Raw genomic sequence first — 115,343 nt, forward strand, 5'->3', positions numbered from 1 at the left:
AGCGCCTGGACTAACCTGGCAGTGGTTAGTTGACGAGGAAGAGGTTTATCGAACTTTCGGCGGATGCCTCTCGGTTGGTTCGCACAGCCGAAATTTCTTCTTTAAAACAGGGGGGCAACCCTTTGGACAAAGAGAAGGATTTGCGAAAAATTACTGGGGCAGAAAAGCCCTTAAAAGCATTTCTGCTCCTTCAATGGAGGATACTGACATGTGCGGAATCGTAGGATATATCGGAAATAAAGATACGAAGGAAATTTTATTGAAGGGCCTTGAAAAGCTTGAATATCGTGGATATGACTCTGCGGGCATAGCTGTCATGAATGACGAGGGTGTTCATGTTTTTAAGGAAAAGGGCCGGATCGCTGATTTAAGAGCGATAGTAGATGTGGATATTGCCGCTTCCATGGGGATTGGGCATACACGCTGGGCGACACATGGTGTGCCGAGTAAAGTGAATTCACATCCTCATCAAAGCGCTGAAGGCCGTTTTACACTCGTTCATAATGGGGTTATTGAGAATTACGATTTGTTGAAGCGTGAGTATTTGAGTGATGTCCCTTTTGCCAGTGAAACGGATACCGAAGTGATTGTGCAGTTGATGGAACGTTTTGTTTCGGAAGGACAGGAGGTTTTAACAGCCTTCCAGAAAACGCTTGATCTGCTGAAAGGCTCCTATGCGCTTGCATTGATCGATAACGAGAATAATGAAACAATCTATGTCGCAAAGAATAAAAGCCCATTGCTTATAGGGTTAGGTGAAGGCTTCAATGTTGTAGCCAGCGATGCGATGGCGATGATCCAAGTCACGAACAGATATGTGGAGATCATGGATAAAGAAGTGGTCATCGTAAAAGCTGATCAAGTGCTGATCCAGGACCGGAATGGAGAAAGCATTGAACGTGAACCTTATCTTGCGGAAATCGATGCGACGGATATCGAAAAAGGTACCTATCCGCATTACATGTTAAAGGAAATTGATGAACAGCCTCTCGTGATGAGGAAGATTATCCAGACCTATCAAAATGAAGAGGGCCGATTGACGATTGAACCGAACATTGTAAATGCAGTGAACGATTCGGATCGTATATATATTATTGCTGCGGGGACATCGTATCATGCCGGATTGGTAGGAAAGCAATTCATTGAGACGATTGCAAAAAAGCCGGTTGAAGTCCATATTGCCAGCGAATTTGTCTATAATATGCCTTTGCTGTCTGCGAAGCCGTTGTTCATCTTTATTTCTCAAAGCGGGGAAACCGCAGACAGTCGTGCTGTCCTTGTAAAAGTGAAAGAATTGGGTTATCCTGCTTTGACGATAACCAATGTTGCTGGATCTACACTATCACGCGAAGCGGATTTTACCTTGCTCTTGCATGCAGGACCTGAAATCGCGGTAGCTTCTTCAAAAGCTTATACAGCACAGCTTGCTGTATTGGCCATATTAGCCGAAGTGTCCGCTCAAAGCCGTAATATTCCTGTCGAGTTTGAGCTATTAAGAGAGTTTGGGATCATCGCCAATGCTATGGAAGTCCTTTGTGATTCCAAGGAAATTTTTGAACAAATCGCCAGGGAGTTCTTGTCTGTGACGCCTAATTGCTTCTTCATTGGCCGAGGTGTTGATTATTTTGTCGGAATGGAAGGGGCCCTGAAGCTAAAGGAAATTTCTTATATCCAGGCTGAAGGCTTTGCCGGTGGCGAATTAAAACACGGAACCATTGCCTTGATTGAAGAGGGCACTCCGATCATCGCCCTGGCAACACAGGAGAGTGTGAATTTAAGCATCCGCGGGAATGTCAAAGAAGTGGCAGCGCGAGGAGCAAACCCTTGCATCATTTCCATGAAGGGGTTAAATATGGATGAAGACAGCTTTGTCATTCCAAAAGTACATGAGGTGCTGACTCCGCTTATTTCAGTGATTCCATTGCAATTGATTGCTTACTACGCAGCGCTTCACAGAGGATGCGATGTTGACAAACCGCGCAATCTTGCCAAATCGGTGACAGTTGAATAATGATTATAAAGGACCAAAAAACCAACTCTCAGGATTGGGCTTTTTGGTCCCTTTTTAATTTTGTCAACATTCCTTTTGCCAAAATGCAGTTTTCATTAAATTGAAACAGCTTTGTAAACGCTTTAATATGAAACTAGAAAGTTAATTCTTCTAATTGGAGGGGAAACCTAGATGAACGAATCTGTTAACAATAAACAAGATGTAAAAGTAAGGATACAAAAATTCGGAAGTTATTTAAGCGGTATGGTTATGCCAAATATCGGCGCCTTTATTGCGTGGGGGTTGATTACGGCATTATTCATCCCAACTGGATGGCTTCCGAATGAGGACCTGGCAAAGCTGGTTGGCCCAATGATCACATTCTTGCTGCCACTATTGATTGGTTTTACTGGCGGTAAGATGATTTACGATGTCCGAGGTGGGGTAGTCGGTGCGACTGCAACAATGGGTGTCATCGTAGGTACTGATATTCCAATGTTCCTTGGCGCAATGATCATGGGACCTATTGGCGGATGGGTAATCAAGAAGTTTGACCAGGCCATCCATGGAAAAGTAAAATCTGGTTTTGAAATGCTCGTCAATAACTTCTCAGCTGGTATTATTGGCGGTCTCTTGACTTTAATAGCATATAAGGGAATCGGTCCTGTTGTAGTAGCAATAAGCAATGTGCTTGCAAGTGGCGTTGAAGCCATTATCAATGCAAAAATGCTGCCATTGGCTAACATCTTTATCGAACCGGCAAAAGTATTATTCCTGAACAACGCAATCAATCACGGTATTTTAAGTCCATTGGCAATCGATCAAGCATCAGACGCTGGAAAATCAATTCTTTTCTTGCTTGAAACAAACCCAGGTCCTGGTTTGGGTATCCTGCTTGCTTTCTGGTTATTTGGAAAGGGAACAGCAAAGCAAACGGCACCTGGTGCGGTAATCATCCACTTCCTTGGCGGTATCCATGAAATTTACTTCCCGTACATCCTGATGAAGCCTATGCTGATCCTTGCAGCAATCGCAGGCGGCGTGAGCGGAGTGTTCACATTCAACCTGCTTGATGCCGGTCTTGTAGCAGCTCCATCACCAGGAAGTATCTTCGCGCTACTTGCGATGACACCAAAAGGCGGTTATTTCGCAACTCTTGCTGGTGTAATTGTAGCAGCAGCCGTTTCATTCGCGGTTGCATCACTGATCTTGAAAACAAGCAAGGCGACAGATGAAGATTTGACTACAGCTGCAGCTAAAATGGAAGAAATGAAAGGCAAGAAGAGCTCTGTTTCTTCTGCATTAACTAGTCAGCCTGCTGAAGTGAAAGCTGTTGATGTCAACAAGATCGTGTTTGCTTGTGATGCAGGGATGGGTTCAAGTGCGATGGGTGCTGGTATCCTAAGAAATAAAGTCCAAAAAGCAGGACTGGACCAAACAGTCATCAATACTGCGATCAATAATCTTCCAGAGGACGCAGACGTTGTTATTACACATAAAGATTTAACAGATCGTGCGAAAGCAAAGCTTCCAAATGCTACTCACATCTCGGTCGACAACTTCTTGAACAGTCCTAAGTATGATGAATTAATCAACTCACTGAAGAAGTAAGTTAAGAGCCCAGCCAGTTTTGGCTGGGCTTTACTTATTAAATCTTGGCAACAACTTAATTGACTAATTCTCATTTATCATTTGTTGTATAAGGGTATTTATCATTTTAAAATAGAATTGTCAGTATGAAATATCAATTTTGTCAACAACCTAAGAGAAGTTGGATTTCATCAGACGGGGGGTGACCTTTATGTATATTTCAGCGAGAGAAAGGCAGCTTTTAGAAATCTTGCTGACTGAAAAAGAAGAAATGACAGTGAAAGATCTCGCAGACAAGATTGGTGTAAGTGGAAGAACCGTTCATCGGGATTTGAAGAATATTGAAGATATCCTGATGGAATATGAGCTTACCCTGCTGAAAAAATCAGGGGTCGGCGTCCAAATCTCTGGTAGTCCGGAGAAAATACGTCAATTGGAGCTTTTCCTGTTTAATCTTTTTCACACAGAATACACTCCTGACGAACGACAGACGATCATCCTGTGTGAATTGCTGGAAACAAAAGGCCCAGTAAAGCTGCTCGGACTGGCAAATGATTTAAATGTCACGATTGCCACTGTCAGTGCAGATTTATCAAAATTAGAAGACAAGCTGGAATCCTTTGGTTTAAGCCTGATCAGAAAAAGAGGGTATGGAGTCGAGCTTGAGGGGGATGAAGCTGCCAAAAGGCGGGCTATGAGAAATCTGATTTCGGCCTATCTGGATGAATCCGAAATCCTTTCCCTTGCAAGAGAGAATATCCAAAAGCGGTCAACCCAGCAAACCAATACCATCTCAGAAAGGCTCTTGGGACTGGTAGAGAGGCAGAAGCTGCTGATTGTTGAAAAAGTAGTAGATTCCATCATACAGGAGCTGCCTTTTGCAATGGCCGACAGCGCTTATATCGGATTGGTTGTCCATCTTGCCCTCGCAATCGAAAGAATCCAAAAAGGCGAAGGAATTGCGATTAATAAAGCCTATATGGAGGATCAACAATCTTCGAAAGAATATAAATTCGCTGAAAAGATCGTTGCTCAATTGGAGCAGGTTTTTCAGATCGAAATTCCTGAGGCTGAGGTGGCATATATCACCATGCACCTGAAGGGCGCGAAACTGAGGCATGACAATGAGTATTTAATGGAAGAATCAAGTCTGCAGGTTGCGTTAAAAGCAAAGCATCTGATAGATCAAGTTGAAAAAGTGGTTGGCACAGACCTGTCGGCGAATCGCTCATTATTTGAAGGACTGGTCATGCATTTGAAGCCAGCGATGTATCGGGTCAAGCAGGGAATGGGAATCAGCAACCCTTTAACGGGTAAGGTTAAAAAAGATTACCCTGAACTGTTCTCAATTGTTAAACAGGCAGCGGAACAGGTATTCCCTGAATATCATGTACCAGATGAGGAGGTTGGCTATCTTGTCATGCATTTCGGCTCAGCAGTCCTGGGGCGAAGAGAGCTGGCGGACTTTAAAACACTGGTCATCTGTTCGAGCGGGATCGGTACTTCCAAAATGCTTGTCACCAGATTGCAAAAAGAGTTTCCGGAGCTGAAGAATGTCCAGAATGTCTCTGTCATGGAATTCAAAAAGTTGAAGGAATCTGATTACCAGCTTGTCATTTCAACGATTCCAATCCCTGATTACAAGGACTACATCATAGTCAGTCCAATGCTGAACAAAGATGAAATTGAAAAGATCCGTTCATTTATCAATAAATATAAAATCATAAACAGTTCCGATCGCAGTCTTCCTTTTTCGAGCCAAGAATCATTGAGGACGAAAAATGCGAAAAATTTCATAGAGGAAATGCAAACTGTTCAAAAATATAGTGAAACGATAGCTAAGCTTCTTATGGGTTTTGAACTGGTTAAAATAAGGGAACGGAAAACTACCGATGAAATCTTATATCAGGCTGTACAAGAGCTATCTCGAAAACAGACAGTAGAGAATATCGATCTTGTGGCAGATGCGTTAAAAAGAAGGGAACAATTAGGGGGCTTGGGTGTTCCAGGTACGGCCATGGCACTTTTCCATGCCCGTTCCCCGGGCGTCATTCAGTCGAGCTTCACCATTTATTCTCTGGAAAACCCCATCATCACTGCAGGAATGGATGGTTCCCCAATGGAAGTCAAGTTCCTGCTCTTGATGCTTTCTCCTGAGGAGCCTGATGAAAAAACGCTTGAGGTACTGAGCCATTTAAGTTCATTGCTGATTGAAAGTGAAGAAAGTACGGCTATTTTCGAATCAAATGATGAAAATCAAATTGCATCCTATCTATCAACCAGATTCGAGCAATTTTTTACCGAAAAAATAGAACATCTAAGGAGTGTATGAATATGTCATCAATCTTAACGAAAGAAAACATCTTATTAAATAAGTCGTTAAACACAAAAGAAGAAGCAATCAAGCTGACTGGCAGTGTCCTGGTTGATAGAGGGTATGTTGAACCTAACTATATTGAAAAAATGATGGAAAGAGAAGAACTTACCTCAACTTATATGGGGAATTTCGTAGCGATTCCGCATGGCACGGAGGATTCAAAGCAATTTGTAAAAGAATCCGGCATTTCATTTATACAGGTGCCTGAAGGGGTCGATTTTGGAGGAGGAAATATTGTTAAGCTTCTAATTGGCATTGCCGGCAAAAACGATGAGCACCTAAGCATCTTATCCAATATTGCGATCGTTTGCTCTGAAGAAGAAAATATCGAAAAGCTTATTTCGGCAAAATCACCTGAAGAAATTATAGAGATTTTTGAAGGAGTAAACTAATATGCTGGCAGTACACTTTGGAGCTGGGAATATCGGGCGCGGTTTTATTGGGAATTTATTATATCACTCAGGCTATGAAACGGTTTTTGTAGACGTTAATGCTGAAATCGTTAATTTGCTTAATGAAAAGAATGAATATAAAGTGGTTCTCGCAGAGCCTGGCCAGCAAGAAGATGTCATTAAGAATGTCAGAGCCATAAACAGCGCGGAGAATCCGGAGAAAGTAGTCCAGGCAATTGCAGAAGCCGATCTTGTGACTACTGCAATCGGGCCGAATATTATTCCTTTTATCGCGGGATTGGTGGCAGAAGGCCTGCGCAAAAGAGCTGCACAGTCTGACAAGCCGCTGAACATCATCGCATGTGAGAATATGATTGGCGGAAGCTCCCTTTTAAAAGAGAAGGTTTATGAAAAGTTAACAGAAGCAGAAATTGCTCAGTTTGAAGGCCAGTTTGGATTCCCGGATTCAGCTGTAGACCGGATTGTACCGAACCAGACGAATGAAGATAAATTGATGGTGAAGGTAGAACCATTTTATGAATGGGTAGTAGAAGAAACAAAGATTGTTGGCGAAAAGCCGGAGATTCAGGGAATCACCTATGTTAAGGATTTGGTCCCTTATATTGAACGTAAATTGTTCACAGTTAATACGGGTCACGCACTGGCAGCCTATTTTGGTTACTATTACGGAGAAGAATTCATCAACAAGGCAATGGAAAATCCCCAAATTCGTGAGCTAGTTGAAGGTGCATTGAACGAAAGCGGCGAGTTTCTAGTTAAGAAGTACGGGTTCAATGCTGGAGATCATGCTAAATATATTCAAAAGATTCTTCAGCGCTTCTCTAATTCGCATATCGTCGATGAAGTGACACGGGTCGGCCGTTCCCCAATCAGGAAGCTCGGTCCAAATGACCGCCTTGTAAGCCCAGCAAGACAGTATTCCGAAGTAGTAGGAAAAGAACCTGTCAACCTCCTGAAAGGTGTTGCTGCAGCACTGCTATACGACTTCCAGGGTGATGAGGAAGCCATTAAGGTCCAGACAACAATCGAGGAAAATGGTGTAGAAAAAGCAATCGAAACATTCACAGGAATTACTGCAGAATCACCACTTTTCAACACGATTATCGAACAGTATAAACAATTGAAGTAAACACATGGAAGCATGGGGACGTACCCTATGCTTCTTTTTAATTTATACGAATAGGCAAGGGACGGTATTGCCCTTTTGGTGACTTGATTAGTGAAACTGGCGATACTGAGTATAAGTTCGCATGTCATGAATGATACTTACACTCGATCCTTTTGTATTTAACAGTACTCCATCTCATAAAGCTCCTCAAAATAACGTTCTTGAAACTTCCTATTCAAAATCCCGGTATAATAGGCAAACAGATTCTTTACATTGATCTTTGATTTCATCTTACGAACAAGCTGTTTGAAGGAGTCAAGAGACACAGATAACAGCAGTTCTGCTTCTTGTTCATAATTGTTGCGGTAGGCGGTGATCCGGCTCATCCGCCAGAACTCTTCAATCGCATTCGCGGCTGGGAAGAAGTGTTTTACCAGATTGACGAAAACAACTGGAATTCGGTCGCTTACGAAAAGATGGTCTTCTGGTGCATTTTCGGCAGCAGGATTTTCCGCCTGGTTTTCTGACCTTTTTTCATAAGCAGCCTTATCTTCACGTTTATTATTCTTTTTTATGTTAGTTTCAGAAAGAATGATAGTTTTATTTTGGTGGCTCAATTGACCGCCATCTGGTAGTCCGTTCATCGGGAAACGATTGAATACATATAGATTGCTAGACTGAGAGCCGTTTTTGCGCGCTGTTTCGTAGACGGTGAAAATGCCGATCTTGCTCGCCTTCAGGATCATCCTTTTAAAAGTGGAACGGGAAATCCCCATCTCCCCATACTCCTCATAAATAGCCTTCAGCACTGTGCCGATCTTGGCATTGGCCACCCCAGGCACCTTTGCAGCAAAACGAGCCATCCTCTTCAGACCGATCAGCTCACCCTTGCTGAAAAAACGCTTCTTATCCGCCATCCACATTTCAAAATGATTGTTAAACTCCTTCAGTGAACCAAACTGTGAATACCCCGAAAAATTCTCAATAGCCGCCGATTTAATTGACATGCTAATGCACCACCCTTTCACAGTCTATATATGGATGAAAGGGTGAAAAGGACAGGGTGGGGAGGGGGAAATTGTGGCGGATTTGTGAAAAGTGGGAGGGGGGCATTAGGACTTGATTCTTTAATGGTGCGAGCCAAAGAAGACAGTTCAGAAGATGAGTAGACTCAGGTTTGGAATAAAAAGCCCCCGTTCCGTAGACTATATCTTTTTTGTCTACCGCACGGGGTACAGTTTATTTTTACATAATAGTTGTTAAGTTTCGTTGAGTAATTAAGTTACCCAGAATAAAAAGTTGCTATACCTAGAGCGATTAGTGCAAATAGAACCCCTATAGACGTATAAAGTGCTATTTTTAAATTTTTATTCATTAGTATTCCCGTCTTTCTGTTAGTTATTTAACATTCTTTTTTTAGCCACCGCTTTTACTGTTGGATGACCCAAAATTACCATTCTTCTCAAAAGTTATAAGTATATCCTTACATAGCCAATTCCTAAATCCTTTACCGCTTATGCCTCACCATTTTTTATTCTATTCTTTGATAGACTCTCTCTCTATATTACTATAATATGGAAATTGAGAAAATAAAAAAATAAAGGTGAAGCAAAATGAAAAAAATAAACCCGGTCATTTTACTTGTGGTGATTGTCTTGGGAGTTTATGTCGGTTTAAAGATAAACAATGATCCAACATTAAATACAACAAAAGAAAAAACCAATACTCAACTAAATACTGCTGTAGAAACTACTGTTGATACAAAAGTTTCTGCTGAGAATAAGGTTGAAGAGGCTTCTAACAATCGAACCTTAGAGCCAAATTATCAAATTATCCATTCTATTGACAAAAGGTATGATGGTGGAACATCTTATTATGTCTTAATTGATCCAGTAAAATTAAATAATACAGGTTTTATGGATGATGTGAAAAACATAATAAATAAATTTGTTAAGGATTATGGAAGAAAAATCTCTATTGAAATTTTTGATGATAGGGAAGTACTAGAATTAGAGTATAAACTATTCGGTGACCTTTCGTTAGATAGACCCTTAACCGAAAACGAATATCAGCAGAAAGCTATTCATTATATTGCTGGTTTTTCTGGTGAACTTGAGACTGGCCTTTATTTGAATTCGTTATACTTTTTTCCTTCAGCGGATTCTGGTACTCCGGAGGTTGGGAACTATGTTAAGACAATGGAATTTAATCCAAAGTAATTACGTGTGTAATTGGAGAAGCCTAGGGACATACCCTTTGATTCTATTTTTATCAATAAATTTGCTGAATATTGTTTGGTTTAATACAAAAAGGAGAGTACACGATGGACTCTCCTTTTTGAGTGTATATTAAAGGCCTGCGGTGTTTGGTTAAAGAAAGATTAATATAAATATACTACCCTGGATTAATGAAGGTTCCATTCATTAAATGCATACTTTATTTTCTTATTCTCTTGCAATATGACAAAGGAACATTCCGTGCTTTTCAGGTTATATGGCTTCTAAACCCGCTCAATCTTCACCGCACATGCCTTAAACTCAGCGGTCCCAGCAAGGGGGTCAGTGGCTGAATTCGTTAACACATTCGTACTTGCCTGGTCGGGGAAGTGAAAGGACATGAAGACTAAGCCCTTTGGCTGTTTTTTACTGATGTTGACTTTGGTAACGAGACTTCCTCTTCTTGAGCTTACTTTTACTTGATCCCCGTCTTGCAATCCATATTTCGCTGCATCCTCGGCGTGAATCTCCAATGCTTCTTCGGCGTTTTTTACTTTTTTATAATCTCTTGTTTGCACACCTGTATTATAAAATTGCAGTCTGCGCCCGGTCGTCAGCATCAAAGGAAACTCTTCATCCGGCTCCTCGGCAGGAGGCTGGTAGTGGGTTGGCATGAATGTTGCCTTCATTCCTATATCTTCTGACCAGAGACGGCTGTGGAGAAAGGTGGTCCCGGGATGACTCTCATCAGGACAAGGCCATTGAAGGCCGCCTTCTTTCTCAATCCGTTCATATGTTACACCGGCAAAATTAGGAGCAAGCTTGCGGATTTCCTCCCAAATTTCTTCCGCTGATTGATAATCCCATTCTGCTCCCATTTTGTTGGCGATATCCTGGATAATGTCTTGATCATGTCGGGATACACCAGGTCCTTTTAGAGCCGGCCGAACGCGTTGAATCCGGCGTTCAGAGTTTACCAGTGTCCCGTCATTTTCAGCCCAGCCTGTTGCTGGGAGGACCACATCCGCAAGCATCGCCGTTTTTGTCATTAAAATGTCTTGGACAACGAGGAAATCAAGGTCTTTAAAAATCTTTTCAACCTGATTTCCATTGGCATCTGATTGAACCGGATTTTCGCCAATTACATAGACTGCCTTTATTTCTTGTTTCTCCATTGCCTCGAGCATTAAAGTTTGATGCTTTCCCATCTTTTCAGGAACTGGAGTTCCCCATACTTGTTCATGCAGTTTTCTCCCTTTGGGGTCGTCGTAATTCCAGCCGCCGACAAGTCTGTTCGGCAGGGCACCCATATCTCCGCCGCCCTGGACATTATTTTGTCCCCGCAACGGATTTAGTCCAGACCCATACTTCCCAATATGACCGGTTAGTAGTGCTAAATTGATTAAAGCAAAGACATTTTCGGTTCCGTTATGATGTTCTGTAATCCCTAATGTCCAGCAGATCGTTGCTTTATCGGCACTTGCATAAAGCCTGGCGATTTCCCGGATATCGTTCGCCGGAATGCCGGTGACTTGCTCCGCAAATTCCGGGGTGTATTTCTTGACTTCTTCCTTATACTTCTCAAACTGTTCTGTTGCTTTTTGAATAAACTCTTTATGAACCAAGTCCTCTTCGATGATGACATGCCCCATCGCATTCGCCAAAACAATATCGGTTCCGACCCGAACCGGCAGCCACTTGTAGGCCAGTTTCGTCTGGTCAATTTGACGGGGGTCAATGACGACCATTTTTGTCCCATTTTTTATCCCCCGACGCATATGGTTAAAAATAATTGGGTGGCATTCCTGGGTATTGCTTCCCCATACAAGAATCACGTCGGTATCCTCAAGTTCATCATAAGACCCCGTGGCAGCGCCCGTACCAAATACAGTCACCAGACCGGTGACACTTGGAGCGTGTCAGGTTCGGTTGCAGCTGTCGATATTATTGGTGCCGATGACCGTCCTCATAAATTTGCCAACGAGATAATTTAACTCATTCGTTGATCTGGAAGAGCTAAAACAGCCAAAGGCATCTGGACCATGTTTTTCTTTAATATCCGAAAATTTATCCGCAATCACGGTCAATGCTTCTTCCCAGCTGGCTGGTGTCAACTCTCCATTTTTTCTGATGAGCGGCTGTGTTAACCGCCGGTCGCTATGGATATATCCCCATCCCAGAGCGCCTTTCACACAGGTTTCCCCATGGCTCGATGGGTTTTCCTTGTAACCTTTTACTTTACTAATCTTGTCATCTTCTACTTCGACGACAAGACCGCATCCTGTACCGCAAAAACCGCATATCGTTTCTACTTGATTTGGTTGAGCTTGCATGCCGATTTCATACCTCCTTAAATTTCTATTTCTTCGACGATTCGATCTGGCCTTGTATAAACATTCAATGCATTATTGCGGATAAAGCCAACCGCAGTCATTCCCAGTTCTTCTGCAAGTTCAAGTGCCAGTTCTGTCGGTGCTGATTTCGACAAGACCACCTCACAGCCGATTTTTGCGACCTTAGTGATGATTTCAGAAGATATCCGGCCGCTAAACACGATGACTTTATCTTTTAATGAAATTTGATGACGCAGACAGTAGCCGTATATTTTGTCCAGGGCGTTATGGCGTCCTATATCGAGACGGGACAGCAATACACCGTCTTTCGTACACAGTGCCGCATTGTGGACCCCGCCTGTTTGTTTAAAAACAGCGGAACTTTTTTGCATCTCTTCCATTAATATAAAACAATCTTTGTAGGTTAATAGGACATTCACCTGTTTGAAATGGTGGGACAATCTCGCATCATTAAAGAAGACAAATCCCTGTCTGCTTTTTCCGCAGCAAGAGGTGATATACCGTTTCGAGTGAAACTTTTCAAAAAAAGGATTGGTATAGTTTGTTTTTACATGGATAAAACCTTCTTTTTCCTGTATCCATAAATCCTCAATGTCGGCAAATTTTCTGATGACGCCTTCTGAAGCCAAAAATCCGATGACCATATCCTCAATGTATTCCGGTGTACAGACTAAAGTAGCAAACTCTTTTTCATTCAACTTAATTGTAAACGGCTCTTCGGTCGCAATATCGTCCTCTGCTTTTTCAATGTTTCCATTCTCATAACGGGTAATGGTTCGTTTCGTTCTCGTCTTCTTCACGATATTTTGTTCCTCCAGTCCGCAAACAAAATATCTAGGCTGTTATTTCCGATTCACTTTGTTTTCGAAGCTTAGCCATGTCCACCCGGATTAACAGGGAAATAATGAAGGCGACGACAAATAATCCGCCAAACACCGATAAACTGCCTGCATACGATCCGGTTGTATCTTTTATATAGGCTGCAAACATTGGTCCCACCAGACCTGCTGCTGCCCATGCCGTCAGGATGTAACCATGGATGGCACCGAGCTGTTTTGTGCCAAATAAATCGCCAATATAGGCAGGAATAGAGGCAAACCCTCCACCGTAGCATGTATAAATGATGGCAAGCATCACCTGGAAAAGAAGGGCATTGGAAGTTTGCGGAAGCATGAAAAACAATCCGATTTGCAGGATGAAGAAAGTCGTATACGTATTCGGACGGCCAATATAATCGGAAACTGATGCCCAGCCAATCCGGCCAAAACCATTAAAGAGTCCGATTGCCCCAACAAGTGCTGCAGCGGCCGCTGTCCCAATTCCAATCGACTCCATCGCGAGTGGTTTGGCCACCGCCAAAATCGCAATTCCGCATGTGACATTGATGAACAGCATCAGCCATAAATACCAGAAACGGGTTGTTTTTACGGCTTCGTTCGCTGTCAGCTGTGAAAGGTCCATTCTCGGCTTCGCAGCACCCGACTCTACTTTTTGCTTAAAGCCCTCCGGCATCCATCCTTCGGGCGGCTTTTCCAAATATAAAGAAGATGCCGCCATTAAAACAAAGTAAGCGCTTCCAAGAATGAAAAACGTGTTTGCGACTCCTACACTTTCAATCAAACTGTTCATGATTGGGCTGGAAACAGCTGCAGCAAAGCCAAATCCCATAATCGCAAGACCTGTGGCCAGCCCACGTCGGTCAGGGAACCATTTTACGAGCGTAGAGACCGGTGCAATATAACCAACACCAAGACCAATCCCTCCTAAAACCCCGTAAAATAGATAAAGGAGAATTTTAGAACCTAACAAGACGGCAAGACCAGAACCGGCAATTCCAATACCAAAAAAGGTCGCCGCAAGCAATCCAGCCTTTCTGGGGCCGTGCTTTTCCACAAAATGACCTAAAAACGCAGCAGAAAGACCCAAAAACAAAATCGCGATACTAAAGGTAAGAGCCACTTCAGAATCGGACCAGCCAAACAAATTTTTTAACGGGTTCGTAAAGTTACTCCAAGCATAAACAGAACCAATAGAAATATGAATTCCAACAGCGGCAGCAGCAATCAACCAACGATTCTTCTTCGTTTCAGCCATTAAGACTATTTCCTCCTTGTTAAACGTTTTTACAAGCATTGCTATAATGTATGATAACAAATGTTTTAAAATTCTGACAATAAAAAATTTAGGACAGGGAGGGAAGCAGAAGGAAGCATGGGGACGTACCCCATGCTTCTGTTGTATGTACCATCCTCTATCTATCAGTATTTCAGGGGAATAATAACATCAGAAAGACGAGAAGGACTTCATGAAAAAAGCACACGTTGCTGGAAATGAACTGGGGTATTGGACTATTTTTTAAAAGGAAGGGAAGGAGATTTTCTATTCCTACCATAATTATATCTATAGACATACTGTATTCCAGAAACTAGTCAGGCATCACGATTATTCCAACAGAAGCTATTTATTTTAGGGGGAGGTATTATGGAAAAAAACAAGCAGGTTTTCATACGGCCGTTAAATGAGCAGGATATTGAAGCAAGCCTTGATATGCAGCGTAGGAACAGAGAGTTTTTCGAAAAATATAGCATGACGCGAAGTGACGACTTTTACACTAAGCAAGCTCAGGCTAAACGGATCAGGCAGCAGAAAGAAGACCGGAGCAACGATGCGGGTTACAGCTTCGGCATATTTAAGAAAAAAGGAGATGAATTAATTGGTGCGATCAGTCTTTTCCAAATCTTAAGGGATGACCTTCAAAGTGCGTTTATCGGGTATTTTCTAGATAAAGATCATAATGGCAAAGGCTATGCGACTGAAGCAGTTGAGCTGATCGTAGACTTTGCTTTCTGTGAACTGAAGCTCCACCGAATCGAAGCAGGTGTCATGCCCCATAATCTTGCCTCAATTCGGGTATTAGAGAAGGCAGGATTCCATAAAGAAGGAATCGCCAGAAAGAACGTAAAAATCAATGGAAAATGGGAGGACCACCAGGTATTGGCGATTATTAATTCAGGTGATTTGGACTAGTTTCACAGAAGCAAGGGCAGAAGCATGGGGACGTACCCTTTGCTTCTTTTTGTTTGTTCGTTACAAAGACTCTGACACAACTACCTGAAAATTTTTAACTCGTTAAAAATAACTAAGTTATTTCCGAATAATTCCAAACATTTAAGGTTGCTAATCTACCATCCACAAAGTATTATCATCATAATACTACTAACATTTTTAAATAGGACGGGTGCGAATTTGATCAATTATTTGGTGCTGTTTCTGTTTTATTATCCACTTGTCATGGGGATTGTTTGGATTACGGGAAGTTTAATTTATTATGTAAAAAAAGAGAAGCAGAATCGCTTCTTTGAACACAGTACGGAGGATTTACCTTTTGTTTCCTTGCTGATTCCGGCATACAATGAGGAACAGACAATTGAGGAAACGGTTAAGTATGCATCAAGCCTCAACTATCCCAACTATGAAGTGATCGTCATTAATGATGGCAGCAAGGACCAGACACTTACAATACTAAAATCTTTGCTTGACCAGTACCCGAATTTGCGGCTCGTCAATGTCGTGAACAATAAGGGCAAGGCGAATGCGCTGAAACAGGGAGTGCTGGCCTCGAAAGGTGAACTTATCGCGACGATCGACAGTGATGCGATTCTGGATAAGGACGCGCTCAACCATATCGTCCCGCACTTCATCACTCCGAATAATGGAGAGAGAGTTGGCGCGGTTACCGGCAACCCGAGGATCCGCAATCGGACAAGCCTGCTCGCGAGAATCCAACTGGTTGAATACGCAAGTATTATTGGTTTAATAAAAAGGACGCAAAGAGTGCTCGGCAAAGTCATGACGGTTTCTGGTGTGTTTGTTGTTTTTCGGAAAAAGGCCCTTCTGGACGCGGGCATGTGGGATACCGACCTGATTACGGACGATATCGGGATTACCTGGAAGCTGCAAAGACGATTCTGGGACGTTCGGTACGAACCTAAGGCGCTTTGCTGGATGCTTGTCCCGGAAACGTTGAAGGGAATCTGGAAGCAGCGCCTGAGATGGACCCAGGGTGGAATTGAAGTCATCCTGCGCCACATGGATATTTTTATGGATTGGCGCCAGCGGAGATTGTACCCGGTCTATATCGAACAGGTACTGAGCGTCCTTTGGTCGATCACCTGGTTTGTGTCGCTGCTCATTATGCTGTACAAATATATTTTCGATCAGGAATTCATCATGCCAACATTATGGATCGGCAACTATCTATCGATTATATGTCTGCTGCAATTCCTGGTTGCGCTCTACATTGAAAGGAAGTATGAAAAAGGAATCCTTAAATACATGCTATGGGGAATCTGGTATCCCATCCTTTACTGGCATATCAACGCCCTGCTCGTCATAAGGGCAGTGCCGAGAGGGTTAAAAATACTCAGGAAAAATAAAGACCAATTTGCCACATGGGAGAGTCCGGACCGCGGACTACATATATAAGGGAGAAAATATGATTATTAACAGTAAGCAGTCAAAACCGCGAAAAATCATAGACATCCTGCTGACCTTTTTCGGATGGTTGTTTCTCGCGCTATTCCTATATAATCTCATCACTTATTTCGAAGGGGACCTGGACTTCACATTCATTGAACTGAATTTAGCCAACGCGAATTCAATCCTGCTCATCACCGTTCTTGTGGTAATCGTAAGCGCCGCCTTCCTTAGCTGGTGGAGTTCATACAACAAGCGCAAATACGGACCGCTCAAAAGAAGAACCTTCCCGCCACAGACAAGCCAAAAAGAACTCGCCGAGTACTTCGAACTAACAGAAGAAGAAATAAGACAGATACAAAGCAATCAATATATTGAGAGAAACTGAGAAGCATGGGGACGTACTCTTTGCTTCTTTTTTGTGTTTGAAGCTGCTGTTATGGCAGTTAGGATCAAAATTTTTAAAAAACTAAGGCTTAACAATGACTGATTTTTCTGAGTGGTATATGATGTAAAGTAACCACATTTTAATCTCCTTCCTTCCTCTCTGAATCAACTCTTTTATTGAATTTCCAAAACAAAAATTTTATAAGTGGTGATCAATATGGCTCGTAAAGCTAGGGTGAAAAGCACTAGTGGTATTTATCATGTCATGTTTCGCGGGGTGAATCGGCAGGATATTTTTCATGATGATGAAGATAGGATGAAGTTTCTTGAGATTCTGAAGAAATATAAGGAGTATGCTGGGCTTGTAGTGTATGCCTGGTGTTTAATGAGTAACCATATCCATCTGCTTTTAAAAGAGGGGGAGGAGGGAATTGGGGCGACGATGAAGCGAGTTGGTGTGAGTTATGCGTTATTTTTTAATTGGAAATACCAGACTTCGGGCCATCTGTTTCAGAATCGGTTTAACAGCGAAAGTGTAGAACAGGATGATTATTTCCTCACGGTGGTCCGGTACATCCATCAAAATCCGGTGAAGGCAGGAATGGTAGGGAGGGTGGAAGATTGGCGGTGGAGCAGTTGTTCCGGGTATTATGATCAACCATGTTTCCCGGAAGGTTTGCTTGAAAGAAGCAGGGTTTTGCAGATGTTTTCGCCTGATGCTTCCATCGCTAAGGAGAAATTCAGGGAATATAATGAACAAACTAATCAAGATGAGTGCCTCGAGGATTATCCGTTTAAGCGCCGGAGATTGACCGATGAAGAGGCAGGGCATGAAATCAAGGAAATCCTCGGTACCCGGGAAATCGCTCAGGTGAAGAGCCTGCCTAAAGATGAAAGGGACATTGTGTTAAGGAAAATCAAAAGTATTGATGGTTTATCTCAGCGTCAGGCAGCCAGGATCCTCGGTATCCCGCCTAGTCTGGTTTTTAAGGTATAAACAACTTTAGTAAGAATCCTCATTGAAAATCCACAATAGCAATCCTACCATATGAATGATCCTGTAAATGGTCCAAAAGGAAATTGAACTTTTATATCTGCACAAGTGTTATGCGTATTGCTATAGGGACTGGAAAATCAGTGCATCGTGATAGTTGCGACGATTACTAATGGCAGAAAAATGAAGAGAAGCAAAGGGTACGTCCCCATGCTTCCTTCTTTTAGTTTGGAGATGAAACAGGGGAACTGTCACCTAAATGCATTTGTAGTTCATTTTGGACTTTTTGTTTTTCTTCTTCTGGGATGATTTGATAATAGATTTTATCGATGATTGTTCCTGTTCCTGTTAGCTGTAATTGTTGAATGTCTTTGCTGGCATTTTTATAGTGTTTTTGGATGTCTGCCATTTCTCTCAGGGTCAGGTTGGTTTTTACGTTTTTGCTTAGGGCTTCTAGTATTTCGTCTAACTTAGTGATGGAGCTGAAGCTTCTCCCTTTGTTTATTACACCCTGTATGACTTGCCGCTGTCTTTGCTGCCTTCCAAAGTCCCCGTTTGGATCTTCTTTTCTCATCCTTACATACGCTAAAGCTTTATTTCCGTTTAGATCGATTTCACCTTCTTGGAAGTCATAACCGCCTTGGGAAAAAGTTAATGTATTGTCAACCGTAACTCCGCCTACAGCGTTTACGATATCTTCAAAGCCTTCCATATTTACTTGAACAAAATAGTCGATCGGGATGTTCAGGAATTCCTCGACTGTATCTATGGACATCTGTGCACCGCCAAATGCGTAGGCATGATTAATCTTGTCGTCAAATCCTTTTCCCACAATTCGAGTTCTTGTATCACGGGGAATGCTTACCATTTTAGTAGAGTTTAGTTCAGGATTCACCGTCATGACAATCATTGTATCCGATCGCCCTTTGTCACCAGGTCGGGCGTCCACACCCAGCAACAATACGGAAAAGGGCTTCCTGTTTTCATCGCTTACTTCATCGCTTTCTGCATGGGCGATGTTCTTACGCTGATCAGTCGTCTTGCGATCAATCGGCTGATGCATCGTTTCTACCGCTTTTGAGACAGATGAATAAATAGTGTATAAATAAACGCCGGCTCCTATCATGATCAATAATCCTATGATTCCCATAATTTGAAGCCTGGTCATCTTCTTATTTCTTCGTTTATTAAACCTCACATAACAACCCTCCAAATAAAATTTGATATTAAAAGTTCCTTGACCCTCCGCAAAGGAGTATCTTTAACGGAAGTATCTCTGGTCGTTTTTGCTAAAATCCTTTTTATATAATTCTTCAGAATGAATTTTTTTAGAAGTAACGATATAGAAGGGAATTGGATTTATAGCAGTTACCATTGATTTGCTGACTAGCTTCTCTTGATTAATAATTTGACGTACACCTTCTCAAAATTGTTACGATGAGCGGAGAAAAAAGTAATCCAACAAAAATCCTTTATTGGCTTTGCTGTTGAGATGAGCCTAAAAGGTTTAGGGCATGTTTGTTCTCTAATGATCTTCAGGTCCTTTTTCATGTCTTTTGAAAGAAGGCCTAATAGTTTATTATAGTAGTCCATTTTTTCTTAGGTTGTTCATTGGAAGGGAAACGGATTGAAATCATATAGATTGCTAGATTTTGAGCTATTTTGCCGTTCGGTACATAAGTGTTAAAATGCCTAACTTAATTGCATTTTGAAGAGTAGACGATAGATTCCATCTTTATAATATTCCTCGTGGATCGCTTTCAGAACCGCTCATTGCTGCAAAACGGGCAAGTCTTTTTAATCCTGCTAAATTCTCCCTTTGAGAAATTATGCCTATACTCCACCAGCCGCTTCTCCAAATAATCAAACTGTATATACTTATTTAATTCCTCAAAGACACCAAGTTTAATCATCATTAGAAACAGTTCTTGTGCTACGATTCACTGGTAGCCAACCAAGACCTCTATTGATTTGGACCGAGGGAATTTTTCCTACAGTAGTGTTCCGGTGTTTAGGACTTTTATATGACAGAAGAAAATTAGACTGTATTCAACATAAAATGACAAATAATTACAAAGGTGGTCAAATTAGTTTAAAAACGATATACTAGTTTCCATAGAAGACAACTTATGATGATCGGGAGAGAAGCGAAATTGAAACAAGGAAAGTGGTCTATTCTTTTATTGTTCATATTGGCAGCTATTACTCTGGCTGGTTGTGGCAAAGATGCAGTCAATGAGAATGTGTTAGCGAGCGAGGCAGCGGCAAAAAAGAAAGAGAAAAAACAATCAGTTTTAGCTGATAAGCCTGTGGTTCTTCATGGACTTGGATTTATTGAGGGACATATGGTTACAAACTCTATCGAGGCTTTTACAGCGAACTATGACCGGGGTTTCAGAGTGTTTGAGGTTGATTTGCAAATGACTTCCGATAATCGTTTAATTGCCCGGCATGACTGGGAATTGGTCCATTATGAATGGTTAGGGCAGGAGGTTCCTGAAGTAGGAGGGCCAAAGCCGTTTGATGAAATAATGCCTATGAAGATCCATGGTAAGTATACTGCACCATCATGGGAGCAAATCCTGGAGCTGATGCAGAAGTATCCGGATGCTTACTTTGTGACTGACACGAAAGATAAAGAGGAAGAAATAGTTCGTCAATCCTTCTCATATTTGGTAGAGGCGACAAAAAAGGTTGATCCGGAACTGCTGGACCGTGTCATTCCTCAAATTTATGATAAGCCTATGCTTGGTTATATAAAGGATTATCATGACTTTAACGAAGTAATCTATACGTTGTACAAACACACAAATGAAGACATCCCGACTCCGAAAGATTTGGCAGAATGGTCCGCCGCCAACAACGTAACGGCGATAACAGCCTTGCCATTCCGATTAACAGAAGAAATGCAAGCCGCACTAAATGAGAAAAATATCACCATTTACACACATACCATCAACAAACCGGAACACGCAGAAGCATACAGGTCCAGGGGATGGGGCATCTACACAGACTACCTCCTATACGACGGGGAGAATTATATTGCACCTTAAGAAGCACGAGAAAAGAAGCATGGGGACGTTCCCTTTGCTTCTTTTTTTATTGTTCTCGTCGACAAAAAATGACAAATTTAATTGGTTGAATATAGTAGAATTATAATGTGATAAAAGTCCTATTCAAATAATGATAAAGGCAAACTTATCGAAAGGTAAGGACGCAAAGCTGCGAGTCTAAAATCCTAAATGGATTATGATAGTCGGGTTGCCAAAGAAAGTCTCTATATTTACTTGGCTATCCTTTTACTAATAGGGATAGCTTTTATTTTACATATTCCCCTGAAAGTGGAGTGAAAACATATGAGTTTTATTCGGACTATTGGCAAGGGTGCCGGAACTGTCGGTGGTGGTTTGATCGGCGGAACCGTCAAGGTGGCTGGAAAAGCTGTGGGCAGCAAGTGGAAGGACACTGGGGAATGGATTGAAGAGGTTGGAAATGGTATTCAAGCAGCATCCGAGGTTGCATTTGAGAACGCCGGGCAGTTTCTGGATGGCGCTGTTCATGGAGCGTATGGTGCGATAAAACAAGATGAATATCATAAGCAAAAGGGCTTGATGGATTTAAAGGATTCTACCTTTAAGACAATAAAAGGGATAGGCTCTACCGTAAAATACACAGCGCAGAATGTTGGCACTGTATACAAGGGATACTCAAGCGGAGATAAAGACCAAGCCATCAAAGGGATGAAAAATCTCGGGAAAGTTGTAGCCGTATCAGGACTGGCAATCGGTATATTGGACTTCGCAGATGGAGCAGACGTTGCCGAAGCAGAGGAGCTTGTAACCAGGAATGACCACTTGAATGGATATGAACATCCTGAGACTGGTGTTCTTTTTGTGGAAAAGACAGTGGATCTGCCAAATGGCCAGGTGATCGAAGGGACTTTTCCAGTATTTGATGATTCCTTCAATGTCATCATAGCTGAAGAAATATATTCTGAAAGTGATAATGTTCATTTTAGAATAGCGAATGCAACATTGTACCAGGCAATCGTTGAAAACCCGCAGCTTGCCTATGAAATGAATCTGTCTCAATCTGATATCCAAAGCCTTGCAAGCGGGCAAACTCCTGAGGGATACACATGGCACCATAATGAAGAACCAGGACTATTGCAGCTGGTGGATGAAGAGACCCATGCTCAAACAGCCCATACAGGCGGCCGGTCCATTTGGGGCGGAGGCAGTGAAAATCGTTAAGCACAGTGGGAAGCTTATTGTGTTTTAGTAAAGCAGCCGAATGTCCATATTTCAAAAGATTTTAAAAGGGGAAATCAACTATGTTAAATAGCTCATTAAAAAAAGAAGCGATTGAAAAATTAAAGACTGCACTCAACAAATATGAAAGTTCTTCTAAAGCTTTACAGAATAATGCTATTAAACTTCATAATACGCGTAATTACGGAGTAGATGTTATTGCTAAAGTTGAGGCTTACATTAACACGTTAGCTAATACTCCAAAAGAGTTCGAAAAGAGTTTTGATAAAGTTCACGTTAACCTCGCCAGTTTCAAGACGCTTTCTGAAATTTCTTATGATGAAAAAGAAATGATTAAGCTAGCGGGTGGTGGTTCGGCAGCTGGTGTAGCGGCTGGTGTTGCCACAGCTGCTTTTGCACCAACAGCGGCAATGGCGATTGCTACTACATTTGGAACAGCCTCAACAGGTGCCGCGATTTCTGGTTTGTCGGGTGCTGCGGCTACCAATGCGGCTTTAGCATGGTTAGGTGGAGGTGCTCTAGCAGCTGGCGGTGGCGGTATGGCTGGAGGAAGTGCACTGCTGGCGTTGGCTGGTCCTATTGGATGGGGGATTGGAGCAGCCAGTTTAGCAGCAGGCGGTTTTTTTGCAAGCAAAAAAAATAAGGAGGCAGCGATGAAAGCAGATAGGGAGAGGGTTGAAATCGTAAAGGCAACAAAAGTTCTTGATGCTACCTCCGAAGAGATCATGAACTTGAGACATTCAACTCAAACCTTAGCTACAAAGTTGGAGCAAAGTTTAATTTCATTTAATAGTCTTTCAAAAAGTGTAAAATCTTTTACTGATTTTTCACAAGATCAGCGTGATTACTTAAGGGCGATTATTAACAACACTGAGAGCTTGTCAGCATTATTCATGAAGGAAGTTGGAAAGTAATGTCGACAAGTGTGTGGAAGGATCAGGTTACTGCAGCCGGGGTAGAAGGTTTTAATCATTGGAAAACCCAGTCCATTGCTAAGCAGTTAGACCAAATTGTTAAAGATGCACTGCAAGGTCAGCAACAGCAAAATGTTAATTTTGAAAATGCCTTGAAACATATGATGAAAATGCGTCAGTTTCTATCTGAGCCTAAGAATATTTTAGGTTCAGAGCAAACGAAGCATGGAGAAGTGGCAGAACATCTGGAAGTTAATATTCGTAATGCTTGGGCAGCTTTAAAGGGCCAAGGTGATGTTGCCACATTTGATGGAGTGGGCAGAACAGCACCGGAAGACTTCATTTTAGATGGCATTAAGTATCAATCTAAATTTATCAATGGTACTAATAATACACTTAAGCATGTGCTTGAACATTTCGAGAAATATCAAGACCGTTCGATGAACTACTCTATACCAAAGGATCAATATAAGATTATTGAAGCCATTAAATCCGGACAGACTCCTGAAGGTTTGAATGACAAATCGATTCGGGCAATCCTGAAAAAAATTGAGGAAATAGAACGGCAAACAGGCAGGAGTTTCCACGATTTGGTAAAACCTTCTGTCGCAGATTACAGCGAGGCCCAATTAGGTAAAGCAGGAGAAACGGTTTCCAAGCACCAGGACCATATAATAGATGAGAATCAAAAGGTCCAGGATAAAATAAAACAGGATGCAAAAGAACAATCCAAGGCGGTAGAAGCGAAAAAAGGACCTTCAGTTGGCGAAGGAGTTAAAGTTGCTGGGGTAGCAGCCGCGATCGCAGCTTCATTAAATACAATTACGGTCATCTACAGTAAAGTAAAGTCCGGAAAAAAGATTCAGGATTTTAATAAAGATGACTGGTCAGAAATAGGGTTAAGCTCTGCCAAGGCAGGTGCAAAAGGTGGAGTCACAGCCGGAAGTATATATGCCCTGACTAACTTAACTTCACTTTCGACTCCTTTTGCCGGCGCTGTAACCAGTGCGGCCATGGGGATGTCTTCCTTACTAACCGACTTGAATAAAGACAACATCTCCATGGATGAGTTTGTGACCCAGGGACAAATACTTTGTCTCGAAGCGGGTATTGCTGCCACAGGTGGAGCAATAGGACAAATGCTCATTCCGATACCTGTATTGGGGTCCATTATTGGCACAGTTACTGCTAATTTCATCTGGGGTTTTGCCAAAGATAAATTAGGTGCGAGGGAAGAAGAGTTAAAGAAAAAGTTAAATGCATATACTGACTCTCTATTACAAAAAATTGATAAAGCTTACCAAGAAATCATCGCTAAAATTAACCAAAAGTATGCACGATTCAATTCACTGATCGAAGCAGCCTTCGATGTCGAAGCAAATTCAGCGGTTTTAGCCGCAGCATCGGTTGATTTAGCCCGCGAAATTGGTGTAGCGGATACCAAGATTTTAAAGAATGATGAGGACTTAGATGCCTTTTTTCTTGGGTAAGCAGGTTGATTAGATATCACTTATTGTAGACGTTTTCGGTACTCGGATTAAGCATGGTACTTTTGGTATATTGATAATGGATTAAAATTTAATTCAAGGCTCGAAAACAATTTCATAACAGTTAAAAGAAGCAGGGATTCTTGCTTCTTTTTTTTAGATTCTAAATGCATTGGATATGTTCATTTTAGAAGAAAAAAAGGACACAAAGCTATGAGGCTAACAACGGGGTTGAAATTAATGCTAAATGGGACCGCGTTACACCCCTCATGATTATCCCCGACGCAGTATGGCTAGGCTGATGCCTAAGAGGGTGATGAGATTGGTGTTCAATTATCAATTGATGTTTGGGACGGACAAATTGATGCATTTCGCAGGGTTTGCTGTTTTCGCAGCGTTCTTTGGCTTGATGATTATACTTGTATCGGAATACCAGGAGGTGAAGCAACGGATTTCCGTTGTGTGGATCACCCTGGTGACGATTGGGATTATTGAAGAATACCGTCAATACTGGCTCCCGAATAGAAGCACGGAATTTCTCGATGCCATTGCCAATATAGCTGGCGTGACAATAGGACTGGCGCTGCCTTTGCTGTTTGTATTTTTAGTTAGGCATCGAAGGCAATTTTTTTCAAAAGCGCTGGGCTTATATACATTTGTTCTGATTCCGCTCCTGATTGGCTTGCTCTATTTAAACGAGCGCCCGTTTTTTACTTATGAAGAGCGTATTCAGGAAAGAATCAGGAGCCTGGCTGCATTGGTAGGCTGGTAAATGGCCTGGTTTGTGACGGAATTGTAACAAATAGGAGGGAGATAGAAAAAGAAATGATGGCAATGGTTATAGAAAAAAGATGACTGCATGATTGCAGTCATCCATAAATAGAAAATAATCATTAAATTCCTGGTCTGTATGCTGTCTTCGGAATTTCATCATAATCCTCAGCATTTAGATCTTCAACCGAACCATCCACTACACCATTGATGATTCCATACAATCCGGTTTCTACCGCTTTGACAAGCTGGCCTTTCTTCTTTTGGCCTAATGAATGGGATTGACCGCGAACCTCGAACAGGACGGTTCCGCTGCCATTCAATGCGAAGCTGCCAAGGGCTGTTCCTGGAAGATCAAGATTCTGGCTGTAAAGGGTGATGTTGTTGAAAGGTGAGTTTTCACCAAGTGATTGCAGTGCGTTATATGCAGCGAGATTCAATTGCTTCGAGAAATCAAAATTGTAGTTGTCCGCATATTGGGCGTATTTTGCTCCGGCCGGAGTGTTTGGATCTGGAACGAAGTCGGCTGAAAGCGACATCGTGACAAGGTCATCTGTTCCTTCGACATAGTATTGTCCCTGGTGGTGAAGGTCGATGAATACATCTACCTTTCCGAACTCTGTTTGGAGAGATTTATAGACATCGCGTACTGTTTGTGATTCAGGTGTGATATACCAGCCAGCCTTGCTCGATGTTCCTGGGAAGTCTTCGGCCTTAGGGACATAATTCAAATCAGGATTGAAGTCGCGGTTCACATCGAAACCAGGACGGCCATTGTAATCTCTGTCTTGAATGATTCGGTTGTTATAGTAATTCCAGGCAGGGCCTGCAGCATCGGCCAGCTGCGGGAAGTCTTCGACAACTTCTTCCCAGGACATATCATTGCCGCGACGATCCAGTTCAGACGCATCCGGGTTCATTTTTGGAAGAGTCACAAGGGTGATTTCCTCACGGATTTTTTGCGCCTCAGGTGAATTGCTGGATCCCAAATATTGAAGGATGCTTAATAGAGCTTCCGTTCCAGTGCTTTCATTTCCGTGGATTTCACTCTCAATCAAGACGACTTTATCCCCGGTCCCGACTCTTGCCTGGTAAATGTCTCTTCCCTGGTTTGACTGGCCAACCACCTCCAAAGCAACTCTTCCCTGGCTGTTTGCCTCAATTTGCTGAAGGCGCTTCACCATCTCAGCGTAGTTGGTAAAACCTTTTACAGAGTACACCTGATTCTCATTGTATAGATTCCCATTCGGTGAATTGGTCGCGAACGTCGGAGTTGTAAGGGACGCACACAAAGCCAGTACACTTAATCCAGCCAAAACCTTTTTGCTTTTTTTCATAGAATCAATCACTCCTAAACTAGTAAATTAATTTCATGGTTATCATAATCAGTTTAATAGAGAAAAGGTGCTGTAATTTGTCGAATATTTCGTGTCCCTAAATAAATGAGAAAAAGGCACTAGATTCAATTTGCCCTATTAGTAGTTTAGTTCCAGAACAGGAAGAGACTGAGGGGGAGAAAAGCAGGAGCATGGGGACGTACCCTTTGCTTCTTTTCTTTTAATAGGTGCCTGCACCACCCAAAATTGTTGAATGGTGAAGTTTTGTGAGGAGGGATCATGTGACGAAATAAAAAAGGGAGCAATAATCTTTAAGAGATGATTGCTCCGGCTTAAAATTTTCGATTTTATAGGGTTAACTTTTTACTCCTGTGTCCCGTAGCTGATCAAGTTAGTGAATATCCTGTATCCGCCTGGCACCTGTCCCTGGATCTGACGGTAGAATACCAGGTTGGTGTAGAGGTAAGTTCCTTTGCCATAGTTGGCCATAAGGATGCCGCCATCAAACGCGTCTTCTCCTGGGTCAGCCATGCTGACGAATGTCTGGTATTCTGGTCCCCAGGCCATTGGGTAATAGAGTCCTCTTTCCTGGATCCAATTATCCCAGTCGCTGTCTGTGATTTTGTTTGGATAGTTGAAAAGAGGCGAATCTGGCTGCAGAACGTTTACTTTTGCGTTTTCATCGGTTACGCGCCACTTGATGGATGGAGTACCGATTTTCAGCATGTATGGCGCTGTGAAATTGGTATCCCAGTTGTCTCCTGGCTTGTGGTATTGGACGACTAAATGCCCGCCGTCTTCTACGTATTTAAGCAGTCGGGCGTTATTGGCAATAAGGTCTGCTCTTGATAGGTAAGCGCGAATTCCGACTACAATCGTGTCATACTGGCTTAAATCTGTTGTTGCCAGATCAGATTCAGTCAGTTTTGTGATATTCAAGCCGGCATTGGATAGATAATCCGCAACCAGGTCAAAGCCGCTGTCGATATATCCAACTTTTAAGTCGTCATTTTTCAGCAATTCGAACGCTACGCCGTTAACTTGTGCAGGGTATTGGTAGTAGAACGTTCCAATATGGTCATAGCTGATTTCCTGGACTGTTGAATTGAATGTTTCACCATTCACGGCAACTTCAGCATCAATTTTAAAATCGCCAGATTCAATGCCTTGTGGTGGTGAAAGGGTGAACGCTACTTCTTTTTCCTCGAATTGTGCGCTGAAATCAACTGTTGCTGATTTCGGTTCTACGACCCATCCTGCAGGTGCTTTCAGAGACACAGATGCTTGTGCTGCACCGTTAAAATAGTTCTTAATCTTTGCTGTTACCGGGATTACATCCTGGACATTGGCTGTGTTGACAATGATATCCTCTGGATTTAAGGTGACTGCAGCGTCTGGCAGGACTGCGATGGTTCCTTCCAGCTGTTCAATCTGTTCGACTGTAGCTCCATCACTCTTGTAAGATACTTTTGCCTGTAAAACTGGCTCTTTATATGCGTGATAGAATTCGGCATCTTCAGGGACAGATACATCAAAGGTAATGGATGCCGATTTGCCTGGAGCTAATGCAGCTTCATCGGCCTTCGATGTAACGGCCCAGCCTTCAGGAGCCAATAATTCAACGTTAATATGCTCCAATTCCTGTGAGCCATTATTCTCTATTGTTACGGTAACCGTTGTTTCCTGGCCCTTTGTCAGGACTGTCGATTCTGCTTCAGCCTTGACATCCAGGCTGGATGCAACGAAGCTTGCTGTTTGCAGCTGTTCCTCTTTCAGGCTTAGCTTGTGAAGTAAATCAGATTTCAGTTCATCATCAAGCTTGGCTTTTTCAGTCTTGTTTTGCAGGCGGAGGACATCTTTTAAAGCTTTCTTTGATTGTGTGAATACTGCATCTCTGTCAGGGTAGGAAGCAATGATGGATTCAAGCTGGTCTTGGAGTTTTGTGAACTGGACTGACAGGGAATTCTCATTCTTTGGAAGCGTTTTTGCCCATTCTGCCAAATCATATGGAATTCCTGCAAAAAGTTCATCGCTGCCATTTGTGTCAACAGCGCTGTAAAGCAATTCGAGATGAGTCTCGCGTGGTGCAACAGGGATGTCATTGCCCATTCCCTGGCTTTTGTGCATATAGCGGGATGCTTCTCCCAGCTGTGGATAGGACATTTGGTAAGTCGGATCATACATGCCGATCTCAATAGAAGCTGTGGCAGTATCTTTTGATTCAGCAGGGAGGAAAAGCTTTTTGATTTGCCATACTGACAATCCTTCTTTTAACTGCTCAGGGTAGACTGTTGGATTTGCAGCATCTTCAAAAGCTTTCTCGCTCAGGATTTCCATCGCGCGGTGGTGGCCGTGCTGTGTAGGAGTGTTCCTGAATGAAGGCATGACAATATCAGGCTGGTACGTACGGATAAAACGGATTAAGCGCTCATACGCAACATCCTCATCCCATTTTTCCAGCGTTTCATCAGGGCTTTTGGAAAAACCGAAGTCATAGATTGCATCGTTAGTTGTTTCGCTTAAATGATAAGCTGTAACACCAGTGATTTTAGCGGCTTCGATCATTTCGCGGGAACGGATGATCCCAAGGGCATTTCCAAGCTCATTGCCGATTTCATTTTGGCCGCCTTCACCGCGGTTCGCAATCATGCTGGCTGTTTTAACACCCAATCCCCGAGAAAGGTACGCTAAAAAGTCGCTTCGCTCATCATCGGGGTGAGCACCGGTATTCAAGAAGGTCACCGTAGTGTCGAGGGGCTTCACTGCATTCCAGAGGTCAACATCGGGCTCCTGGGTCTCCACAGCGGAACCGCTGATTGGCAGCATCGAAAAGACAAGCAATAAAGAGAGCAAACCAATAAAGGACTTTCTCATTTTTGTAACCCCTTTCATTTTTTTGTTTTGGTAAGAAATTTTGAACACTCCTTCCTCAATATGTAATCATAGGTTAGTTAATCTGCCTAACTAACAACAGATATAACACCTAGTTAAAGATAATCATAGTTAGATAATATTGTAAATTGTTTAATTATCAGAATATTAAAAATGGTAAAATATGTTCATAAGACAAATAGTCAGATGGAACTAAATGTATTTTTTATTTTAAAAGGTAGCTTAAGATCAAGAATATCTGGCAGCATAGAAAAATATATCTAGTAAAAATATGATTTTAAATTTTCTGAACATAACGGTTGTAAACGGTTTCAAAATATTGTATATTTTTAGTTAATTAGTAAATCTTACTAACCAAAAAGAATTAAGGCCGTGATGTTATGAATCTAAGTGGAACACCGATGCAGCTGAAATCACTTAACAAGAAAAGAGTGCTTCAGTGCATTCAAGAAAATTCACCGATCTCAAGGGCTGAAATTGCAGCAAAAATCAATGTCAGCAAGCCAACGGTATCTTTATTGGTCGATGAATTGATTCAGGAAAAGTGGATTTTTGAGAAGGGGATTGGTGAGTCGACGTCACAGGGAGGCAGAAGGCCAATCCAGCTGTACTTCAATGAAAAGGCAGCATACATAATCGGAACGGATATTGGCGGGACAAAAGTAAAGACCGTTATTTGCGATTTGAATGGGAACATTGTCGCGAGCAGCAGTTTTAACACATGCCATTATCTTGAATCGGGGCTGCTGAAGCAGATTGCCAAAGAAATTGATTTTATGGTGAACAAAGAAGGAATCGAAGTCGAGAAGATCCTGGGAATGGGTGCCGGAGTTCCTGGAATCACCGAGACGACAACCGGGATCGTCGTTGAGGCCCCGAGCTTGAATTGGGTCCGGTATCCTTTTATCAAAGAAGCGGAGCGGCACATTCCCTTCCCGGTACATGTGGATAATGATGTGAATGTCGCTGCGCTTGGTGAGCAATGGCTTGGCAATGCTCGCGACAAGCAAAATGTACTTTTCATAGCAGTTGGCACAGGAATCGGCAGCGGGATTATCATCAACAACCAGCTTTATCGCGGTTCATCCAGTGCGGCTGGCGAAATTGGCTACATGGTGACGGACAAAAATGATATGAAGAATGAGTTCAAGCCGATTTTTCACCGCTATGGCTACCTTGAAAGTGTTGCTGGAGGGAAGTCGATTGGAGACAGGCTGACAAAATGCATCCAGAACGAGCCAGAACATCCGATGCATAAACAGGCTCTTGCATCAGAGCTGCCGGGTGAAATGGCATTCAAATTAGCGAAGACAGGCGATGGAATCGCCCTGAAGGTAATTGATGAAGCAATCGAGCATTTAGCTTACGGAATCGTTAATGCTGCTAGTTTGCTAAATCCAGAGGTTGTCATTTTAGGAGGTGGTGTTTTAAAATCATCCGAATTCATTCTGCCGAAGCTGCAGGAAATCGTGAATCAATACCTTCCTAGTTCAGTCCAGCTGAAGACGTCCCAACTGGGTGACAATGCCGGGGTCCTTGGCGCAGTGTCACTATTCATGAGGGAGCATGAAAGTTTAATTAAATACAATTAACGAGGGGGAGTTTTTGTGAAACACAAGAAAAAGGTTTCTATTATCACTGCATTGACTTTATCTGCATCGCTTTTATTGGCAGCATGCAGCTCTGAAGAGGGATCAAGTAAACCATCAGGAGATAGTGGCTCTGGTGACAAGCTTGAAGATAAAGTAGTCATTTATTCTCCGCATGGTAAAGATATTTTATCAGAGTTCGAGAAGCAATTCGAAGCTGAGTATGACGTGGATGTAGAATGGCTTGATATGGGTTCCCAGGAGGTTCTTGACCGTGTCCGTTCCGAAAAGAACAATCCGCAGGCAGACGTTTGGTGGGGAGCTCCATCTGTTATGTTCGACCAGGCTAAGGATGAAGGTCTGTTAAAACCATATGAACCATCTTACTCTGGTGCACTGGCTGATAATTTCCATGAAGCTGACTGGCACTGGTCAGGAACAAGCCAGACACCTGAAGTTATCATGTACAACAGCAAAGAGCTGACAAAAGAAGAAGCACCTAAGGATTGGGATGACCTGCTGGACCCTAAATGGAAGGATGAAATCATCATCCGTTATCCACTGGCTTCAGGAACAATGAGGACGATCTTCTCGGCGATGATTTACCGCGATTTCAAGGATTCCCAGGATGCGTCAAAGGGATATGAATGGCTTGAAAAGCTGGATGCGAATACAAAGGAATATGCTGCAAACCCTGAAATGATGTACAACAAGGTTGCCAAGGGAGAAGGCTCCGTTTCCGTTTGGGCAATGCCTGATGTTGTCATGTTGAAGGAAAACAAGAATTATCCATTTGAGTTCATCGTTCCTGAAAGCGGAACACCAGTATTGACGGAAGGGATTGCGATTGTGAAGGATGCCCCGCACCAGAAAGCGGCAGAAGCATTCTATGAGTTCGTCAATACACCTGAAGCGGCAAAGCTTTTAGCGGAAAAATACTACCGCATCCCTACTCGTGATGATGTTACGGATCTGCCTAAGTGGATCACGGATACTAAGATCAAGGCTATGGATATCGACTGGAAGGTCTTCCAGCAGAATAGTGATGAGTGGATGAAATATTGGGATGAAAACATTAAGAGTGGAGATAAAGAAATCAAAGAATAGGAAGTGTAAGGTATGGCGTCGATAAAAATAGAAAATGTCCAAAAAGCCTTCGGAAAAGTAGTGGCAGTCGATCATTTGAATCTGGAAATCAAGGATGGAGAATTCTTTACATTCTTAGGGCCAAGTGGCTGCGGCAAGACGACAACCCTGCGGATGATCGCTGGATTCTATTATCCTACCAAGGGTGTAGTGCGATTTGGCGATAAGGATATGACGCGTGTACCTCCTGAAAAAAGAAATACGGGCATGGTTTTTCAAAACTATGCCCTTTTTCCTCATATGACGGTCTTTGAGAATGTTGCATTTGGTTTGAAGGTAAGAAAGATTGCCTCAAGTGAAGTGAAAGCGAGGGTACAAGATGTGCTTCGCAAGGTAAGGCTGGAGCAATATGCCGATCGTCAGGTGAGTCAGTTGAGTGGAGGTCAGCAGCAGCGCGTGGCCCTTGCAAGGGCATTGGTGATCGAACCTGAAATCCTGTTGCTGGATGAGCCGTTAAGTAACCTGGATGCGAAGCTTCGAGATGAAATGCGGGCAGAAATTCTCAGGCTGCAAAAAGAGTATAAGATTACAACGATTTATGTTACCCATGATCAGGCTGAAGCGCTGTCGATGAGTGACAGGATCGCTGTCTTCAATTTCGGGGTTTGCCACCAGGTGGGAACACCTTCGGAAATTTATAATAAGCCGGCCAATGACTTTGTTGCCAGTTTCATAGGTGAGATTAATCTGCTTCCTGTAAAAGTGAATCAGGTTGAAGATAACCTCGTGACTGTCTCGGCTGGTGAGAATAAGTTTGTTGTACATAATACGCCATTTAATTTTAACAGGGAACACGAAAATAGTGAATTGTCACTTTCGGTTCGTCCTGAGTCAGTGAAAATCCTTGACGAGCAGGCAGACCGGCCGAATGTTTTTAAAGGAAAAGTTGAAAAAGTGCAGTTCTTCGGGACGATCATCAATATGGCAGTAAGGGTCAATGACTTGCTGCTTGAGGTGAATGTGCTGAATCATGTGTCGGCAAACCTGAAGCCAGGAGCCGATGTGTGGGTTGAGCTTCCTGCTGATCAAATCAGGGTGATTCCGATGTTGAGCGGTGATGTATCATGATGAAAAATCGCGATAACCGACTGACGTTATACTTGCTGATTCCAGTACTGCTTGTGTTGATTGCCTATGTTTTATATCCGTCATTAAGGACGATTCTGGAAAGTTTGCAAAAAGAGGGCAGTTTTACATTTGGAAACTATGAGGATTTTTTCTCGCAGGAATCGAAGACTAATCTGGAAGCTTTATGGAACTCTGTCTATATTTCTGTTCTGAGCGTTTTGGTGAGTGCGGTAATCGGGATTCCGCTGGCGTTCATTTTTAACAGATATGACTTCCCGGGCAGAGGCTTTTTCGCAACAGCTGCCATCATGCCGATCGTTCTGCCGTCGCTTGTTGGGGTTATGGCGTTCATGTTCCTATATGGGGAAACGGGGCTTGTGCCGAACGCGATCAAGGATTTGTTCGGGCTGGATGAAGTACCATTTAAAATCGGCGGGATATCAGGCATCCTGATTGTTCATGCTTATACGATGTATGTTTACTTTTATATGACGGTTTCATCAGCGATCCATAAAATTGACCCATCGCTTGAGGAGTCGGCGCACAATCTTGGCGCAAGCCGTTTTCAGGTTTTCTGGAAGGTGACTTTCCCATTGTTGACCCCTGCCATCGTTGCCGCTTCGCTGTTAGTGTTTATGATTTCAATGGCATCCTTCAGTGCACCGTTTTTACTGGCGGGCGGATTCCGGGTGCTGAGTTTGCAGATTTATTTTTCCAAGATTAATGGAGACATGGAGGTCGCTGCGACTCAATCTGTCATCCTGTCGATTGTTTCTATTTCCTTCTTATTATTCATGCGCTGGTACCAGAACCGCAAGGATTACCGGATGGCTTCAAAAGGGATTGGCGCTCACCGCAGTGAAGTGAACAATCCAGTACTGAAGTGGACGATGGTGTTCATTGGGGTAATCGGTGTCACCATCCTGCTGCTGCCGCACTTTACGATTCTGCTGCTGTCACTCGTTCCGGATGGAAGCTGGACATGGCAGACATATCCTAGCGTTTTCAATTTTGAAAACTATCGACTGCTGATGGAAGATCCAAATATCTTCAAGCCTTTGAAAAACAGCTTGCTGTTGTCTGTGATCGCGACGGCGGGGAACCTTGTTTTCGGTGTGCTTGCTTCTTATGTGCTGGTTAAGAGGAAGTTTGTCGGCAAAAACTTCGTGGATATTCTCGTCATGATTCCATGGGCATTGCCGGCTACTGTTATTGGTATGAACTTGATTATTGCTTTTAACGAACCGAATATCTTCTCATTTGGAAATATCCTTGTCGGTACGTTTTGGATATTGCCGCTTGCTTATTTTATCAGGCATATTCCACTTGTTGTAAGGTCGACGAATGCTGTGTTGGAGCAGCTGGATGATTCAATTGAGGAGGCATCAAGGAGTCTTGGGGCGAAATGGTTTTACACGTTCCGGAAGGTTATTTTGCCAATTATCATGCCGGGTGTACTGTCAGGGACTTTGCTTGCGTTTGTGGAGTCAGTCGGAGAATTCCCGACATCGGTGTTGTTATATACAATTTCAAACAGGCCGATTTCGATTGAAATCATGAATCAGCTGCGGATGTTCAATATGGGCCAGGCTGCTGCATATGGCATGATTCAGATTACCTTGATTGCGGTCGTTCTTCTTATTTCCAACAGGTTCTTCGGAGTTAAGGCAGAACAGTCGTTATCATAATGTTGGAATAGCATAATCATAGAATCGGAGATGAAAATATGAACAAGCTAGAAGAATTTATCAAGAATGAAGGGGCTGCTTTTCCCGGGAAGACATACGTAGAAGAGCTGTTGAAGCCCGTCTTTAATGATCAGCGGGATTACTTGTTCCATGTCATGTTTGATATCCACCGGGCGCATGTGATTATGCTTGCTGAACAGGGGATTATCGAAAAAGACGAAGCGAAAGTGATGCTTGAGGGGATTAACAAGGTTGCCGGGACGGATGTCGGGAAGCTAAGTTATGAGCCGCAATTTGAGGATTTATTTTTCATGATGGAAGCGAAAATCGGCGAGGAAATTGGCGGTGAGCTTGCCGGCAAGATTCATATCGGCCGCAGCCGCAATGATATGGGTGTCGCGATGTATCGTCTAGTGCTCAGGGAGCATCTCGTCAATCTGCTTGGAAGTGCCTATCAGTTGAGCGAGGCGCTGCTGGAGCAGGCCGAAAGCCATACAGACACGATCATTACAGGGTATACCCATACGCAGCCGGCCCAGCCGACTACATTGGGTCATTATTTCCTTGCGATTTATGATGTTTTGGGACGTGATATTCAGAGGTTATGGGCTGCATATCGGACGGTCAACCAGTCCTCGCTTGGGGCTGCTGCCCTGACGACAACAGGGTTCCCGATAAGCCGTGAACGGACTCGTGTATTGCTCGGCTTTGACCGGATTGTCGAGAACTCTTATGACTCGATAGGCGGAGGGGACTACTTGCTTGAGACAGCGTCGGCTTTGATGACAAGCATGGTTAACACCGGCAGATGGATCCAGGACTTCCTTCAGCATGTCACCAGGGAATTCGGTTCTTTTTACGTCGCCGACCCTTACGTGCAATGCAGCAGCATCATGCCGCAGAAGCGGAACCCGGTGTCGATTGAGCATTCGCGTTCAATTGCGAGCAGTGCATATGGTGACGCGCTGGCTGCTTTCAATATGGTGCACAATACGCCGTTCGGCGATATTGTTGATACAGAAGACGACTTGCAGCCGCATCTGTATCGAGCATTCAATAACGCCAACCGTGTGTGGAAGCTCATGTACGCTGTAATTGCGACCTTGAAGGTGAACGGAGAACATACGAAGGAAATGGCGAAGAAGTCCAGCATCACGATTACCGAGCTTGCTGATACACTTGCCCGTGAATATGGAGTTCCATTCAGGAAAGCCCATTCCATTGCAAGCTTCATTTCCAAGGAGACCGTCAAGGAAGGAAAAGAACTGTACGAGTGGGACGTCGAGGCCATCAATGCGGTCATTCAACAATTCGTCGAAGTATCATTGACTGAAGAAGAATGGCAGAAAATCATTTCACCAGAATACTTCATCGAAATCAGGGACTTACCAGGCGGACCAAGCCCGAAAGAAGTCAAACGGATGATCGGAGAAAGAAAAGAAAAGCTGGGTAAAGATCTGGAAGAATACTCAGAAACAGTTAGGATATTGGACAAAAAGAGAGAAGAGTTGGTTGGGTTTAGGTTTTGAGGAAGCAGGGGGACGTACCCTTTGCTCCTTTTTTTTATTTATTTGACGGTATCTGTCACAGCCTTGAATTTGTTGCAAAAGCATGGCCTTACAAGAAAATCAACATCTTTATCGATAAGGTAAGGAATGCCAGTACAACTATTAAAACAATTTCCTCCAAATTAAATCAACTTGAATACCAGCTTTTCTCATTAAATTATGCGGTTGATTCCAGGATTAAAGCTCGAAAAGGAATTGGCTCTTCTATATTATTGGCGCTTTTTCCGGCCGCTGTATTAGGAATTAGCATGATATGCGTTAAAGAAGGAGGTACGACCGAATGAATAAATAAATACTTGCTGATGGGTCATTGAGAGCAGTAAGTTAATATTGTTCTATAACAATAAGAAGGAAGCATAGGGTACGTCCCCATGCTTCCTTGTTTTCTTCAATCTACCTTCTCCAGGCTCCATCTGGTCCTAGTTTGTAACCGTTAATGGTTGTGTTGTAGGCCATGGCACCGCTGCTATAGAGATAATACCATTTGCCTCCGGTGTACACCCATCCGGTTTTCATCGCTCCGGTTGCTTCGAGGAAGTACCACTTTGTTCCTGACTTCACCCATCCGGTTTTCATTGCTCCGCTGGATTCAAGGTAGTACCACTTCGTTCCGGACTTTATCCATCCAGTTTTCATCGCTCCGCTGGATTCAAGATAGTACCACTTCGTTCCTGACTTCACCCATCCAGTTTTCATTGCTCCGCTTGGATCTAGGAAGTACCACTTTGTTCCGGATTTTATCCATCCAGTTTTCATAATGCCTTGGGCATCAAGGTAGTACCATGTATTTCCTGACTTTATCCAGCCTGTAACCATTACTCCCTCTTCATCAAAATAATACCAGTGGCCATTGATTTTTTGCCATCCAGTCTGCATTGCACCATCGCTATTAAAGAGGTACCATTCTCCATCAATATTATTCAGACCTGCAGCGTAATCATCAATCAAAGGATTATAGTAATACCAATACCCACCGTAATAAACCCAGTTAGGGCCAGTGGTAAACTGAATGATCAAATCCTCTGCTAAAGGGCTGCCATCATAACCCGAAATAGCATCGCTATTAATGTGCAGCGTGTATTTTGTATTCCCTGCAAGCAGAGGAGGAATGATGTAAAGTACATCTTCATACTCAGAGCTATCGACTTCAATGGTTCCATCAGGGCCGACAATGCTGATTCCCGATGGGTCATTCACCACAATCTCCTGGTCAAAAAGAAGTGCAAAGAAACTATTTATTGGAACATCCTCTACTCCATCATAAAAACTCTCATAATTGTAATCTTCATCGCCGTCATCATAATAGGTAATTGAGACAGCTTCCAAGAATTCAGCCGGTGTAGGGTCGGCAGGAATGCCAGGGTCTTCAGAATCACCAGTTCCTGGCACGTACTGCTCATCTGTATTCACCTGGTTTAACTGGACATTTCCGTTACTATCGGTGAATAAAGCTACTAGTCCATTTTGAAAATGAAGCTGTTCTGCTTTAACACCTTGCGCCACGGAGTACAGATATTCATTTGTATCATAAGAATAAACATCAATTCCGCCATCGAGTCTGGCAGCATAAGTCAATTGTTCCTCTATATTAAACTCATAATCTTTATACCTCGTTCCAAGGTCAAATCTGTAAGTCATATCGCCAGAATTATACATGGCAAGGTTGAAAACCACGCCGCTTGTATTGTACATACTTTGCCCGTCAGGCGTTATTTTGGCCGATGGATCTAATTCATAATCTCCATGGTATGGAGAATCATATTGGTTTTTAATAATTCCGTTCTGAACCTCAAAAGCTGACACATCTCGCGGGCTGGAATCTGTATCTATCGTGTATAGTTTTGAGAATGAAGGATTATAGTACATGTACGACCATGCACGAATATTCTTTCCTTCTGAGTTAATAATCTCCCCGCCGGTGACGGAAGAATAAACTTTCATATCCTCCCACTGGTTGGATCCTGGTGCAATATAGATGTTCCCTGAACCATCGATTGCGATATCATATGGGTCTGTATCAACCTCAATCAATTTGACTGCTTCAAAAGTTTCAGTGTCAACTTCCGCAATCGCACCAACCAAGAGTTCTTCTGTACTGTATTCATGATTCATTTCATGCTGAGTTACATACAATTTGCCATTATATAATTCTAGTCTTTCTGCAGGGTAAGGCAAAGCAAGTGCCTTTAATTCCCCTGTAGAATAGTTCGCTGCATAAATTGTTTTGCTACCCGGTCTGGTCATATAGACGACAGGATTTATAGGATCAATAGCAGTATCCATTGGTGTAAAGCCCAAATTATCTATCGTGCCTGCAGGGTCCGGAACTCCAGGCATTTCAGGAAGACCTGAAGTCGGCTGTGTATCAGAAGTCATTGTTTCAATGAAATACTGCCCATTGTCATCTATATTGATTGTTACTAACAACCCGTTTTGAAGATGAAGTTCTTGTACATGAAGATCTTTTCGCAGGGCATATAAATATTCATTTGTGCCGTATTCATAAACATCAATTCCTCTGGTTGTACTTGCAGCAAAGGTTAAATTTTGTTCTGGGCTGAATGTGTAATCATTATATCTTTTGCCAAAGGTAAAATTAAACTCCATGTCACCGGATCTAAAAGGTGCTAAATTAAACACATTTCCGCTGACATCATACAAATTCAACCCATCAAGGGAGAATTCCGCCATTCCTTCCATCTCATAATCCCCATGATAAGGAGAATCGTAGTGGTTTTTAATGACACCACCAGCTACTTCAAAGGCTTCAATGTCTGCTGGACTTGAATCTGTTTCCAGTGAGTATATCTTTGAGGTAGCAGGGTTATAACGGATATCCGAACGATGAGAGATGCTTGTTTTAAACGGGTCTTGTGCTATTTCCGCTTTTTCCGTCATGGAGTAGACCCTTAAGTTTCCCCATTGATTGGAACCTGGTGAAACATATACAAAGCCATTTGAATCTACTGCGATATCATAAGGATCTTCATTGATATCCAACACATTGCTAAGAGTGAAGGATTGGGTATCCACCTCAGCAATGGCTCCTGAGAGCGGATTATCGGTACTATACTCATGACTCATTTTATGTTGTGTAACATACAGTTTGTTTTCAAATAAATCCAGCCTTTCAGCAGGATACGGCAAAATTAATGTCTTGATTTCTCCCGTTGAAAAATTAACACTATATAATGTTTGGCTGCCAAGCTTTGTCATATACAGTATTGGTTCATTGTGATCCATCACTGTGTCATTTGGTGTAAAACTCAGATTGATTCTCCCGTTTAAAGGCTCTGCTGCCATACTCTTTCCTTGAGTGTAGGGAGTTACAATCGACAGAATTAAAATAAATACAAATAAAACCTTAAGAAACCTGGTCAAACACTATCCCACCTTTTCAATAATTTTTTTGCTATCTAGCCCGTTGTTAATATCGGCTAAAGTAGTACATAGTTAAATAAAAGATGGAATTAGTGGAAGTGTATGGAATAAAGAGTGCATGTATAACAAACTATTGATTTTAATAATGTTTTCTAGAAAAGAAATCTTAAGAAAAATGTCAAGCATTAGTTAACTGAATTTTCTATCTTTAACCCAAAATATCTGTTAAAATTATCTTGTGCTTAATTGAGAACGGGTGAAGGGGGATACTATGATTTATACAAAAAAAATTGCCAGTCTATTTCTTACAGGAACCTTATTGGTCGGCTTGCCTGGTGGTGTTTTCGCAAAACAGGAAAACAAGGTGGTAGATTTAACAGTCCTTGGAGATTCTTTAGCTGCGGGATCTACACCATATAAAAAAGAAGGGAAGGGATATGGGGAGTTTTTAAAAGAAAGGTTTGAACAATCTCAATATACTGGGGAACTTGATAATCATGGTGTCCCAGGGTATTTTTCATGGCAGCTTTTAAATGATGTCAGGACAAAGGACGATGTTCGGCAATCTATACAACATGCAGAGGTCATCGTAATGGACATTGGCGCAAATGATTTATTAAAGGCATTGTATACAAATGATCTCGAGCTAGTCCAGGTGGCCTTGGGCAAGGTGCAGAATAATTTATCCCTTATTTTAAAAACAATAGATGAATTGAACCCAGATGCTGATGTCTATGTAATGGGCTATTATAACCCATTCCCATACTACCCTGAGGAGCAGCAAGCTTCCTTGATGCCAATGCTAAAGGAATTAAACAAAGTGATTGAAGAAGTTTCCGAGGTCAACGGTGATACCTTTGTCACAACAGAGAAAGTTATCGCCAAACATTATGAAGACTATCTGCCAAACCCAGCTGACATCCATCTCAGTGAAGAAGGCTATAAGACAGTAGCGATGGAGTTTTGGAAAGCGATTGATGAAAATTTGGAATAACCTAAATGCTCGGCTGCCGCAGCCGGGTATTTTTTCACCTAATAATGCGTTCTAAGTACCTTTCTCTTGCTCAAGTATATACTGAAAAACCACCGCCATCCCATGCCCTTACTGAAACTCTCCCTAAATAGAACAGGAGAGCAAAGCAGGCAATTTTGCCCTATCTGCTCTCCTGTTTTTATGAAACCTTATTATTCATGGCCTTTACATATTCTTTGATTCGCTGCTGGTATTGCTGGATTTTATCAAATTTGCCTCCATAGCTTTCTTTTAACAAAGGGTCTTCCTGCAGACCGTTATAAAGCGGGTGGATATATCGGCTGCGGTCGAATTGGTCGGTAATGTCCATCTCCTCAGCAATCATCAGATTGATTTTAATAAGGCTGGCAAGATAGCTTTCATAAATGAAGGCTTCCTGCAAATGTGTCCGCTCTTCTTTATAAAGGATGTCGTCGATCAAGATGTTCAATCTATTGCGAGCAACAACCGCTTCATTCATTAAATCGATCCACTTGGTGCCCTGGTAATCTTCCAAAGTAAGCTGAAGCAAGTACGTGGTTCTTGCTTCATTGAACTTGATGAAGCCTTCCCACATCAGGTCGTCATTTTTGTTGTCCATCGCCCTTTTGAAGGCTTTTTTTGCCTCATTCAGATACATGATAAACAGCTCTGCTTCTTCATTGGTCAATAAACTTATGCTGAGCTTAACCTTCTTTGCACCGTCCAGGCTGAAAAAGTCGACCTTCTCAATTCCGAATTTTTTACGCAGGACCATATTCGCTTTTTTGTTGTAAAATAACCCCAGGTAATTATAGTAAACCATTTGCGTTACAGGATTTTTCAGCATGTTCCCCCTGACCTCAAGAAGGGTTGAGGTCATTTGGTACTCATTTGTGTGGACAAGCTGCTGATAGTTGATCACACACCTGATCAGTTTTACGGTTTCTTCAATCAAGGTAAGGTTACCGATGCTGATCGACAGGAGCGCATCACGTCGTTTATCGATCAAGCTGAGGATTTTATCCATCCGCTCCAGATTATAATCTTTGTGCTTATCCGCAGTGTTGTACAGATAAGGGAAGAAGACAATCAGGTCGATAAAATATTGAAGGTTGTTCGCAAATTCATTTGCCGTCTTGGAGCCTCTCGCAAACTTGTTCTCCAGGTTATCGAATACGGCTTTACCAGCATCCTTCGAGTTGGGCATGTCGTATTCTTTCAGCAGACTGGTGACGGAAGCTACATAATTCTCATTCTCGAGAACATTCCCTTCCATTTGGGTGATGACATTCACGCTGTCGATCGAGATATACGTCTTCATCGCAATGATGAAGGCGGTGAAAGAAATGATCACCCCAACAACCGCCGTAATGAATGCAACCCGGTCAGCTGTGGATTTGAAAGGGTAGATTTCATAAGATATATAGATAGAAAGAATGATGATAATCCCAATCAAAACATAACTAAAAGGAAACTTGATTTTTTTCAACTCTGAACACCTCTCTAGAGCACAGGAAACCTGGTGCTTTTTTCTATGTATGTACTTTCTTTATTTTATTAATAAGATGGTACAAAAGACCTATCCTTTTGTCGTAAAAAAGCTGACTCGATTGAGTCAGCTTTTCATTTTAGTGCTGAATGTGGTTAACGAAGTCACCGGACACCCAGCCTGTTGCTGTTGAGTTTGGCAGGTAAACATTGTACCAACCGTCTTGTGTTACCGGAACTCCATTGTTTAGGACTATCTTCAGGAAGGTTCCGTCTGCTACGTTTGTTAACACTGTTGTGTTGGTGGCTGATGGGTTGTTGCGAATATTCAATGTGCTTCCGCCTGCATTGACTTGAAGCAGGTTGGCGATATCGATATATTCACCGCTTAACCATCCATTTTGTCCGTTGACTCTTACTCTGTACCAGCGGAATGCATAACTTCCGGTGCTGCCAGGTGAGTATCTTACATCTGTGTTATAGCCAAGCACTTCTACCGCTGCATTTTGGCTGAGAGTGCCGATTAATGTGGATGAAGATACATAAGGCAATGACCTGAAGTTCAGGCTTCCGATATTGACCTTTGCCGTGATTCCGCCCGGGAAGCTTAGGACCGTATGGGTCGGATATGCTTGCCCATCGGGGATATCCCTTCCGTAAACAGGAGGGATGGCACCGGAATTGCTGGCTTCAGATCTGCTGGAATAGTAGTTTTTATCATATGTTTTGATGCTTTCCATCAGGTTCGCGATGCCGTTTTTCCAGTTCTGGTCAGTCGCATATTTAACATTCATGCCAACAAGAGTTGGTCCATATTCTGCATAGTAATAAGCTCCTGTTGGTTCCAGGTAATCTTTGCGGACCTGATAAGCTACTTTGTCAATGCTTGCCGACCCTGACGGGAAGTAGTAACCGCATGTAAATGGACATACATCATATGCGCCATAACCATACAGGTTATGTTTATAGTTTCTCAGGTCCGATCCGCCCCAGCCAGTTTCCCAGATGGCGTGTGCCACAAGGTATTGAGCGTTGACTCCATACTTGTTCTGCGCATCGATGAAATCCTGGGCAAAATTCTTTAGCGGGCTGTAAGGGCTTTTGCGATTAAAGAAATCGACAATGTCGCTAGCTGTAATGTTAGCTGGCTTTTTAAGGTTAACGAGAGTATAAGGGTTTCCGTTATTCACGGTCACATCGTTAGTGAGTGAATACGTTGTCCCATTTGTTCTCGTAACCCTAATGGTCAACTTGTGCTGTCCAGCGGTAAGTGTGCGCGTGTTCAGCAAGAATTGATAGCCGGAATTCGCATTCTTGTATTCAGGGTACTTATTGTACACATCTGTGCGGCTGAGGCCATACTCAGCTTTCCCTTTAAGGATCCCATCTACCAGGATTTCAACGCGGTCCACACCGATTCCATCCAAAATCCAGCCTTTTACCAGTGTATCGTCTTTAATGGTCGTGCCGTTCAACGGGCTGTCAATAGAGCCCTTTGTTGGCAAAGCTTCATTTTGGACATTGACAGTTACCGACTTCACATCTGCTGACGTACCCTCGCTATTTGTCAATCGTAATGAAATAGTATGTGTTCCATTGTTTAATAGTTTTGTATTCAGGGTATATGAATAACCAGAGTTTGTATTTCCGTATTCAGGGTAAGCTTTTAGTACGTCAAGACGTTCAAGACCATACTGGGCTTGCCCCATCACTTTTCCATCAGCTAAAATTTCAAGCTTTGACACTCCAAGGCCATCCAGTGCCCAGCCGCGAACAGTCGTATCACCCGAGATCACAGCGTTGATCGCTGGAGTATCAATCGATGCTTTTGGCGCGATGGCATTTTGTACATATACGTCAATCGTTTTGAGTTCTTTTACCTCGCCGTTTGAGTTCGTTACCTGGACTGTCAGCGTATGAAAGCCATTGTAAAAGCTGGTTGTGTCCAAGTGTAATAGATACCCAGAGTTCGCATTTTCATATTCTGGATAAGAATTGAGAACATCGAGACGCTCAAGGCCATACTCTGCTTGTCCAACTGGCTTTCCGTCCAGCAAGGCTTCCACTTTGGCAATACCGCTGCCATCCAGTGCCCAGCCGCGGATAACTGTTTCGCCTTTAATGATGGAATTGTTTGCCGGCTCGTCCACCGATCCTCTTGTTATAAGCTGAGGATTCTGAATATCCATGGAAACCGTTTTAATATTTGTTATCGTTCCCGCTGAATTCACCCCGCGAACGGAAAGTGTGTGAACTCCATTCGCAAATTTCTTGGTGTTTAGAGTATATGAAAATCCGGAATTAGAATTTTCATAGTCAGGGTAAGCTTTTAGTACATCGAGCCGCTCAATGCCGTATTCGGCATTCCCGATGATTTTTCCATCCGCCAAAACTTCAACCCTCGCCACGCCGTTCCCATCGAGGAACCAGCCGCTTACAGGAATATCTCCCTTAACGGTTGAATTGTTCGCTGGCTTATCCAAAGATCCTCTTGGTGATAAGTTTGGATTCTGGATATTAACTGTGACCGTTTTGATATTTGTAATGGTCCCGTCCATGCTTACACCTCGAACGGTTAACGAGTGAGTACCATTACTGTAATTTTTTGAGTTAAGAGTATATAAAAATCCAGAGTTAGCATTCTCGTAATCTGGGTAGGCTTTATGCACGTCGAGACGCGATTTGCCGTACTCAGCATTTCCGATGAGTTTCCCATCAAACAGTACTTCAATTCTCGCCACTCCATCACCATCCAGGAACCAGCCGCTGACGGGAATATCCCCTTTAATAATTGAATTATTTGCGGGTTTGTCCAGGGAACCTCTCGGTGATAAAACTGGGTTCTGGACATTTACTTTGATGGTTTTGATTGTTGTCGTGGTTCCGTTCAAAGCGGTCGCACGAACGGCTAATGAGTGAGTTCCATTGACTAAATTCCTGGTGTTTAGGTTATAAAGATAGCCAGAGTTTGCATTTTCATATTCCGGGTACGCTCTATGTACGTCGGCACGTGATAGTCCATACTCTGCTTGTCCCATGATCTTTCCATCGATTAAAACCTCGATTTTTGCCACGCCGCTTCCGTTCAAGAACCAACCCTTGACAGGGATTTCCCCTTTAAGAGTCGCACCATTTGCCGGGGCGTCCATAGAACCCTTGGCCGGCAGATTCTGAACATTCACCGTCCTGCCTGGAAGTGCAGTGACCACACCATTTTTGCCAGTCGCGCGGACTGTAAGTGAATGGTTGCCGTTGGTCAGTTTTCTTGTATCCAATACATACCTAAAACCCGAGTTCGGATTCTTATAAGCAGGATGGGCTTTTTGAACATCGAGGCGTTCAAGACCATATTGCGCTTGTCCAATGACCTTACCATCTACCATCACTTCTATTTTTGCGACACCGCTTCCGTCAAGGAACCAGCCGCTAACCGCCAAATCCCCTTTAACAGTAGAAAGATCCGCCGGAGCGTCCATATATCCTTTAGCAGGAAGAGTGGCTGCGTTTGCCATGTGATTACCACTATTAAAATTTAATAGAACGGTAAACATCGTAACAAACAACAGAAGTTTAGTAATCTTGATGTTAATGTTGTTCACTCCTTTTTAAATTAGTCATAAATAGATTACCATCTTAATAGTGAAAAATCGACAGGTTTTTGAGAAAATGGAAATAAGTTGGAAGAAATTGCCGAAAAGAGAGAGGAGAGTGGTCCCTAAACTTTTTTTAGCATAGGTCTGTTCTCCTGATTCCTTTTAAAAAAAGTGAATTTGCTGCTTCTTTTACAGTATATTGCCAGCTATATAAATGACTATTAGAAGAAGGTGGGTAATTTTTATCAATTTAATAGGTTAAAAGAACTTCCATATAAATAAATAGGAAATCCTGCTTCAAAAGGATTATATAAAATTACCTCGAATTAGTAATAATACATAAATATTAGAGAGTTAAGGATGCTGGGGGATTAGAATGGTTAAAGGATTGATGAAGTGGACTATGCTCTTATTACTGTTAATGGCAGGTGGCTGCTCTGCTTCAATTGAGGAGGAGGCAGTTGCCAAGGCTGAAGTGGAAAAGCCAAAGGTTGTCCAAGCTGGGGTTCAGATTCCAGTGATCAAGGATTTTATGCCGCGCCTGAATTTCGTGCCGCGAAGTGATGTGAAGACGCATGTCGTGCTTCATTTTTCCAGTAATGCTGTGGGAAATCCGGAGAACCCATATGTCTATGAGGAAATACGCAAAGTTTTTGATGAATATGACGTTTCGCCTCATTATATGATTGACCGCAATGGACAAATCTACTATATGCTTCCTGAAACCAGGGCGGCCCGTCATGCCGGGAAAGGGGACCTTGCGGATTTTCCTGATTATGCAGACCATTTAAACAGGTATTCTATCGGCATAGAGCTGATGGCAATCGGGACTGGAGAGGAAATGGCGACAATGATGTCGACCGAGGACTACAAAAAAATTCCGCAGGAACATATCGGATACACAGATGCACAATATGATGCACTTAATCTATTGCTTGATGACATCGTAGCCCGGAATAGAAATATTAAAAAAGATAGAGATCATATCATTGGCCACGACGAATACGCACCAGAAAGAAAAACGGATCCCGGAAGTCTGTTCGACTGGTCTCGGGTGGTGTCTGTTATCACCCGAAATTAGTTGAAAGGTGATTAAGAGAGCAGCTACTTATAGCTGTTCTTTTTTATTTAGAAAATGTAAATTTAAAATTTTTAGAAAAAACAATTGATTTTTGAAAGGGGTTTCATTTATACTGTCACTAAACCGGTTTACTAAATCGTTTTACTAAATCGGTTTAGAGGTTTTAAAGAAGGGATTCCTATGAAAAAAATAACCATGCAGGATGTTGCTGAAAAGGCGGGCGTTTCTAAAAGCACGGTTTCTCAGTACATAAATAATCGATATGAATTTATGGCGGAGTCGACAAGGATTCGTATTCAGGAAGCGATTCGCGAGCTTGGGTACATACCGAATTTTGTCGCGAAGAGCTTGAAGCAGAAAAAGTCATCGACCATTGGAGTCATCGTGGCGAATATCCTCCATACATTTTCGACGGAGATTATTCGGGCGATTGAGGATGCTTGTGAATTAAGCCAGTTTCATATGTTCGTCTGCAATGCAGATGATAACCCGGAAAAAGAGCGTGCTTATATTAACATGCTCTTAGCAAAGCAAGTGGATGGTCTAATTATTTTCCCGACTGCTGACAATATGTGTTTATACGAAGAGTTAAAGCGTTCAAATTTTCCGGTTGTATTCGTCGACAGGAAAGTGGAGCAGCCAATTTATCCGACCTTGATGCTGAACAATGAAAGGGCAGCAGAGATTGCGGTAAGGGAGCTCCTGAAAAAAGGCCACAATAAAATCGGTGCTGTATCAATGTCCATCACCCAGAAGGTTTCCCCGAGGGTGGAGCGTATTACCGGCTTCAAGAAAACGCTTGCTGAAAACGGTATTACTCCGAATGACAGCTGGATCACGACAGCAAATCCTAAAGAGATTGGCCCAGCACTTCAAGAGATTTGGGAGCAGGAAGACAGGCCGGAAGCATTTTTCGCTACAAACGATCTTTCCTTGATTGAATTGCTAAAGTTTTTAAGAAAAAAGAAGCTTCAAATCGGCGAAGATGTAAGCGTTATCGCGGTAGATGATTCCGATTTTCTCGAAATTGCCGCTACCCCGATTTCAGCGATAAAACAGCCAACCTTCCAAATTGGCAAGGATGCAGCTGAAACGTTGTTCAACCTTATCACAGAGGGGAAATTGGAAGATTCATATGATATTAGAAGGTACGACCCTGTATTGATAGAGCGGGAATCTGTACAAGTGTTGGGAGAGAAGAACAATGCCAGATAGATTTAAAGTCATGACGGTTGGAGACGCGATGATTACCTTCAATCCATCAGTGCAAGGTCCCCTGCGCTTTGTAGAAAGCTTTAACCGAAAGGTCGGCGGAGCTGAGCTGAACTTTGCTATTGGCTGTGCCCGTCTTGGGTTGGGGAGCAAGTGGATCAGCAGGCTCGGCAAGGATGAGTTCGGCAGGGTGATCTATAACTTCACTCGCGGAGAAGGTGTTGATGTCTCGGAAGTAAAGCTGGTGGAAGGCTATCCGACATCCTTGAATTTTAAAGAAATCAATGGTGACGGATCAGGTAAAACTTTTTATTACCGCTATCACTCACCAATTACGACCATGACACCAGAAAAAGTAAAAGATGAATGGTTTGAAGAAGTAGACTTGCTGCACCTGACGGGAGTGTTCATGGCAATTGATCCTAATAACCTTAAGGTTGTTAAAAAGATGATCGAGATTGCCAAGGACAAAGGAATCCCGGTCTCATTCGATCCGAATATCAGGCTGAAGCTTTGGACAATTGAAGAAGCGCGTAATGCTTACAACGAAATATTCCCTTATGTCGATATTCTCCTTACTGGCCTGGATGAAATCCGTCTGATCATTGGCAAGGATTCAGCAGAGGACCTTGGAAAGTTTGCGGATCAATATGGAATCCAAGACCTTGTGATTAAAGATGGAGCAAACGGCTCCCGGCTTTACCGGGAAGGGAATTGGGTTGAAGCACCTGGCTTCAGCGTGAATCCAATCGATACGGTAGGAGCGGGGGATGGTTTTGATGCCGGCTATGTATACGGATGGCTCAATGGTTTCACACCAGCGCAGCTTCTCAGGTTTGCAAATGGAGTCGGGGCCCTTGTCACCACGGTATCAGGTGATAATGAAGGTCTTCCTTACCTCGAAGAAGTAAGCGCTTTTATCAACAATGAATCCATCATTGAGCGCTGACAGTAGGAGGGCGCCATGAGTACAATCGGAACTGTTTTAGAAGAAATGCAGAATGTCTGCATGAAGGTGAATGCAGAAGAGTACGATTCCTTTGTTCAGCTTTTGAAAGCAGACAGGCGCTTCTTTTTCACAGGAGAAGGTCGTTCGGGATTTGTAGCCAAAGCTATCGCCATGAGGCTGATGCACAGCGGAAAGACGGTATATGTTGTAGGGGAAACGACAACTCCGGCGATTAAGGAGAAAGATATTTTAATAGTCCTTTCAGGCTCAGGCAAAACGGCTCAAGCGTTGAATATCTCCGAAAGCGCCCATCGCGCCGGAGCAACAGTATTCATGATCACGACAAATGAGGAAGCGCTCCAGCTGCCATTTATGTCAGGTGGGATGAGGATCCCGGCCGCAACGAAGTATCGCCTTGTGGGTGAACCGGAAACGATCCAGCCGCTTGGGAATCAGTTCGACCAGGCAGCTCATCTGGTCATGGACGCGGCAATCATTGATAGCCTGGCAGAAGGCAAAACGAACGAAGAATTGAGAAAGAAACATTCCAATCTGGAATAGGGGGGAGAAGGAGTGTCAACAGTAACCATTGCGCATCAAGAAGCGAAAGAGTTAGTTGTAAAAAAACTTACCGAAGCTGGACTGAACAAGGAGCATGCAGAGAAAGTAGCGGAAATCCTGGTCCACGCCGACCTGCGAAATGTTAACTCACACGGTGTTTTGCGCACAGAGCATTACGTGAACCGTTTGAACGCTGGAGGAATCAACCCAAACGCGAACATTCAATTCAATAAAACAGGACCTGTAACAGGCGTAGTCGATGGTGATGATGGTTTTGGCCATGTGATAGCCGATGTCGCGATGAAACAGGCAATCGAAATGGCGAAGGAAAATGGCATCGGCATGGTGACTGCGATTAACAGCAGCCACTGCGGCGCGCTGAGCTACTTTGTCCAGGAAGCTGCTGAGCAAAACCTGATTGGGATCGCGATGACCCACACGGATAAAATCGTCGTTCCGTTTGGAGGAAAGGAAGCGTTCCTCGGGACGAACCCAATCGCCTATGGAGTGCCTGCAAAAACAAGCAAGCCGTTCATTCTGGATATGGCCACTTCCAATGTAGCGCTGGGCAAAATCCTTCAATACAAGGAAGAAGGCAAGGAGATTCCTCCTGGCTGGGGTGTTGACGAGAATGGCGAAACCGTGACGGATCCTGGAAAGGTTGTAGCACTTCAAACATTTGGCGGTCCTAAAGGATATGGACTATCGATGATTGTGGATATCTTCTCTGGTTTGCTTGCAGGAGCAGCATTCGGTCCTCATATTACCAAGATGTACGGCGACCTGGATAAGAAGCGCAAGCTCGGCCATTACTTCTGCGCCATCAATCCAGCATTTTTCACAGATGCGGATGCATTCCTTGAAAACATGGACCAAATGATGGATGAAATTCGTCAGGCACCACCAGCACCTGGTTTTTCTCAAGTTTTCGTGCCTGGTGAGATCGAGCAGATGAATGAAGAAAGAAACCTTGAAAATGGGATTACCATTGCTTCTACTGTGTATCAATTTTTAAAAAAATAAATCATTAAGTACAAAGGGGAGGAAATTTTTCATGAAGAAAGCAAAGTTTTTATCAGGTATTTTGGCAGCATCACTTCTTTTAACTGCATGTGGCTCAGGGGATTCTGAAAAAGCAGGCGGCGAGAGCAAAGGGGAAGTAATCAAGTGGAAGTTTGGCCACCTTGCTGATGAGAATCACATCTGGCACAAAACTGCGCAAAAATTCGAGGAGCTTGTTGAGGAAAAAACAGACGGCAGCATCGATATCACAATCTATCCTAACAACTCACTTGGCGGGGAAACAGATACAATCAACGCTATCCAATCTGGAACTGCAGACATGGTAATCTCTGGTGAGACCCTGCAAAACTGGGCTCCTAAAGCGGCTTTAATGGCTGTTCCTTATGCATTCCGTGATTTGGATCATGTTAAGACAGTTGTCGAAGGTGAAATCGGTGAGGAAATTGAAGCAGAAATCACTGAAAAAGCTGGTTTGACACCTTTGTACTATCACACTCGCGCACCGCGTAACCTGACTTCTAACAAAGAAATCACATCTCCAGAAGATCTAAAAGGTTTCAGCATGCGTGTACCGAACGTTCCATTGTTCCTCAAGGTTTGGGAAGCTGCTGGCGCTAAGCCACAGGTAATGGATTTCAATGAAGTGTTTACTGGTCTTCAGCAAGGCGTAATTGATGGTCAGGAAAACCCGGTTGATTTGATCAAGAGCGCTGCATTCTATGAAGTTCAGGACTATGTAAACCGTACTGAGCACGTTTATTCTTGGATCTATATCCTAGTTGGTAACAAGCAGTTCGACGCATTGAATGATGAGCAGAAGGAAGCTGTTAAGGCAGCGGCTGCTGAAGCACAAGCATACGGTTCAGAGTTATATGACAAAGAAATCTCTCAAATCGAAAAAGACCTTGAAGAAGAAGGCATGAAGTTTGTCGATGTTGATCAGGATGCATTCCGTGAAGCAATGATTCCTGCAATCAAAGCAAACCTGAAGCCAGAACAGTTTGAACTATACGAAAAGATTCTTGAAACTAAGTAATCCTGATTAAGGCACTGTCCGGCCGCCATGGCCGGCTGTGCCTTTCCTTTAAGAAAGGAATGAAACTATGAAAATTCGTAAATGGCTGGATATGCTGCTGTCTATCTTAACTGTTGTCAGCTTTGCTGGAGTCATTACAGTCGTGACGATCCAAATCATGTCCAGATACCTTCCTTATAATGCAATCTGGACTGAAGAACTGACACGATACTTATTCATTTATGCCATTTGCTTTGGTGCTCCGCTTGCATTGATCCGTGGAGAATATATCAATGTCGACATGCTCATTTCGAGAATGTCTCATAATTTCAGACGTATTTACGAAATCGTGATTTACGTTGTGTTGATCGTGCTATTCGGCGTGATGATCAAGACAGGATATGATTTTACACTGGTCGGTACACAGACTTCAGCGACAATGCCGTTCAAAATGTCTGTCATCCATGCGGCAATCTTGATTATGTCAGTGCTTTTAGCGTTTTATTCTATTGTAAAAATCGTTAAGTTGATTCGTAACGAAGAAGACTTCAAGTCAGACATCGATGGAGGAGAGTTATAATGGCAGCCGTTTTATTCATTTCATTCATAGTGCTTATCTTTTTGGGCGTGCCGGTTGCTTTTAGCCTCGGTTTGTCTTCCTTGGTCTATTTGTTCCTGGCAGATATTCCTCTAACCATCATTCCTCAAAAAATGTTTGCCGGACTAAATTCCTTTGTTTTGCTTTGTATTCCAGGATTTATCCTTGCGGGTAACCTGATGAACGCCGGCGGGATCACTGACCGGATTATCAAGTTCGCGAATAACCTCTTCGGACATATCCGTGGCGGATTGGGTTTGGCGAATGTTGGCTCTTCTATGGGCTTTGCGGGGATTTCCGGAACTGCACTGGCGGATACGGCCAGTATTGGTGCCATCCTGATACCAGCAATGAAAAAGGAAGGCTATGGAGCCGGGTTTTCGGCGGCAGTCACTGCTTCTTCATCCACAGTGGGCCCAATCATCCCTCCGTCCCTGCCGATGATTATTGTAGGTACATTAGCTTCTGTATCTATTGGAGATTTATTTTTAGCAGGCGCTCTTCCCGGGCTAATGCTTGGAATCGGATTGATGATTCCTACTTACATCATTTCAGTTAAGCGGAACTACCCAAAAGGCGAAAGAAAATCCTTAAAAGTCATTTTTGAAAGTTTCATGGGTTCGTTCTGGGCACTATTCATGACAATCATCATTTTATGGGGTATTCTGGGCGGTTATTTCACGCCGACAGAAGCTTCCATTATAGCGGTAATCTACGCTCTTGTAATCGGAATTTTTGTTTATAAAGAATTGCCGATCAAAAAGATTCCGGGCATCATGCTATCCTCCATGACAACGACAGCATCGATCATGCTTTTGGTAGGGTTTGCTAACCTGTTTGGATGGATCATGGTCAGTGAACAGATTCCACAGTTGGTCGCAGACGCGATTTTAGGAATCTCTGAAAATCCAATCGTCGTAATCTTGTTAATTAACCTGCTGCTATTGTTCGTAGGTACGTTCATGGAAACGATTGCTGCGCTTGTTATTTTGTTCCCTGTATTAATGCCGGTCGCTGCACAGGTTGGAATGGATCCAGTCCAATTCGGCGTCATGATGGTTCTTAACCTGGTCATTGGCCTGGTTACACCGCCAGTAGGTGTGTGCCTGTTTGTGGCCTCCCAGATCGGTAAGGTGCCGATCGGAAAGGCAGCAAGGGAACTTGTACCATTCATCGGAGTCAGCCTGGTTGTCTTGATGCTGGTAGCGTTTGTTCCCCAAGTATCACTTTATTTACCAAGTTTATTTGAATAGGTGGTTTTAAAATGAAGGCAGTCCAAATTCCTCAAGCAATGGAACTCGTAATTCAAGATTTAGAACAGCCCGCTATTAAGAATCCGGAAGATGTTCTTGTAAAAGTAAAGCGCGTTGGTATTTGCGGATCCGATATGCATATCTACCATGGCACGAATCCGCTTGCCACTTATCCGCGAATCCCTGGCCATGAAGTTGCCGGGGAAGTGGTTGAAGTGGGCTCTGCTGTTCAAAATGTAAAACCGGGAGACCATGTGGTTGTCGAACCGATTCGCTACTGCGGCGAGTGCTACGCCTGCCGCAAAGGCCGGCCGAATGTGTGCAAGTCATTGTCCGTTTTTGGTGTCCACGAGGATGGCGGAATGCGAGAATCCTTCGTGCTGCCTGAAAAGCAGCTTCATGTAGTCGATCCATCCCTTGATTGGGATGAAGCCGTTTTAGCCGAGCCATTCACGATTGGTGCACAAGCTGTTTGGCGCGGCGGTGTTGAAGAAGGAGATACAGTATTGATTCAGGGCTCGGGCCCGATTGGAATCTGTATTTTAAAAATGGCAAAGCTGCAGGGTGCAAAGGTTATCATGACGGATCTAGAAGAAGAGAGATTGGCATTCGCGAAGGAAAATGGAGCGGATGAAGTCATCAATGCTCGTGAAGTATCTGTTGAAGAAAAGGTGTTGGAGCTTACGGATGGTGAAGGACCGAATGTAGTAATTGACGCTGTTTGTCTGCCATCGACTGTTGAATTGGGAGTAAGCGTCGTTTCTCCAGCAGGAACAGTTGTAGTGCTCGGTTTTGATGAGCGCCCATCACAGATTCCTCAGCTGCCGATCACAAAAAAGGAAGTTACGATTGTCGGCTCTCGTCTGCAGACGAATCAGTTTGGCAAGGTCGTCTCTTTACTTAATGAAAGAAAACTGAAGGGAAATGGTTTTATCACCCACCAGTTCCCGCTTGAGCAGGTAAAGGAAGCTTTTACATTTGTCGAAAAGAATCCGGGTGAAGTCCGGAAAGCAGTTATTGTTTTTGATTAGGGGCGATTTGATGAACTTAAAAATAGAAACATTAAAGCAATTGTCTGATTCCAAGGTAGTCGCTGTCGTACGCGGCGGTACGGCAGAAGAGGCCATTCAAATTTCGGAAGCGGCCATAGAAGGCGGCTTCAGGGCCATTGAATTAACATATACAACACCGGATGTTGCCAGGGTGTTCCAGACGCTGGCAGGAACCGATGCAGTTTTAGGCGCAGGAACAGTCCTGGACCCGGAAACAGCGCGCCACGCCATTTTAAGCGGGGCGAAGTTCGTGGTCAGCCCGAATTTTAACAAGGAAATCGCTGTCTTATGCAATCGTTACTCCGTTGCTTATTTGCCAGGCTGCATGACAATTACAGAAATTGTTACGGCGATTGAAAGCGGCTGTGACATCGTTAAGCTGTTCCCGGCAAACCGTTTTGACCCATCGTTCATCGGCGCGGTCAACGGTCCCCTGCCACAGGTGCGGGTTATGCCGACAGGCGGAGTCAACCTTGATAATGTCAACGATTGGCTAGGCGCTGGCGCAGTCGCGGCTGGAATTGGCAGTGACCTGAACAAGGCGTACCGTTCAGCTGGAAAAGAAGGAGTCACAGAGCTCTGCCATAAGTATATCAAAGCAGTAACAGGAGGGAACGCATCATGAATATAACGTTTCGCTGGTATGGACGCGATAATGATACTGTCACGCTCGATCATGTAAAACAAATTCCCGGCGTAAAAGGCATTGTATGGGCTTTGCACCAAAAGCCGGTCGGGGAAGTGTGGGAAAAAGAAGAAGTCAAGGCGGAAATGGATTATATTCAATCATATGGCTTTCATGGCGATGTGGTTGAAAGTGTGAATATCCATGAAGCGATTAAACTTGGAAATGAGGACCGTGACCGCTACATCGAAAAATACAAGCAAACAATCAGGAATCTGGGAGAAGTCGGCGTCAAGGTCATCTGCTACAATTTTATGCCGATTTTTGACTGGACACGTACCGATATGTTCAAGGCACTTCCGGATGGATCGACTGCTTTATTTTTCGAAAAAGATAAAGTGGTAAATCTTGATCCGCAGGAATTGATTGAAACTGTCGCTTCCGCTTCGGATTTGACGCTGCCAGGCTGGGAGCCGGAAAAAATGGGCCGAATCAAGGAATTGTTTGCGGCGTATGAAAGTGTAACAGAGGAAGACCTCTGGGAAAACCTTGGCTATTTCCTGAATGAAATTTTGCCGGTTGCCGAAGAGGCCGGAATCAAAATGGCTATCCATCCGGATGATCCACCATGGACGATTTTCGGACTTCCGCGCATCATGACTGGCAGAGAGAGTCTGGAGAAACTTCTATCAATCTCTGAATCTCCATCCAATGGAATTACCTTCTGTACAGGATCACTCGGGGCAAGCCCTAAAAATGATATGGTGGCACTTGCTGCTGAGTTTGCGCATAAGTCACCATTTGCGCACATTCGTAACGTGAAAATCTTTGAGAATGGCGATTTTATCGAGACTTCACATTTAACATCCGATGGTTCAATCAATATCAAAGGGGTAGTAAAAGAGCTATCTGATATCCAGTACGATGGATATGTTCGTCCGGACCACGGCAGACACCTTTGGGGTGAGGTCTGCAGGCCGGGATATGGTCTATACGACAGGGCGCTTGGCATCATGTACCTTCACGGGCTGTGGGATGCATACCAGGCTTCAAAATAGGAGGGATACGATGTTTCCAATCCATGAAAACTTAAAAGGAAAAACTGCGGTTATTACCGGAGGAAGCGGAGTGCTTTGCTCCGAGATGGCACGTGAGCTGTCAAGACACGGCGTCAATGTAGCTATTTTGAACCGCACTGTGGAAAAAGGGGAAGCAATCGCAGGTGAAATCAACTCAGCCGGAGGTTCAGCGATTGCTGTTGCTGCAGATGTGCTGAACCAGGATTCTCTTGAAGCAGCCAAAGCTACGGTTATCGAGGCATTTGGACGCGTGGATATCTTAATCAATGGAGCAGGTGGAAATCATCCTGACGCGATTACAGCAGTGGAGACATATGAAGAAGATTCAACTGAGAAGTCCTTTTTCGATATGGATGCACGCGGATTCTCTAAGGTGTTTGACACGAACTTCATCGGAACCTTTTTAACGTGCCAGGTGTTTGGCAAGGAGTTGCTTAAACAGGATGCTCCTGTCATCATCAATGTATCATCGATGAGCGCCTATTCACCGATGACGAAGGTTCCGGCATACAGTGCGGCCAAATCGGCCATCAACAACTTCACAATGTGGATGGCTGTCCATTTCGCTGAAACTGGCATGCGTGTCAATGCGATTGCGCCAGGATTCTTCCTGACATCGCAAAACCGCAATCTGCTGCTGAAAGAAGACGGAACGCATACAGACCGTTCCAAGAAAATCATCGCCCATACACCAATGAAGCGATTCGGACAGCCGAAGGACTTGTTAGGTGCACTTCTCTGGCTTACTGATGAAGAATATTCAGGGTTTGTAACTGGAGTAACCGTGCCCGTGGATGGCGGGTTTATGGCTTATTCTGGAGTTTGATAGAGGTTTTTTGCAGCATCCACAGAACACTGTTCTGTGGGTGTTTGTTTTTTAAAGAGGAGGGAACGACGATGAAAATTCAGCTTGCATTAGACCGGCTAACTAGGGAAGAGTGTTTTTCTATTTTAGAAGAGACGTCAGATTATATTGATTGGATTGAGATAGGAACGGGTGTCATCAAGGAATATGGGATGGGAATAGTTCGTGAAATTAGCGAAGCCTATCTGCAAAAAACGGTAGTAGCCGATATGAAAACATGTGACGCAGGCCGGCATGAAGCGAAGCAGGCCTTTGAAGCAGGAGCCGATATTATTACGGTAATGGCTTTCGCGCATAATAATACTGTAGCAGAAACACTTGAGGCCGCCCGGCAGTATGGTAAGAGAATTATGGTAGATTTACTGGGTGTTACCGACGTGATGAGGGTCAAGGAGCTTTACGGACTGGGAGTTGACTTGTTTTGCCTCCATGTAGGAAAGGACATGCAGCAGGAAGGCGCTCTCGCTGATTCCTCTCTGTACCGTCTGATAGAGGGTCTCGAAAATATTGAAGTGGCTATTGCTGGCGGCATATCCGATAAAACCATCAGCGCATTGAAAAATAGTATAGTGGACATCGCCATTGTCGGAAGTGCGATCACAGGCAACAGCCAGCCAGGCAAAGCGAGCAGAGTAATAAGAGAGTTTTCAAAAGTATAGGGTGCCTCCTATCTAGCTGCTTTCAGAATTGCATGTATTGCCTTATAATATTTTTGAATTGAAAGGAGTGTTATCAATGGAGTGGAAGCACAAAGCTGAAAGATGGCTTGGTTTTGCTGAATTGGATAAGGAACTTAAAGCTGAGCTGGAAGCAATCCGTCATGATGAAAAAGAACTTGAAGAAGCGTTTTATAAAGATCTCGAATTTGGTACGGGTGGAATGCGTGGGGAAATTGGCGCCGGGACAAACCGGATGAATTTATATACGGTCCGTAAGGCGTCTGCCGGGCTGGCTGCTTATTTAGAAGAAAACGGTGATGAAGCGAAGCGCCGCGGGGTGGCGATCGCATACGATTCCCGGCATAAGTCTCCTGAGTTTGCAATGGAGGCAGCCAGGACGCTGGCGACAAAAGGCATTCAAACATATGTATTTGAGGAACTAAGGCCGACACCTGAATTATCATTTGCAGTTCGCTACCTTCACGCTTACGCAGGGATTGTCGTCACGGCGAGCCATAATCCGCCAGAATATAACGGGTATAAGGTGTACGGGCATGATGGCGGCCAGCTTCCGCCTGAGAGTGCGGATAGGGTCATCGCAAAGGTAAATGACATCGAGAATGAGTTAATGATCGAGGTTAAAGACGAACAGGAATTGCGAAATCAAGGATTGATTAAAATGATTGGATCAGAAGTCGACAGTGCCTATCTGGAAAAGCTGATGACAATATCTGAGAACCCTGATCTAGCGGAGGAAGCGGATGTAAAGGTCGTTTTCACACCGTTGCATGGGACAGCGAACAAGCCAGTACGCAATATTCTAGATAAGCTGGGCTATAAAAATGTGCTGGTCGTAAAGGAGCAGGAGCTTCCAGACCCTGAATTTTCTACGGTAAAAAGCCCAAACCCTGAGGAGCACGCTGCATTTGAGCTGGCTATCAAAGAAGGAAAGGGAATCGATGCCGATCTATTGATTGCAACAGATCCCGACGCAGACAGATTAGGGATTGCGGTTAAGGATGAGCAAGGCGAATATGTAGTTTTAACAGGCAATCAAACGGGCGCCTTGCTGCTTCATTATATTTTGAGCCAAAAGAAAGAAAAAGGAACCTTGCCTGAACATGGAGTCGTACTGAAAACTATTGTCACCTCTGAGCTTGGCCGGACGATTGCAAAAGCGTTTGGGGTGGAAACAATCGATGTGCTGACAGGGTTCAAGTTCATAGCCGAAAAAATCGGTGAGTATGAACGTTCAGGCGGATACAAATTCCTTTTCGGCTATGAAGAAAGCTATGGCTATATGGTTGGTGACTTTACCCGTGATAAGGATGCTGTCCAGGCTGCGATGCTGGCTGTTGAGGTATGTACATATTATAAGAAGAAAGGGATGTCGCTTCACGAAGCTTTGAATTCCATCTTCGAAGAATATGGATTTTATCAGGAAGGTCTCCAATCCTTGACATTGAAAGGAAAAGAAGGGGCTGAACAGATCAGGAAAACTCTTGATGACTTCCGCGCGAATCCGCTAAATAATCTTGGGGAATGGAAAGTGACGGTTGTTGAGGATTATCTGAAGGGGATAAGAACGGAGGGAAGCCAGGAAGAAAGGATTGAGCTCCCTGCCTCTAATGTCATCAAATATTACCTTGAGGATGGAACATGGCTTTGCCTGCGTCCTTCCGGTACAGAGCCGAAAATAAAATTTTACTTTGGAGTAAGTGGAAAAAGCTTATCCGAAAGCAAACACAAGCTACAACAGGTTGAACAACTTTTTATGCAGCTGGTCAAGGAAAAGATGGGCGTACAATAAAAATAGGGGGATGATCTTGTGCTTCCATGAAGCAGAGATCATCCCTTTTGGTGCCTGGACAAATAGACCTAAAACCAAAATCAACAACATCGCAAACAAGAACTTCTTCAACCGTAAATCCTCCAATTAAAATTATAAAAGGCTGTTTTCGTAAAGAATGTTGTTAAAATCCTAAAGCCGATTTTAACGTAATATTTACGCCATTTTGTAGTTCGGTATTAAGTTTGCAGGCTCTTTTCTCATAACAAGATTCTATTTGAGAAGATAAATAGTTCATTCACTCCTATTTTGTAGTCGATAGCAACAAAGTTTGAGAAAAGAGCCTTATAAAAAACCGGAAATTATGTTTCTCACCCCATAAATCATACTTTAGTAATAGCATTTTATGTTTCAATTTGCTAATCACTCAGGAATCTTTTAGTAAGGCTGTTTTCGCATTAAAACGGCTTGGCCGCATACCCATCTGCTTCGGGGCTCTTTTCTTGCTGATTCTTAACCGGCATAGCCATAATACTCGTAATAATCCAGTAATCTTTCCTTTTGATTGAGAAAGCAGCAAAGTAACGAAAAAACCTTTGGTGACGAAGAAAATGTAATGAATTTGTTATCAGCTTTTAATAGCAAATTGCTATATTTATAAAGACTGGATAATCTAGATGAAAATGATGTTCCTATCTTTTTTTTAGGGTCAATGCAGGTGCTGAAATTGGGAGTATTGTCTTGCGTGTGGCTTCTAGTATAGCCAGCGTGATTGTGGTAATATGGGGATAGTCCATACTCGGCGATTTATGTAATAGCAGGGAGTGTACTGCTGGGAATCGGGTAAGGCTTTTTTTGATTGTATTATTATATTGAAGCAATGTTTCATCGGAAGGATGGAGAATTTTTTTTGGAGTCTAAAAGTAAGAACAAGTTTTTTAAGGGAACTTTTTATGTATTCATTATAAAAATGCTTGGAGCTGGCCTGGCGTTCTTGACACAGGTGGTCATCAGCAAGGCGATTGGGATCGAGGATTATGGTTCTCTGAGCCTGTTTTTATCGATTGCCAATATCATGATGGTGCTTCCGCTGATCGGGATGGATACAGGGATCATCCGGAGTGTTGCGGCGGCGGATGAGAAAAGCCATAAAAAATGGTTCCTTACTATAACCATGAAGATTGCCACACTGCTATTGGCACTAATCCTGGCAATCGTATTTGTCACGAGGAATGCATTATTTGAGGCGTTCAATCTGGATGTCGAACTTAGCCTTTATTTAATGCTTTATGTCATCTTCATTGCCTATTCAAAGATCATGGACGGTTTTTTGCAGGGGGAGCACAAGACAGTTGTTGCGAACATTTTCAACCCGCTGTTAAATAACCTGTTGAAAATCACTGTTCTGGCTGCTGTTTACACGGCCACACGCGACTTGCTCACTACCGTGATCGTATTGCTGGCGGTAGAAATGGTTCTTGTCATTGCCCGTTTCATATACCTGGCAAAAGGATATATGAAAGTGGACCCAGAGCCTAAGGGGGACGTCAAGGGTTATGTGAAATACTCCTTGCCGTTGTTTTTTGTGGCTTCCATTTCGATTTTGCTGCTGTCCCTGGATAAATTCATCCTGAGTTATCTTATGGGCAACTTTGAGGTCGGCATACTAAAGATATTCGAGAACTACGCAGCTATCCTGGCGTTGTTTGTTACGCCATTTGTGACGCTATGGCCAATCATGTCAGAATATTATCGCAAAGATAAAATGGACGAGCTTAAGGACTTATTCAAGCAGTCGACTCTTGTCATTGCGGCGCTGATCATGCCTGCATGGATCACGCTGACAGTCAGTACGGAAGAGATGCTGGGCATTTTCGGTGTTGATGCGTCGGAGATCGGGAACATCCGCTTGATCATGTTCCTGTTCTTCCTCGGAACGGTCTATGACGCCATCATTGGTCCTGCCGGGGCGCTATTAAGCATGACCAAGTACTCAAAAATAAATCTTTACAATAATATTGCTTTGTTTGTGATCAACATTGTACTTAGTTTTATTTTGATTTCGCAGATCGGGCTGCTTGGAGCAGCGATTTCGTTCTCTGCTTCAAAGATTTTTATCAATACGCTGAATGTTTATCAGAACAAGAGGCTGTTTAACTTGTTCCCATATGGCAAAATGCATTTCCTGCTGATTGCCGCCGGTATACCTGTCTATTATATCGGCTCATGGGCGAAGAGCTTTATCGATGCGGGAAGCATTATCACCATTGGAACAATAGGAATTCTCTCATACATTCTATATTTGAGCTTTTTCATAGCCTTGAACAAGGAAAGCGCGAAAAAGCTGCTGATCCAAATCAAAAAAAGGAAGGGTTAGCCTTCGATTTATATTGCGTTTAAATTATTTCTTGGCATAAACTAAGTAAATAGCCATTGGCGATTTATGCAGTGGCTTCAAGGGTATAAATATAATATTATTGCTCTAAAAATATTTTCTTTGGAAGAGGAGCTCATGATGAACAAACAATCTGTAAAAGAAACAGCCAAAAAGCTGCTTCTTTTGATTATAAATTTCTTCATTTTAATTATTTCATTCTTGATTCCAAAAACAGATAAGATTGTTCTTGTCGGCGGCTGGTATGGCAAGAGGTTCGCTGACAACTCGAAGCACTTCTTTCTTTATGCTCATGAAAATAAGGAAGAGCTGGGCCTAGAGAAGGTAGTATGGGTTACGAGAAGTGATGAAATCAAAAATGAATTGAGCAGTCAGGGTTTTAATGTGTATAAGTCCTGGTCGATTCCATCTGTCTGGTACCATTTCCGGGCAGGTATCCATCTGGTGGATCAGGCCTTCAGCGATATTAATCCCTGGTTTTCGATCAGAAGCAAAAAAATTAATCTATGGCACGGCTTTCCTCTGAAGAAGATTGGAGCATACGCAGATGGTTCTTACAAAACAAATATTCAAAAGCCAGAAACAGTATGGGATAAATTAGATAGTATTTTAACTAGGGGAAATTGGGGTAAACATTATGTATTGGCAACATCTGATTTCTCGGCAAAAATCCTTGCTGAGGCCTTCAACAGGCCAGTCGAGAGTATGATTGTATCGGGTTACCCAAGAAATTACGAACCCTTGATTGAAAATCCGGTCAAATACATTCCGAATCATGAAAAGGATTATTTGAATAAGGTAGTAGAAGCCAAAAAGCAAGGTGATAAAATCATCGGCTATTTCCCGACTTTCAGGGACAAACGTGAAACATTGATCTTTGGAACGAGCGACAGCAGTGAAATCCAGGAAATCATGGACTATTTCAATGAATCAAATATCAAAGTGATCGGCAAGTTCCATTTTGCCGGAAAAGATGACAAATTTTCTGATTTACATAATCATGAAGCTTTCATTAACTTGCCATCTGATGCTGATGTCTATACGTTTTTAAGCGAAATTGATGTGTTGATGACAGATTATTCGTCGATTTACTTTGACTATCTATTATGGGACCGGCCAATCATCTTTTTCCCTTATGACCTGGCGTATTACCGGGATGAGGATAGGGGACTTATTTTTGACTACGACGAGTTCACGCCTGGACCTAAGGCCTTCAATATCGAGCAGTTAAAGCAGCTGCTATCGAATGGTGTAGATGAATTAAACAAAAGCTATCAGAGAGATTATGGAGAATCATCGGACGAGCTTAAAAGAAAGATTTTCGGCGATCATCCGGGGAAGACGGATATCCGCCATTTAATCGAGCAAATAAAAAATCTTGCCTAAGAGGGAGAATAGACATGAGAAAGGTAATCACATACGGAACATTCGACCTGATTCATTATGGACATATCAATTTGTTAAAAAGAGCGAAAGAACAAGGTGACTATCTGATCGTTGCCCTTTCAACCAATGAATTTAATGAATTAAAAGGGAAGAAGTGCTACTTCCCGTATGAAGAGCGAAAGAAACTTGTAGAAGCAATTCGCTATGTGGATCTGGTCATCCCCGAAAACAGCTGGGACCAGAAAATTGAGGATGTAAAAGAGTTCAAGGTTGATGTCTTCGTCATGGGTGATGACTGGAAAGGTAAGTTCGATTTCCTCAAGGATTATTGCGAGGTCATTTACCTGGGCAGGACTCCTGAAATCTCAACGACTAAGATCAAACAGGAATTGGGCCACAAAGGCTGATACAGACGGAAAAAGCGTGATTCCCTGGAATCACGCTTTTTTCTGACAAAATGGCTTTTCAGTAGATCATTTTCACCCCGGCTTATGTTAACCTTCCTCTTCCTCTTCTATCAAGCAAGTGACGGCATATGTTGCAAAAGCAGAGAATCCTAAAATAAGAGAAAGAAGAAACATCGTGCCTTCTGGAAATATTTTAGATAATAGGAAACTGAAAAAAATAATGATCCAGCAAACGATAATGACCTTTTCTTTCATGGGTCTCTCCTTTACTGCCTAATTGGCTCTTAGCGAAAGGTGCGATACCTTCGTCAGTTCTTTATTATGCTTTTGCAGAGGATAATATGAATGATCTCCTATATTATCCAGTAGCATTAAAAGATAATATCATACAATAATTAGTGAAATCAGTTATGAAATCCTTCTTCTGGAAGTTTGTTTTCGTTTGCGGCAAACAAAAAAGCAGTGTGTTTCTTTATAGAAATCACACTGCTTTTATTGTTGTTTTATGGAGTAATCGTTCCTTTTTACACATTGAACCTTGAAGCTGTCATCAATTCTCCCCAGGTTGCAATGGAAGGGTTTTTTTCGCCGGAATATACAGGGTTTGCAAATGCCAGTAGCTTCCCGTCCTGGTCCCGGATTTCAAAGCGCAGCCAGTTCCACTCGTCTTTACTCCATGAAAAAGCTTCACTTATTTTTCCGCCAGCCGCAACTTTCTTTTCCGTACCGTTAAGGATCCAGCGGATATAAGCACCTTCCGGAATTCCGCTGCCAGTTATTTCATAAGTGAAGTCGATGGTGTCCTGAGTACCATAATCGGATAAGTCGCTGCCAGGCAGGGCGGTTAAACTATCCACCTTCACATGGCATTCGAGCACAAGCCCACGGGATACATAGACGCTGCCCTTTCTGACACCAGATAGAATCGAGTCCGCAGAGAGTCCATCCGCGAAAACATAGGTGGCTGGGTCGCCGATGACTGAAGGTGGACCTTGCTTTTCGTAGCTTTCATCTGGACGCAAATGGGAATCTGATCCGCCAATACCATAAATGCGGTGCCCGTCATTCCATAAGGTATCCCATAAGGTCAATGCTTTCTCGGTCGCCTTTGGGTTGTCTTTATAGGTCGGGTCATTCCAGATTTCGATGACATCCACGGCAGAAAGGAGAGTCTCTTTAAATTGCCATTCCCATGGCTTCAACATAGGGTGATTGATGCTGACGATCGCGCCAGCTTCTTTTGTCTCGGCCAGGATCCGATTCATTCCTGCCTCTGTCTCCATGCCGCCGTCTTCACAGGTTGGACGCCAATCGATCCATTTTGTCAACCCGAGGGCATTGAAGTGGCCCTTTGAAGAGGTGATTTCAACACCAGGGATCGTAAGCATATCGTCTTTCAGCCATTTAGTTGGAAGGATGTTATGGTCAGTAGCCGCGAAATAGTCCAGTCCCATTTTTTTCGCCTGATCCATGCCTTCCGCCGGCTTCATTTTTCCATCGGATTCTGTTGTATGTGTATGGAAATCTCCTTTGTACCAGCGCTGTTCCGTCTTTAGCACTTTTGAACGGTCGTATAGGTTCAAAAACGTTCCAGATCCATCACTTCCGTCCGTCCAGGCTTCATACTCATCCAGAATGCTGATGGCATTACTCTGGCCGCATTCAAAGGAAAAATTATACGCAGGCGCTGCTTTATAAGTTGCCGCAAGAATCTCTAGTTTCCATTCGCCTTCTAAAATACGGCCGGGAACAGAAGAGAAGCTTGTTTCCATTGGATTGGATGATATCAGGATTTCCTTTGGCTCGTTAATATATAGGGACTGTACGCGGAGCTGTTTGCCAGGGTCCCATATAAACAGTGAATACCAGCCTTTTTTCGTGAAAGAAACTGAAAGCTTCATCCAATCATAGTCTGAATCTAAATAGAATGATGTAGAAGAAAACGGCGCATCCACTACGCCGTTCCCAACTCCGATTAAGGATGTTTTCATATGTTCCTCCTGTTATTTTAAAATCTTGTCCAGTTCTCTCTGTGCTTCCTTTTTCGCTTCCTTCAGTGCTTCCTCAGCTGATTTTCCTTCGATTTCTACTTTATCGGCAGCTTTGTCCAAAGCATCATAAATCTTTCCGCCTGTTGGATCAACGAAAGGTGGAGTGGCAATCTCAGCCTGCTGCAATGGAACAGTTATTTGCGGATTCGTTTCAGCGAATTCCTTGTATGCTGACACATCCTTCGCAGACTTCCTTACAGGAATGTAGCCTGTGTTGATCGACCACTCAGCTGTTTTTTCAGCACTTGTGAAAAACTTCAGCCATTTGAATGCTGCTTTTTGTTGTTCTTCGCTTGCCATGGCAGGAATTGCCGCTACCATTGCACCTGCATGCGGTGCAGCGTCATGTCCATCCCAGCCAGGCTGTGGATGTGCAGAAACTAGGTTGAAATCAAGATCGCCCTGGTCACCGCTTGATCCGGTATATCCAGCTGCTTTACCTTGCATAACATCGTCAATGGTTTTATACCAATACTCCCAGCCCTGGCCTCCGTGGTGAATGGACATTGTTTCGTCTTCATGGATTGCTTTACGGAAGAACTCCCATGCCTCGATCCACTCAGGAGAATCGATCATGACTTCCTTGCCGTCTTCGCTCAAATACTGGCCGCCATTGCTCAATGCAGCATCAATCAGATTATCGGCACCATACATAGGCTCCCAGCCAAAGATTCCTTCTTTTTCTTTGATTTGTTTTGCTGCTTCAGCAAGAGACTCCCAAGTATTCAAAACATCTGGTGAGATCCCGTGCTTTTCAAAGATATCCTTGCGGTAATACATTACCTGTGTTGTGCCGTAAAGCGGAAGGGCATATTGTTTTCCATCAATAGTACCTTGTCCATAAAATGCTTCGACAAAGTCTTCTGTGTTAAAATCTTCATCGTTTTCGATAAATGAATCCATCGGAGCCAGTGTGCCTTTTTTCGCGAAGGCGTTCATTGGATCATTTTGCAGAAGGACTGCTCCAGGTACTTTCTTTGCGGCTACTGCAGCCTGGAATTTCTGGACGGTCTCATCGTACGCACCCTGAGCGACACCAATGACTTTTACCTCATCCTGGCTTTCGTTGAATTCCTTGATTGCGTTTTCGACACCTTCCCCGAGCTTGCCGCCCAGGCCATACCAAAATTCGATTTCTACTTTTCCGTCAGTGGATTTTGAACTAGTGTTGCTGCTGGAGCAGCCGGCCAGCAATGAGAAGAGCATGGCCAAAATGGTTAACATGATAATTGATGTTTTCTTTTTCATTCGAATAGCTCCTTTAATGTTTTATCCTTTTAAACCTTGATCACTGATACCTGAGATGAACCATTTTTGGGCGAAAGCGAACAGCAGCAGCAACGGTATGACCGCAAATGAACTGGCTGCCATGATGAGTGGCCACTGGATGCCATATGCGCCTTCTTGTATGAAAAACTGACGCAGCCCTGTTGTGACCAGCTGTTTTTCTTCGCTGTTCAAAATTAGGGTCGGCCAAAGATAACTATTGTAGTTTTGCACAAAGCTGATCAGGACGAAGGTTAAAAATGTTGGTTTGGATAGTGGGTAGATGACTTTCCATAAAATCCGCCAATGGCTGGCTCCGTCCATTTTGGCGGCTTCGACCAGCTCCTTCGGTATTTGCATGAATGCCTGACGGAACAAGAATATCCCCAGGACACTGACCGCATTTGAAAAAATCAAACCTTTGTGCGTATCGAGCAGATTCCAGTCGGCAAGAATGACGTAGCTTGGTACATATGTCGCTGCAGCAGGTAGCATGTAAGTAAGCATGACGATTGCAAACAGAAGATTTTTCCCCTTGAACCTGAAGTGTGTAAAAGCATAGGCAATCAAAGCTGAATTCACGACCTGTATCGCAACGATGGCGATGGCTGTATACGCACTGTTGAAGATATACTGTCCGAAGGGGGCAAGCTGCCATGCGTCTATAAAGTTATGCCACATAGGGGTCTCCGGCCAAAGTGTAGGTGGAAACTGGAAGATCTCTTCCTTTGTTTTAAGTGCGCTCACAACCATCCACAGGAATGGGAAAATCATGACAAAGCTAAAAAGCAGCAAGAAGAAATGTTTAGTTGTATACGTGAATAATTGCTTCATTTTCACTTCGCATCAAATCCTTTTATTTATTCGTAGTGGACCCATTTCCGTGAAAACATGAACTGCAGCAGGGAAAGGGATGCAGTCAGGATCACCAAAACTGTAGCGACGGCAGTGGCTTGTCCCATGTTGAACTGTTCGAATGCAGATTGATAGTACATGTACAGTATCGTTCTTGTGCTGCCGGCAGGTCCGCCCTGGGTCAATACCTGGATTTGGTCATATGCCTGTAGTGCGTCGACTGCTGTGATGATCACTAGGAACAGTGTTGTCGGTGAAATCAGCGGCAGAGTTACATTCAGGAACTTCTGCCACGAAGAGGCGCCATCAAGTGCTGCAGCTTCATAAAGGGATTCCGGTACTTTTTTTAGTGCATTCAAATAAAAAATCATGCACCAGCCAAGTCCTTTCCAAATGGTGACGATGATGACAGCAGGCATAGCCCAGGTGGTGCTGCTCGTCCATTCAAGTGCGGGAAGGTTGACTGCAGTGAGGAGCCAGTTGGCAAGCCCGATCTGTGGTTCGTAAATCCAGGACCAGACTATCGAAACAGCAACTGCCGGAGTGACCCAAGGCGAGAAAATCAGAGTACGGTAAAAGCCCATGCCCTTCTGTTTCTTGACAACCAGCATGGCAAGCAGCAGTCCGCCAAAAACAGAGGGCACCACCACTCCGACGCTAAAATACAGCGTATTCCAGAGAACACCATAAAATAGGGGGTTTGTCATTAAGTCAGCATAATTCGAGAAACCCACAAAATTGTATTCTGTGCTCATATAATCCCAATCTGTAAAACTTATGTACAGAGAATAAAGCATAGGATAAATCCAGAATATGGTAAGAGGCGTGAGAGCGGGCAATATAAATAGCCACAGGGTGAGAGGGAACTTTATCCGTCTTCTCGCACCTTTCTCCTTGGTGATGATGGCCCTGATTTCAGTTACAAGGGTATTCATAACAATCACTCCAATTATTGAATCATCAATGGGTAAAATAGTTCATAAATTGAACGTTCAATTTTTGAATGTAAATAAATAGTATCAGCTATCCAATTTTTTGTAAACGAAAATTAGAAAATTTAGATAGAAAATGTCGAAGTTTGTTAGAAATGGAGTTTGAGAGATTTACAATCAATCTCTTTGCTACGTTATTTTTTTAGAAATTTGGGTAAATAGTAACTAACATAACCCAAAGAAGGCAGGGATCAGTTATGAGTAATGACAAGAAGCCAAATTATTATAAAAAGGACATGGACGCAAACGTGAATCTGTATCTTGATGCAATTAATGAATTTGATAATACTGATGCCATCCTGAACAGGGCAACAACAAGATACACGGAGCCTGCGGAGAAAATCATTGAAAAAGTCCAAAAGGAATTTCTTGAGAAAAGACGCAAGTCAGAAATTGACCAGGCCCTCGCAAATAGGGATGAGGAACGATTCATGTTATTGACATCGAAAAACTGGAAGGATGCATTTTAATTGACAAAAGATATTAAAGTGAAAGCCTAAAAGCCTGAAACCGAGTCGTACTCGCTGGTTTCAGGCTTTTTGTGGTTTAAGGTTCCGTTTTTTTATATTGATTATTGCTCTTCGTATAATCTGGCATCTGCCTGCTTCACGGAACTAACCATGCTGGCTTGAGACCACACTTGCAACCGGGTGAGATGGCAACGAGATTTTTGGCATGCGCCCTAGTCCATGATTGTGAGCAGGTCATGTTGCAATTTTTCTTTCGCTCCTTTTCGCCACTGTTTGACGGCTGATAGGGAGACGTTTTCTTTTTGGGCGATTTCCCGGACGGAGAGAAATTCCAGGCAGGTATACAGTACCCATTTTGTTTCTTTTTCGGTAAGCCCCTGGCAATAGCTAAGCAGGAATTCAGTTTCTAACGGAGCGACTGGGCTCTGATCCACTACTGTTTCCCAGAATTCTTCTTTTGGGTGAACACTCCTTTCAATATGCCTGTTGCTCCTTTCCATCTCCTGGAGAATCCTGCCTCTAATGAATGAATACGCATAATTGCTGAAATCTCCTTTTGCTGGATCGAATGAAAGTGTAGCTTCCCATAGGCTGACAAAACCAACATGAAGAAAGTCCTCTTTGTTTTTGTAAATATGAAGAGAACGGATGATTTTATGAATCATCGGTTCATATTGACTGGCTAGCTGTTCAAAGCTTTCCATCTGCGAACCCTTTCAAGGAGCGCGCGTTCCAAAGTATTCCCGGGTACCTTTACCATACTGCCAAATGACGGATTAGAGCCAATTCACAAAAATCAATTTTCAGGGATGGAAATGCCATTTTTAGTGTGTTTTTAGCTTTAAATTTCATTTTTGTCGAGGTAGTTTCCTTTTTCAAAGGAAAGGAGTAAGAAAACAATAAAATTTGTGAACGTTTTGAGGCAAACTCAGAAAAAAATTTATATTGAATGTTACCACTATATAGGTCTAAATAACTAGTTGCAAAAAACTCAAAAAGGTTGTTTCTTCATTAAAAAACCCCATAGTTTCTAAAGAGAAATTTAATATTATAGTAAAAAAGTGAAAATTTAGCAATATTTATGAGCTGAAGCGAATAGTAAAAGAAAAATGTTTTCTGAAAATACAGATTTACTTTTAATTAGGTAGATTACTATAATATACCTGTAGGGGTTATGTTTAATTCCTAAATGCTGATGCCGAGGTGATGTGTATAGAATGGAAGAAACACAAAAAAGCCCCCGGGAAAAATAGTCTGGCCGACCATTCCCGAGGACATGCTGTTGGGTATACCAACTATGTTAGTATACCCTTTTTGATGAATAAATCAATAGGAGTGGGAAATTGAAGACTTTACAAGAATACTTAATTAATGAAAAAACGGTTCTGTTAACCGGCGAGTATGACGATTTTGGAAAGCTGTGCACCAGGGTCATTGAAGGCAGTGACACCTTCCTGGTAGCCTTGAAACCGATGCAAGTAATCAATAATACGCTTCAGCTGCTAGGGTCTAATTTTCATAGTGTTCGTGAAACTTCGAAGCAAATCCTGGGCGATGTCCATATGTGCCCAATCAAGGTAAATTGCAACTTGGGAATCTGGCTGTTTCCAACCAAGTCCCATAATAATGAATTTTGTGTATGGTTCTCACTTATGCATGTAAAAAAGACTAAACCGCTTGGGATCAGAAGGACTGAAGTATATTTAAGCTATCATCATACCTTTATAATTGAAATGAAGGAGTCATCCTTTAACCATAAACGACAGAAAGCCGAAGACTTGAGGGAGGCCATGCTGAAAAACACACAGAGTCCGCTCACTTTTTACCTGGAGCCTAGAAAAGGATTCTGTATATGTGAAGATGAAGGCCGGAACCCTTATAAAATTAAATAGATAAAATCATGCGCCTGTTCCTGCCTCGTCATTGCCCAGGGAGCAGGCTTTTTTATTAGAGACACAATGTCAAGTGTCAAAAGGATGGGTGCGAGCCAGGATTGGAGACTTACAATATAATGTCGAACCTTCCCCATTTTTGGTGACTAGTTACCCATTCTTTTTATGCTCTCTTAAATTAAAATAAAAAAAAAGAGGCTAATAGAATGGAGGGAAAGATGGCTTGATGGAAAGATTGAGTGGATGGCTGCTTGCGGGAATTCTAATGATAGCTGTTGGTTCATTTGTGCCGGAAGCTGCTGCAGCAAGTGATGGCTGGGTGGAAAAGGGTGGCCAGCACTATTATTATGTAGATAATGAGCCGGTAAAAGGCTGGTATTTGACAGGTGGAGCCTGGTATTATTTTGATCTCGAATCGGGTGCGAGGCTGACAGGCTGGCTTGAAGAAAATGGGACATGGTTTTACTTAAAAAGCAATGGTGCAATGCACACAGGTTGGCTGTCCTATGGCGGGAAATGGTATTTCCTGCAGAAAAATGGAGCAATGAAGACTGGCTGGCTCTATGTATCTTCTAAATGGTATTACCTGATGGATGATGGCTCCATGAAAACGGGCTGGCTAAGAGAAAATAATAGCTGGTATTTTTTGAAGAGCGATGGTGCAATGCAGGCCGGCTGGCTGGATCAGGCAGGCAAAAGGTACTTCCTTGAAAACAATGGTGCGATGAAGACGGGCTGGCTGCTCTATTTGAATAAATGGTATTACTTCAATGGTACAGGTGCGATGCAGAAAGGCTGGCTGAAAGAAAGCGGAGAATGGTACTATCTTGATTCGAATGGCGTCATGAAGACAGGCTGGCTTTTGTATAATAACCAGTGGTATTACTTGAATCGCAGCGGAAAGATGGAGACGGGCTGGGTATGGTTTGGGCAAGAGTGGAATTATTTCACCAAGAACGGCATCTGGGTAAAGAACACCGTTGTGGATGAGATGGAGACAATTTGGGAGCATGACCAGCTGATTCTCGTTACCGCAGCCAACTATGACAGCAATAAAGCGAAAATCAGGACATTTGAAAAGGTAGATGGCAAATGGTACGAAAGGTTGAATGTCTCAGGTTATTTAGGAAAGTATGGATTTGCTGATGTGATGAGGGAAGGCGGCAAGGAATCCCCGAGAGGCAAATATTCAATTGGAACAGCCTTTGGACGATTCGTGAATCCTGGCACAAAGCTTCCATACCGCAAAATCACGAGTGATGACGTCTGGGTCGATGATTCAGCATCCCCGCTGTATAACACATGGCAAAAAGCATCCGCCAATAATGGCCAGTGGAACAGTGCGGAAAAAATGGACATACCATTATATAACTATGGATTTGTAATTAATTACAATACAGAAAAACGAGTACCCGGCGCCGGTTCAGCAATCTTCTTCCATGTAGGAGATAATTACACCCTGGGCTGCACGGCAACACCACAAAATTACGTGCTTTCCATCCTCAGATGGCTCGATCCGGCAAAGAACCCGGTCATCATACAGGCACCAGAGGGTGAATTAGGAGAGTACTAGATTTTAACCTGTTAAAAAGCTGATTTCCAATGGGAAATCAGCTTTTTTATTCATTTTTGTCATTTTAAAAAATACATATAAAGTAATGTCGCTGCTTAGGAGGTATATATGATCCTTGTGGTTGGTGGTGCCGGTTATATAGGCAGTCATCTCGTGGAGGAACTGGTAAAAACGAGTGAAGTGATTGTGCTGGATAATCTTTCAACGGGTCATGAGAAAGCGGTCGATCCGCAAGCGATATTTGTAAAAGGTGACCTCGGCAATGAGAGAGACCTAAAAGCTGTTTTCAACAATTACCCCATCAAGGCTGTCATGCATTTCGCGGCTTACAGTCTGGTAGGGGAGTCAGTGACCGATCCGTTGAAGTACTATGAAAATAATGTTGCAGCGACGCTAAAGTTGCTAAAAGTGATGCTGAAATACAATGTGAAGAATTTTATTTTCTCATCGACAGCGGCAACATATGGTATTCCAAATGTTGAAATTATCAATGAAGACAGCCGGACTCAGCCGATCAATCCATATGGACAGTCTAAATTGATGGTGGAAAACATCCTCGCTGATTTTGCGGCAGCTTATGACCTGCACTACGTTGTATTGCGCTACTTTAACGCTGCCGGAGCAAGTGGTTCGGGCAGAATCGGCGAAATGCATGATCCGGAAACGCATCTGATTCCAATCATCCTGCAGCATCTACTAGGGCAGCGTGAGCAGATCTCTGTGTTTGGTGATGATTATGACACACCGGACGGCACATGCATCCGCGATTATATCCATGTGACGGACCTGGCCAATGCTCATATTGCCGCGCTAGATTCTTTGCTAAACGCCCAGAATAAAACCGCGACTTACAACCTTGGCAATGGACAGGGCTATTCTGTAAAAGAAGTAATAGACACGTGTGAGAAGGTTACCGGAAGAAAAGCAAATATTATCATTGCCGACCGTCGCTCAGGTGACCCGGCAAGATTGGTCGCTTCTTCGGAAAAAATTCGCCAGGCACTCGGCTGGAAGGCAGAACGAGACCTGGAAAAAATCATCGATAGTGCCTGGAAGTGGCACCAAAGTGTTCAATAAAAAGAAATGGACATCCAGTTAGAATGGATGTCCATTTTTAATGGTGCAAAGCAAGTTCTTTTCCTTCTTTTAAAAAATAGCGCTCTTCGATCATTTGGATAAAAGGCTCAACATATTGTGAGTCGAATTGATTGCCTGCACAAACACGGAGCTCCTGGATCGCTTCGTCGAATGACTTTGTCCTCTGATAAGGCCGTTCCGTCGTCATAGCGTCGAAGGAGTCGACAATGCACAGCAGACGTGCCAGCTTAGGGATGTTTTCCCCTTGGAGGCCATAAGGGTAGCCTTTGCCGTCGTACCGTTCATGGTGAAGTTCCACCAAAGGAATAAGCTCTTCAAGTTCCTTGTTGGTTGATATAATTTCTTTCCCCCATGTGACATGCTTCTTGACCATTTCCCACTCATGAGGTTCCAGCTTGCCTTTCTTGTTGATGACGTCACGAGGAATTTCAAGCTTTCCGATGTCATGGATTAAGGCTCCTAAGGTGAATATTCTTTGCTCGTGGTCAGAGAGTGACAACTTCCTGCCAAAGTCAACTGCGTATTGGAAGACACGTTTACTATGTCTATAAGTATAAACATCTTTAGAAAGGAAAATCTTCAGCTGCTGCTCCGCTTCTTCCAGCTGCTTTTCAAAAGACTGTGAATCATCCAGGCTCTTGAATTGAGTTTGGTAGATTTGTACAAGATTCTTACCTTGAGCCTTTGCAAAATACATCGCTTCATCAGCTTTGTTTAAGAGTTCCGATATACTATATGTGTCATTTTGCCGTTGAGCGACACCAGCCGAAAAAGATAAACAGCCATATGGCAGGGCCTCAACGCCCTTGAAATATGTATCATTTATCTTTTTGCGCAAATCACTTAAAAATTGGTATGCATCGGATGCAACTGTATTCGGCATAAGGATAGAAAACTCTTCGCCGCCGTAACGGGCAACGGTATAACTTTTTGCAGCTGATTCTTTTATCAATAATGCTCCAAATTCCTTGAGGAGCTGGTCTCCCTGAATATGTCCATATAAATCATTATATTTCTTAAAATCGTCGAGATCCAATAACCCCACACTTAAAGGCTGGCCGGATTCCCTGGCGATTGAGATTTCTTTTTCAAAGAGCTCCTTAAAATAGCCATGGTTATTTAAGCCTGTTAGGTAATCCTTGTTGGCTTTATTTGAAATATCTTTATATAATTCAAAGTGCTGTTTAAAGGCCTGTGATAGCATAAATGAAATACTAATGAAAAGGAAAAGTCCAAATTTACCCTGAGAATCTAATAGGATGAGTAGAACAATTGACAGTAAAAGTGTACTTACATAGGTTGATATTGTTTCCTTTAGCATTCCTTCAAATACTTCAATTAGACTTTCAGAAGCTGCTAAGAGGAAGTAAATCCCTACTAATATGGTGTTGGTTAAAAAGTAAATTCCTAATGCGACGATATAGGGAACAAGGTTAGTCAAAGAGACGCTTCCAACAGATCCGCCAGCTAGAATAAATAATTGATACGAAAAAATGATCATTAGTGAATATATTGAAAAATTTATTAGATTTTCCCACCATTCACTTTTTCGTTGGGTGAAAATAAATATAATGGCATGTAATGCTAATACCATTAATGTTAAATCAAGACCAAACAAAAAAAGGCTTGCCAGGAAGACAGAGGAATCCATGGAAAGGGTGTTTCCTTTTGGAGGAAGTTGTATATAGTAGTGGTTTAATAATAGTACAGCTCCTGTTAAAGTTAAAATAGTAACCCAGTCATTAAGGGAATAGGAAAGTTTGTCTATTTCTAGCATAAAGGCCAGTATGCCTAATAGCGAAATTATGAACACATAAGTGTGCTTCTTAGAAAGGTGCATTTTACCATCACTCTCATATCAAAGTTTAAGGAGAAGTTTCTAGAAACTTCTCCTGTTTTAGATTATGACCCAATAATTTTAAAACCTGAAGTCAACGCCATAATCGCTGATCCAATAATTACTGCGTTATAAACAATAGTAGTAACCTTAATTCCATGCTTTTGATTCTTTTTCATCCCAATCCACCTCCCTCTGTTGACAGGTTGATATCTTGAGCCTCTTTATTTTTAGGCATTTCTACCATCAAATACTGAATAAAGAGGAAGATTCCGATATTCATGACAACATCGCCGATCGAGATGACTTGAGTTCGCGGGTAAGGATCTGTCAATGGGATGATATCAGCGAGCATTCCCAGTTTAGTAGATGAGTCAAGAAGTGCGTGTTTTGCATATAAGCCTTCTTTTAATGCCTGGATATATGAAGGGTCCAGGATTGCAGCTGCTTCAGCTGATACAGGCATCCTTCCTCCATTGATAGCCATTACTAAAAAGTTAAGGAATACACCGATGAAAACAACAATGAATCCGCGGTGGTTTCGATTAATGAAAAGGAATATCAGGCCCAACACGTATACAACCATATAGATTGACGCGCTGGCATGGCCTAACGCCGCATAATCATTCTGGAAGTAATAGACTGCCAATTGGACCACTAAAAGGAGGGGGAAAATCCAGCCTGCTTTCAGTCTAAGATCCGACAATCCTCGCAGATTCCCTTTTCTGAACAAGGCAATGACAAACGAAATGATAATTCCATCAAAAACCATAACAAACTTCCTATCAAAAAAGTATAGTAGAAAAACAAGATTCCTAACTTAAGTAATTACATTAATATGATAGGCTTACCCATATAGAAAATTCAACCATTTTTTTAGTAATTTTCTCTCTATTAGAAAAATTTAGTTCGATTGACCTAAGTGAAGAAGGGTATTACAAGGAATGATATTTTTTGGATTCAGTCAAGGCTGGTTTACAGGGAAAATTGATAGCTTGCTTAATGACAGATGGGAGTAATATTCACGAGGTTTGTCGATAAATAGTTAAACAAACGTTTGATTAATATAAAGATGCAGGAGGAATTACAAGATAGGCGTTTTTCTTACAGGCCCGGCAATTCCAAATATTTTTTCGAATTTATTCATTGAGGTATTCGGCACTTTTCTTTTGTATTAGGGAGCAGTAGCAGGGACTTTTTGGTTGGTAATTGGTATAGTAGCATTAACTCAAGCATTAGTTTATACAGTAGGTAAAAACAGGCAGTACAGTTAGATACATTTAAAGTTGGTATGTAATAAAACAATAAATTGAAAGCGGTTAAGTTAGCGAGGGGGGAATTATCTTATGGAAAAGTACATTCTATCTTTAGACCAGGGAACGACAAGCTCCAGGGCGATTCTTTTCGACAAAGCAGGGAAGGTCGTCCATGTTTCGCAGAAGGAGTTCACGCAGCATTTTCCGAAGCCAGGATGGGTAGAGCATAATGCGAATGAAATCTGGGGTTCAGTGCTGGCTGTCATTGCAGGAGTTTTATCAGAATCCAATGTTAAGCCAGAGCAGATAGCGGGAATAGGGATTACGAACCAGCGTGAAACGACAGTTGTATGGGATAAGGAAACAGGGCTTCCAGTTTATAACGCGATTGTTTGGCAATCACGGCAAACAAGCGGAATTTGTAATGAACTGAAGGAACAGGGCTACAATGACCTTTTCCGTAATAAAACCGGATTGCTTATCGATGCTTATTTTTCAGGAACGAAAGTCAAATGGATCCTTGACAATGTAGAGGGCGCAAGACAAAAAGCAGAGGAAGGCAAGCTGTTATTCGGAACGATTGACACTTGGCTCATCTGGAAGCTTTCTGGCGGAAGTGCCCATGTTACGGACTATAGCAATGCTTCGCGTACACTTATGTTCAATATATATGACCTGAAGTGGGATGAGGAGCTCCTTGAAATTCTTGGAGTACCGGCTTCCATGCTTCCGGAGGTTAAGCCGTCTTCAGAGGTTTATGCAAATACTGTTACACACCATTTCTTCGGCCATGAGATTCCGATTGCTGGTGCCGCGGGTGACCAGCAATCGGCATTGTTCGGCCAGGCATGCTTCGAGGAAGGTATGGCGAAGAACACGTATGGCACAGGCTGCTTCATGCTGATGAATACCGGTGAAAAAGCGGTAAAATCAGAGCATGGATTATTGACAACTCTTGCCTGGGGGCTGAATGGCAAGGTTGAGTATGCTCTTGAGGGAAGCATTTTCGTTGCCGGATCGGCTATCCAATGGCTGCGCGACGGCTTGAGGATGCTGAAGAATGCGAAGGACAGCGAAGATTACGCAAAAAAGGTTGAATCAACTGATGGCGTCTATGTTGTTCCTGCGTTCGTCGGCCTAGGAACACCATATTGGGACAGCGACGTCAGAGGTGCGATTTTCGGTCTTACACGCGGAACGAGCAAAGAGCATTTTGTCCGTGCAACTCTTGAGTCACTTGCGTATCAGACGAAGGATGTTCTGTCAGCGATGGAAGCTGATTCAGCAATCGAGCTGAAGACCCTTCGCGTTGACGGCGGTGCAGTCATGAACAACTTCTTGATGGACTTCCAGAGTGACCTTCTGAATGTGCCGGTAGAAAGACCGGTAGTAAACGAAACAACTGCTTTGGGTGCAGCCTATCTTGCAGGCCTTGCAGTTGGCTATTGGGAAAGTCAGGAGGAAATCGCATCACAGTGGGCAATCGATCGATCGTTTGAACCGAAGATGTCCGATGAAGACCGAGACCAGCTTTACGGCGGCTGGAAAAAAGCTGTTCATGCAACGATGGCATTTAAATAAATAAAGGTACGAACATTAATTAAGGTGGCAATTATTCCATTCAGTTGAAATAGCGCTTGAAGCCCAGCAAATATGAGACGGGCTCAAGTGCTTTTTTAATAACAAATACCTAAAGGGTACGAAAAGTATACCACGGGAAGTATAATGAGAGGTGAGACAAAAACTTATTGTTTTTCGGCAAGCCGGTTTAAAAAGGGTGATTTCTATCATGTCATTAAATGCTCGGAAAGTAGGAATTCTGAACATGCTCATGCAGACGGAATCCTACGTCTCCGCAGGAAGCGTCATAGCTGAATGGAAGATTGCAGAAAGTACTGTTTATCGTGACATTACAGGAATTAATGATTGGCTGGAGAGGCAGAAGCTGCAGCCTGTTAAGCATGCGCGGACGAATGGTTTTTATTTGGATGCTTGCGAAAAAGTTTTTATTAAAGAAAAGCTAGGTCGTCTGAACCTGGATAGTGAATACCACCGTTCACCTCGGGAACGACAAGCTTGGATCGGAGTTTTATTTTTGACGAGGGAGGAGCCTGTTTTCCTGGATGATTTAATGGAAAAGCTGGCTGTCAGCAGGAGTACGATCTTACGGGATCTGGAGAGTTTGAAATCCAGACTGGCTGACCATCGTTTGGAACTTAAACTGGGGAGAGAGGAAGGATATCATATTATCGGAACGGAACATGACAAACGCAGGAGTCTTGTCCATTTCCTTGCCAGAATTCACCCGGAAAAGGATAGTCATTGGCTGAATCCAAACCCGGAAATCCTGACTGACCAGAATTGGTCCAATGAATTATTCGCTTCATCAGAAGCCGCCGCTATTTATCACATTCTCTTTGAATCGGAAAAAATCCTCAAAATTCATTATCCAGATGATATGATCGAAATCCTGAGCATTCATTTATTATTTTTATTGAAGAGATATCGTCAAGGTAAAATAATGGCTATGGATCCAATGGAAAAAGTCATTTTGAAGCCGTCTGCTGAATATCAGGCTGCTCAATATATTGGAGAGCAGATTGCGGAAAAGTTTAATCTGACAATACCCGATGATGAACTCTGTTATATATCGGTATGTTTGATGGAGGCAAAGAATGAGGTTTACTGTCCGAACAATGCAGGAGAAAATGAACTGTTGATTCTAAAGAAGTTGATCGAAAAGATGGTCAAAGATTTCGAGGATGATTTCCAACTGGCCTTCCGGAACAAAGAGGTGCTTGAACAAAGCCTGTATTTTCACTTGAAGTCAGCCTATTACCGGATCATTTATAGGCTCGAATTCGAAAATCCGCTTGCTGCCACCATCATCAGCCATTACTCTGATCTTTTCGAAGAGACGAAAAAGGTCATCCATCACCTTGAACAAGCCATTGGTAAAGAAATATCAAATGATGAAGTCGCACTTATTGCCATGCACTTCGGCGGCTGGATTGAAAAACCGGGACTTGAAAATGATGATGGTGCCTGACCCTCGGATGAGCTCTTAGAGTCAGGCGCCCTTATCGAAACTATTCATGTCTTCCGCCTTTCTTGTTTTGTTTGCTGATCATCGTCAATAATAATAGTTTTTCCTCTGCGCTTAACATGCTCCAGCTTCCTGCTTTTACTTTCATTTAAAACACTCCTTTTCACTGTATTATTTTTACTTTTGGTCCTGTAATCCCTATATACCGCCTTTTTCAGAAAACCAAACAACAAAAATTCCTACAAATTACCAGCCTTTTCAACATGCTCTAAGCACTAAATCTGTCGAAATTTCGATTTTTCGATAATGAAGAGGGGATGGAGATGTGAAATCTACATTCGGAAAATATTATTTAGCGTAAGAACAGAAAAAGCACTGATCAATTGACCAGTGCTTTTGCATTGCCTTTATTTAGATAAAAACCCACTTAAACCTTTATACATTCCATTGACTACACTTGTTTGGTAGCTTGAAGTGATAAGCTTGTCCCGTTCGGCAGCATTGGAAATGAAGCCAATCTCAACAAGTACTGCTGGTGCTTTGTTTCCGCGCAATACTGCGAATTCCGCTGTTTTGACACCTCTGTTGGCAGCACCGGTTGCTTTAATCATCTCGGTTTGAATAGATGTTGCCAATGTCTTGCTAGCTGTAGGGTAGTAGCCGTTTGGATTGTAGTATGTTTCCATCCCGGCTGGCTGTGAATATACAGACGAATTCACGTGAATGCTTACGAACGCATCAGGCAAAATCGAATTAGAGTAAACGACACGCTCACCAAGAGTCAGGTAAACATCAGTGCTTCGAGTCATATGAACCTTGGCACCATGTTTTCTCAATTCGTCTTTTAGCTTAAGACCTACACTTAGAACAATGTTCTTTTCATAAATGATTCCTGATACCGCTCCACTGTCACGCCCGCCATGACCAGGGTCAAGCACGATCTTTTTGCCCTCGAGTTCCCTTGAGACGGGAATCCATACCCCGCTTGGCTCCAGGTACCATTCTTTACCGGCAGCATCGGTGATCCAACCAGTTTGCATCACGCCGCTGGTATTGGAATAATACCATTTGCCTCCATCCTGGTACCAGCCAGTCAGCATTGCACCTGATTTATCGAGGTAGTACCATTTTCCGCCTAAGAAGACCCAGCCTGTTTGCATCGCTCCGCTTGAATCAAGATAATACCACTTGCCGCCGCTAGAAAGCCATCCAGTCTGCATTTCTCCCTGTCCATTGAAGAAATACCACTTTCCTTCATAGACCCATCCGGTGTCCATGATAAAATCAGAACCAAAATGGTACTTATGGCCATTAAGGGTCAGCCAGCTGTAATTCAGCTCACCTTTATCATTCGCATAGTATCTTTTTTCGTTTTCGGTAAAAAAGCCATTTTTAAAAAGTATCCCGCTGGAATTGAAGTAATAGGACTGCGTTCCTATTTTTGCAATTCCGGTAGTCATAATGCCTGTGCTTCCAAGGTAATAGGTATTTCCTAGCTCAGTGAACCAGCCGACCTGCATGGCCCCGTTGCTGTTAAAATAATATCTGCGTCCATCGATTGTCTGCCAACCACTTTGGATCATACCATCCTGGTTTGTGTAGTACGTGATACCGTTGATGTCAGATAATCCTTTTACAAGAACTCCCTCTTCATTAAAAAGATACCTCTTTCCGAGGATGTCATAAGGGCCGGCAGCAGCCCTTCCATCACTGGTTAGATAGTAGGTTTTTGAGTCAAGGTTCAGCCACTTATTTTTTTGGAGCACTCCGCTGTTATTGAAATAGTAATACCATCCGCTAATCTGCGTAATTCCAATGCTCTTTGCTCCACTGCTTTTGAAAAAATAAGTATCCGTCCCCAGCTGCATCCATCCGGTTTTCATTGCGCCATCCGATTGCAGATAATAATGGGTGCCATTGTCATTAAGCCATCCAGTTTGCATCGCACCGCTGGATTTCAGGTAATACCAATTGTTCGACCACTTGAGCCACCCAGTCTTCATTGCACCGCTTTTATCTAAGTAATACCAATCATATTTCCAGTAAATCCATCCGGTTTGCATCACGCCTGAGCTATTCATGTAATACCAGTTCTTTCCATCGTAAACCCACCCTTTTACAGGGACATCGTTTTGATAGTAATACCAATTCCCGCTTGTATAGTTCCAGCCTGTAGTAGCTGCGTCAGCAGAGTTTGAACCCATCCCAAGACCGATCACAAAAAAAACCATCAAAGACAGCAGGACAACTCTAAACTTCAAATCTTCGTTCCCTTCTTTCATTATGTTCAATTTCCTAAGCTGTAAAAAAACTTGGTGCCACCTGAATGAAAGATTAATAGAAACTTAGTTGTATGTATGCTGTCTCTATCATATTTTTATCATTCTGTAAAATAAAACGACTTAGGTTACTACCATAATATTACGAAAATCGACAAGAAAGAAGGGAAAATTGAACTAAAAAACAGAAAAACGTAAAAAAATGTAAAAAAAGGATTAAAGCTGTTATTGGGATTTGAAAAAAGCTTGCCAGCAACAATAGGCTGCCAAGCTTTGGGTATCTACCTTAATAGTTTTTAAACCTTTCACGATAATCGCTGATATTCTCTCTCGTAAATTAGGAAATTCCCTTTCATCTTCCTCGATAAATCTTTCTGCATCGTCGACTCCTTTAGTTTTCTCTATTGATAGGGCAGCCAATGCTGCGATATTCCCGTTTTGGCACTCTGTTAGAGTGGTGTCTCTCTTTTTATACTAAAATCCCCTTTTAAAGATTAATGAATGTTTTTGCATCCCGATGTCGTATATATATAAATAAGACTGAAAATCGGGTACAGTAATTTTTTAATCAAATAAAAATAGGGGGCGAAACATGAACCGAATAAGAAAGGCAATCATTCCCGCTGCCGGTTTGGGGACCAGATTCCTTCCAGCAACGAAGGCGATGCCGAAGGAAATGCTGCCAATTGTTGATAAGCCGACAATCCAGTTCATTGTAGAAGAAGCCATCGCATCAGGGATTGAAGACATCATCATTGTCACAGGGAAGGGAAAAAGGTCCATTGAAGATCATTTTGACCATGCCCTGGAGCTTGAAAAGAATTTGATGGAAAAAGAGAAGTATGAGTTGCTTGAAACCATCCAAAACATATCTAACATGATCGATATCCACTATATCCGTCAAAAGGAGCCACTTGGACTGGGCCACGCTGTCTGGTGCGCTCGTAATTTTATCGGTAATGAACCGTTCGCTGTCCTGCTGGGTGATGATATCGTTCAATCAGAAGTGCCCTGCCTTTTACAATTGAAGGAAATTTATAATAAACGCCTGGCATCAGTTATTGGTGTAAAGCGGGTACCGCAGGATGAAACCCATCGTTATGGGATTGTGGATCCAATCAGCAAAGATGAGCGAACATACCAGATTAAAAGTTTAATTGAAAAACCTGCTCCTGGTAATGCGCCATCCAACCTTGCGATCATCGGCCGCTACATATTGACTCCGGAAATATTCATGTACCTTGAAGACCAGAAAAAGGGCTCGGGAAATGAAATTCAGCTGACTGATGCAATTCAGAGACTGAATGAGAACCAGCGTGTCTTTGCATATGAATTTGAAGGGAAGAGGTTTGACGTAGGAGAGAAGAAGGGATTCATTGAAACTACAGTGGAATTCGCACTGCAGGATCCTGAGCTTCGTGAGGACTTGGTAAAGTTCATGCTTGAAAAACTGGACTATTATCATCGTATTGAATAACAAAAAGGCTGCTCAAATGTTGAGCAGCCTTTTTGTGGCTCTATGCTGTTCGAACCAGAGGCCGTTTTAAGAGGTTCAAACTCGTTTTATTATGAACGTTAAAGGGTGAAAAAATAGAGCTTGCCCAGTAGACGAAACTCACCAGAGAAATGATCACGAAAATTCTGCACCCTTTCTATTAAAGAATGGATACTAACTATAAAACCTCCTTTATACGGTATTGAAAGCAGAAAAAATGAAATCGCTTACTGTCTAAAAATAAAAAACATTATTAATACACAAAAGAACAAAAATTTACAAAAAAATACTATTAATCTTCATAATAACCTAGTAAAATATTCTTGCAGTACACATATAGATTTTCGAAGGGTGGAAAACTTGTGAGAAGAAAGATTAGGCGAGAGATGAAGAGAAGGTTGCTAAATGGCACGATTGCTGCTGCTTTAATAGCCAGTACTCTTCCAGTAACTTTTAGTCCTGCAGTAGCGAAAGCTGAAGAAACCGCTGCTGTCGAAAATGTTCTTAAAGTGCGTCTATTAGAAACGACAGATGTCCATGGAAATATGATGGACTATGACTACTATAAAGACGCTCCAACGATTGAATTTGGTCTTGCAAGAACAGCTGAGCTCATCAAAGAAGCCAAAGCAGAAGTCAAAAACTCACTCTTGTTCGACAATGGTGACCTTCTTCAAGGGAACCCATTAACTGACTACGTCGCAAAAGTCAAAGGACTTGCAGCTGACGAAGTCCATCCTATCTATAAAGCTATGAATATTTTAGATTATGATGCTGCAACTTTAGGAAACCACGAATTCAACTACGGACTGCCATTCCTGCATAACGCATTGGAGGAAGCTGAATTTCCGTATGTAAACGCTAATATCTATATAGAAGACAATGATCAAGATGAAACAAACGATGAAAATGCATATAGGCCATACGAAATCCTTACAAGAACTTTTGAGGATGAAGCAGGCAACAAACACGAAGTCAAGATTGGTGTGTTAGGCCTTGTCACTCCGCAGATCATGCAATGGGACAAGGGCAACCTTGAAGGACATGTAAAGACGAAGGATATCGTAGCAACAGCTGAAAAATTCGTACCAGAAATGAAGGCTGCCGGTGCAGAAATCATCGTGACACTTGCTCACACTGGCTTTGACGCCAGTGCAGAAGCTTATACAGATGCAGAAAACGCTGTTATGCCATTGAGCAAGGTTGAGGGCATCGATGCGATCCTTTTCGGACACAAGCACGTTGTATTCCCAGGCACTGGTTCAGAATTCAAGGTGGCCGGCGTTGATGCAACAAAAGGAACAATCAACGGTGTCGCTGCTGTAGAAGCAGGGAACTGGGGTAACAACCTTGGTGTTATCGATTTAACTCTTGAAAAAGATGCTGAAGGCAAATGGCAGGTAGTCGACACTCAAGCTGCTGCTAGACCAATTTTTGAAACAGTAAATAAGGTAAAAATACCGACAGTTGACGGTCCAGATGCAGAAATCGTTAATGCAGTGAAAGAAGCACATGATGGAACGCTTAATTATGTACGCGGAAAAATCGGTACGACTACTGCACCAATGTACAGCTTCTTTGCGCGCGTACAGGACGACCCGACGATCCAGATTGTAAACAATGCCCAAAAATGGTATGTAGAGAAGTATATTAATGAAAAACTTCCTGAATACAAAGATGTACCAGTATTATCAGCTGGAGCTCCATTTAAGGCTGGCCGCCAGGGTCCAAGCGATTATACGAACATCGCAAAAGGTGACCTTTCAATCAAGAGTGCAAACGACCTTTACTTGTACCCTAACACATTGAAGGCTGTTGAATTGACTGGTGCACAGGTAAAGGAATGGCTTGAAATGTCTGCTGGACAGTTCAACCAAATCAACCCTGCGAGCACCGAAGAACAGGAACTGATCAACTACTCATTCGAACCGTTCAACTATGATGTAATTGACGGACTTAAATATGAAATCGATGTTACACAGCCGGCGAAGTACAAGACAGACGGATCAATCAACGATGCTTCTGCGAGCAGGATTAAGAACCTTACAATGCCAGATGGCACTCCTGTTGACCCTGAGCAGAAATTCGTCGTTGTGACAAACAACTACCGTGCAAGCGGCGGAGGAAACTTCCCTGGACTTTCTGGATCCAAGCTTGTCGTTGATTCAGCTGATGAAAATCGTCAAGTATTGATGGATTACATCTCAGAGCAAGGCGAAATCAATCCTTCAGCAGACCAGAACTGGAAGATTGCAACACCAGGGGAAAACTTGAAGCTTACTTTCAAATCTACACCTGACGCACAATCAGTCGCGAATGGCAACGTGAAATTCCTAGATACTTTTACAGATGAAAAAGGCACTTGGGGTAAATATGAGCTGGACTTGACAACTGTTGATGTCCAATTGCTTGGAATCAATGACTTCCATGGCCAAATCAATATAACCAAAAAAGTGAGCAACCGTAATGCAGGACGTGCTGACTATCTTGCAGCCTACCTGAAAGAACGTGAAGCTGCTAACCCTGAGAACACATTCATGCTTCATGCAGGTGACGCAGTAGGCGCGAGTGCTCCAGCTTCTGCATTATTACAGGACGAGCCTACAATCGAAATCCTGAACAAAATCGGTTTTGATCTTGGAACTCTTGGCAACCACGAATTTGATGAAGGCGTAGAAGAGATGATGCGTTTGATCAATGGTGGCACTCATGAGAAAACAGGTGATTTTGCCGGTGCTAATTTCCCTTATGTAGCTGCAAACGTAGTGAACAAGGAAACTGGCGAATTAATTCTTAACCCATATGAAATCAAAGAATTCGGCGGAGTGCCAGTAGGCTTCATTGGAGTTGTGTACTCTGATACTCCTAGCATCGTAACTCCAAGCGGTACAGCTGGTGTGGAATTTACTGATGAAGTGGATGCAATCAATAAGTACACTCTAGAATTAAAAGCTCAAGGTGTTAAGGCGATCGTCGTTGTTTCGCATAACCCTGGTCAATCCAAATTTGATGGCACGGATGCAACTGGCGAAGTTGTTGACTTCGCAAACAAGGTAGATGATGAAGTAGACGTGATTTTTGCTGGACACAGCCACCAATACTTGAACTCTGTCGTTGACGGAAAGCTTCTTGTCCAGGCATATTCTTCAGGAACAGCGTTCGCGGATGTAGACCTGACGCTTGATGTGGAAACAAAGGATTTTGTTTCCAAGAAGGCTGAGATTGTTACTACATTCCAAGACAGCATCACTCCAGATCCTGAAATTAAAGCAATGGTAGACAAATATGAAGCAGATGTAGCGCCAATCATTAATGAAGTAATCGGCAGTGCTGAAGTGGCGATGACACGTGAGCAAAACGAGCACGGGGAATCCACTCTAGGAAACCTGATTGCTGACGCTATGCGCGTAGAAATGGGTACTGACTTCGCGTTCATGAATCCAGGCGGAATCCGCGCGGATCTTGATGCTGGTGAAATCACATGGGGTGAATTATTCACAATTCAGCCATTCGGCAATGACCTTGTAAAGATGACGCTGACTGGTGCTGAAATTAGGGAACTGTTGAACCAGCAATTCAATCCTGACAAAGTCCGTATGCTTCAACTCTCAGGTTTGTCTTACGAATGGTCTGATGAACTTGAATATGGAGAAAAAGTTTTGGATATCTATCTCCCTAGTGGTGAATTGATTGACGAAGAAGCTGATTACACAGTTACAGTCAACAACTTTATGGCTGGCGGCGGTGACAATTACACGGCTCTCCTTAAAGGCAGAGACCAATTCATTGGGCCAACTGACCTTGACGGTCTTGTTAATTACATCAAAGCTAATGGAACTGTAGGCGTGGGAATCGAAGACAGAGTCCTTAAGGTAGAACTTGAAGATGCAACAGGCTGGGTGCTGCTTGCGGATGAAAATGGCAACGAGTACTGGGGATTCATCGATCCTGAAACTGGTGAATTGGTAACTAGTGACTGGCTGAAATACGATGGCGACTGGTACTATTTCGATGAAGAAGGTATCATGGCTACAGGCTGGATCAAGGTTAAAGGCAAATGGTACTATTTAAGTGAAAAAGAAGATAACCTTGGTGCTCTTGAAACTGGCTGGCAGAAGCATGGTAACCGCTGGCATTATTTCGATGAGGACGGCAATGCCAAGCTTGGCTGGTTCCGAGTAGGCGGCAAATGGTATTACTTCGATCCTAGTTCTGCAGAAATGAAAACTGGCTGGGTGAAGTGGAGCAACCAGTGGTACTTCCTTGATGCGGGTAATGGTGACATGAAGACTGGCTGGGTAAAAACAGGCGGAAAGTGGTATATGCTTGGAAAAGATGGCGCCATGAAAACTGGATGGGTAAAATCCGGTAAAGACTGGTACTACCTGAATGCCAAGACTGGCGCAATGGCAACTGGCTGGGTTAAGGATAAAGGAAAGTGGTACTTCCTTGATGGCAGCGGTGCAATGAAGACCGGCTGGGTAAAAACAGGCGGCAAATGGTACTATCTGTTCAATGATGGAAGCATGGCAGTCAATACCAAGGTTGGAAAATACAAAGTTGGTAAAGACGGAGCATGGATTCAATAATTAAATGAACGAAAAGGCTGTCCTTAAATGGGCAGCCTTTTTTGTATAATGAATACTCTTTTATCATCGTTTTTTTCCTAGTGATTCTATAGTATATCGCTGTGATTATTAGTAGTGAATCTATGCAAAAACGCAGGATAGATCGCGGACTTTAATAAATGTTAAAATTCTACGTCTCAAGACCTAGAAGACATTACAATCCAAGTCTGTAGAATTCCCACACATTTTCAGTTATTGTATGTATAAGGAAAAATATTTCCAAAAGGCGGATTTCATGAAACATTCTTAATATCCAATTCGTATTATTAAGAAGTCCAATCACCACATTAAAAAGAGATTATTAGTCAGGAGTCGATCAAAAAAATGAATCCATTCGTTTCATTTATAATACGAACTGCAGTGGCATTGCCGTCGTCCATTCTATTTTGGCTGTTGAGTTTTGCTGGATTTGATCAGACATTCCTTATATCGTCACTCATCGCGATTGCCGGAGGAGGTATCGTTTATGGGATAACGGGTGCCTATTTAAAGAACAGGTTTCTTAAAAGGCATGGCTTAACGTATAAGGAATACAAATATATAAAGAAAAACCTTGATGATGCGAATACGAAGATCAAACGTTTGCAAAAGGCGCTTTTTACAATAAAGCATATCAGGTCATTAAAGCAGCGAATTGAGCTTCTGAGGATGACGAAAAATATTCAACGGCTGACGAGAAGGGAACCAAGAAGGTTTTACCAGGCTGAGAAGTTCTATTTTTCACATCTAGATTCCGTACTTGAGCTTTCTGAAAGATATGCCTTCCTATCATCCCAATCGAAGGCGAATCGAGAACTCGAATTCTCTCTTCGGGATACACAGGAAACACTGGAAGATTTGACAAAGGTTGTTGAGAAGGACTTGTATGAAGTACTGTCGAATGATATTAATCATCTGAACTTTGAAATTGATGTCGCGAAGAACTCCATCAAAAAGTATAAGGAGCTTCCGGATGAGAGCAGGAGGTTAAAGTAATGGCTGAAAAAGACCTATTAAAGGATACAACCAATTTTATGGATGAGCTTCTCGAAAACCCTTTTGGTGATACTCACGAACTGACGGTTAAGCCACAACTAAAAGAAGAGGCCAAGGCCGTCAGGTTGATCGATGTAATCCCGCAGGAAAACAGGGAGCGGGCATATCAGCTTGCCGCCCAGATTGATCCGAAAAACCAGCAGGCGATGATCACTTACGGCTCACAGGCTCAGGGGAAACTCCTAACTTTTTCACATGCCATGCTAGAGCATGTACAGAAAAAGGATGTCGGTGAGGTCGGTGACATCATTAATGATTTAATGAAGCGCCTGAATGAAATGAATCCTGAAGAACTGAGTCCGGAAAAACAATCTTTCTTTTCCAGGATTTTTGGCAAAATTTCTGGATCCGTTCAAGAAATACTGTCAAAATACCAAAAGACAAGTGCGCAGATCGACCGGATCAGCGTCAAGCTTGATCGCAGCAAGAATGTGCTTTTATCGGATATTGGCATGCTCGAGAAATTGTATGAAACAAATAAAGAGTATTTCAATGCTTTAAATATTTATATTGCGGCAGGGGAGCTAAAGCTGGAGGAACTGCATCAGAAAACGATCCCGGAACTGAAAAAGGCTGCGGAAACATCGCAGGACCAGATGAAGTTTCAGGAAGTAAATGATATGATTCAGTTCGCAGACCGACTTGATAAGAGGTTATACGACCTGAAGTTAAGCCGTGAAATCACCATCCAGAGCGCGCCGCAAATCCGTTTGATCCAGAACACGAACCAGGCGCTCGTCGAGAAAATCCAGTCTTCGATCGTTACGGCGATTCCGCTATGGAAAAACCAGGTGGCGATTGCCTTAACGTTGATCAGGCAGCGTCATGCAGTAGAAGCCCAAAAGCAGGTTTCAAAGACAACGAACGATTTGCTGCTTAAAAACGCAGAAATGCTGAAAACTAATACAATTGAGACAGCTAAGGAAAATGAACGTGGCCTTGTTGACATCGAAACTCTGAAGAAAACGCAGGAAAACTTGATTACAACCCTTGAAGAAACCTTGAGAATCCAGCAAGAAGGCCGCACGAAACGCAGGCAGGCTGAACAAGACCTTGCAGCAATGGAAAATGAACTGAAGCTAAAACTTCTTGAGATTAAAGGAGACTAAAAAAAAGGTGCTGCCCATGATAGAGGGCAGGCACCTTTTTAAATTTGATTCGCCATAACTGTCAAGAATGCACTCAAAACAATTGCAGTCAACAATAGAGAGGTATAGAGAATAAACTTTTTTCTCTTTTTTCTTTTAATCTTTGCTTCAGGCGTAAGCCAATAATAGTTTGACATCAACAATTTCCCCTTTAATTGATGGTAGCTGGCTGGCATTGTCGATGACAGAAGCCCCTATAGCTTTGCGTCATTACCTTTCAGTAACTTTGCCCACTAACTAATATATCGGCAGGAAAGAAAAAGCATTAATCCGTTCGACAAAATTATGGTGGTAACAGGTACTGCTACTTAAAATAATACTTAGTTTGTCGTAATTTGTCGATATACATGAGGTATTATTAGGTAAATTATTTGTTGTAGTTCCATATTATTGTCCATTCTTTTTGATGTTTTACGACATATACCTCCTGGACGAAACTGAATTTCCCATACTTTCCGTTGTAGGTCTGGGTAACCAGAAATTTAACAGCGGTATTGAAGGGTTTTTCTCCTTTGGCTGGCCGCCAATTTTTTATTTCTTTTCCATCACTGACAGTAAAGTCAAATGAATCAGCACCAAAGTGGCCAATGAAGACATGAGAACGATCTTGTATGAAAGCGGGCTTGGGGAACCTCTCTTTCATATAGGGATGAAACAACTCCCAGGAACTTGAATAGTTATTCTTTTGTTCATATGAGTAAAATTCCTCTACCGTATTTGCTGCACTGCCGCCAAAGGAAATTAGTAGCTTAAAAACAACCAAGGCAAGCCCGACTGCAGATAGCAATATTAAAATTACTGGAGAAAGAATAGGCTTGTTCCTTCGCATAAAATAATCTCCTCAAAAACTGTCTTTGTTAATAATTATGAAATCGTGACCAGAAATATACGGAAGGATTTCCTGGTTTAAATTCCGGGATAAGTTAAGAGATAATGCGGAGTGAGTCAATGAAAGTGAATATAAAGATAGAAGATATTATGAGATATAAACTCTAGTTTTTATGCCTTTTTGTAATAATAGTAAGAAGTTTAAATGAGTCTAATGATATTTTTTGTTAATTTAATTCAAAAACTTGTAAATTTAGGTTAAAAGTCCGTGGATTTTGTTAATATGTGTAGATATTTTTTAGTTAACTATAATACAATGAAAGGGTAGTATCAGAAAAAATAGCGAAGGAGGATGTGAGCAGGATCTACCGCATGGCCAAAAGATTAGTAGGTTCCTAATTTTATACTCCTTAATTTTTTTTAAGGTTTATGGAAGCGCTACCATTTAAAGCGTTTTTTAATAAATGGGGGGGCAGAGAGGGAATCTTGATAATAATTGTTGGCTATGGGAAGTCGGACGTCAAGCCACAACCAAAATGTTCCAATAAGGAGGAAAATGAGATTGAACATGTTTAAGAAACAATGGTTCGTCCTAATGACAATTTTCACATTGTTAGTAGGATACGCTGTTCCAATCGCTCAAGTAGTTAGTGCTGAGGCAAGCTATATTACTGTTGAAGAGGCTATAACGAATAATTCTGGCACTGCTACAGTTAAAGGTTATATTGTTGGATTTACGAAAGGGACAAATTCTTATCAGTTTGAAGGGCCATTTACTAGTGATACCAATTTCGCTATCGCAGATAGCCCAACTGAAAGAGATCCAGCAAAAATCCTACCAGTACAGTTACCGTCAAGTCCTGCTTCGGTAAGACAGACATATGGCTTACTATCTGCGCCAAGTGCTCTAGGTAAAGAAATTGTAGCTACAGGTACCTTAACGGCTTACTTTAATGTGCCTGGTTTGAAAACTCTTACAGCTATCCAATTCTTCGGTGAAGAACCACCGCCACCACCTCCATTTGAAGGTATTGAAGGCTTAACAATTGCTGACATCCAGGGAGAATCTCACAGTTCCCCATATGCTGGTGAAAATGTTAAGGGTGTAGAAGGAATTGTCACTCATGTAGTTGATGGTTCAAACTTCTACATGCAATCAGCAACTGCTGACTCCAACCCTAAAACTGCGGAAGGTATCCTTGTTTATAAAGGGATGCATGGAGCTAAGGCTGGTGACCTTGTAAAAGTTAATGGACAAGTAAAAGAGTGGGTCCTAGATGGCTACTCCGATAAGCTTGACACTGACCTTGCGATGACAGAAATCAATGCATCGACAGGTTCGGTTGAAGTGGTTTCAAGCGGAAATGAACTGCCTGCAGCAGTCGTAATCGGCAAGGATGTACAACCTCCTACTCAAATCATTGATAATGATGCTTTTGGTGCATTCGATCCCCAAGAGGATGGAATCGATTTCTACGAAAGCCTTGAAGGTATGCGCATTGCGCTTGAGAACCCAACTGCAGTCGGACCTCAAAAATATGGTGAAATTCCGGTAATCATCGGAAAGGTTGAAGGAAAGACTTACACAGATGCTGGCGGTACAATCCTTTCAGAAGATAATTTCAACCCTGAAAGATTCCACCTATTAACTACCGACCGTAACTATGTTGTTAAAACTGGTGACTCATTCGGCGGTACGGTTACTGGTGTAGTAAGCTATGGCTTTGGAAACTACAAAGTCCTCGTTTCAGAATTGCCGACAAAGATTGAAGGAACAAACCAGCGTGAAGAAGCTTCAATCGTTAAAGCAGACGACAAGCTTACTGTCGCTTCTTATAACATTGAAAACTTCACTGGAAATGACCAGGAAAAAGTTGATAAGATTGCTGAGTCAATCGTAAATAACCTGAAAACTCCTGATATCATTGGTCTGGTTGAAGTCCAGGATAACAATGGACAAACTAATGATGGAACGGTTTCTGCAGACAAAAACTATGAAGCGTTGATTGCTTCGATTGTGGCTCATGGCGGTCCTGCTTACGAATGGACAGACATCGCTCCTGAAAATAATTTGGACGGTGGAGCTCCAGGAGGAAACATCCGTGTTGGATTCATCTACAATCCAGAGCGCGTAACTCTTAATGAAGGTATTAAAGGAACTGCAACTGAAGCAGTTGCATACGAAAATGGTTCACTGACTCTTAACCCAGGAAGAATTGAACCTCAGAACGAAGCATTCGCATCAAGTCGTAAGCCATTGGCTGCTGAATTCACTTTTAATGGTGAAGAAGTGATTGTCATTGCGAACCACTTCAACTCAAAAGGCGGAGATCAGGGTCTTTTCGGAAAGAACCAGCCTCCTGTACTTGGCAGTGAAGTGCAGCGCATGAAGATCGCAAACGTCGTAAAAGGCTTCATCACTGATGTGTTAAGCAAAAATGAGAACGCTAACGTTGTTGTGCTTGGAGATTTGAATGACTTTGAATTCTCTAATCCGATTCAAACTCTAAAAGGTGACATTTTAACAAACCTTGTAGAAATGGTACCAAAAGCTGAACGTTATACGTACAACTATCAAGGAAATGCTCAAGTTCTTGATCATATCCTTGCAACGAACAAATTGGCTGCTGGTGCAGAAGCTGATATCGTTCACCTTAACTCTCAATTCATGGAAGCGCACGGACGTGTGAGTGACCATGATGCAGTATTGGCGCAGTTCAGTTTTGCTCCAGTACAAGAAGAAACATTCAAGCTTTCTGTCATGCACACAAATGACAGCCATGCGAATGTTGAGAAGTACCCAAGACTTACAACAGCTGTTAACACAGTAAGAGAAACAAAGCCAAACGCGCTTCTTTTAGATGCTGGTGACGTGTTCTCTGGAACACTTTATTTCAATAAGTATCTTGGTCTTGCAGACATGGAATTCATGAATGCTCTTGGCTATGATGCTATGACTCTTGGAAACCATGAGTTTGACAAAGATTCAACTGTTCTATCAAACTTCATTAACGCAATGGAGTTCCCAATTGTAAGTGCGAACGTAAATGTAACAAATGATGAAATCCTTGCGCCGTTCTTCGCAGACGAAATCAGCTCTGCTCCAGTTGGCGGAAAGATTTACCCTGCGATCATCAAAGAAGTGGAAGGCGAAAAGGTTGGTATTTTCGGTTTGACGACTGAAGATACAGTATTCCTTTCTTCTCCATCAGAAGATATCGTGTTCGAAAAAGCAGTAGACAAAGCGAATGAAACAGTAGCTGCTCTTGAAGCCCAAGGCGTGAACAAGATTGTCCTAATCTCTCACTCAGGCTTCAACGTGGAAAAAGCTTTGGCTGAAGCTGTAAACGGCATCGACCTATTAGTCGGCGGCCACTCTCATACTAAGCTTGAAAAGCCTGTCCTGGTTGAAAAGGACGAGCCTACGGTTATCGTACAAGCGAACGAATACCTGAATTACCTTGGTGTAGTTGATGTGACATTCAACGCAGAAGGCGTAGTGACAGGGTTCGAAGGCGAGCTTTTGGATACAAAGACTTTTGAAGCTGATCCAACAGCTGCAGCGCGTGTAGCAGAATTGGCTGCGCCAATCGAAGAACTGAAAAAGACGGTCATCGGCCAGTCTGATGTAGTCCTTGATGGTGTGCGTGCAAATGTCCGTACAAAAGAAACAAACCTTGGAAACATGATTGCAGACGGCATGCTTGCAAAAGCGAACGAATTTGAGCCAACTGATATCGCAATCCAAAATGGCGGCGGCATCCGCGCTTCAATCGACCAGGGCGATGTTACTCTTGGAGAGGTCCACACTGTATTGCCATTCCAGAACTTGCTTGTAACACTTCAGTTGACAGGTGAAGAAATTTGGCAGGCACTTGAGCACGGTGTAAGCGGTGTTGAAACAGCCGAAGGAAGATTCCTTCAAGTGGCTGGCCTTAAGTTTAAATACGACGCATCCAAGCCAGTTGGAAAGCGCGTTTGGGAAGTAAAAGTAAAGACTGGAGATGTTTTTGCTCCAATCGAATTAGGCAAAACTTACAACGTAGCAACAAACGCATTCACAGCTAACGGCGGAGATGGCTTCGCAATGTTGAAAACGGCAAAGGAAGAAGGTCGCATCCACGACTTGTTCGTAGTCGACTATGAAATCCTTTCTGAGTACATTGAAAAGCACAGCCCGGTTGCACCTACAGTAGAAGGAAGAATCGTGGCTGAGAAGAATCCGGTATTCAACTTGTCTGTCATGCACACAAATGACAGCCATGCGAATGTTGAGAAGTACCCAAGACTTACAACTGCTGTAAACACAGTAAGAGAGACTAAGCCGAATGCACTTCTTTTAGATGCAGGTGATGTATTCTCTGGAACACTTTACTTCAATAAGTATCTTGGTCTTGCAGACATGGAATTCATGAATGCTCTTGGCTATGATGCTATGACTCTTGGAAACCATGAGTTTGACAAAGATTCAACTGTTCTATCAAACTTCATTAACGCAATGGAGTTCCCAATTGTAAGTGCGAACGTAAATGTAACAAACGATGAAATCCTTGCGCCGTTCTTCGCAGACGAAATCAGCTCTGCTCCAGTTGGCGGGAAGATTTACCCTGCGATCATCAAAGAAGTGGAAGGCGAAAAGGTTGGTATTTTCGGTTTGACGACTGAAGACACAGTATTCCTTTCTTCTCCATCAGAAGATATCGTGTTTGAAAAAGCAGTAGACAAAGCAAATGAAACAGTTGCTGCTTTAGAAGCTCAAGGTGTGAACAAGATTGTCCTAATCTCTCACTCGGGCTTCAACGTTGAAAAAGCGCTGGCTGAAGCAGTAGACGGCATCGACTTATTAGTCGGCGGCCACTCTCATACTAAGCTTGAAAAGCCTGTCCTGGTTGAAAAGGACGAGCCGACTGTTATCGTACAAGCGAACGAATACCTGAACTACCTTGGGGTAGTTGATGTAACATTCAACGCAGAAGGTGTAGTGACAGGATTCGAAGGCGAACTATTGGATACAAAGACTTTCGCAGCTGATCCAACAGCTGCAGCGCGTGTAGCAGAATTGGCTGCACCAATCGAAGAACTGAAAAAGACGGTCATCGGCCAGTCTGATGTAGTCCTTGATGGTGTGCGTGCAAATGTCCGTACAAAAGAAACAAACCTTGGAAACATGATTGCAGATGGCATGCTTGCAAAAGCGAACGAATTCGAGCCAACTGATATCGCAATCCAAAATGGCGGCGGCATCCGCGCTTCAATCGACCAGGGTGAAGTCACTCTTGGAGAGGTCCACACTGTATTGCCATTCCAGAACTTGCTTGTAACACTTCAGTTAACAGGTGAGGAAATCTGGCAGGCACTTGAGCACGGCGTAAGCGGTGTTGAAACAGCTGAAGGAAGATTCCTTCAAGTGGCAGGCCTTAAGTTCAAATACGATGCTTCCAAGCCAGTTGGCGAAAGAGTCTGGGAAGTAAACGTTAAAACTGAAAATGGTTATATGCCAATTGATTTAAACAAGTCTTACAATGTAGCAACAAATGCATTCACAGCTAACGGCGGAGACGGCTTCACAATGTTAAAAACGGCAAAGGATGAAGGCCGCATTCACGACTTGTTCGTTGTCGACTACGAAATCCTTTCTGAGTACATTGAAAAGCACAGCCCGGTTGCACCTACAGTAGAAGGTAGAATCGTAGCTGAACAAACACCAGTTGAGGAAGTAATGGATGGCTGGTATGAAGATGAAGAAGGTAACTACTACTTCTTCATTGATGGCGAAATGGTTACTGGCTGGGAAGAAATCGATGGTGACTGGTACTTCTTCAATGAAGACGGCATCATGCAGACTGGCTGGGTAAAAGTTAATGGAAAATGGTATTACTTGAAACAGGATGGTTCTATGGAAACTGGCTGGATTAAGCTAGGTAACCGCTGGTACTATCTTGATGCTGCAAATGGCGATGCTAAACTTGGCTGGTACAAGGTTGGCAACAAGTGGTACTACTTTGATAAAGATAATTCAATGAAAGCTGGCTGGATTAAGTGGAGCAACAAGTGGTATTACCTTGATGCTAAGAATGGCGACATGAAGACTGGCTGGGTGAAATCTGGCGGTAAGTGGTACTTCCTTGATGGAAGCGGCGTCATGAGAACCGGCTGGATCAAGACTAGCGGCAAATGGTTCTTCCTTGATGGAAGTGGAGCCATGAAGACTGGCTGGGTTTTATCAGGAGGTAAATGGTACTTCTTGTACAGCAATGGAAGCATGGCAGCCAACACTGTTGTCAACGGATATAAAGTTGGCAGAGACGGTGCTTGGATTAAGTAAAATTAGGAAAGGACTGCCCGAATGGGCAGTCCTTTTTTGTCGAAAAAGAGAGAAAAATATAATGCTAAAATCCTGAAATTTCAATTGCTAGAAGGCTGTAAATCGAATAGAATCATCTTGTAATTATTACTATTTTTTTACATTTTAGGAGTTGATAGGAAGAACTCTGCCATCTTTTTGCAATGCCATGTATTTAAATAATTAGGGGGAAAAGAAATCTATGGAATTAAGAAAAAACAAACTTCGAAAGAAGGCGGCTGTCTATGCAATGACTACAGCGATGCTTCTTTCGAACTTTGGGTTGGCATCCCAAACCTCTGCTGCACCGAAAACCAATAGTCTAGAAACGAAAATCATCCAATACAAGCAGCACCTTAAAATGGACGATGGCAAGAAACTATCAACTCACAAGAAGCTAAAAGATGCCAAGGCGCAATTAAAAGCAACAGACAAGGTTCGAGTGATCATAGAAGTTGAAGGTGAGACTCCTGTAGAGCATGCAACTACAAAAGGGTTATTATACAAAGAACTATCAGAAGATACCAAAATATCAATCTCGAAAAAAATTGAAAAAACACAAAAATCAGTACAAGATAAAATCAAGGCTAAAGGCGTGAAGGTTCAATACAAAAATAAGTTCTCTACTGCGTTCAATGGTTTCAGCGGTGAGGTAGTATACGGTGACCTTGCAAAAATCGAAGGCGTCGAGGGCATTAAGAATGTCTATCTGGCCAATGAATATAAGCGTCCTGAAGTGAAGCCGGATATGAAGACAAGCCATCAATTCATCCAGTCCAGCGAAACTTGGGCTGATGCAGGCTTGAAGGGTGAAGGGATGGTCGTTTCTGTCATCGATACTGGTGTTGATCCTTCCCATCAGGATTTCGTCCTGACGGATGCATCCACAGCAGAACTTGACCAGGCAGAAGTGAATAAGCTTGTAGCTGATAAGAATTTAAAGGGCAAATATTTTACTGAAAAAGTTCCTTATGGATACAACTACTTTGACCAGGATACTGTGATCCTTGATTCAGTTTCAGGTGCATCAATGCACGGAATGCACGTTGCTGGCACAGTGGCAGCAAACGGAAATGAAGAAGAAGGCGGTATCAAAGGGGTTGCACCTGAAGCGCAGGTACTTGCAATGAAGGTATTCAGCAATGATCCATTATTCCCGTCTACATGGTCTGATGTATACCTGGCTGCTATCGATGAATCTATTAAACTGGGTGCGGATGTGCTTAATATGAGCCTTGGCGATGTCGCGGCATTCTACCAGGAGCAAAGCGCAGAGGACCTTGCGATTACAAGAGCGGTGGACAATGGAATCGTCGCTTCCGTATCAGCCGGGAACTCTGGGCATATTGGCTATGGATGGGACAATCCTTTCCACAAGAATCCTGATATTGGCGTTGTCGGCGCACCTGGACTCAATCCGGATTCCATCCAGGTAGCTGCTTCAGGAAACGCAGCTTACCTGTATGAGCATGGGATCACAATCGAAGGTGCCGAAGATTTTACCGGCGTTGGTTATGGGCTTGATGACTGGAGCCAGCTTCTTGGTGTATATGACTCACTTAAATTAGTCAGCCTTGAAGGGGGCTACGGCTATCCTGAAGAGTATGAGGGAAAAGATGTGGAAGGAAAGGTTGTCGTTGTTCAGCGAGGTGATATCTCATTCTATGAGAAGACACAAATTGCTGCTGATTATGGTGCTGTCGGCATCATTGTGTATGACCATGGCCAGGGAGCATTTTATGAAAATCAGGGCGGCTGGGCCATTCCGTTCATGCAGATCCATAATGAGGAAGGAGTGGCGCTAGAAGAATTGATTGCGGCAGGAAACACAACGCTTCATGTCACCCAGCAAGGTATAAGTCCTGATCCAGAAATGGGGAAAATGACTGATTTTACTTCATGGGGAACAACGCCAAGCCTAGAGCTTAAGCCGGAAATCACAGCTCCTGGAGGAAAAATTATTTCTACTCTGAATGGTAATCAGTATGGAGAGATGAGTGGTACCTCTATGGCAGCTCCGCATGTTGCGGGAGGTTCCGCGCTTGTTCAGCAATACCTGCAGAATGATGAACGTTTTGAAGGTTTGACAGCTGGCGATAGAACGAGATTGGCCAAAGTTTTGCTGATGAACACGGCCGAAATGATCATTGACCTGGAAGGGCAGCCATTCTCGCCACGCCGTCAGGGTGCCGGCATGATGCAGACATATGCTGCGGTTGATACACCTGTATATATCGTCAACAGTGAGACGAATGAATCAAAGGTAGAATTAAAGGATTTCGGAGATACACAATTTGAAATGAGCTTTACGGCGGTCAATATTTCAAATGAAGATGCTACCTATCAGGTGAATACTAGCGTATTGTCTGACACCATCCAAGAAAGCGAAGGGTATGAAAATTACAATGCGCTTGTAGCAGGAAATATGGAAGGTGTCAAAATCGATGCACCTGAAACGGTCACTGTACCGGCGGGAGAAACAGTTGATTTTACTGTAAGTGTAGACATTACTGATGCAGTACTACCTTATAAAACTCTTGATGGAGAACTGACGACAACTGAATTAATGGAAGATATCTTCGTTGAAGGCTTCGTTACGCTGGAAGATGCATCTGAGGTAAATGTACTTCCAACATTAAATGTTCCTTATGTAGGCTTCTACGGTGAATGGGACCGTCCGGAAATCCTTGATGGCTTCGTGGACTTCGGAGAATCGAAATACTATGACCTGTCAGGTATGTTCGATTATGAAGATGAAGAGGGTAATGTATATGAAGAGCCTGTACATGATATGCTAATCGATGACTGGTTCGCGGCTCCGGCTGAACAGGGTTATTATGCGATTTCTCCAAATGGGGATTATATGCATGAGAATATCAACCCTCTTCCGGCATTCTTGCGTAATGCAGCAGAAGTTCAGTTTAATATTTTGGATGAGAACGAGAAATTTCTTCGTCGAGTGAAGTATGAAAAAGATGTGGTGAAATCTTACTTTGATGGCGGCTGGGGTATGCCATTTTCATATAATTACGAGCGTACATGGAATGGCAAGGTAAATTCCAACACGGTAAAAGATGGGCTATACTATTATGAAATCAAATCAGTGATCGATTATGAGGGAGCTGACTATCAATCTAAATTGATACCAGTCTATGTTGATACTGTTGCTCCAGAAGTTAAAGCAGCATTTGATCCAGAAACAATTACTGTCAGCTGGGAAACTGTCGAAGAGGGATCAGGAGTTCTGGCATATGCCATTTTCGTGAACGGCGAGTTTTACGATGAAGTGTACGGCGAGGAAACTTCATACCAATTCGAAGAGCTGCCGGAAAGTGCGATTATCGAAGTTATGGCTGTTGACAATGCCTATAACTTCGGTGCCGATACAGCTGAAGTAGGCGATGTCGTATCTGCTGATCCGTTTGTCATCGCGTTCAGCCCTGAACCTTATGGTTCATACAATACGAAAACCATCCCGGTTGAAGGCTATATCATTGACGATAATGGACTAGCTTCCGTAACAGTCAATGGGAAAGCAACAAGCTTCACTCACGACACTGGAGCAGGTTGGTTCCGCTTCAATACAAGCGTTTCCTTTGCAAATGATGGTTTTTACGACGTCATCATAACAGCTGTTGATAAAAAAGGCCAGACGCATTCATTGTCCCGCAAGGTATTCATTGATACGACAGCCGCACAGCTATCTGTATCGGCACCGGCAAGAGTCGACCTGGATGTAGAAGAAACAACCATCAAAGTGACGATGAAGGATAACTTTAACTACCTGTCACTGTATGTCAATGACAGCCACGAATATGAAAAAGCAATCGTAAGCCCGGTTGATGTCCAGAAGGCTGCGAATGACACAGTCGAAGTTACGGTTCCGCTAGAGCTTGGCGACAATAACGTTTCATTGAGGCTGAGGGACCTGAGCGGAAATGAGACAGTGAAAAATATAGTCATCAAGCGTGCAGAAGAAATTAGAAATGGATGGTACCAGGAGGGCGGCAAGTGGTATCACTATAAAAATAACAAGCCGACAGTAGGATGGCTGCTTGAGAACAACAAATGGTATTACTTGCAAAGCAGCCAATCAATGGCAACAGGCTGGTTAAAAATCAATAAGCAATGGTACTTCTTCGACCAGAAGTCAGGAGCTATGAAAACAGGATGGGTAAAATCCAGCAATAAGTGGTATTTCCTTGATTTGAAAAACGGGAATATGAAAACTGGCTGGACTAAATGGAACAACAAGTGGTATTTTCTAGACCTGAAGAATGGCGACATGAAGACAGGATGGGTTCTGTCAGGGGGCAAGTGGTACTTCCTTTACAAGGATGGGTCCATGGCTGTCAATACTGTCATTGGCGGGTATAAAGTTGGCAAAGACGGTGCCTGGATTAAATAAGTGCATGAATGAAAAGGACTATCCGTAACTGGATAGTCCTTTTTAGATTGAAAACAAATAGTCTTATAGGTTCATTTTATGCAAATTTGGTTTATTACCCACATATATGAGGGAATAAAATTGAAAATTATATATAAGCTATTTAGCAGATGATTTAAAATCTGTCAATATGATAATTTTTCCAAAATTATAAAAAACAGGTCTAAAGACCCTTACAAAAACCGAGGCAATTCGATATTTTGGAAGCATACACATAGATCGTACGAAACGGCAAAACTCTTGAAAAAGGGTGACGCAAAACTAAAGGGACTAAAGTTAATTTGTGTTAACTATGTCAGCCAGCTTCCGAATACGAACTCCTGCGGTTTGTGTGCTAAAAGGAGGGAATGAATGTGTTGTTGAAAATCAAGTATCACCTGCATTTATTTTTGGAAAAGCACAATGAGGCTTTAATGCAAGACGCATTATGTGAAAAGCTCAGAGGAAAATTATCCGAACGAGCGAGATATCATAGCAATCGTGCATTAAACTTGACGGCAAAAATTGAATAGTCTTAAATAAACTGCCAGCTCTGGCAGTTTTTTATTTTACTCTATGATTTTCCTCGCTACTTGCCACGTTAAAGTCTGTTAAACTCCTTCTAAGTCGTTGAGTGATCTCCAGCCTTGAAACAAGTATCTCGAAGTGGAAAAAAAGGTAATCAACTGCAAAGCTCGCGCACGTCCCTTAATCCCTACATAATATCCACTTATTTTACAAAACAGCTATGCCTTTTTAACCCGTTTAACAAGAATATTTTGCAGTATATGGTGATTTTTAGTAAGAAAAGTCGGATTTTGAAATATTCTTGTAACATACTTAAAAAAGAACTGTAATCTAAAACTAGTAACTTTTATGCCATACTATGTTTAGAAATTTAAATTTTGGATAAATTAGTAGGTTTGCCTTTTTTATAGAAATCTTACATTTATTTGGGGGTCAGCATGAAAAAGTTATTAATGGCAGGTATGCTTTCTTGTTCTTTGTTGGTTAGCGGTTTAGTCGGTGGCGATAAGGCAGAAGCTTCTACGAGTGGATTGATTACAAATACTGCCCTGGATTATGTTGGTGTGCCTTATGTTTGGGGAGGTACAACTCCAAGTGGATTCGATTGTTCAGGTTTTCTTAATTATACATATGATAAGGCGGGAATCTCACTTCCGAGAACGACTTCCGAAATATATAATGCAACTCAAACTATCTCTAAAAGTAGCTTGAAGGAAGGCGACTTGGTTTTCTTTACTACTTATAAAGCGGGTCCTTCACACGCTGGGATTTATTTAGGAGACGGGAAATTCGTACATGCCGGAGGCTCAGGCGTCCAAGTTGATTCAATGTCAAACCCATACTGGACAAAAACATATTATGGATCAAAACGAGTTCTTGCTACGACAGTTGGATGGAGCAAGGAAGATGGCAAGTGGCTTTATTACCTATCTGATGGAAGCAAAAAGACAGGGTGGCTGAAATGGAATAGCCAATGGTACTATCTTGACCATGAGGGTGTGATGAAGACAGGCTGGATCAAGTGGAGCGGAGACTGGTACTATCTCAATGCAGATGGTTCCATGAAGTCAGGGTGGCTGAAATGGAATAATAATTGGTACTATCTTAACCAGGGCGGCGATATGAAGACAGGCTGGTTATTTTCCGGAGGCAAATGGTATTATTTATACTCTAGCGGAGAAATGGCATATAACACCACTGTTGAAGGGTATAAAGTGGATAGCAGCGGCGCATGGATTCAATAAAAACAGGCAGAATGCCTGTTTTTTTTTTTATGTCTGTTCTCGCATTGTTGGTGCTTTTCAAACATGCAGATGAGACTAATGGCCTGGTAAAGCATTAAAACTCGTTACATTAGGTTGAGACAGCAACAAAGATGAATAAAAAGAGTAGTGTCGCGCTACTAGTTGATCCTATAAGCATTAAAGGATATAGAAGAACCTAACATCTTAAGATTTGAATAATATTCCAATTACGTTTAAAGGGTGACTCTAAGCCTATATGAGTTACTAATAATAGAATAATATAGTCGAAATATACTAAAAATTATTTGACCATTATAAGGAAAAAATATATAATTATAGCAATAATCTGATTTTTCGGAATAAAAATGGGGTGATTTAGAAATTACATATCTAGCAATAAAAAAATAGATTTGGGGGAATTAAAGAATGAAAAAAAGAAACAAGGGGCGTAAAATCGCCTCTAGTGTACTTGCGTCTGCGTTAGTTCTTTCTAGCTTCAGCTTCCCGCTCACTGGTGCTTCTGCTGCTGAAAATGCATATGCATCAAAAATCAAGCAAATCGAGCAATATAAAGTGAAGCAATTAAAACAGCTGGATGAAAAGTACAAGAAGACAAAAGCATCATTAAAAGCGGAAGATAAAGTTCGCGTAATCGTTGAAGTTGAAGGCCAAACACCTGTAGAGTACGCTACCAAAGAGGGTAAACTATACAAGGAATTATCAGAGGATACTAAATCTTCAATTGCTTCAAAGCTTGAAAAAGCGCAAAAGAGTGTGAAGGATAAGATTAAATCCAATAATATCCGTATGGATCACAAAATGAGTTTTTCCACTGCTTTCAACGGATTCAGCGGGGAAGTAACTTACAAAGATATTGCTAAAATCGAAGGTATTGTCGGAGTAAAGAATGTTTACCTGGCAAATGAATACAATCGTCCTGAAGAAACTCCTGACATGAAGACAAGCCATAACTATATCCAGTCCAACCAGACTTGGGCAGATGCCAACCTTAAAGGCGAAGGGATGATCGTTTCTGTCATTGATACGGGCGTGGATCCTTCCCACAAGGATTTCGTATTGACAGACAAGTCAAAAGCAGAATTATCGAAGGAAGAAACGGATTCTCTAGTTACTGAAGAAGGACTCAAAGGAAAGTTCTATTCGGACAAGGTTCCTTACGGTTATAACTATTATGACCAGAACCAGACAATCCTTGACCTTGGACCAGAAGCTTCCATGCATGGTATGCACGTTGCAGGAACAGTAGCGGCAAATGGTGATGAGGCCACAGGAGGAATCAAGGGTGTAGCTCCCGAAGCACAGGTCCTTGGAATGAAGGTGTTCAGTAATGACCCTAATTACCCATCTACATGGTCTGATGTATACTTGGCCGCAATTGACGACTCTATTAAACTAGGTGCAGATGTCCTGAACATGAGCTTGGGTTCAACTGCATCTTTCTATGAAGAAAACAGTGCAGAAAATCTAGCGATCACTCGTGCGGTTGATAATGGAATCGTCGCTGCTGTATCAGCAGGTAACTCAGGCCACATCGGCTACGGTTGGGACAATCCATACCACAAAAACCCTGATATCGGTTTGGTTGGTGCGCCAGGATTGAACACAGATACCATCCAGGTAGCTGCATCCGGTAATGATGCATACCTTTACCAGCACACTTTTACAGTACAAGGAAACGATACCTTCTCTGCTGTGGGTTACGGAATCGATGATTGGATCAAGCTTTCTGAGGAATCAGGTCCACTTGAAATGGTAGCCGTGCCGGGAGTCGGTAATGATGCCGATTATGCTGGCGTTGATGTAAAAGGAAAAATCGCTGTCGTATCACGTGGTTCACTATCATTCTATGATAAAACAATGAATGCTGCTGAGGCAGGCGCAATCGGAATCATCGTTTATAACAATGGGGGAAGTACTTTCTACCAAAACCAGGGCGGCTGGGATGTTCCGTTCATGCTGATCCAGACTCAGGAAGGAAAGGACCTTCTAGCAGCAATCGAGGCAGGAAATAACATTTTAGATGTAAGTCAGACTGGCAAAAAAGAAGACGCTGAAATGGGCCGCATGACGGATTTCACTTCTTGGGGGACAACTCCTAGTCTTGACTTCAAGCCTGAAATCACGGCTCCGGGCGGAAAAATCTATTCTACACTGCAAAATGACAAGTACGGTGTCATGAGCGGTACATCCATGGCGGCACCGCATGTTGCGGGTGGATCAGCGCTTGTACAGCAATACTTGCAATCTGATGAGCGTTTCAGCGAACTGACTGCTGGAGAAAGAACAAAGCTTGCAAAAGTTCTGCTGATGAATACAGCGGATGCAATCGATGATCTATATGGACAGCCATTCTCGCCTCGTCGCCAGGGTGCTGGCATGATGCAGACATTTGCAGCAGTGAACACTCCTGCGGTTGTTGTCGACAGTCAATCGGGAGAAGCGAAAGTAGGACTTAAAGACTTCACGTCGAAGCAGTTCGAAATGACATTGACTGCTAGCAACCTGACTGATGAAGAAGTCACGTACAGTGTAGACACTAGCGTACTGACTGACTACTTCTATCAAGTAAATGGCGATGAAGACTATAATGCATTGATTGCTGCCGATATGCCAGGTGCAGTGGTTGATGCTCCGGAAACAGTTACAGTACCAGCAGGCGAATCTGTTGATTTCACCGTCAGCGTTGATTTGACAAATGCAAAAATCCCAGGCCAGGATAAGGCTGGACAAGAAACGACTTATGACCTGCGTGAGGATATCTTTGTTGAAGGTTTTGTAACATTGTCTGATGCGAATGGTGCAGAAGATGGACAGCTTCTTCCAAAATTGAATGTACCATACATGGGCTTCTATGGTGAGTGGGATCGTCCTGAAATCCTTGACGGTTTCACGGGTCTGGGCGAATCAAGATACTATGATCTTAAGTACCTATTCAAGTCTCCGAGTGAAATGTTATTTGGTGCTGCAGGTAACTTCAATTACCAGGTGCCGGAAAAAGGTTACTATGCTGTTTCGCCAAACGGTGACGGAATGTACGACGATGTATATGCGCTTCCATCATTCCTAAGAAACGCTGATGAAGTGCATTACAATGTATTGGATGAGAACGGCAAGTTCCTGCGCCGTGTCCTATTGGATAAAGATGTAAGGAAGAACTACTATGGAGCTGGAAATGGTAGTGCATTCACTTTCAACCCTGCAGCTGCCTGGGATGGAAAAGTGAAATCTGCAACTGTAAAAGATGGATTATATTATTATGAAATCAAGTCAGTGATCGATTATGAAGGTGCTGACTGGCAGAGCAAGAAGATCCCAGTATACGTTGATACGACAGCTCCAGAAGTGAAAGCTGCTTATGATGCTGAAACATCAACAGTCAGCTGGGAAGCGAAAGATGAAGGAACAGGCCTAGAGTTTTATACAATTTTTGTCAATGGAACAAAAGTAGCTGAAGTTGCCGGTGATGTAACAAGCCACCAGCTTACGGACGTTCCTGAAAAGGCGTTAATTGAAGTGGCTGCAGTAGACTATGGATTCAATATTGGATTCGATACAGCTGCGGTTGGCGATACTGAAATGCCGCTGATCTACCTTGAAGATAATGGCCCTGAGCCATATGGCGCATATAACAGCAAGGAAGTACCGGTAAAAGGTTATGTTAAAGATGACTTTGTCATCAAAACAATAACTGTCAATGGCAAGGAAATTGCTTATACGTTTAATGAAGAAAAAGGACGTTACGAATTCGCAACGACAACATCTTTTGAGAAAGATGGATTCTACGACGTAATCGTTACAGCTTTGGATCACTCAGGGAAAGACTTCTCTATTTCCCGTAAGGTGTTCATTGACACAACTGCTCCGCAAATTACTGTTGATGCACCAAGTAAGGTTAACAAATCAACTGACAAAGTAACAGTGAAGCTTAACCTTAAAGACAACTTCAATGCGTTATCACTATATGTAAATGATAACCATGAGTACGTAAAGCCGTTCACAAGCCCTATCGATATTCAAAAGGCTGCAGATGAACTTGTAGAATTGACACTTCCGCTAGAACTGGGAGTGAATACATTCAAGCTTCGCCTATACGACCTTGGAGGCAATGAAACGGTAAAAGAATTTACAGTTGAACGCTCTGAAGCTGCCAAGAATGGCTGGAAATTTGAAAGCAATAAGTGGTACTACTATGATGAAGACGTCAAGCAGACTGGATGGGTACTTGATGGCGGCAAGTGGTATTACCTTGCTGCTGACGGGGTAATGAAGACTGGCTGGGTACTTGACGGCGGCAAATGGTACTTCATGGACAAGTCAGGCGCAATGAAAACTGGCTGGGTAAAAACTGGCGGCAAGTGGTACTATCTCGATAAGAGTGGTGCCATGAAGACTGGCTGGATCCAGTTAGGAGGACAGTGGTACTACTTGAATAAATCAGGTGACATGCAAACAGGCTGGAAACTGATTAACTCAAAATGGTATTACTTCTACGGAAGCGGCGCAATGGCAAAAAGCACAACGATTGGCGGATACAAGCTTGGAAATGACGGAGCTTGGATCAGATAGGAATAATGCAGCAGGCCAGGGACCCATAGTCCCTGGCCTGTTTCTGTTTGAGGGGTGTTTACGGTGAGCAGCTTCTAGGAGCGTCGTTTGGAAGCTGCTGCACACATTGAATTGAAGAATATGGAGCATATATAGATTCCGGTTTATGACAACCAAAAATAAAAACCGAAATTGAATTTCGGTTCGCAAGAGTTTTATCCGAGGATTTTCCTCCTTGGTCTATTCCATATCTTTACATATGTAAAACCTTCTTTGCATTTAAATACCTTGATTCCGAACAATCTCAAAGGAGTCTGTATTTCTTTCATTTGAACTAAAGGCACAGAATAACCTCCCATTACAATTTTTTGATAATTCAATTATATCTCTTTTGCGAACAATATAGTACAAGATGTTCTCGATAAGAAACGACAAAAATCGCCCTGTTTTATTAGGGGAAGTGCGATAACTTATAAATGTGATCGAGATAGTTAACCGTTTTGGTTAAAAACATTTAATAGATGTAAGTATGGGAAAAATTGGTCTGGCTGTTTTCTATTAAACTGCTTAACTTTGTGTGAAAAAATCCGAAAAGAAGAGAAAGAGGAAGACAGAAGCCCTTGTATAACACTCTATGAACTTCTGTATTACAAATAGAGATTGGACTTAACTGGGGGAATTTACTTGAAAAAAGCAGGTGCAATTTTACTCGTATTGATGCTTAGTCTTTCACTCCTTTCGCCTGTCCAGGCAAGTACATTGCCTGCCTGGAAATATCAAAACAATAATTGGTATTACATAAAAGCGGATGGCGCCACGGCTAAGGGGTGGATATTGGACCATAATACCTGGTATTACCTGGGTGCTGATGGTGTGATGAAAACGGGATGGCTAAAGTGGAGCGGCAAATGGTATTACTTGAATAAGAGCGGTGCCATGCAAAAAAATTGGGAATTAATCAATAAGCAATGGTATTTTTTCAATGCTGACGGTTCGATGAAAACAGGATGGCTGTATAATGTAGGTCAGTGGTACTACCTTGCTTCAGGAGGAAATATGCTTACGGGCTGGATTACCTGGGGCGGCGAAAAGTATTTCCTGCAATCAAGTGGTGCGATGAAAACAGGATGGCTGACATCTGGAGAGAAAATCTATTATTTTAATAGAAGTGGGGCAATGGTAAAAGGGTTTCAATCAATTGATGGCAAAGAGTATCAATTCTCAGAATCTGGTGAACTTCTCCCTGAAACTGTAAAAATTACCGGATGGCATTTTAAAGACGGAAAGTGGTACTACTATGATCAAATCGGAAACAAAGTGACGGGATGGCTTACTGAAGGAGGTAAAAAATATTTCTTGAATAGTGATGGGGTCATGCTGACTGGCTGGGTGACAGACGCTGGCAAGAAATATTATTTTAAGTCAGATGGTTCGATGTATACTGGCTGGTTGGACGAAAATCAGCAAACCTTCTACTTTGGTGATGACGGCGCAATGCTTACGGGATGGCAGACATTAGGGAATGAACGCTATTTGTTCGGTCTGGATGGCACCGCCTCGAAAGGTCTGACTGTATATGATGGAAAAAGGTATTATTTTCATCAGGATGGAAAAATGGCAATTGGCTGGCTTTCTGTTGACAGTAAGACATACTATTTGGGAGCAGATGGTGTATCCAGGACGGGGTGGATTTTGGATGGCGGCAAGTGGTACTACCTTCTTGGGACCGATACTCTTGCAACGGGCTGGATCGATGTAAATTATAAGCGTTACTATATGGATGGAAAAGGAATAATGCTTACAGGTTGGCTTTTGGACCAGGGGAAATGGTATTATCTCGACCACCCAAATGGTGATATGCATTATGGCTGGATAACCTACAATGGAAAGAAATATTATTTGGACCAAAATGGTGTCATGGTGACAGGCGACAAAGAAATAGACGGGCATCTTTACCAATTCAACAATGATGGTTCGTTGAAGGAAGGGCCGGTTATTCTCTATTCGAACTACAGTCTGACCCAGACAGAAATGGTCAATATCCAAATGACGAAGTCACCGCAGACAGACAAGTATCGCAATGATAAATCGTACATCAGCAAAGATTTTATTGCCCTTTCAAGGGAAGATTCAAAAAAGGGAACTGTCACAGCTACCAACCTGAATGTCAGGGAAGGGGCAGGAACTGGTTTTCGAATCGTGGGCAGCCTTCTGATCGGCACGACGGTGGAAATCCTCGGGGAAACGAATGGCTGGTATGAGATAACATATGGTCCATGGAAAAATGCAAAAGCGGAAGACGTAGCATATTATATGAATCCAAAAAATTTCAGCCAGTCCAGCGATACCTTCTATCAATTCCTGGTGCTGTCTCGAAATGCCGGGGTGAGCGTCTCGGAGGTGAATAGCACTATCCTGAATGGAAAAGGGATATTGCATAACAAAGGCCAGGCGTTTGTGAATGCGAGCATCCAGCATGGAGTGAATGAAATTTACCTAATATCCCATGCCCTTTTGGAAACGGGACATGGCACATCGCCGCTGGCAACCGGTATTCTTGTAAGAGAAGTGGACGGGAAGCCTGTTGAACCTAGAGTAGTTTACAATATGTATGGAATCGCGGCATATGATGGAACCGCGGAAAAATCAGGGTCCGAATATGCCTATAAAGCAGGCTGGTTTACTCCTGAAGCTGCGATTATTGGTGGAGCAAAGTTCATTGGGGAAAATTATATTAATAATGCAACTTACAAACAGGACACATTATACAAAATGCGCTGGAATCCTGGTAAACCAGGTATACACCAATATGCAACCGACGTCGCGTGGGCTGCAAAGCAAGTTTCCAACATAAGCAAACTTTATGGCTTACTGAACAATTACAGACTATATTTTGATGTGCCAGTCTATAAGTGAGTCTATTAATATTACAAATTCATTAAAAGGCTGGCTATTACTTGGCCGGTCTTTTATAGTTTAATAGTCAAAGGCTGATTTTTTGTCGTTTTCTGCCTTTTTTGGCCGAAGGGACATTCTTTAAGTAACTCGGAACCGAGAAGGCAGTAAGATAAAAAAGCCTATTATAAAAAGAGGAAGGGGAAACAGAGGGTTGAGAAAGATTGCTGCAATAAGTTTAAGCTTCATGCTTGCTTTTCCATCCATAGCTGGAGCCGTCACCTTGGAAGGAATCAGTGCCGATGGAACAGTGAGCGGCCAAAGTGCGTCTGAAAGCAATGAAAAGACTGCGGAAGAGACAGCGCCATCAATTCAGGATTCTGGAAATGAAACTGGTATTCCTGAGTCTTCGGGTGGAGAAACGCTGGATACTGGTGAAGGGACAACAGACCCTGTAGAAGGAGAAACGCCAAATCCTGGTGAGGGGACAACAGATCCAGTAGAAGGAGAAACGCCAGACCCTGGTGAAGGGACTGCAGATCCAGTAGAAGGAGAAACAGATCCAGTAGAAGAACCTGCTGAACCAGAGACTCCAGCAGAACCTGTTGAGGGAGCTCCTTCGGACGAGCCGGTTGATGGTGAAACTCCAGAGGAACCAGTTGGAGAGAATCCTGCTGAAGAGGAAACTCCAGAGGAGCCAGAAGCGAAGAATGGCTGGTCACTGGAGGATGGACAATGGTTTTATTATGTGGAAGATGAATTAGCCAGGGGCTGGATTCTTGATAACGGTAAATGGTATTACCTAAACCCTGAAAATGGCGTCATGGTTACCGGCTGGATTTCCTATGGAGGAAAGCGCTACTACCTGGACCGCAGCGGAGCAATGGCGGTCGGCTGGTTACATTTAGGCGGCAAAAGGTACTATATGGATTCGACCGGCGCCATGGTGACAGAAAAATGGATCCTGGATGGCGGCAAGTGGTACTACTTAGGTAAGTACGGCGTCATGCACAAAGGCTGGCTGCTGTATGGGAAGCACTGGTATTATCTCGAGTCAACAGGCGCGATGAAAACAGGATGGCTCTATTATGACAGCTCCTGGTTCTACCTTATGCCCAAGACAGGCATGATGGCTAGAGGCTGGTTTATGGACAGCCAAAAATGGTATTATGCATATTCGTATGGAAACCTGGCACAAAACACTATTGTTGAAGGCAGGTATCGTGTAGGGCAAAGTGGTGTTTGGCTGCCAGAGATTGTAAATCCAAGACAAACCTATACATATGAGCGTATGGTTGCAGACATAAATTCATTGAAAAAACATTATCCATACCTGATCACGACTGAAGTAATCGGAAAATCGGTTGACGGCAGGGATCTGCATGCCATTAAAGTAGGAAATGGCAGCAAGGAAATTTTCATAAATGGATCCCACCATGCACGTGAGCATATGACAACGAATCTGCTGATGGAAATGATAGATGAGTATTCGAAGTCATATGCCGATGGCACGACTTTTTCGGGTTATAATACTCGCAAACTATTGAACAATGTTTCTATTTGGTTTGTGCCGATGGTCAATCCTGATGGAGTAACGCTTGTTCAAAAAGGACATTTAAGCGCAAAGAATCCAAACTATGTGTTAATGCTTAATAACAATAGCCGCGACTTTTCTTCGTGGAAAGCGAACATCCGCGGGGTGGATTTAAACCGTCAGTATCCTGCTGACTGGGCAACCATTGCCAATAACACTGGCAAGCCGTCCCCGCAAAATTATAAAGGGACTAAGCCGCTAAGCGAGCCAGAAGCTCTCGCGGTATATGAATTCACGAAAAGGCATCAGTTTAAAACGGGCGTTGCGTACCATTCATCAGGACAAATCCTTTATTGGTACTTTAAGCAGGCCGGAAGTATATACAATAGAGATTATCTTCTGGCGTTGAAATACAGCTCGATGACTGGTTATTCACTTGTGAAACCGGTAACCAATCCGAGCGGCGGCGGATTTACTGACTGGTTTATCCAGGATATGAAAATGCCTGGGTTCACTCCGGAAATTTCTCCGTTCACATACGGAAAACCTGTACCATTAAGCAACTATGACCGGATTTGGAGTGAAAATAAAGCAGCTGGCTTGATGCTCGCAGAAGACGCCAGCCGCAGATAAACAGATAGAAAGACAGGATGAAATGGATCCTGTCTTTTTCTGTTATGTGGGAAGTGAAAAAATTTTCCCCCGGCTCCTGAGTCCAAGAAGACTGCTTATACTCATCTCTTATCATTCGACAAGAATATATTCCAAAGGATGACAAATTCTAATAAAAAATGTTTACAAAACGTCTAAGCGCAGTTTAAAATGTTAATGTTTTCAAAATTTGAATGTTTTTGGAGGCTTTATGGAACACCTGATTAAATTACTAGAAGCGATAAATAAAAATAATAATGTCAGCCAGAAAAAGCTTTCTGACTTAAATGATATATCAATTGGCAAAGTGAATTATCTGATTCAGGAAATGCTGGAAAAGGGACTTATTTATAATGAGAAAAAGGGAAGGAACATGAATTATTTCCTTACTCCTAAAGGAATTGAATATCTTCAGCAGCAGATTGGGAGCTATCAGGATAAAAAAGTGAATATCCATTATACTGATGTTAAGAAGGAGATTACACAGGCGGTCATTCTTGCAGGCGGATTAAGGAAAGATTTTAATTGTCCAGCTGGAATGCTGAAGGTTGAAGATAAAGAACTGATCAAGCGCAATATTGAAATTTTGCAGGAGATTGGGATAACGAAGTTTGTTATAGTGACTGGCTATATGAAAGATGCTTTTCGTGAACTAGAAGATTTCGCAAACATAACTTTTGTTGAAAACAAAAGATATAAATGGACAGGATCTATGGCATCGCTGGCCTGCGCATTTGAACACATTACGGATGATTTTTTGCTGCTTGAGGACGACCTTTTGATCGAGGAAAGGGCTATTAAAGAACTTGCAGCTAGTCCTTTAAGGGATTGCGTCCTGATTACAAATGAAAGCGGATCGGGTGATGAGGCATTTGTAGAAATCAGGAACGGATTTTTATATAAGGTGTCAAAAGATATCCATCAGTTCAACCGGATTGATGGTGAAATGATCGGGGCAAGCAAGCTTAGTTTGGATGTATTCCACATGATGGTGAGGGACTATGAACAGCACAACCGGAACCCATACATGAATTATGAATATATGCTTCTCGATATAAGCCGGAATTTCAATATTGGCTATTTGAAACTTTTCAATATAGTGTGGGCAGAAGCTGATTCACAAGAACAATTCTATGATATTAAACAAAAGATTTTCCCTATGTTAAAAAGAAAAGAAGCAGAGTTCCGGGAAAACCAAATTAAAGGATATCTTTCTGCCGCATTAGGCATCGAACCTGATGAAGTCACAGGAATCCAGGCATTTGGCGGGATGACGAATAAAAATTATAAAGTCACAATTGGCGACAAGGAGTACGTATTGAGGGTACCGGGAAATGGTACCGAGAAGATGATAAGCCGCAGCGAA

General features: G+C 42.8%; 75 protein-coding genes and 3 riboswitches (1 of these 78 only partly in view). Of the genes, 55 read left to right on the plus strand and 20 right to left on the minus strand.

The window, feature by feature from the left end; translation table 11 throughout:
* Positions 1-208 precede the first annotated feature (208 nt).
* The 5 genes from glmS (at position 209) to DYI25_RS14730 (ending at position 7,499) form a co-directional block, all read left to right on the plus strand.
* Positions 209-2,011: a glutamine--fructose-6-phosphate transaminase (isomerizing) gene (glmS, locus tag DYI25_RS14710; protein WP_213370189.1), complete on the plus strand. Its 1,803-nt coding sequence runs from the start codon at positions 209-211 to the stop codon at positions 2,009-2,011.
* A gap of 171 nt (positions 2,012-2,182) precedes the next feature.
* Positions 2,183-3,601, plus strand: a complete 1,419-nt coding sequence (locus DYI25_RS14715; RefSeq protein ID WP_213370192.1) for a PTS mannitol transporter subunit IICB — start codon at positions 2,183-2,185, stop codon at positions 3,599-3,601.
* Between the two features lie 190 nt (positions 3,602-3,791).
* Positions 3,792-5,912: a BglG family transcription antiterminator gene (locus tag DYI25_RS14720; protein WP_213370194.1), complete on the plus strand. Its 2,121-nt coding sequence runs from the start codon at positions 3,792-3,794 to the stop codon at positions 5,910-5,912.
* 2 nt (positions 5,913-5,914) lie between these two features.
* Positions 5,915-6,349 carry a PTS sugar transporter subunit IIA gene (locus DYI25_RS14725; RefSeq protein ID WP_425374521.1) on the plus strand — a complete coding sequence of 145 codons (435 nt, stop codon included), beginning with the start codon at positions 5,915-5,917 and terminating at the stop codon, positions 6,347-6,349.
* A gap of 1 nt (position 6,350) precedes the next feature.
* Positions 6,351-7,499 (plus strand): mannitol-1-phosphate 5-dehydrogenase, encoded by a 1,149-nt coding sequence (locus DYI25_RS14730; protein ID WP_213370199.1) that lies wholly within the window; start codon positions 6,351-6,353, stop codon positions 7,497-7,499.
* A gap of 158 nt (positions 7,500-7,657) precedes the next feature.
* Here the strand turns inward: DYI25_RS14730 and DYI25_RS14735 are convergent, their stop codons facing one another.
* The gene (locus DYI25_RS14735) at positions 7,658-8,485 is read right to left on the minus strand and encodes a hypothetical protein (protein WP_213370201.1); all 828 of its coding nucleotides are present in this window, start codon (positions 8,483-8,485) and stop codon (positions 7,658-7,660) included.
* A 606-nt stretch (positions 8,486-9,091) separates the two neighbouring features.
* Between DYI25_RS14735 and DYI25_RS14740 the strand changes: the two genes are divergently transcribed.
* On the plus strand, positions 9,092-9,697 hold the full coding sequence (locus DYI25_RS14740; RefSeq protein ID WP_213370203.1) for a hypothetical protein: 606 nt from the start codon (positions 9,092-9,094) through the stop codon (positions 9,695-9,697).
* 281 nt (positions 9,698-9,978) lie between these two features.
* Here DYI25_RS14740 and fdhF read toward each other — a convergent pair whose 3' ends face one another.
* Genes fdhF through DYI25_RS14760 form a run of 3 tightly spaced genes read right to left on the minus strand, consistent with a single transcriptional unit; the run spans position 9,979 to position 14,142 of the window.
* Positions 9,979-12,027, minus strand: coding sequence for a formate dehydrogenase subunit alpha (gene fdhF, locus DYI25_RS14745; protein WP_249745462.1), 2,049 nt, complete (start codon positions 12,025-12,027; stop codon positions 9,979-9,981).
* Between the two features lie 17 nt (positions 12,028-12,044).
* Positions 12,045-12,848, minus strand: coding sequence for a formate dehydrogenase accessory sulfurtransferase FdhD (fdhD, locus tag DYI25_RS14755; RefSeq protein WP_213370209.1), 804 nt, complete (start codon positions 12,846-12,848; stop codon positions 12,045-12,047).
* A 34-nt stretch (positions 12,849-12,882) separates the two neighbouring features.
* Positions 12,883-14,142 carry an L-lactate MFS transporter gene (locus tag DYI25_RS14760; protein WP_213370211.1) on the minus strand — a complete coding sequence of 420 codons (1,260 nt, stop codon included), beginning with the start codon at positions 14,140-14,142 and terminating at the stop codon, positions 12,883-12,885.
* A 387-nt stretch (positions 14,143-14,529) separates the two neighbouring features.
* On the opposite strand from DYI25_RS14760, the gene DYI25_RS14765 reads away from it, so the two are divergent.
* From DYI25_RS14765 to DYI25_RS14780, 4 genes are all read left to right on the plus strand, one after another.
* The gene (locus DYI25_RS14765; RefSeq protein WP_213370213.1) at positions 14,530-15,075 is read left to right on the plus strand and encodes a GNAT family N-acetyltransferase; all 546 of its coding nucleotides are present in this window, start codon (positions 14,530-14,532) and stop codon (positions 15,073-15,075) included.
* Positions 15,076-15,294: 219 nt separating this feature from the next.
* Complete coding sequence (pgaC, locus tag DYI25_RS14770; RefSeq protein WP_249745463.1) at positions 15,295-16,533, plus strand: poly-beta-1,6-N-acetyl-D-glucosamine synthase; 1,239 nt, start codon at positions 15,295-15,297, stop codon at positions 16,531-16,533.
* Positions 16,534-16,543: 10 nt separating this feature from the next.
* Positions 16,544-16,912, plus strand: a complete 369-nt coding sequence (pgaD, locus tag DYI25_RS14775) for a poly-beta-1,6-N-acetyl-D-glucosamine biosynthesis protein PgaD (protein WP_213370216.1) — start codon at positions 16,544-16,546, stop codon at positions 16,910-16,912.
* A gap of 216 nt (positions 16,913-17,128) precedes the next feature.
* Complete coding sequence (locus DYI25_RS14780) at positions 17,129-17,908, plus strand: transposase (protein WP_213370218.1); 780 nt, start codon at positions 17,129-17,131, stop codon at positions 17,906-17,908.
* Positions 17,909-18,128: 220 nt separating this feature from the next.
* Here DYI25_RS14780 and DYI25_RS14785 read toward each other — a convergent pair whose 3' ends face one another.
* A complete protein-coding gene (locus DYI25_RS14785) occupies positions 18,129-19,103 on the minus strand; it encodes a LytR family transcriptional regulator (protein ID WP_213370220.1) in 975 nt (324 codons plus the stop codon).
* A 931-nt stretch (positions 19,104-20,034) separates the two neighbouring features.
* On the opposite strand from DYI25_RS14785, the gene DYI25_RS14790 reads away from it, so the two are divergent.
* From DYI25_RS14790 to DYI25_RS14810, 5 genes are all read left to right on the plus strand, one after another.
* The gene (locus DYI25_RS14790) at positions 20,035-20,958 is read left to right on the plus strand and encodes a phosphatidylinositol-specific phospholipase C/glycerophosphodiester phosphodiesterase family protein (protein ID WP_213370222.1); all 924 of its coding nucleotides are present in this window, start codon (positions 20,035-20,037) and stop codon (positions 20,956-20,958) included.
* A 128-nt stretch (positions 20,959-21,086) separates the two neighbouring features.
* Positions 21,087-21,174, plus strand: a riboswitch (cyclic di-GMP riboswitch).
* Positions 21,175-21,261: 87 nt separating this feature from the next.
* Positions 21,262-22,158, plus strand: a complete 897-nt coding sequence (locus tag DYI25_RS14795; RefSeq protein ID WP_213370224.1) for an HNH endonuclease — start codon at positions 21,262-21,264, stop codon at positions 22,156-22,158.
* Between the two features lie 80 nt (positions 22,159-22,238).
* Complete coding sequence (locus DYI25_RS14800) at positions 22,239-23,090, plus strand: hypothetical protein (protein WP_213370226.1); 852 nt, start codon at positions 22,239-22,241, stop codon at positions 23,088-23,090.
* Complete coding sequence (locus tag DYI25_RS14805; RefSeq protein ID WP_213370228.1) at positions 23,090-24,580, plus strand: hypothetical protein; 1,491 nt, start codon at positions 23,090-23,092, stop codon at positions 24,578-24,580. Before DYI25_RS14800 ends, DYI25_RS14805 begins: the two co-directional genes overlap by 1 nt.
* Positions 24,581-24,878: 298 nt before the next feature.
* Complete coding sequence (locus DYI25_RS14810; RefSeq protein ID WP_274609518.1) at positions 24,879-25,349, plus strand: VanZ family protein; 471 nt, start codon at positions 24,879-24,881, stop codon at positions 25,347-25,349.
* A gap of 121 nt (positions 25,350-25,470) precedes the next feature.
* Here DYI25_RS14810 and DYI25_RS14815 read toward each other — a convergent pair whose 3' ends face one another.
* Together DYI25_RS14815 and DYI25_RS14820 are read right to left on the minus strand one after the other, a co-directional pair.
* Positions 25,471-26,685 carry a M14 family zinc carboxypeptidase gene (locus DYI25_RS14815; RefSeq protein ID WP_213370233.1) on the minus strand — a complete coding sequence of 405 codons (1,215 nt, stop codon included), beginning with the start codon at positions 26,683-26,685 and terminating at the stop codon, positions 25,471-25,473.
* 363 nt (positions 26,686-27,048) lie between these two features.
* Positions 27,049-29,559, minus strand: a complete 2,511-nt coding sequence (locus DYI25_RS14820; protein WP_213370234.1) for an NEW3 domain-containing protein — start codon at positions 29,557-29,559, stop codon at positions 27,049-27,051.
* Between the two features lie 419 nt (positions 29,560-29,978).
* Between DYI25_RS14820 and DYI25_RS14825 the strand changes: the two genes are divergently transcribed.
* The 5 genes from DYI25_RS14825 to argH are packed head-to-tail and all read left to right on the plus strand — an operon-like array spanning position 29,979 to position 36,597.
* Positions 29,979-31,169, plus strand: a complete 1,191-nt coding sequence (locus tag DYI25_RS14825; RefSeq protein ID WP_213370235.1) for an ROK family transcriptional regulator — start codon at positions 29,979-29,981, stop codon at positions 31,167-31,169.
* 15 nt (positions 31,170-31,184) lie between these two features.
* On the plus strand, positions 31,185-32,273 hold the full coding sequence (locus DYI25_RS14830) for an extracellular solute-binding protein (protein ID WP_213370237.1): 1,089 nt from the start codon (positions 31,185-31,187) through the stop codon (positions 32,271-32,273).
* A 12-nt stretch (positions 32,274-32,285) separates the two neighbouring features.
* Positions 32,286-33,380: an ABC transporter ATP-binding protein gene (locus DYI25_RS14835; RefSeq protein WP_213370239.1), complete on the plus strand. Its 1,095-nt coding sequence runs from the start codon at positions 32,286-32,288 to the stop codon at positions 33,378-33,380.
* Positions 33,377-35,068 carry an ABC transporter permease gene (locus DYI25_RS14840; protein ID WP_213370241.1) on the plus strand — a complete coding sequence of 564 codons (1,692 nt, stop codon included), beginning with the start codon at positions 33,377-33,379 and terminating at the stop codon, positions 35,066-35,068. Before DYI25_RS14835 ends, DYI25_RS14840 begins: the two co-directional genes overlap by 4 nt.
* Before the next feature lie 38 nt (positions 35,069-35,106).
* Positions 35,107-36,597 (plus strand): argininosuccinate lyase, encoded by a 1,491-nt coding sequence (gene argH / locus DYI25_RS14845; RefSeq protein WP_213370243.1) that lies wholly within the window; start codon positions 35,107-35,109, stop codon positions 36,595-36,597.
* 432 nt (positions 36,598-37,029) lie between these two features.
* On the opposite strand, the gene DYI25_RS22465 is transcribed toward argH, so the two are convergent.
* The gene (locus DYI25_RS22465) at positions 37,030-40,017 is read right to left on the minus strand and encodes a hypothetical protein (protein WP_249745464.1); all 2,988 of its coding nucleotides are present in this window, start codon (positions 40,015-40,017) and stop codon (positions 37,030-37,032) included.
* A gap of 271 nt (positions 40,018-40,288) precedes the next feature.
* Here DYI25_RS22465 and DYI25_RS14855 point away from each other — a divergent pair, with 271 nt between their 5' ends.
* The gene (locus DYI25_RS14855; RefSeq protein ID WP_213370245.1) at positions 40,289-41,011 is read left to right on the plus strand and encodes a GDSL-type esterase/lipase family protein; all 723 of its coding nucleotides are present in this window, start codon (positions 40,289-40,291) and stop codon (positions 41,009-41,011) included.
* 178 nt (positions 41,012-41,189) lie between these two features.
* Here the strand turns inward: DYI25_RS14855 and DYI25_RS14860 are convergent, their stop codons facing one another.
* Complete coding sequence (locus DYI25_RS14860; protein WP_213370247.1) at positions 41,190-42,500, minus strand: hypothetical protein; 1,311 nt, start codon at positions 42,498-42,500, stop codon at positions 41,190-41,192.
* A gap of 139 nt (positions 42,501-42,639) precedes the next feature.
* Positions 42,640-46,011 (minus strand): Ig-like domain-containing protein, encoded by a 3,372-nt coding sequence (locus DYI25_RS14865; protein WP_213370249.1) that lies wholly within the window; start codon positions 46,009-46,011, stop codon positions 42,640-42,642.
* Positions 46,012-46,468: 457 nt separating this feature from the next.
* Here DYI25_RS14865 and DYI25_RS14870 point away from each other — a divergent pair, with 457 nt between their 5' ends.
* The 17 genes from DYI25_RS14870 to tagD all read left to right on the plus strand — a co-directional run bounded on the left by DYI25_RS14870 (position 46,469) and on the right by tagD (position 64,041).
* Positions 46,469-47,173, plus strand: a complete 705-nt coding sequence (locus tag DYI25_RS14870) for an N-acetylmuramoyl-L-alanine amidase (protein ID WP_249745465.1) — start codon at positions 46,469-46,471, stop codon at positions 47,171-47,173.
* A 180-nt stretch (positions 47,174-47,353) separates the two neighbouring features.
* Positions 47,354-48,388 (plus strand): LacI family DNA-binding transcriptional regulator, encoded by a 1,035-nt coding sequence (locus DYI25_RS14875; RefSeq protein WP_213370251.1) that lies wholly within the window; start codon positions 47,354-47,356, stop codon positions 48,386-48,388.
* Positions 48,378-49,334, plus strand: coding sequence for a sugar kinase (locus tag DYI25_RS14880; RefSeq protein WP_213370253.1), 957 nt, complete (start codon positions 48,378-48,380; stop codon positions 49,332-49,334). The genes DYI25_RS14875 and DYI25_RS14880 overlap by 11 nt, the downstream gene beginning before the upstream one ends.
* 15 nt (positions 49,335-49,349) lie before the next feature.
* Positions 49,350-49,895, plus strand: coding sequence for a 6-phospho-3-hexuloisomerase (gene hxlB / locus DYI25_RS14885; RefSeq protein WP_213370255.1), 546 nt, complete (start codon positions 49,350-49,352; stop codon positions 49,893-49,895).
* A gap of 12 nt (positions 49,896-49,907) precedes the next feature.
* Positions 49,908-50,918, plus strand: coding sequence for an ureidoglycolate dehydrogenase (gene allD / locus DYI25_RS14890; protein WP_213370257.1), 1,011 nt, complete (start codon positions 49,908-49,910; stop codon positions 50,916-50,918).
* A 31-nt stretch (positions 50,919-50,949) separates the two neighbouring features.
* Positions 50,950-51,954 carry a TRAP transporter substrate-binding protein gene (locus DYI25_RS14895; protein ID WP_213370259.1) on the plus strand — a complete coding sequence of 335 codons (1,005 nt, stop codon included), beginning with the start codon at positions 50,950-50,952 and terminating at the stop codon, positions 51,952-51,954.
* 67 nt (positions 51,955-52,021) lie between these two features.
* Positions 52,022-52,513, plus strand: a complete 492-nt coding sequence (locus DYI25_RS14900) for a TRAP transporter small permease (protein ID WP_213370261.1) — start codon at positions 52,022-52,024, stop codon at positions 52,511-52,513.
* On the plus strand, positions 52,510-53,784 hold the full coding sequence (locus DYI25_RS14905) for a TRAP transporter large permease (RefSeq protein ID WP_213371234.1): 1,275 nt from the start codon (positions 52,510-52,512) through the stop codon (positions 53,782-53,784). The genes DYI25_RS14900 and DYI25_RS14905 overlap by 4 nt, the downstream gene beginning before the upstream one ends.
* A gap of 11 nt (positions 53,785-53,795) precedes the next feature.
* Complete coding sequence (locus DYI25_RS14910) at positions 53,796-54,815, plus strand: zinc-binding alcohol dehydrogenase family protein (protein ID WP_213370263.1); 1,020 nt, start codon at positions 53,796-53,798, stop codon at positions 54,813-54,815.
* Positions 54,816-54,825: 10 nt separating this feature from the next.
* Positions 54,826-55,461, plus strand: a complete 636-nt coding sequence (locus DYI25_RS14915; protein WP_213370265.1) for a bifunctional 2-keto-4-hydroxyglutarate aldolase/2-keto-3-deoxy-6-phosphogluconate aldolase — start codon at positions 54,826-54,828, stop codon at positions 55,459-55,461.
* Complete coding sequence (uxuA, locus tag DYI25_RS14920) at positions 55,458-56,519, plus strand: mannonate dehydratase (protein WP_213370267.1); 1,062 nt, start codon at positions 55,458-55,460, stop codon at positions 56,517-56,519. Before DYI25_RS14915 ends, uxuA begins: the two co-directional genes overlap by 4 nt.
* 10 nt (positions 56,520-56,529) lie before the next feature.
* Positions 56,530-57,366, plus strand: a complete 837-nt coding sequence (locus DYI25_RS14925) for an SDR family oxidoreductase (protein ID WP_213370269.1) — start codon at positions 56,530-56,532, stop codon at positions 57,364-57,366.
* 71 nt (positions 57,367-57,437) lie between these two features.
* Positions 57,438-58,064, plus strand: a complete 627-nt coding sequence (gene hxlA, locus DYI25_RS14930) for a 3-hexulose-6-phosphate synthase (RefSeq protein ID WP_213370271.1) — start codon at positions 57,438-57,440, stop codon at positions 58,062-58,064.
* A 76-nt stretch (positions 58,065-58,140) separates the two neighbouring features.
* Complete coding sequence (locus DYI25_RS14935; protein WP_213370273.1) at positions 58,141-59,874, plus strand: phospho-sugar mutase; 1,734 nt, start codon at positions 58,141-58,143, stop codon at positions 59,872-59,874.
* 889 nt (positions 59,875-60,763) lie between these two features.
* Complete coding sequence (locus DYI25_RS14940) at positions 60,764-62,230, plus strand: oligosaccharide flippase family protein (RefSeq protein ID WP_213370275.1); 1,467 nt, start codon at positions 60,764-60,766, stop codon at positions 62,228-62,230.
* 135 nt (positions 62,231-62,365) lie between these two features.
* Complete coding sequence (locus DYI25_RS14945; RefSeq protein WP_213370277.1) at positions 62,366-63,634, plus strand: CDP-glycerol glycerophosphotransferase family protein; 1,269 nt, start codon at positions 62,366-62,368, stop codon at positions 63,632-63,634.
* Between the two features lie 14 nt (positions 63,635-63,648).
* Positions 63,649-64,041, plus strand: coding sequence for a glycerol-3-phosphate cytidylyltransferase (gene tagD, locus DYI25_RS14950; RefSeq protein ID WP_213370280.1), 393 nt, complete (start codon positions 63,649-63,651; stop codon positions 64,039-64,041).
* Between the two features lie 87 nt (positions 64,042-64,128).
* Here the strand turns inward: tagD and DYI25_RS14955 are convergent, their stop codons facing one another.
* The 5 genes from DYI25_RS14955 to DYI25_RS14975 form a co-directional block, all read right to left on the minus strand.
* Entirely contained in the window at positions 64,129-64,296 is a 168-nt protein-coding gene (locus tag DYI25_RS14955; protein WP_213370282.1) for a hypothetical protein, read from the minus strand.
* A 269-nt stretch (positions 64,297-64,565) separates the two neighbouring features.
* Entirely contained in the window at positions 64,566-66,032 is a 1,467-nt protein-coding gene (locus tag DYI25_RS14960) for a CehA/McbA family metallohydrolase (protein WP_213370284.1), read from the minus strand.
* Positions 66,033-66,044: 12 nt separating this feature from the next.
* A complete protein-coding gene (locus tag DYI25_RS14965) occupies positions 66,045-67,340 on the minus strand; it encodes an ABC transporter substrate-binding protein (protein WP_213370286.1) in 1,296 nt (431 codons plus the stop codon).
* A 21-nt stretch (positions 67,341-67,361) separates the two neighbouring features.
* The gene (locus DYI25_RS14970) at positions 67,362-68,192 is read right to left on the minus strand and encodes a carbohydrate ABC transporter permease (RefSeq protein WP_213371236.1); all 831 of its coding nucleotides are present in this window, start codon (positions 68,190-68,192) and stop codon (positions 67,362-67,364) included.
* Between the two features lie 26 nt (positions 68,193-68,218).
* Positions 68,219-69,148: a carbohydrate ABC transporter permease gene (locus tag DYI25_RS14975; RefSeq protein WP_213370288.1), complete on the minus strand. Its 930-nt coding sequence runs from the start codon at positions 69,146-69,148 to the stop codon at positions 68,219-68,221.
* A gap of 254 nt (positions 69,149-69,402) precedes the next feature.
* Here DYI25_RS14975 and DYI25_RS14980 point away from each other — a divergent pair, with 254 nt between their 5' ends.
* Positions 69,403-69,675: an IDEAL domain-containing protein gene (locus DYI25_RS14980; RefSeq protein ID WP_213370290.1), complete on the plus strand. Its 273-nt coding sequence runs from the start codon at positions 69,403-69,405 to the stop codon at positions 69,673-69,675.
* A 212-nt stretch (positions 69,676-69,887) separates the two neighbouring features.
* Here DYI25_RS14980 and DYI25_RS14985 read toward each other — a convergent pair whose 3' ends face one another.
* Positions 69,888-70,379 carry a sigma-70 family RNA polymerase sigma factor gene (locus DYI25_RS14985; RefSeq protein ID WP_213370292.1) on the minus strand — a complete coding sequence of 164 codons (492 nt, stop codon included), beginning with the start codon at positions 70,377-70,379 and terminating at the stop codon, positions 69,888-69,890.
* A gap of 639 nt (positions 70,380-71,018) precedes the next feature.
* On the opposite strand from DYI25_RS14985, the gene DYI25_RS14990 reads away from it, so the two are divergent.
* From DYI25_RS14990 to galE, 3 genes are all read left to right on the plus strand, one after another.
* The gene (locus DYI25_RS14990; protein WP_213370294.1) at positions 71,019-71,567 is read left to right on the plus strand and encodes a competence protein ComK; all 549 of its coding nucleotides are present in this window, start codon (positions 71,019-71,021) and stop codon (positions 71,565-71,567) included.
* 226 nt (positions 71,568-71,793) lie between these two features.
* A complete protein-coding gene (locus DYI25_RS14995; RefSeq protein WP_249745509.1) occupies positions 71,794-73,140 on the plus strand; it encodes a cell wall-binding protein in 1,347 nt (448 codons plus the stop codon).
* A gap of 108 nt (positions 73,141-73,248) precedes the next feature.
* Complete coding sequence (galE, locus tag DYI25_RS15000; RefSeq protein ID WP_213370298.1) at positions 73,249-74,217, plus strand: UDP-glucose 4-epimerase GalE; 969 nt, start codon at positions 73,249-73,251, stop codon at positions 74,215-74,217.
* Positions 74,218-74,254: 37 nt separating this feature from the next.
* Here the strand turns inward: galE and DYI25_RS15005 are convergent, their stop codons facing one another.
* Together DYI25_RS15005 and DYI25_RS15010 are read right to left on the minus strand one after the other, a co-directional pair.
* Entirely contained in the window at positions 74,255-75,679 is a 1,425-nt protein-coding gene (locus DYI25_RS15005) for a diguanylate cyclase (RefSeq protein WP_249745467.1), read from the minus strand.
* Positions 75,680-76,250: 571 nt separating this feature from the next.
* Positions 76,251-76,847 carry a DUF5317 domain-containing protein gene (locus DYI25_RS15010; RefSeq protein ID WP_213370302.1) on the minus strand — a complete coding sequence of 199 codons (597 nt, stop codon included), beginning with the start codon at positions 76,845-76,847 and terminating at the stop codon, positions 76,251-76,253.
* A gap of 574 nt (positions 76,848-77,421) precedes the next feature.
* Between DYI25_RS15010 and glpK the strand changes: the two genes are divergently transcribed.
* Both glpK and DYI25_RS15020 read left to right on the plus strand, forming a co-directional pair.
* On the plus strand, positions 77,422-78,912 hold the full coding sequence (glpK, locus tag DYI25_RS15015) for a glycerol kinase GlpK (RefSeq protein ID WP_213370304.1): 1,491 nt from the start codon (positions 77,422-77,424) through the stop codon (positions 78,910-78,912).
* A gap of 208 nt (positions 78,913-79,120) precedes the next feature.
* Complete coding sequence (locus tag DYI25_RS15020) at positions 79,121-80,380, plus strand: BglG family transcription antiterminator (RefSeq protein ID WP_213370306.1); 1,260 nt, start codon at positions 79,121-79,123, stop codon at positions 80,378-80,380.
* A 404-nt stretch (positions 80,381-80,784) separates the two neighbouring features.
* Here the strand turns inward: DYI25_RS15020 and DYI25_RS15025 are convergent, their stop codons facing one another.
* Positions 80,785-82,659: an N-acetylmuramoyl-L-alanine amidase gene (locus DYI25_RS15025; protein WP_213370308.1), complete on the minus strand. Its 1,875-nt coding sequence runs from the start codon at positions 82,657-82,659 to the stop codon at positions 80,785-80,787.
* Positions 82,660-83,248: 589 nt separating this feature from the next.
* On the opposite strand from DYI25_RS15025, the gene galU reads away from it, so the two are divergent.
* From galU to DYI25_RS15045, 4 genes are all read left to right on the plus strand, one after another.
* Positions 83,249-84,133, plus strand: a complete 885-nt coding sequence (gene galU, locus DYI25_RS15030) for a UTP--glucose-1-phosphate uridylyltransferase GalU (RefSeq protein ID WP_213370310.1) — start codon at positions 83,249-83,251, stop codon at positions 84,131-84,133.
* 380 nt (positions 84,134-84,513) lie between these two features.
* Complete coding sequence (locus DYI25_RS15035; protein WP_213370312.1) at positions 84,514-88,740, plus strand: bifunctional 2',3'-cyclic-nucleotide 2'-phosphodiesterase/3'-nucleotidase; 4,227 nt, start codon at positions 84,514-84,516, stop codon at positions 88,738-88,740.
* Between the two features lie 363 nt (positions 88,741-89,103).
* Positions 89,104-89,754 (plus strand): 5-bromo-4-chloroindolyl phosphate hydrolysis family protein, encoded by a 651-nt coding sequence (locus tag DYI25_RS15040; protein ID WP_213370315.1) that lies wholly within the window; start codon positions 89,104-89,106, stop codon positions 89,752-89,754.
* Entirely contained in the window at positions 89,754-90,923 is a 1,170-nt protein-coding gene (locus DYI25_RS15045) for a toxic anion resistance protein (protein WP_213370317.1), read from the plus strand. The genes DYI25_RS15040 and DYI25_RS15045 overlap by 1 nt, the downstream gene beginning before the upstream one ends.
* A 196-nt stretch (positions 90,924-91,119) precedes the next feature.
* Positions 91,120-91,203: riboswitch (cyclic di-GMP riboswitch) on the minus strand.
* A 126-nt stretch (positions 91,204-91,329) separates the two neighbouring features.
* On the opposite strand, the gene DYI25_RS15050 is transcribed toward DYI25_RS15045, so the two are convergent.
* Positions 91,330-91,791, minus strand: coding sequence for a hypothetical protein (locus DYI25_RS15050; RefSeq protein WP_213370319.1), 462 nt, complete (start codon positions 91,789-91,791; stop codon positions 91,330-91,332).
* A gap of 567 nt (positions 91,792-92,358) precedes the next feature.
* Here DYI25_RS15050 and DYI25_RS15055 point away from each other — a divergent pair.
* The 7 genes from DYI25_RS15055 to DYI25_RS15085 form a co-directional block, all read left to right on the plus strand.
* Positions 92,359-98,115 carry a 5'-nucleotidase C-terminal domain-containing protein gene (locus tag DYI25_RS15055; protein ID WP_249745511.1) on the plus strand — a complete coding sequence of 1,919 codons (5,757 nt, stop codon included), beginning with the start codon at positions 92,359-92,361 and terminating at the stop codon, positions 98,113-98,115.
* Positions 98,116-98,335: 220 nt separating this feature from the next.
* The gene (locus DYI25_RS15060; protein WP_213370323.1) at positions 98,336-102,541 is read left to right on the plus strand and encodes a S8 family serine peptidase; all 4,206 of its coding nucleotides are present in this window, start codon (positions 98,336-98,338) and stop codon (positions 102,539-102,541) included.
* Between the two features lie 259 nt (positions 102,542-102,800).
* Positions 102,801-102,891, plus strand: a riboswitch (cyclic di-GMP riboswitch).
* Between the two features lie 633 nt (positions 102,892-103,524).
* Positions 103,525-104,331: a C40 family peptidase gene (locus DYI25_RS15065; protein WP_213370326.1), complete on the plus strand. Its 807-nt coding sequence runs from the start codon at positions 103,525-103,527 to the stop codon at positions 104,329-104,331.
* Positions 104,332-104,757: 426 nt separating this feature from the next.
* Entirely contained in the window at positions 104,758-108,918 is a 4,161-nt protein-coding gene (locus DYI25_RS15070) for a S8 family serine peptidase (protein ID WP_213370328.1), read from the plus strand.
* 663 nt (positions 108,919-109,581) lie between these two features.
* Positions 109,582-111,813 (plus strand): glucosaminidase domain-containing protein, encoded by a 2,232-nt coding sequence (locus tag DYI25_RS15075; RefSeq protein WP_213370330.1) that lies wholly within the window; start codon positions 109,582-109,584, stop codon positions 111,811-111,813.
* A 193-nt stretch (positions 111,814-112,006) separates the two neighbouring features.
* The gene (locus DYI25_RS15080) at positions 112,007-113,959 is read left to right on the plus strand and encodes a M14 family zinc carboxypeptidase (protein WP_213370332.1); all 1,953 of its coding nucleotides are present in this window, start codon (positions 112,007-112,009) and stop codon (positions 113,957-113,959) included.
* A gap of 229 nt (positions 113,960-114,188) precedes the next feature.
* Positions 114,189-115,343 carry the 5' portion of a phosphotransferase gene (locus DYI25_RS15085; RefSeq protein WP_213370334.1) on the plus strand. The gene runs 726 nt beyond the window's last position, so the window shows 1,155 of its 1,881 coding nt (coding positions 1-1,155); its start codon is at positions 114,189-114,191; its stop codon lies off the right edge, out of view.

Source organism: Mesobacillus boroniphilus (genome assembly GCF_018424685.1).
In the GTDB taxonomy this organism is placed as follows: Bacteria; Bacillota; Bacilli; order Bacillales; family Cytobacillaceae; genus Mesobacillus; species Mesobacillus boroniphilus_A.

Excerpts from the sequence above, each read along its gene's own strand:
- DYI25_RS14805 (WP_213370228.1), top strand. The coding sequence starts at position 23,090 with ATGTCGACAAGTGTGTGGAAGGATCAGGTTACTGCAGCCGGGGTAGAA.
- DYI25_RS14735 (WP_213370201.1), bottom strand. The coding sequence starts at position 8,485 with ATGTCAATTAAATCGGCGGCTATTGAGAATTTTTCGGGGTATTCACAG.
- DYI25_RS15045 (WP_213370317.1), top strand. The coding sequence starts at position 89,754 with ATGGCTGAAAAAGACCTATTAAAGGATACAACCAATTTTATGGATGAG.
- pgaD (WP_213370216.1), top strand. The coding sequence starts at position 16,544 with ATGATTATTAACAGTAAGCAGTCAAAACCGCGAAAAATCATAGACATC.
- DYI25_RS14725 (WP_425374521.1), top strand. The coding sequence starts at position 5,915 with ATGTCATCAATCTTAACGAAAGAAAACATCTTATTAAATAAGTCGTTA.
- DYI25_RS14985 (WP_213370292.1), bottom strand. The coding sequence starts at position 70,379 with ATGGAAAGCTTTGAACAGCTAGCCAGTCAATATGAACCGATGATTCAT.
- DYI25_RS15065 (WP_213370326.1), top strand. The coding sequence starts at position 103,525 with ATGAAAAAGTTATTAATGGCAGGTATGCTTTCTTGTTCTTTGTTGGTT.
- DYI25_RS14975 (WP_213370288.1), bottom strand. The coding sequence starts at position 69,148 with ATGAATACCCTTGTAACTGAAATCAGGGCCATCATCACCAAGGAGAAA.
- DYI25_RS14895 (WP_213370259.1), top strand. The coding sequence starts at position 50,950 with ATGAAGAAAGCAAAGTTTTTATCAGGTATTTTGGCAGCATCACTTCTT.
- DYI25_RS14795 (WP_213370224.1), top strand. The coding sequence starts at position 21,262 with ATGAGTTTTATTCGGACTATTGGCAAGGGTGCCGGAACTGTCGGTGGT.
- DYI25_RS15010 (WP_213370302.1), bottom strand. The coding sequence starts at position 76,847 with ATGGTTTTTGATGGAATTATCATTTCGTTTGTCATTGCCTTGTTCAGA.
- DYI25_RS15020 (WP_213370306.1), top strand. The coding sequence starts at position 79,121 with ATGTCATTAAATGCTCGGAAAGTAGGAATTCTGAACATGCTCATGCAG.
- DYI25_RS14740 (WP_213370203.1), top strand. The coding sequence starts at position 9,092 with ATGAAAAAAATAAACCCGGTCATTTTACTTGTGGTGATTGTCTTGGGA.
- DYI25_RS15050 (WP_213370319.1), bottom strand. The coding sequence starts at position 91,791 with ATGCGAAGGAACAAGCCTATTCTTTCTCCAGTAATTTTAATATTGCTA.
- argH (WP_213370243.1), top strand. The coding sequence starts at position 35,107 with ATGAACAAGCTAGAAGAATTTATCAAGAATGAAGGGGCTGCTTTTCCC.
- DYI25_RS15025 (WP_213370308.1), bottom strand. The coding sequence starts at position 82,659 with ATGAAAGAAGGGAACGAAGATTTGAAGTTTAGAGTTGTCCTGCTGTCT.
- DYI25_RS15040 (WP_213370315.1), top strand. The coding sequence starts at position 89,104 with ATGAATCCATTCGTTTCATTTATAATACGAACTGCAGTGGCATTGCCG.
- DYI25_RS14800 (WP_213370226.1), top strand. The coding sequence starts at position 22,239 with ATGTTAAATAGCTCATTAAAAAAAGAAGCGATTGAAAAATTAAAGACT.
- DYI25_RS14875 (WP_213370251.1), top strand. The coding sequence starts at position 47,354 with ATGAAAAAAATAACCATGCAGGATGTTGCTGAAAAGGCGGGCGTTTCT.
- galU (WP_213370310.1), top strand. The coding sequence starts at position 83,249 with ATGAACCGAATAAGAAAGGCAATCATTCCCGCTGCCGGTTTGGGGACC.
- DYI25_RS14910 (WP_213370263.1), top strand. The coding sequence starts at position 53,796 with ATGAAGGCAGTCCAAATTCCTCAAGCAATGGAACTCGTAATTCAAGAT.
- tagD (WP_213370280.1), top strand. The coding sequence starts at position 63,649 with ATGAGAAAGGTAATCACATACGGAACATTCGACCTGATTCATTATGGA.
- glmS (WP_213370189.1), top strand. The coding sequence starts at position 209 with ATGTGCGGAATCGTAGGATATATCGGAAATAAAGATACGAAGGAAATT.
- uxuA (WP_213370267.1), top strand. The coding sequence starts at position 55,458 with ATGAATATAACGTTTCGCTGGTATGGACGCGATAATGATACTGTCACG.
- DYI25_RS14935 (WP_213370273.1), top strand. The coding sequence starts at position 58,141 with ATGGAGTGGAAGCACAAAGCTGAAAGATGGCTTGGTTTTGCTGAATTG.
- DYI25_RS14780 (WP_213370218.1), top strand. The coding sequence starts at position 17,129 with ATGGCTCGTAAAGCTAGGGTGAAAAGCACTAGTGGTATTTATCATGTC.
- DYI25_RS14870 (WP_249745465.1), top strand. The coding sequence starts at position 46,469 with ATGGTTAAAGGATTGATGAAGTGGACTATGCTCTTATTACTGTTAATG.
- DYI25_RS14915 (WP_213370265.1), top strand. The coding sequence starts at position 54,826 with ATGAACTTAAAAATAGAAACATTAAAGCAATTGTCTGATTCCAAGGTA.
- DYI25_RS15060 (WP_213370323.1), top strand. The coding sequence starts at position 98,336 with ATGGAATTAAGAAAAAACAAACTTCGAAAGAAGGCGGCTGTCTATGCA.
- DYI25_RS14760 (WP_213370211.1), bottom strand. The coding sequence starts at position 14,142 with ATGGCTGAAACGAAGAAGAATCGTTGGTTGATTGCTGCTGCCGCTGTT.
- DYI25_RS14955 (WP_213370282.1), bottom strand. The coding sequence starts at position 64,296 with ATGAAAGAAAAGGTCATTATCGTTTGCTGGATCATTATTTTTTTCAGT.
- DYI25_RS14995 (WP_249745509.1), top strand. The coding sequence starts at position 71,794 with ATGGAAAGATTGAGTGGATGGCTGCTTGCGGGAATTCTAATGATAGCT.
- DYI25_RS14730 (WP_213370199.1), top strand. The coding sequence starts at position 6,351 with ATGCTGGCAGTACACTTTGGAGCTGGGAATATCGGGCGCGGTTTTATT.
- DYI25_RS14855 (WP_213370245.1), top strand. The coding sequence starts at position 40,289 with ATGATTTATACAAAAAAAATTGCCAGTCTATTTCTTACAGGAACCTTA.
- DYI25_RS14810 (WP_274609518.1), top strand. The coding sequence starts at position 24,879 with ATGCCTAAGAGGGTGATGAGATTGGTGTTCAATTATCAATTGATGTTT.
- DYI25_RS14925 (WP_213370269.1), top strand. The coding sequence starts at position 56,530 with ATGTTTCCAATCCATGAAAACTTAAAAGGAAAAACTGCGGTTATTACC.
- DYI25_RS14970 (WP_213371236.1), bottom strand. The coding sequence starts at position 68,192 with ATGAAGCAATTATTCACGTATACAACTAAACATTTCTTCTTGCTGCTT.
- DYI25_RS15070 (WP_213370328.1), top strand. The coding sequence starts at position 104,758 with ATGAAAAAAAGAAACAAGGGGCGTAAAATCGCCTCTAGTGTACTTGCG.
- DYI25_RS14880 (WP_213370253.1), top strand. The coding sequence starts at position 48,378 with ATGCCAGATAGATTTAAAGTCATGACGGTTGGAGACGCGATGATTACC.
- DYI25_RS14835 (WP_213370239.1), top strand. The coding sequence starts at position 32,286 with ATGGCGTCGATAAAAATAGAAAATGTCCAAAAAGCCTTCGGAAAAGTA.
- DYI25_RS14820 (WP_213370234.1), bottom strand. The coding sequence starts at position 29,559 with ATGAGAAAGTCCTTTATTGGTTTGCTCTCTTTATTGCTTGTCTTTTCG.
- DYI25_RS14865 (WP_213370249.1), bottom strand. The coding sequence starts at position 46,011 with ATGGCAAACGCAGCCACTCTTCCTGCTAAAGGATATATGGACGCTCCG.
- DYI25_RS14825 (WP_213370235.1), top strand. The coding sequence starts at position 29,979 with ATGCAGCTGAAATCACTTAACAAGAAAAGAGTGCTTCAGTGCATTCAA.
- DYI25_RS14765 (WP_213370213.1), top strand. The coding sequence starts at position 14,530 with ATGGAAAAAAACAAGCAGGTTTTCATACGGCCGTTAAATGAGCAGGAT.
- hxlA (WP_213370271.1), top strand. The coding sequence starts at position 57,438 with ATGAAAATTCAGCTTGCATTAGACCGGCTAACTAGGGAAGAGTGTTTT.
- DYI25_RS14980 (WP_213370290.1), top strand. The coding sequence starts at position 69,403 with ATGAGTAATGACAAGAAGCCAAATTATTATAAAAAGGACATGGACGCA.
- DYI25_RS14900 (WP_213370261.1), top strand. The coding sequence starts at position 52,022 with ATGAAAATTCGTAAATGGCTGGATATGCTGCTGTCTATCTTAACTGTT.
- galE (WP_213370298.1), top strand. The coding sequence starts at position 73,249 with ATGATCCTTGTGGTTGGTGGTGCCGGTTATATAGGCAGTCATCTCGTG.
- DYI25_RS14945 (WP_213370277.1), top strand. The coding sequence starts at position 62,366 with ATGATGAACAAACAATCTGTAAAAGAAACAGCCAAAAAGCTGCTTCTT.
- DYI25_RS14960 (WP_213370284.1), bottom strand. The coding sequence starts at position 66,032 with ATGAAAACATCCTTAATCGGAGTTGGGAACGGCGTAGTGGATGCGCCG.
- glpK (WP_213370304.1), top strand. The coding sequence starts at position 77,422 with ATGGAAAAGTACATTCTATCTTTAGACCAGGGAACGACAAGCTCCAGG.
- DYI25_RS15055 (WP_249745511.1), top strand. The coding sequence starts at position 92,359 with ATGTTTAAGAAACAATGGTTCGTCCTAATGACAATTTTCACATTGTTA.
- DYI25_RS14965 (WP_213370286.1), bottom strand. The coding sequence starts at position 67,340 with ATGAAAAAGAAAACATCAATTATCATGTTAACCATTTTGGCCATGCTC.
- DYI25_RS14815 (WP_213370233.1), bottom strand. The coding sequence starts at position 26,685 with ATGAAAAAAAGCAAAAAGGTTTTGGCTGGATTAAGTGTACTGGCTTTG.
- DYI25_RS14715 (WP_213370192.1), top strand. The coding sequence starts at position 2,183 with ATGAACGAATCTGTTAACAATAAACAAGATGTAAAAGTAAGGATACAA.
- DYI25_RS14840 (WP_213370241.1), top strand. The coding sequence starts at position 33,377 with ATGATGAAAAATCGCGATAACCGACTGACGTTATACTTGCTGATTCCA.
- DYI25_RS14720 (WP_213370194.1), top strand. The coding sequence starts at position 3,792 with ATGTATATTTCAGCGAGAGAAAGGCAGCTTTTAGAAATCTTGCTGACT.
- hxlB (WP_213370255.1), top strand. The coding sequence starts at position 49,350 with ATGAGTACAATCGGAACTGTTTTAGAAGAAATGCAGAATGTCTGCATG.
- DYI25_RS14790 (WP_213370222.1), top strand. The coding sequence starts at position 20,035 with ATGATGATCGGGAGAGAAGCGAAATTGAAACAAGGAAAGTGGTCTATT.